The 115,343-nt window shown below is 45.8% G+C and carries 89 protein-coding genes, 1 other RNA gene and 1 pseudogene (1 of these 91 cut by a window edge); 49 read left to right on the top strand and 42 right to left on the bottom strand.

All coding sequences use genetic code 11. The annotated features are described in order from the left end of the window. Together QUA47_RS01490 and ureG are read left to right on the top strand one after the other, a co-directional pair. Positions 1 to 597 carry the 3' portion of an urease accessory protein UreF gene (locus QUA47_RS01490; protein WP_333429428.1) on the top strand. Its footprint begins 117 nt before the window's first position, so 597 of the gene's 714 nt are visible here — the last part of the coding sequence; its start codon lies off the left edge, out of view; its stop codon occupies positions 595 to 597. Positions 598 to 634: 37 nt separating this feature from the next. After that, complete coding sequence (gene ureG, locus QUA47_RS01485; protein WP_190663468.1) at positions 635 to 1,231, top strand: urease accessory protein UreG; 597 nt, start codon at positions 635 to 637, stop codon at positions 1,229 to 1,231. A gap of 70 nt (positions 1,232 to 1,301) precedes the next feature. On the opposite strand, the gene murG is transcribed toward ureG, so the two are convergent. Continuing rightward, complete coding sequence (gene murG / locus QUA47_RS01480) at positions 1,302 to 2,366, bottom strand: undecaprenyldiphospho-muramoylpentapeptide beta-N-acetylglucosaminyltransferase (RefSeq protein WP_333429427.1); 1,065 nt, start codon at positions 2,364 to 2,366, stop codon at positions 1,302 to 1,304. Positions 2,367 to 2,587: 221 nt separating this feature from the next. Between murG and QUA47_RS01475 the strand changes: the two genes are divergently transcribed. The 7 genes from QUA47_RS01475 to QUA47_RS01445 all read left to right on the top strand — a co-directional run bounded on the left by QUA47_RS01475 (position 2,588) and on the right by QUA47_RS01445 (position 19,668). Beyond that, on the top strand, positions 2,588 to 3,493 hold the full coding sequence (locus QUA47_RS01475; protein WP_333284501.1) for a nuclear transport factor 2 family protein: 906 nt from the start codon (positions 2,588 to 2,590) through the stop codon (positions 3,491 to 3,493). A gap of 372 nt (positions 3,494 to 3,865) precedes the next feature. After that, on the top strand, positions 3,866 to 4,654 hold the full coding sequence (locus QUA47_RS01470) for an SDR family oxidoreductase (RefSeq protein WP_333429426.1): 789 nt from the start codon (positions 3,866 to 3,868) through the stop codon (positions 4,652 to 4,654). A gap of 585 nt (positions 4,655 to 5,239) precedes the next feature. After that, entirely contained in the window at positions 5,240 to 6,367 is a 1,128-nt protein-coding gene (locus QUA47_RS01465; RefSeq protein WP_333429425.1) for a calcium-binding protein, read from the top strand. A gap of 184 nt (positions 6,368 to 6,551) precedes the next feature. After that, positions 6,552 to 12,185 (top strand): tetratricopeptide repeat protein, encoded by a 5,634-nt coding sequence (locus tag QUA47_RS01460; RefSeq protein ID WP_333429424.1) that lies wholly within the window; start codon positions 6,552 to 6,554, stop codon positions 12,183 to 12,185. A gap of 81 nt (positions 12,186 to 12,266) precedes the next feature. Next, entirely contained in the window at positions 12,267 to 17,600 is a 5,334-nt protein-coding gene (locus tag QUA47_RS01455) for a tetratricopeptide repeat protein (RefSeq protein ID WP_333429423.1), read from the top strand. An 81-nt stretch (positions 17,601 to 17,681) separates the two neighbouring features. Then, the gene (locus QUA47_RS01450) at positions 17,682 to 18,326 is read left to right on the top strand and encodes a methyltransferase domain-containing protein (RefSeq protein WP_333429422.1); all 645 of its coding nucleotides are present in this window, start codon (positions 17,682 to 17,684) and stop codon (positions 18,324 to 18,326) included. Between the two features lie 52 nt (positions 18,327 to 18,378). Beyond that, positions 18,379 to 19,668, top strand: coding sequence for a class I SAM-dependent methyltransferase (locus QUA47_RS01445; RefSeq protein WP_333429421.1), 1,290 nt, complete (start codon positions 18,379 to 18,381; stop codon positions 19,666 to 19,668). A gap of 549 nt (positions 19,669 to 20,217) precedes the next feature. On the opposite strand, the gene QUA47_RS01440 is transcribed toward QUA47_RS01445, so the two are convergent. From QUA47_RS01440 to QUA47_RS01430, 3 genes are all read right to left on the bottom strand, one after another. Then, a complete protein-coding gene (locus tag QUA47_RS01440; RefSeq protein WP_333429420.1) occupies positions 20,218 to 21,198 on the bottom strand; it encodes a glycosyltransferase in 981 nt (326 codons plus the stop codon). A 1,013-nt stretch (positions 21,199 to 22,211) separates the two neighbouring features. After that, positions 22,212 to 22,433, bottom strand: a complete 222-nt coding sequence (locus QUA47_RS01435) for a hypothetical protein (protein ID WP_006634386.1) — start codon at positions 22,431 to 22,433, stop codon at positions 22,212 to 22,214. Then, the gene (locus QUA47_RS01430) at positions 22,430 to 24,199 is read right to left on the bottom strand and encodes a S8 family peptidase (RefSeq protein WP_333404281.1); all 1,770 of its coding nucleotides are present in this window, start codon (positions 24,197 to 24,199) and stop codon (positions 22,430 to 22,432) included. Before QUA47_RS01430 ends, QUA47_RS01435 begins: the two co-directional genes overlap by 4 nt. A 255-nt stretch (positions 24,200 to 24,454) precedes the next feature. Between QUA47_RS01430 and QUA47_RS01425 the strand changes: the two genes are divergently transcribed. Next, positions 24,455 to 24,871, top strand: coding sequence for a hypothetical protein (locus QUA47_RS01425; RefSeq protein WP_333429443.1), 417 nt, complete (start codon positions 24,455 to 24,457; stop codon positions 24,869 to 24,871). A gap of 423 nt (positions 24,872 to 25,294) precedes the next feature. Next, on the top strand, positions 25,295 to 27,004 hold the full coding sequence (locus tag QUA47_RS01420) for a pentapeptide repeat-containing protein (protein WP_333429419.1): 1,710 nt from the start codon (positions 25,295 to 25,297) through the stop codon (positions 27,002 to 27,004). Positions 27,005 to 27,276: 272 nt separating this feature from the next. Here the strand turns inward: QUA47_RS01420 and QUA47_RS01415 are convergent, their stop codons facing one another. The 6 genes from QUA47_RS01415 to QUA47_RS01390 all read right to left on the bottom strand — a co-directional run bounded on the left by QUA47_RS01415 (position 27,277) and on the right by QUA47_RS01390 (position 36,283). Next, entirely contained in the window at positions 27,277 to 28,521 is a 1,245-nt protein-coding gene (locus tag QUA47_RS01415) for a hypothetical protein (protein WP_333429418.1), read from the bottom strand. A gap of 33 nt (positions 28,522 to 28,554) precedes the next feature. Next, positions 28,555 to 30,648 (bottom strand): HEAT repeat domain-containing protein, encoded by a 2,094-nt coding sequence (locus tag QUA47_RS01410; RefSeq protein ID WP_333429417.1) that lies wholly within the window; start codon positions 30,646 to 30,648, stop codon positions 28,555 to 28,557. A 217-nt stretch (positions 30,649 to 30,865) separates the two neighbouring features. Continuing rightward, the gene (gene nirD, locus QUA47_RS01405) at positions 30,866 to 31,225 is read right to left on the bottom strand and encodes a nitrite reductase small subunit NirD (RefSeq protein ID WP_333429416.1); all 360 of its coding nucleotides are present in this window, start codon (positions 31,223 to 31,225) and stop codon (positions 30,866 to 30,868) included. Positions 31,226 to 31,432: 207 nt separating this feature from the next. After that, on the bottom strand, positions 31,433 to 33,997 hold the full coding sequence (gene nirB, locus QUA47_RS01400) for a nitrite reductase large subunit NirB (protein WP_333429415.1): 2,565 nt from the start codon (positions 33,995 to 33,997) through the stop codon (positions 31,433 to 31,435). Positions 33,998 to 34,311: 314 nt separating this feature from the next. Continuing rightward, positions 34,312 to 35,100, bottom strand: coding sequence for an ABC-2 family transporter protein (locus QUA47_RS01395; protein WP_333429414.1), 789 nt, complete (start codon positions 35,098 to 35,100; stop codon positions 34,312 to 34,314). A 202-nt stretch (positions 35,101 to 35,302) separates the two neighbouring features. Next, positions 35,303 to 36,283: an ATP-binding cassette domain-containing protein gene (locus QUA47_RS01390; protein ID WP_333429413.1), complete on the bottom strand. Its 981-nt coding sequence runs from the start codon at positions 36,281 to 36,283 to the stop codon at positions 35,303 to 35,305. A gap of 197 nt (positions 36,284 to 36,480) precedes the next feature. Here QUA47_RS01390 and QUA47_RS01385 point away from each other — a divergent pair, with 197 nt between their 5' ends. Continuing rightward, positions 36,481 to 37,290: a calcium-binding protein gene (locus tag QUA47_RS01385; protein WP_333429412.1), complete on the top strand. Its 810-nt coding sequence runs from the start codon at positions 36,481 to 36,483 to the stop codon at positions 37,288 to 37,290. Positions 37,291 to 37,385: 95 nt separating this feature from the next. Here QUA47_RS01385 and QUA47_RS01380 read toward each other — a convergent pair whose 3' ends face one another. Beyond that, positions 37,386 to 38,186 carry an SDR family oxidoreductase gene (locus QUA47_RS01380; RefSeq protein WP_333429411.1) on the bottom strand — a complete coding sequence of 267 codons (801 nt, stop codon included), beginning with the start codon at positions 38,184 to 38,186 and terminating at the stop codon, positions 37,386 to 37,388. A 284-nt stretch (positions 38,187 to 38,470) separates the two neighbouring features. Between QUA47_RS01380 and QUA47_RS01375 the strand changes: the two genes are divergently transcribed. Continuing rightward, positions 38,471 to 39,397 (top strand): DMT family transporter, encoded by a 927-nt coding sequence (locus tag QUA47_RS01375; RefSeq protein WP_333429410.1) that lies wholly within the window; start codon positions 38,471 to 38,473, stop codon positions 39,395 to 39,397. A 163-nt stretch (positions 39,398 to 39,560) separates the two neighbouring features. Next, positions 39,561 to 40,418, top strand: a complete 858-nt coding sequence (locus QUA47_RS01370) for an Hpt domain-containing protein (RefSeq protein ID WP_333429409.1) — start codon at positions 39,561 to 39,563, stop codon at positions 40,416 to 40,418. Positions 40,419 to 40,541: 123 nt separating this feature from the next. On the opposite strand, the gene QUA47_RS01365 is transcribed toward QUA47_RS01370, so the two are convergent. Further along, the gene (locus QUA47_RS01365; protein WP_333429408.1) at positions 40,542 to 40,931 is read right to left on the bottom strand and encodes a hypothetical protein; all 390 of its coding nucleotides are present in this window, start codon (positions 40,929 to 40,931) and stop codon (positions 40,542 to 40,544) included. A 485-nt stretch (positions 40,932 to 41,416) separates the two neighbouring features. Between QUA47_RS01365 and QUA47_RS01360 the strand changes: the two genes are divergently transcribed. From QUA47_RS01360 to QUA47_RS01350, 3 genes are all read left to right on the top strand, one after another. Continuing rightward, positions 41,417 to 43,942 (top strand): ATP-binding protein, encoded by a 2,526-nt coding sequence (locus QUA47_RS01360; RefSeq protein ID WP_333429407.1) that lies wholly within the window; start codon positions 41,417 to 41,419, stop codon positions 43,940 to 43,942. 142 nt (positions 43,943 to 44,084) lie between these two features. After that, positions 44,085 to 45,548, top strand: coding sequence for a CIA30 family protein (locus QUA47_RS01355; protein ID WP_333429406.1), 1,464 nt, complete (start codon positions 44,085 to 44,087; stop codon positions 45,546 to 45,548). Positions 45,549 to 45,856: 308 nt separating this feature from the next. Then, entirely contained in the window at positions 45,857 to 46,735 is an 879-nt protein-coding gene (locus tag QUA47_RS01350; RefSeq protein WP_333429405.1) for a sugar ABC transporter permease, read from the top strand. 158 nt (positions 46,736 to 46,893) lie between these two features. Here the strand turns inward: QUA47_RS01350 and QUA47_RS01345 are convergent, their stop codons facing one another. Then, positions 46,894 to 47,595: a DUF4079 domain-containing protein gene (locus tag QUA47_RS01345; protein ID WP_333429404.1), complete on the bottom strand. Its 702-nt coding sequence runs from the start codon at positions 47,593 to 47,595 to the stop codon at positions 46,894 to 46,896. A gap of 488 nt (positions 47,596 to 48,083) precedes the next feature. Between QUA47_RS01345 and QUA47_RS01340 the strand changes: the two genes are divergently transcribed. Continuing rightward, complete coding sequence (locus QUA47_RS01340) at positions 48,084 to 48,425, top strand: winged helix-turn-helix domain-containing protein (protein ID WP_333429403.1); 342 nt, start codon at positions 48,084 to 48,086, stop codon at positions 48,423 to 48,425. A 93-nt stretch (positions 48,426 to 48,518) separates the two neighbouring features. Here the strand turns inward: QUA47_RS01340 and QUA47_RS01335 are convergent, their stop codons facing one another. Further along, positions 48,519 to 48,941 carry a DUF6335 family protein gene (locus QUA47_RS01335; RefSeq protein WP_333404170.1) on the bottom strand — a complete coding sequence of 141 codons (423 nt, stop codon included), beginning with the start codon at positions 48,939 to 48,941 and terminating at the stop codon, positions 48,519 to 48,521. A 238-nt stretch (positions 48,942 to 49,179) separates the two neighbouring features. Beyond that, positions 49,180 to 49,386, bottom strand: coding sequence for a hypothetical protein (locus QUA47_RS01330; protein ID WP_006634408.1), 207 nt, complete (start codon positions 49,384 to 49,386; stop codon positions 49,180 to 49,182). 165 nt (positions 49,387 to 49,551) lie between these two features. On the opposite strand from QUA47_RS01330, the gene QUA47_RS01325 reads away from it, so the two are divergent. Then, complete coding sequence (locus QUA47_RS01325) at positions 49,552 to 49,965, top strand: peptide chain release factor 1 (protein ID WP_333429402.1); 414 nt, start codon at positions 49,552 to 49,554, stop codon at positions 49,963 to 49,965. Between the two features lie 240 nt (positions 49,966 to 50,205). Here the strand turns inward: QUA47_RS01325 and QUA47_RS01320 are convergent, their stop codons facing one another. Beyond that, on the bottom strand, positions 50,206 to 51,717 hold the full coding sequence (locus QUA47_RS01320) for an FAD-dependent oxidoreductase (RefSeq protein WP_333429401.1): 1,512 nt from the start codon (positions 51,715 to 51,717) through the stop codon (positions 50,206 to 50,208). A 101-nt stretch (positions 51,718 to 51,818) separates the two neighbouring features. On the opposite strand from QUA47_RS01320, the gene QUA47_RS01315 reads away from it, so the two are divergent. The 4 genes from QUA47_RS01315 (at position 51,819) to QUA47_RS01300 (ending at position 56,019) form a co-directional block, all read left to right on the top strand. After that, positions 51,819 to 52,667 carry an ABC transporter permease gene (locus tag QUA47_RS01315; protein WP_333429400.1) on the top strand — a complete coding sequence of 283 codons (849 nt, stop codon included), beginning with the start codon at positions 51,819 to 51,821 and terminating at the stop codon, positions 52,665 to 52,667. A 72-nt stretch (positions 52,668 to 52,739) separates the two neighbouring features. Then, a complete protein-coding gene (locus tag QUA47_RS01310) occupies positions 52,740 to 53,597 on the top strand; it encodes an ABC transporter permease (RefSeq protein WP_190734178.1) in 858 nt (285 codons plus the stop codon). A gap of 52 nt (positions 53,598 to 53,649) precedes the next feature. After that, positions 53,650 to 54,711: a spermidine/putrescine ABC transporter substrate-binding protein gene (locus tag QUA47_RS01305; protein WP_333429399.1), complete on the top strand. Its 1,062-nt coding sequence runs from the start codon at positions 53,650 to 53,652 to the stop codon at positions 54,709 to 54,711. Between the two features lie 219 nt (positions 54,712 to 54,930). Then, positions 54,931 to 56,019 carry an ABC transporter ATP-binding protein gene (locus QUA47_RS01300; protein ID WP_333429442.1) on the top strand — a complete coding sequence of 363 codons (1,089 nt, stop codon included), beginning with the start codon at positions 54,931 to 54,933 and terminating at the stop codon, positions 56,017 to 56,019. A gap of 25 nt (positions 56,020 to 56,044) precedes the next feature. Here the strand turns inward: QUA47_RS01300 and QUA47_RS01295 are convergent, their stop codons facing one another. Further along, the gene (locus QUA47_RS01295; RefSeq protein WP_333429398.1) at positions 56,045 to 58,240 is read right to left on the bottom strand and encodes a protein phosphatase 2C domain-containing protein; all 2,196 of its coding nucleotides are present in this window, start codon (positions 58,238 to 58,240) and stop codon (positions 56,045 to 56,047) included. A gap of 337 nt (positions 58,241 to 58,577) precedes the next feature. Here QUA47_RS01295 and QUA47_RS01290 point away from each other — a divergent pair, with 337 nt between their 5' ends. The 3 genes and pseudogenes from QUA47_RS01290 to QUA47_RS01280 all read left to right on the top strand — a co-directional run. Beyond that, complete coding sequence (locus tag QUA47_RS01290; protein WP_333429397.1) at positions 58,578 to 59,009, top strand: NfeD family protein; 432 nt, start codon at positions 58,578 to 58,580, stop codon at positions 59,007 to 59,009. A 102-nt stretch (positions 59,010 to 59,111) separates the two neighbouring features. After that, positions 59,112 to 60,080, top strand: coding sequence for an SPFH domain-containing protein (locus QUA47_RS01285; RefSeq protein WP_333429396.1), 969 nt, complete (start codon positions 59,112 to 59,114; stop codon positions 60,078 to 60,080). 143 nt (positions 60,081 to 60,223) lie between these two features. Next, positions 60,224 to 60,816 (top strand): annotated as a pseudogene (locus QUA47_RS01280) (IS1 family transposase); the annotation flags it as partial. Between the two features lie 209 nt (positions 60,817 to 61,025). Here QUA47_RS01280 and cimA read toward each other — a convergent pair. After that, positions 61,026 to 62,681 (bottom strand): citramalate synthase, encoded by a 1,656-nt coding sequence (gene cimA, locus QUA47_RS01275; RefSeq protein WP_445302474.1) that lies wholly within the window; start codon positions 62,679 to 62,681, stop codon positions 61,026 to 61,028. A 75-nt stretch (positions 62,682 to 62,756) separates the two neighbouring features. On the opposite strand from cimA, the gene QUA47_RS01270 reads away from it, so the two are divergent. The 4 genes from QUA47_RS01270 to QUA47_RS01255 all read left to right on the top strand — a co-directional run bounded on the left by QUA47_RS01270 (position 62,757) and on the right by QUA47_RS01255 (position 64,945). Beyond that, on the top strand, positions 62,757 to 63,095 hold the full coding sequence (locus QUA47_RS01270; RefSeq protein ID WP_333429395.1) for a 2Fe-2S iron-sulfur cluster-binding protein: 339 nt from the start codon (positions 62,757 to 62,759) through the stop codon (positions 63,093 to 63,095). Between the two features lie 151 nt (positions 63,096 to 63,246). Beyond that, the gene (gene thiO / locus QUA47_RS01265) at positions 63,247 to 64,356 is read left to right on the top strand and encodes a glycine oxidase ThiO (RefSeq protein WP_333429394.1); all 1,110 of its coding nucleotides are present in this window, start codon (positions 63,247 to 63,249) and stop codon (positions 64,354 to 64,356) included. Between the two features lie 113 nt (positions 64,357 to 64,469). Beyond that, complete coding sequence (locus QUA47_RS01260; RefSeq protein WP_333284565.1) at positions 64,470 to 64,676, top strand: hypothetical protein; 207 nt, start codon at positions 64,470 to 64,472, stop codon at positions 64,674 to 64,676. Positions 64,677 to 64,678: 2 nt separating this feature from the next. Continuing rightward, the gene (locus QUA47_RS01255; protein ID WP_333429393.1) at positions 64,679 to 64,945 is read left to right on the top strand and encodes a type II toxin-antitoxin system YafQ family toxin; all 267 of its coding nucleotides are present in this window, start codon (positions 64,679 to 64,681) and stop codon (positions 64,943 to 64,945) included. Positions 64,946 to 65,046: 101 nt separating this feature from the next. Here QUA47_RS01255 and QUA47_RS01250 read toward each other — a convergent pair whose 3' ends face one another. Then, positions 65,047 to 65,514: a hypothetical protein gene (locus tag QUA47_RS01250; RefSeq protein ID WP_190734193.1), complete on the bottom strand. Its 468-nt coding sequence runs from the start codon at positions 65,512 to 65,514 to the stop codon at positions 65,047 to 65,049. Positions 65,515 to 65,615: 101 nt separating this feature from the next. Continuing rightward, on the bottom strand, positions 65,616 to 65,843 hold the full coding sequence (locus QUA47_RS01245; RefSeq protein ID WP_333429392.1) for a hypothetical protein: 228 nt from the start codon (positions 65,841 to 65,843) through the stop codon (positions 65,616 to 65,618). 87 nt (positions 65,844 to 65,930) lie between these two features. Here QUA47_RS01245 and QUA47_RS01240 point away from each other — a divergent pair, with 87 nt between their 5' ends. Both QUA47_RS01240 and QUA47_RS01235 read left to right on the top strand, forming a co-directional pair. After that, entirely contained in the window at positions 65,931 to 66,113 is a 183-nt protein-coding gene (locus QUA47_RS01240; RefSeq protein WP_333429391.1) for a hypothetical protein, read from the top strand. A gap of 597 nt (positions 66,114 to 66,710) precedes the next feature. Continuing rightward, the gene (locus tag QUA47_RS01235; protein WP_333429390.1) at positions 66,711 to 67,826 is read left to right on the top strand and encodes a fatty acid desaturase; all 1,116 of its coding nucleotides are present in this window, start codon (positions 66,711 to 66,713) and stop codon (positions 67,824 to 67,826) included. A gap of 265 nt (positions 67,827 to 68,091) precedes the next feature. Here QUA47_RS01235 and QUA47_RS01230 read toward each other — a convergent pair whose 3' ends face one another. Further along, positions 68,092 to 69,840, bottom strand: coding sequence for an ABC transporter ATP-binding protein (locus tag QUA47_RS01230; protein WP_333429389.1), 1,749 nt, complete (start codon positions 69,838 to 69,840; stop codon positions 68,092 to 68,094). A 545-nt stretch (positions 69,841 to 70,385) separates the two neighbouring features. Here QUA47_RS01230 and groL point away from each other — a divergent pair. Continuing rightward, on the top strand, positions 70,386 to 72,080 hold the full coding sequence (gene groL / locus QUA47_RS01225) for a chaperonin GroEL (RefSeq protein ID WP_333217658.1): 1,695 nt from the start codon (positions 70,386 to 70,388) through the stop codon (positions 72,078 to 72,080). Between the two features lie 309 nt (positions 72,081 to 72,389). Here groL and QUA47_RS01220 read toward each other — a convergent pair whose 3' ends face one another. Next, positions 72,390 to 72,647: a DUF2811 domain-containing protein gene (locus QUA47_RS01220; protein WP_050813024.1), complete on the bottom strand. Its 258-nt coding sequence runs from the start codon at positions 72,645 to 72,647 to the stop codon at positions 72,390 to 72,392. 211 nt (positions 72,648 to 72,858) lie between these two features. Between QUA47_RS01220 and QUA47_RS01215 the strand changes: the two genes are divergently transcribed. Continuing rightward, positions 72,859 to 73,113 (top strand): hypothetical protein, encoded by a 255-nt coding sequence (locus QUA47_RS01215; protein WP_242728929.1) that lies wholly within the window; start codon positions 72,859 to 72,861, stop codon positions 73,111 to 73,113. Positions 73,114 to 73,127: 14 nt separating this feature from the next. Here QUA47_RS01215 and QUA47_RS01210 read toward each other — a convergent pair whose 3' ends face one another. After that, positions 73,128 to 73,391 (bottom strand): hypothetical protein, encoded by a 264-nt coding sequence (locus QUA47_RS01210; protein WP_333429388.1) that lies wholly within the window; start codon positions 73,389 to 73,391, stop codon positions 73,128 to 73,130. A gap of 107 nt (positions 73,392 to 73,498) precedes the next feature. Beyond that, a complete protein-coding gene (locus tag QUA47_RS01205) occupies positions 73,499 to 74,158 on the bottom strand; it encodes a class I SAM-dependent methyltransferase (protein WP_333429387.1) in 660 nt (219 codons plus the stop codon). Between the two features lie 667 nt (positions 74,159 to 74,825). Here QUA47_RS01205 and QUA47_RS01200 point away from each other — a divergent pair. Beyond that, positions 74,826 to 76,871 (top strand): ATP-binding protein, encoded by a 2,046-nt coding sequence (locus tag QUA47_RS01200; RefSeq protein WP_333429386.1) that lies wholly within the window; start codon positions 74,826 to 74,828, stop codon positions 76,869 to 76,871. Positions 76,872 to 76,902: 31 nt separating this feature from the next. Here the strand turns inward: QUA47_RS01200 and QUA47_RS01195 are convergent, their stop codons facing one another. The 5 genes from QUA47_RS01195 to QUA47_RS01175 all read right to left on the bottom strand — a co-directional run bounded on the left by QUA47_RS01195 (position 76,903) and on the right by QUA47_RS01175 (position 85,463). Then, a complete protein-coding gene (locus QUA47_RS01195) occupies positions 76,903 to 78,054 on the bottom strand; it encodes a Gfo/Idh/MocA family oxidoreductase (protein ID WP_333429385.1) in 1,152 nt (383 codons plus the stop codon). A gap of 178 nt (positions 78,055 to 78,232) precedes the next feature. After that, complete coding sequence (gene rnc, locus QUA47_RS01190; RefSeq protein WP_333284586.1) at positions 78,233 to 78,940, bottom strand: ribonuclease III; 708 nt, start codon at positions 78,938 to 78,940, stop codon at positions 78,233 to 78,235. 287 nt (positions 78,941 to 79,227) lie between these two features. After that, positions 79,228 to 79,654: RNase P RNA component class A (gene rnpB, locus QUA47_RS01185), an RNA gene on the bottom strand. A 318-nt stretch (positions 79,655 to 79,972) separates the two neighbouring features. Beyond that, the gene (corA, locus tag QUA47_RS01180) at positions 79,973 to 81,151 is read right to left on the bottom strand and encodes a magnesium/cobalt transporter CorA (protein WP_333429384.1); all 1,179 of its coding nucleotides are present in this window, start codon (positions 81,149 to 81,151) and stop codon (positions 79,973 to 79,975) included. 76 nt (positions 81,152 to 81,227) lie between these two features. Continuing rightward, positions 81,228 to 85,463 (bottom strand): PAS domain-containing protein, encoded by a 4,236-nt coding sequence (locus QUA47_RS01175; protein WP_333429383.1) that lies wholly within the window; start codon positions 85,461 to 85,463, stop codon positions 81,228 to 81,230. A 750-nt stretch (positions 85,464 to 86,213) separates the two neighbouring features. On the opposite strand from QUA47_RS01175, the gene hemG reads away from it, so the two are divergent. Beyond that, a complete protein-coding gene (gene hemG / locus QUA47_RS01170; protein ID WP_333429382.1) occupies positions 86,214 to 87,674 on the top strand; it encodes a protoporphyrinogen oxidase in 1,461 nt (486 codons plus the stop codon). A gap of 114 nt (positions 87,675 to 87,788) precedes the next feature. Here hemG and QUA47_RS01165 read toward each other — a convergent pair whose 3' ends face one another. The 5 genes from QUA47_RS01165 to QUA47_RS01145 form a co-directional block, all read right to left on the bottom strand. Then, the gene (locus QUA47_RS01165; protein WP_190663415.1) at positions 87,789 to 88,481 is read right to left on the bottom strand and encodes a response regulator transcription factor; all 693 of its coding nucleotides are present in this window, start codon (positions 88,479 to 88,481) and stop codon (positions 87,789 to 87,791) included. Positions 88,482 to 88,586: 105 nt separating this feature from the next. After that, positions 88,587 to 90,881: a tetratricopeptide repeat protein gene (locus QUA47_RS01160; protein WP_333429381.1), complete on the bottom strand. Its 2,295-nt coding sequence runs from the start codon at positions 90,879 to 90,881 to the stop codon at positions 88,587 to 88,589. 545 nt (positions 90,882 to 91,426) lie between these two features. After that, complete coding sequence (gene psb34 / locus QUA47_RS01155; protein ID WP_015177107.1) at positions 91,427 to 91,594, bottom strand: photosystem II assembly protein Psb34; 168 nt, start codon at positions 91,592 to 91,594, stop codon at positions 91,427 to 91,429. Positions 91,595 to 91,663: 69 nt separating this feature from the next. Next, entirely contained in the window at positions 91,664 to 92,695 is a 1,032-nt protein-coding gene (locus QUA47_RS01150) for a thiazole synthase (RefSeq protein WP_333429380.1), read from the bottom strand. Beyond that, on the bottom strand, positions 92,670 to 93,188 hold the full coding sequence (locus QUA47_RS01145; RefSeq protein ID WP_333429379.1) for a CdiA C-terminal domain-containing protein: 519 nt from the start codon (positions 93,186 to 93,188) through the stop codon (positions 92,670 to 92,672). Before QUA47_RS01145 ends, QUA47_RS01150 begins: the two co-directional genes overlap by 26 nt. A gap of 45 nt (positions 93,189 to 93,233) precedes the next feature. On the opposite strand from QUA47_RS01145, the gene QUA47_RS01140 reads away from it, so the two are divergent. Beyond that, entirely contained in the window at positions 93,234 to 93,935 is a 702-nt protein-coding gene (locus QUA47_RS01140; RefSeq protein WP_333429378.1) for a Crp/Fnr family transcriptional regulator, read from the top strand. 177 nt (positions 93,936 to 94,112) lie between these two features. Here the strand turns inward: QUA47_RS01140 and QUA47_RS01135 are convergent, their stop codons facing one another. Together QUA47_RS01135 and QUA47_RS01130 are read right to left on the bottom strand one after the other, a co-directional pair. After that, complete coding sequence (locus QUA47_RS01135) at positions 94,113 to 94,448, bottom strand: cupin domain-containing protein (RefSeq protein ID WP_333220510.1); 336 nt, start codon at positions 94,446 to 94,448, stop codon at positions 94,113 to 94,115. Positions 94,449 to 94,536: 88 nt separating this feature from the next. Further along, entirely contained in the window at positions 94,537 to 95,316 is a 780-nt protein-coding gene (locus QUA47_RS01130; RefSeq protein WP_333429377.1) for a class I SAM-dependent methyltransferase, read from the bottom strand. A gap of 255 nt (positions 95,317 to 95,571) precedes the next feature. On the opposite strand from QUA47_RS01130, the gene QUA47_RS01125 reads away from it, so the two are divergent. The 5 genes from QUA47_RS01125 to QUA47_RS01105 all read left to right on the top strand — a co-directional run bounded on the left by QUA47_RS01125 (position 95,572) and on the right by QUA47_RS01105 (position 97,105). After that, on the top strand, positions 95,572 to 95,742 hold the full coding sequence (locus QUA47_RS01125) for a hypothetical protein (RefSeq protein ID WP_333429376.1): 171 nt from the start codon (positions 95,572 to 95,574) through the stop codon (positions 95,740 to 95,742). Between the two features lie 42 nt (positions 95,743 to 95,784). Further along, entirely contained in the window at positions 95,785 to 96,195 is a 411-nt protein-coding gene (locus QUA47_RS01120; protein ID WP_333429375.1) for an MAPEG family protein, read from the top strand. A gap of 186 nt (positions 96,196 to 96,381) precedes the next feature. Beyond that, positions 96,382 to 96,564 (top strand): hypothetical protein, encoded by a 183-nt coding sequence (locus QUA47_RS01115; RefSeq protein WP_333429374.1) that lies wholly within the window; start codon positions 96,382 to 96,384, stop codon positions 96,562 to 96,564. Beyond that, on the top strand, positions 96,533 to 96,895 hold the full coding sequence (locus QUA47_RS01110) for a hypothetical protein (protein ID WP_333429440.1): 363 nt from the start codon (positions 96,533 to 96,535) through the stop codon (positions 96,893 to 96,895). The genes QUA47_RS01115 and QUA47_RS01110 overlap by 32 nt, the downstream gene beginning before the upstream one ends. A 51-nt stretch (positions 96,896 to 96,946) precedes the next feature. After that, entirely contained in the window at positions 96,947 to 97,105 is a 159-nt protein-coding gene (locus QUA47_RS01105) for a hypothetical protein (protein ID WP_333404236.1), read from the top strand. A gap of 138 nt (positions 97,106 to 97,243) precedes the next feature. On the opposite strand, the gene murD is transcribed toward QUA47_RS01105, so the two are convergent. Both murD and glyS read right to left on the bottom strand, forming a co-directional pair. Further along, on the bottom strand, positions 97,244 to 98,590 hold the full coding sequence (gene murD, locus QUA47_RS01100) for a UDP-N-acetylmuramoyl-L-alanine--D-glutamate ligase (protein WP_333429373.1): 1,347 nt from the start codon (positions 98,588 to 98,590) through the stop codon (positions 97,244 to 97,246). A gap of 551 nt (positions 98,591 to 99,141) precedes the next feature. Then, on the bottom strand, positions 99,142 to 101,322 hold the full coding sequence (glyS, locus tag QUA47_RS01095) for a glycine--tRNA ligase subunit beta (protein ID WP_333429372.1): 2,181 nt from the start codon (positions 101,320 to 101,322) through the stop codon (positions 99,142 to 99,144). A gap of 136 nt (positions 101,323 to 101,458) precedes the next feature. Here glyS and QUA47_RS01090 point away from each other — a divergent pair, with 136 nt between their 5' ends. After that, a complete protein-coding gene (locus tag QUA47_RS01090) occupies positions 101,459 to 102,586 on the top strand; it encodes a HetZ-related protein 2 (protein WP_333429371.1) in 1,128 nt (375 codons plus the stop codon). A 604-nt stretch (positions 102,587 to 103,190) separates the two neighbouring features. Beyond that, complete coding sequence (locus QUA47_RS01085) at positions 103,191 to 104,258, top strand: hypothetical protein (protein WP_333429370.1); 1,068 nt, start codon at positions 103,191 to 103,193, stop codon at positions 104,256 to 104,258. A gap of 269 nt (positions 104,259 to 104,527) precedes the next feature. Here QUA47_RS01085 and QUA47_RS01080 read toward each other — a convergent pair whose 3' ends face one another. The 3 genes from QUA47_RS01080 to trpB all read right to left on the bottom strand — a co-directional run bounded on the left by QUA47_RS01080 (position 104,528) and on the right by trpB (position 107,065). After that, on the bottom strand, positions 104,528 to 105,160 hold the full coding sequence (locus tag QUA47_RS01080) for a ribonuclease D (protein WP_333284638.1): 633 nt from the start codon (positions 105,158 to 105,160) through the stop codon (positions 104,528 to 104,530). Positions 105,161 to 105,250: 90 nt separating this feature from the next. Then, positions 105,251 to 105,757 (bottom strand): CAP domain-containing protein, encoded by a 507-nt coding sequence (locus QUA47_RS01075; protein WP_333429369.1) that lies wholly within the window; start codon positions 105,755 to 105,757, stop codon positions 105,251 to 105,253. A 69-nt stretch (positions 105,758 to 105,826) separates the two neighbouring features. After that, positions 105,827 to 107,065, bottom strand: a complete 1,239-nt coding sequence (gene trpB / locus QUA47_RS01070) for a tryptophan synthase subunit beta (protein ID WP_333284624.1) — start codon at positions 107,063 to 107,065, stop codon at positions 105,827 to 105,829. Between the two features lie 255 nt (positions 107,066 to 107,320). Here trpB and QUA47_RS01065 point away from each other — a divergent pair, with 255 nt between their 5' ends. The 4 genes from QUA47_RS01065 (at position 107,321) to QUA47_RS01050 (ending at position 112,004) form a co-directional block, all read left to right on the top strand. Next, positions 107,321 to 107,881, top strand: coding sequence for a peptidoglycan-binding domain-containing protein (locus QUA47_RS01065; protein ID WP_333429368.1), 561 nt, complete (start codon positions 107,321 to 107,323; stop codon positions 107,879 to 107,881). Positions 107,882 to 108,458: 577 nt separating this feature from the next. Further along, positions 108,459 to 108,827, top strand: a complete 369-nt coding sequence (locus tag QUA47_RS01060; RefSeq protein ID WP_333429367.1) for a translation initiation factor — start codon at positions 108,459 to 108,461, stop codon at positions 108,825 to 108,827. 152 nt (positions 108,828 to 108,979) lie between these two features. After that, entirely contained in the window at positions 108,980 to 109,573 is a 594-nt protein-coding gene (gene recR, locus QUA47_RS01055; RefSeq protein ID WP_006634457.1) for a recombination mediator RecR, read from the top strand. Between the two features lie 322 nt (positions 109,574 to 109,895). Next, the gene (locus QUA47_RS01050) at positions 109,896 to 112,004 is read left to right on the top strand and encodes a prolyl oligopeptidase family serine peptidase (RefSeq protein WP_333429366.1); all 2,109 of its coding nucleotides are present in this window, start codon (positions 109,896 to 109,898) and stop codon (positions 112,002 to 112,004) included. Here the strand turns inward: QUA47_RS01050 and QUA47_RS01045 are convergent. Then, positions 111,997 to 112,158: a hypothetical protein gene (locus tag QUA47_RS01045; protein WP_333429365.1), complete on the bottom strand. Its 162-nt coding sequence runs from the start codon at positions 112,156 to 112,158 to the stop codon at positions 111,997 to 111,999. The genes QUA47_RS01050 and QUA47_RS01045 overlap by 8 nt on opposite strands. Positions 112,159 to 112,830: 672 nt before the next feature. Here QUA47_RS01045 and QUA47_RS01040 point away from each other — a divergent pair. Next, positions 112,831 to 115,343 (top strand): DUF4347 domain-containing protein (locus QUA47_RS01040; RefSeq protein ID WP_333429364.1); only part of this gene is annotated, 2,513 nt, incomplete at its 3' end.

Below are 115,343 nucleotides of genomic sequence, written 5' to 3'. Positions count from 1 at the left end.
TTGAGAAATTGGTTAGAAAATTCGCTGCAATTCGGGGCTGTTCGAGTAGAAGCCGCTGTGGTGGTAAGGGCTTTGAGGGCGGCACAGATAGGGGATTTGACAGCTTTGAATTACTGGAATGCTTGGGCGACTGCTACTAAGGAAACAGAAGAATTGCGCTTGCAAAGTTGGCAAATGGGGCGGACTTTGGTCAGGTTGCTGCTGGATTTGCGTGAAGCGAAGCTATCCCGCAGGGAATCGCCCGTTGCTTCTGAGTTAACCACAATTGTAAAAGAATTTGTGGAATCTGGCAGCAATCAGTGCAATTTTGCGATCGGCTTTGGCATTGCCGCGGCAAGCTGGCAGATTGAAGAGGAAGTGGCCGTGTTAGGATATTTGTACAGTTGGGCTGCCAATTTGGCGAGTGCGGGCGTGAAACTGATTCCCCTCGGTCAAACAGCCGGTCAACAGTTATTGTTAGATTTGCAGTCTCAACTTAGCTGCACGGCGCAAGAAGTTTTACACTTAGAAGATGATGACCTGGGTAGTTGCAGTTGGGGGTTAGCCCTAGCTAGTATGGCGCACGAAACTCAGTACACTCGGTTATTTCGGAGTTGAAAATCAGAAAATCTAAAATCTAAAATCTAAAATCGCTATGGGTGCTTTTCGTCTAGGAATTGCTGGGCCGGTTGGTTCGGGAAAAACTGCTTTACTTGATGCTTTGTGCAAGTCACTGCGACAGCAGTACCAGATTGCTGTAGTTACTAATGATATCTATACTCAGGAAGATGCACAGTTTTTGGTTCGGAGTCAAGCTTTGGAGAGCGATCGAATTTTGGGCGTAGAAACGGGAGGCTGTCCCCACACAGCCATCCGCGAAGATGCTTCCATTAACTTAGTAGCTATAGAAGAGTTAGAGCACAAATTCACTGATTTAGATTTAGTGTTTGTAGAAAGTGGCGGCGATAACTTGGCGGCAACTTTTAGCCCGGAGTTAGTAGATTTAACAATTTACGTGATCGATGTCGCTGCGGGCGATAAAATTCCGCGCAAAGGCGGACCAGGAATTACTAAATCTGATTTATTAGTAATTAATAAAACAGACCTCGCACCTTATGTAGGAGCAGATTTAGGCGTGATGGAACGGGATACGAAAAAAATGCGAGGCGATAAACCTTTTGTTTTTACTAACTTGAAGACCAAAGAAGGATTAGAATCAGTAGTTAAATTCATCCACTCCCACGTCGTGTAACACATCAGTCTTCATCTGCGTTCATCTGGGTTTATCTGCCTTCATCTGCGGTTAAAATTCCTAAAAAATATCACCGCACCACCAATTCTTTGACCAAATTAGCCAAACGTTCTGTACTGTCTCTGACTGCTAATTCAGAAGCTGCTTGAGACATTTTTTCCAAATAGTCGGAATCTCTTAACAAATACAACACTTTGCTTTGCAACACATCTGCTGTCAGTTCGCTTTGACGGAATACCACGGCGGCGCCGGCTTTAGCAAATACTTCCGCATTAAATCTTTGGTGGTCGTCAGCGGCGTGAGGAAAAGGAATTAAAATAGAAGGTAGTCCCGTCACGGCTAATTCTGTCAGAGCACTCGCGCCCGATCGACTAATTGCTAAATTTGCTCGCTGCAACAAACTCGCCACATTGTCGTAAAATGGCATTGACAAATATTGCTCGTGTTTCAAACTTTCAGCATCCGGATCATTATTTCCGGTGAGGTGAACCACCCAAGCACCGGCATCAAACCAAGCCGGAGCACACTCGCGCACTAACTTATTGACTGCGACAGCACCTTGAGAGCCGCCCATGACTAAAATTACAGGTACACTGTCAGGAATTGGCAAATTTAGAGGTTGGCGGGCGAGGAATTGCGATCGCACCGGTGTACCAGCAACCACGGTTTTCGCGCGGGGTAAATGCTGGGCTGCTGCTTCAAATCCGATCGCCACAGCAGTGCACAAAGGACTAAACCAGCGCGTCACCTTCCCGGGAATGGCATTCGATTCGTGGAGAATTACCGGCAAACCCAAAGAACGGGCCGCTAGAATTGCCGGTGCTGCGATGTAACCCCCGGTAGTAAAGACTCCCTGAAAATTTCCCGCTTTGAGCAACTTCCGCACCTGAAGGATCGAGCCGGCGAGTCCGCCCAAAATTCGCAGTGTACCGAGCCCAAATCCCTGCTGAAAGCCTTCAACGGCGATCGTGTGGAGGGGGTAAAGGGATGAAACTAACTGGGTTTCCATGCGGTCTGGGACTCCTAGCCATTCTATCTGACAGTCGTTCAACTGCCCAGCGGTGGCGAGCGCGGGAAATAAATGTCCACCAGTGCCGCTAGCTGCAACCAACAACCGGAGGGGGGCTTTTGTCAAGGTATTTGTTTCTTTTTTTACAAGTACAAGTTCCACAGGTCGATCAATTTTATATTTGAGGTTTTAGATTATTATGCTTATTATTCCGGCAGTTTCAGCCAATTTTGAATCAGCCATCTAAAATTAGATTGTGCCGTGTCCCTGCTTCCGTTGTCAGTTTTCGTTGCAGGCGAACAGTTGCCCAAGCTACGACCCCTGACAAATAACCAAATTATCATCTAATGCGTAATTTTTTGAATTTAGTGCCAAGTGCATCTCAGTATTTTTCCAGCCGTCGGGACAAAAAACCCGATCGCGCGATCGTTTTTGGCTTTAACTGCGGGCAGTCGATCGCTCAAATGTTGTTATGTTTAACAGTGGTAAGTGCTGGCGTGCTGCATCCTAGTGCGGCAAGAGCGATCGGTGCGATCGCGGCGACTCCCCAAACGATCGCCCAAACCCCTGCAACTGCGCCTGCCCCACTCACAAAAGTGCTAACACAAATTGACGCAGCGGCCAACCGGCGTGATGTCAAAGCAGTCATGGCATTTTACAGCCCGAGTTTCACTCATTCTGACGGCTTAAACAGCCAAAGCATGGAAAAAGCCCTCACCCAACTCTGGAATCGATATCCGAGTTTAAATTACCGCACCGAGATCAAATCTTGGAAAACCGAAGGTAGCGCAATTCTCGCAGAAACCATAACTACAATTGCCGGCACTCAAAAAAAGGATGGCAGAGAATTAACTCTCAAAGCTACCATCCGTTCCCAGCAGCGCTTTGAAGGTGAAAAAATAGTTAGTCAAGAGATTTTAGCAGAACAAACTCAGCTTAGTTCGGGGCAAAATCCTCCCACAATTCAAGTGAATTTTCCGGATCAAGTTAAGGTGGGCGAAGAGTACCATTTTGATGCCATTGTGCGAGAGCCGATCGGCGATGATATTTTAATAGGGACTGTTTTGGAGGAACCCATTACCGAAAAAACCTTTTTTAATCCCTCAGAAGTCGAGTTGGAGTTGCTAAATTCCGGGGGGATTTTTAAAGTAGGCAAAGCTCCGGCTACGCCCGAAAATCGGTGGGTTTCAGCAGTTTTGATGCGACAAGGCGGAATTGCAACGGTTAGTGTGCGATTGCGGGTTGTCAAATAATAAAATAGGTGTTATGGGCATGGGGCATGGGGCATGGGGCATGGGTAATGGGTGATTGGTGATTAGTAAGTTGTATAGCGGTTATTAGTCACACGAGGTACATATTTGAAGATAAAAAATCTCATTAAAGGAATTAAACATACCTCACTATAGCAATCCTTGCAGGAGTCGTAAATTTTTGACCCCACCCCAACCCTCCCCTTATCAAGGGGAGGGAGTAAGAAATTCACACATGATTTAGGATGGCTATATAGCGATAAAGGCTATAGCAAATAACAACTAACAAATAAAAAAACTAACAAATAACCAATGACGACAGTCAACAGTCAACAAACAGTCAACAGCCAACAGTCAACTAACAACTGACAAAAAATGATTTCTATCCAAAACCAAATTGTTTTCATTACAGGTGCGAGTAGCGGTATCGGAGCAGCCTGTGCCAAGATATTCGCCAAAGGAGGAGCCAAACTAATTTTAGCAGCCCGCCGCCTTGAAAAGCTCGATCGACTGGCAAACGAACTTGTAGAAACAAAATCCATCGCATCGGCGAACGAGATTTATTTGCTAGAATTGGACGTGCGCGATCGCCCGCAAGTGGAATCGGCGATAACTGCGCTTCCCGATGCCTGGAAAAGCATCGATATTCTGATTAACAATGCGGGATTGAGCCGTGGTTTAGACAAACTGCACGAAGGCAACTTCCAAGATTGGGAAGAAATGATTGATACCAATGTTAAAGGCTTGCTTTACATGACTCGCGCGATCGTGCCGGGAATGGTAAGCCGAGGTCGCGGCCACGTAGTGAATATCGGCTCCATAGCAGGCCGCCAAGCTTATCCGAAAGGTAATGTTTATTGCGCTTCCAAAGCAGCAGTGAGAGCTATTTCCGAAGGGTTGAAACAAGACCTTTTGGGAACACCCGTGCGCGTGACGGAAATAGAGCCGGGTTTGGTGGAAACAGAATTTAGCAATGTCCGGTTTCACGGCGATGCAGAAAAAGCCAAAAATGTCTATCAAGGATTGACACCGCTGACGGCGGACGATGTAGCCGATGTAGTGTATTTTTGCGCGACGCGAGCGCCCCACGTCAATATTAGCGAAGTTTTGCTAGTTCCGACAGACCAAGCTAGTGCAACTCTGGTTCACAGAAAAGAGTTGTGAATACTCATTAGTAGTGAGACCAAATCCGACTTAAATAACCCCTTTATTTCTGAGTTTATATATGCTCAGACTTCGTTTGTTTAGGAAAAGTTCCCGCCGAGGGTTAGCAGGGATTTATAACCAGGACTTGCTATAAATTGTGAAGTCAATAGTTCTGGATAGTTAAATAGTTTATGGTTGCCTAAGTATTTTTTTTAATATAAAAAATAAATAAATAATTTGCATTTTTTGACTAATTTCACATACAACCATTCCGGACATCAGGATTGTAGCGAGTAAGTATCACCAGAGAGATAAAGGCTCTCGATAGATATTCCCCGATTCGAGATGACAGGCTATGTCCGATGTAACAAATCCCACTCAACCCTTAAGCGTTGAACAGAACGCTGTCTTAATAGTTGGGTTAAAAGGACGATCCAACAGATGGGCAACAACTTGACCGATCGTCGATCGGCCTGTCAATCAGTTGCGATTTCTAGGTTGATTTGCTTAAAAGCTTGATTGATTGCTTTCTTTAGCTGGTTGGTCATCTCGCTAGGGTGCAGATACTGCACATAAATCACTATCCTCAACAAAGGATTTACCATGTCTCAAATCGTAATTCCTAGTCCACCACCCAGTACAGGCTCAGATGACTGTGATGGTTTGATTATCATAGGCTCCAACGGTCAACCCAGGCCCACCACTAGACCCGGTATCCCCCAACTAACCCTCACTGCTGTGGACGACATTGCCTATGGCAGTAACCAAGATGAAGAATTGGCTGCTCTAGAAGGTAACGATCTAGTTGGTGGAGGCGGTGGCAAGGATGTCATCCAAGGCAACCAGGGAGAAGATACTCTCTCTGGGGGCGAGGACAATGATACTGTCATGGGCGGTAAAGGCAATGACATCGTTGAGGGCAATGCTGGCAATGATGTCCTTTACGGCGATCGCGGCAACGACATCCTCGACGGTGGCGACGGCAACGACTATATCGAAGGCAACCAGGGAAATGATTATGTTAGAGCAGGCGCTGGCAACGATACGGTGTTCGGCGGTAAATGCGATGACGTTCTTTATGGCGACGACGGCGATGACATCCTTTCTGGCGATCGTGGCAATGACTTCCTCGACGGCGGTCAAGGCAACGATACCCTTTTTGGAGGCAAGGGCGAGGATGTCGTCGTCGGTGGCGAGGGCAACGACTCTATCTTCGGCGGTAAAGGCGATGACTGGCTATTTGGCGGCGCTGGCAACGACTTCGTAAGTGGCAACTTAGGAAATGATACTGTCAGAGGCGGCGATGGCAACGATATGTTGTACGGCGGTAAAGGCAATGACATCGTTATGGGTGATGCTGGTAACGACCTTGTTTCTGGCGACAGAGGAAATGACACCCTAACAGGTGGTGCGGGGGCGGATACATTCCGCTTCGAGTTCCTCGGCATAGATAATATGGATACTCTTACCGACTTTAATCCTACAGAAGATAAAATTCAGCTTGATAAAGCTGTGTTTAATGCTTTAATACCGGGCAATCTAACTGGCAACCAATTTATTACCGACCCCAATTTCAATCCCAACACTCCTGGGGCTGCAGGCGCGGCTAATCTGATCTACAACCCGGTTGACGGTTCGCTGTACTACCGCAATCAAAACGGTCAAATATCGATCGTCGCTCAAGTAGGTAATAACCTGAATCTTGGGTCGAATAACTTTGAAATAATTTAAAGTTTATCCCGATTTAGGGTGGATCTATCATTAATAGAATTTAAACATTATCGGCTGGCTAAAAGCTCACAAAAAAATCAGCGATCGGGCGTCAAAACTTAGAAAGCTTATTAATAACTTGAGCCCGTGATGTCTACGGCTAGCGGTTGCAATTTACCTTTTAAAATCACTAATTTAATTAAGTATGCTCAGCACCCAAGGGACGGAACAAAATTCTAATTTAGTAGAAGCTTTTGCCAAAATGGGTTTGCTGTGCGATCGTGCGGGAAAGATAGAAGATGCTGCTTTTCACTACCAGCAGGCACTGGCTCTCGGAAAAAACACCCCCGAATTGCAGCACAATTTGGGTAGAGTTCTGCAAGAGCAGGGGGATTTTACAGGGGCGATTGGCAGCTACAGGCAGGCACTGGCTGTCAATCCAGATGACGTTAAAGCTCACTACAATATCGGCGTTGCCGTTCACCAGCAACTCAGGATAGAAGCAGCGATTTACAGTTACCAGCAAGCGATATCTTGTTGGAAAAAAAGCTCTCAACTAGCTCTTTTATCCTACGCGATAAATGCCTATAACAATTGGGGCTGCATTCTGATGCAAGAGGGCAAAGTTGACGAAGCAATTGTGGTTTTTCAAGCGGGAATAGCTGTGGCTCCGGATGATGCTGGTCTGTACAATAATTTAGGTATTGCTCAGTTACAACTGGGGAAGCCAGAGGAAGCGATCGCCCTTTGCCGCCGCGCGATCGAGTTGCAGCCAGAATTAGTCAAGGCCCGTTACAATTTGGGGAAAGCATTCCAAAGATTGGGGCTGCATACTTTTGCAATAGAATGTTTTGAGTTAGTAATTAGCAAAGATCCCGATCTGGTTTCGGCATACGGCGATCGGGCTTTTTCTTTGATGGCACAAGGCAAATTAGCTGAGGCAATGCTATGTTGGCAAAAGGCGATTGCTCTGCAAAGCCAGTTTGTTGAGGGTTTTTGCTGCCAAGTAGAGATGCGGTTGACTTCCGTACAAGAACTTAATGAACTCGATCGCTCTCAAATAGCCTGTGTCCGATTTCTGAAGCAACTTCAAGGAAAAGACGGCTCTGGTTGCGCCATTTCTAGTCTTGCTAACAATCTGCTTCATCCTTCATCATTGCTCCTCGATTTAGCAGAGACTTACATCCATTTGGGAAACGCCTTATTCGAGTATGGCGGGTACGAACAAGCGGAAAGCTATTATCAAAAAGCTTTACAAATTCAACCTAAGAATGCGGATATTTACTTGCGGCTGGCTGATTGCTTGAGTCAGCAAAAACGATTTTCGGCAGCGATTGTAGTTTACCACATGGTGCTGGTAATGACGGGCGATCGCTCGGATGTTTCCCAACAGTTGCAGGCTGTATTGAAAAAACAGCAGGAGTTGATTCATTCTCCCGTAGCCCGCCAAGGGTTTCAACCCGTGTCGGACTCTGATGTTGAAACCATTAACCACCCCTCCGTTATTGACGGGAATCAAAAGCAAAAATCGGACTGTCAGGGCTTAGATTGTCAGCGGTGTCTCAAGCGGATTTTCAGACAGTTTGAGCCTGTGCATTTAGGTAATGGCGTATATTCTTGTGCTCAGCAGGGAGAGACTGCTGTTGAGTCGCCGAAAACGTTTGTTACTTCGCTCCCAAACGGGCGGGCTTGGATTGTACCGCAGAAAAATTCTTGGATGATTTGCAATGCTATTGCTATTATCGATTCTGGCGATCGGCTTTTACCCCAACTTTCCCGCGAATATCCGGGAGAGTTGCCGGGATGCGAAAATCAACATTCTACTCAGCACAGGTTTCTAAATTTAAAACCCGAAGAATTGCCACCTTTAGAAAAGATAGACGGTACGGTGGCGGTATTGGCTGGACTGTCGGGCAATGTCTATTTTCACTGGATGGTGGATATTTTGCCCCGCATAGAAGTTCTGCAGCGTTGGGGGATAAACCTGGAAGAGATAGATCGGTTTTTGGTTAATAGCTGCCAGCAGCCTTTTCAGCGAGAAACCCTGAAAGCATTAGGAATTCCTGAATATAAAATTATCGAGAGCGATCGCCATCCTTATATTCAAGCCAAACAATTAATTGTTCCCTCTTTTTCCGGATATTTGGGCTGGCTGTCGCCGCAGGCGCTTAAGTTTTTGAGACGAGTTTTTTTAAATCAAAAATTTCAAAACCTCTGTAGGGCGAACATCTTTCTCCCTAAAGGTACACAGGTAAGCGAGCAAGACGATCGCAAATATATCTATCCAGAACGCATCTATGTCAGCCGCAGCAAATCCAGCTATCGCCGAGTCATCAATGAAGAACAGGTAATCGAATTTTTAAGCGGATTTGGCTTTGTCTCAGTGCTACTAGAATCTATGACTTTGGAGGAGCAAATAGCCTTATTTTCTCGTGCCAAAGCTATCGTAGCGCCTCACGGCAGCGGTCTAACAAATATTATCTTTTGTGGTGCAGGAACAAAAGTAATTGAGCTAGTCTCTCCCAATTATATCAGGCAATACTATTGGGCGATATCTCAGCAGCTAAATCTTCCACATTATTATATAATAGGAGAAAGTTTTAATTGTTACCCAATTCGACAGTTAATGTATCAAAACCCATTGAGTGAAGATATTTTAGTTAATTTGAAGTCTCTTCAAAAACTGCTGGAAGCAACTAATCTCTTTACTTCAAAAAATAGCCCCACTTTAATATTTCTTGAAAACCCCAAAAAAACTACCCCAATCATGAATCAAGAATCAGCAGATTATTTCTACAAAAGGGCCGAATTTTATTTAGAACAAGGCAAGTTAAGCGATGCTGTAGCTGCTTGCGAGCAAGCCCTGAAGCAGAAACCTGATTTTGCACCAGCTTACAAAACCTTGGGCAAGATCTGTCAAGTACAAGGTAACTTAGCCAAGGCAAAGGATTGGTACGTGAAAGCTCTGGAAATTCAGCCTGACTTTGCAGAAGTTTATACTAATCTTGCTACTCTGTACACCCAAGAGAAAAATTGGGAGCGGGCTTTAATCTGTTACCAAAAAGCCAATTTTGCTCAAATTAAAGAGCCAAATCCTAATAGTAGTCAAGGTGTTTTAGCACTCAAAGCTGACGATATAGAAGTCTACATTCAAGGTGCAGAAGCATTTTATACTCAAAGGAAATTCGAGCAGGCGGCGGCGGCTTGCCAGCGAGTTATTCAAGCTAAACCCGATGCGAGGGCTTATAAAATTTGGGGTAATGCTAGGCAAGCTCAAGGCAAGGTAGAGGAGGCAAAAAATTGCTACGCTAAGGCTATTGAACTCGATCCTGATTTTGCTGAAGCTTATACTAATTTGGGGACGCTTTATGCTCAGGAACAGCAGTGGCAATCTGCGATCGCATTTTACCAAAAAGCGATCGGCCTGCAACCGAATTTAGCATCAACTTACCGAAATTTAGCTCGCGTGTGGACGCAAATAGGGCAGCTATCGGAGGCTGACGAGTGCTGGTTTAAAGCGTATTCTCTGGAACCTGCCAAGGCTACTCCTGAAGAACACATTCATCTGGGCGATAATTTTTTGAGGCAGAATCAGGTAACGCAGGCTATACGCTGCTACTGCCATGCTATCGAGTTAAACCCCAATTCAAACGCAGCTTACCAACAGTTAGGAAATGCTCTCAAAGCTCAAAAAAAGGTGCAGGAAGAAGTAGCTAGTTATCGAAAGATAATTGAACGACCTGCTAACATTTTTGGGGATTTGTTCAAGACAGTAGTTGTGAGTTTGAATCCAAAATCTGAGTTACCTCATAATCCCCAAACATCTACTTTGCGGGCAAATGTTGCAGCTAATTCCCTGCAAATCGATTCCACAATCTCCGCTGAAAAACCTCGCGTACAGTTGCAGCAGCCGACAACAATTCCTGCTGTACCGCAACAGTTAAATACGATCGCCATTTCGGAAAATTCTGCACCTGCTACTCAAAACTCGGCTGAGGTTTTGTCGGCTGTGACAGTTGTTGATAGCGGTTTTACGGCAGATTTTCGGCAACCAGAAACTGCTGATGACTCCATTCAGCGGGCAGAATCTTATTACGCTCAAAAACAATTCGAGCCGGCTATTGCTGAGTGCAAGCGAGCTATTGAAATCAAACCAGATGCGGTGGCTGCTTACAAACTGTGGGGCAAGATTTTGCAAGTGCAAGGGAATACAGAAGCTGCGATCGAGTGCTATAAAAAAGCCGTCCAAATTAATTCTAACGAGGCAGATATTTACGTAAATCTTGGCACTTTGTATGCTATGGGAAAACAGCTATCGCCGGCAATTGCTTGCTACCAAAGAGCGATTGCTATTCAACCGAATTTAGCACCAGCTTACCGGAATTTGGCTAGGGTGTGGAGGCAGCAGGGAAAACAGGAAGAGGCGAACGAGTGCTGGTACGAAGCTTATTCTTTGGAACCGGAAAAGGTATCGCCCGATCAGCATTTTAAATTGGGCAATCTTTTGTTTAAGCAAGGTCAAATTACTTATGCGATCGCGTGTTACCGCCGCGCGATCGAGTTAAATCCCAACTTAACTGCTGCTTACCAAAATCTGGCGATAGCGTTAAAAAAGCAAGGAAAATTACATGAAGCTGCTGTCTGTTTGGAGAAAGCTGCGGCACTTAACAACAGCGGTTTGGTAGCCGACCATCTAGCAAGGGATACTGTTGCCCCTGCGACGCGGGTAAAGGGCGATCGAAACACTCACAAACCTGCTGCCGCTGTGGAAGTTGGGGATGCGATCGCTTCTGCGGCACCCGCAAACAATCTGAATAACAGTCATTCAAAATCTGCCGAAAGTTTAACATTATCTGCACTTGATAGCGGTAGTAGTAACAGTGGCAAACCTGTGGCGATCGTCAATTCTGTCAGTGCAGAAACATACATCAAAAAGGCAGAATCTTATTATGCTCAGGGGAAATTTGAAGAGGCGATCGCGGAGTGCAAGCGAGCTATTGAAATCCAACCGGATGCAGCATTTGCCTACAAGATTGCGGGGAATGCTACCCAAGCTATGGGCAAAGCAGAGGCAGCGAGGTATTGGTACGTTCAAGCGCTGGAAATCGAGCCGGATTTTGCTGAAATTCATGCCAATTTAGGCAGCCTTTACGCTCAGCAGAAATACTGGGAAAAGTCAATTGCTTGTTACCAACAAGCAATTAAAATTAAACCTAATTTAGCATCGGCTTACCGGAATTTAGCGAGGATATTTGTGCAGTCCGGTCAGCCGCAAGCAGGGGCAGAATGCTGGTATGAAGCTCTCACTCTCGATATCAATTGGGCTAAGCCTGATGAACACTTTACTCTGGGCAACACTTTGTTAGAACTGGGTCAGTTGGAGCGGGCTATTTCGTGTTATCGGCGGGCGATTCAGTTGCAGCCGAGTTATGCCGATGCTTATCACAATTTAGGGGAAGTTTTGAGCGTTATGGGACAGTGGGAAGAGGCGATCGCGGCTTACCGACAAGCGATCGATCTGAACCCGAATTTCGATGCACCTCATTACGGTTTGGGAAAAGCTTGGGCAAGTCTCGATCGGCGCGAAGAGGCGATCGCCTGTTATCGGAGAGCGATCGAGTTAAACCCCAATTTGGTTCAAGCTTATCAAAGTTTGGGCGATGTTTTGGACAGTTGGGGTCAGTTGGATGAGGCGATCGGATGTTATGAAAAAACCATTGAATTGAAACCGGACATCTGGGAGGTTCACCAAAAGTTAGGGGATGCTTTGCAAGAAAAAGGCGACATTGATGAGGCGATAGAGGCTTACAATCGCGCTATTGAACTAGCAAAAGTTTAGCAAGTTTCCGGATACCTCGCTAGGGAGATGAAAAATAAATTCAACTGCTTTAACAGTCTCAAATTACAACAGGTACAGGGTATGAGTAACCCATCCAAGATTATTGCATTTCCAGTAAAGAATCATTCAGATTCCTCCGCCTTATCGCAGCAAGATAGTGAATTTTTACCTCCTCAATTAGTTAGCTTAAAAAAGGTTGACTCGGAATCTGGGGAACAGGAGAGTAAGCGAGACAAGTATTCTTACGGGACGGGAGCTAATTTCAATGCTGCTAAACCTCACTACAGCTTAGGGAAAGCTTTGGCTAAAAAGAGGGAGTGGGAGAAAGCTATTTATTCCTATCGTAAAGCCTTAGAACTCTCCTCTAATTCAGCAGAGATTTATCAGAGTTTAGGGGATAGTCTTGTTAAAAATGGTGAGTTGGATGAAGCAGTAATAGTTTATCATAAAGCTATCGAAATTCAGCCTAGTTTGTGGGAAGTCCACCACAATTTGGGGGATATTTGGCAAGGACAAGGAAGGTTAGAGGAGGCGGTTGCTGCATATCGTCTGGCGATCGAATTTAACCCAGACTTTTCTTGGTCGCACAATAATTTAGGGGATGTGCTGATTAAGCAGGAGAAGTGGGAAGAGGCGGCGGTGGCGTATGGAAGGGCGATCGAGCTAAATCCAGACTTCCATTGGTCTTACTATAATTTGGGCGAGGCTTTGATGGAGTTGCAGAGGTGGGAGGAGGCGATCGGGGCTTATCGACGCGCCATTGATTTAAACTCGGATCTGCCTGGCGTGCAAGAAAAGTTTGAAAGTGCGCTGCAAAATCAATCTGGGCTATCTGCCGATAAAGCCCTCGATTTTTACCGTAAAGTGCTGCATCAAAATCCTGATAATATCCAACTTTACCATCAAGCCTTAGCGCTTAAATCCAATAATACTGAATTGTATTTTGCATTGGCTCAAGCTTTAGAAAAGCAAGGTGAAATTGAGCAATCAGTTATTTTTTACAATATCGCTTTGCAGCAGGAACAGGAAGGCGATATTGCTGAAAATGCTACGGTTTTTTTATTTCCCGACTATCGCAAAACAAATCCCTACCAAACTTTACTCTATTCTCACCGACCTGAAAGCTGCATTATTAAAACAGGAAACATTGATGAGGCAATTCAAGAATTAAAATCTCAAGAGAATTGCAGCGAATCGAAGAAGATCGTCTTTCACTTGCACTGGACAAGTTTCATCCTCGCACCAGCTAAAACTACAGAAGCAGCCGAGGCTTTGAAAAACGAATTTCTCCAAAAGCTATTTGAGTTTTTGCTAAATAGTGGAATTTTAATTTGGACTGTTCATAATATACTGCCACATGACTGCCATTATCACCGGCAGGAAATTGCCTTGCGGACTGCTATTGCTGCTATGGCAAGTAAAATCCACATTCACTCTGAGAAGTCACTGGCAGAAATCGAAGAAGTATTTCCCATTCCGCGAGAAAAAGTCCAGATTATTCATCACGGTCATTATGTGGGTTTTTATCAAAACCACGTTAGTCGAGATACGGCTCGCAAACGCTTCGGATTCCAGCCTGAAGACACAGTTTTTCTATTTATGGGTCAAATCCGTCCCTATAAAGGGATTGACGATTTGCTATCCGCATTTGTCGAAGTTCAAAAAGAATTTCCCAATGCTCATTTGTTAATTGCAGGCAAGCCAGTCCATCCCATTAAAAAAGGAGCGATCGCAGGCAAAGCAAAATTATTTCCGAACATCACCGTCGTCGAAGAATCCCTACCAGATGACGAGTTGCAATGGTTCTTTAATGCTGCGGATGCTGTGGTTCTTCCCTACCGAAAAATTTTGACCTCTGGCTCAGTGCTGACTGCCTTATCCTTTAATCGTCCTGCGATCGCTCCTAATGTAGGCATGATAGCAGAGATAGTTCGAGACGGATACAACGGCTTTCTATACCAATTAGGAAATGTTAAATCTCTAGTTAAAGCGATGTCTAAAATGGCTAAAATCAATCCAGAAACGCGGGAAAAATTATTCAAACAATCTTTGAAAAGCATTGAAACACTAACGTGGAATTGCGCTGCTCAGCGTCTTTTAGCCAGTGTAACCCCTGCTGTAAAAATCGACGAAATTGCGATTGAAACCGACGTTGTTAAGTGCCAAATATGGAATCCCTTAAAGACCAATGTGCAGCGAAATGGCCAAGTAGCAATTTTAATCCTTAACTACAATTGCACCGAGGATGTAGTCAAATTAGTCGCCTCGATAGAACACTCTCAATTCCAACAGTTCCAGATTTTTATCCTTGACAATCAATCCCCTAACATCGAGTTCAACGAGTTAGTGTGTTTGTTCAACAAGCACACGATTATTCGGACATCAAAGAATCTAGGATATGCAGGCGGTAACAATGTAGGGATTCAATATGTGAAACAGTTTGGCTTTGATTTGGTCTGGATTCTCAATCCCGATACTACTATTAAGCCCGATACCCTCGAAACTCTGGTTCGCGCAGCAGAAACCCGCCAAGACATCAGTATTTACGGCTCTGTAATCTGCTGGACTCAGAATCCAGAAATAGTTTGGTTTGGGGGTGGTAGAGTTAAATTAACTAATCAAGAATTTCAAACTTATCACCTGTACAACGGGCAGCATAAAAGTTTAATTCCCGACCAAATTTACGACGTGGATTATGTAACGGGTGCTAGCATTTTTTGCCGTACCAAAATTTTTGATGAAGTCGGTCTGATTCCTGAACGCTATTTTCTCTATTTCGAGGAAACAGATTGGTGCTTGAGGGCTAGGGAAAAGGGACACCGAATTGCGATGATTCCTCCCAGCCAGCTTTACCACTCCAAAAAATCTCAAGTTGGTGTATTACCAACCAAAATTTATTTCTACTACTACATACGCGGTTCTGTGTTGTTCATTTTGAAATACTTTTCGCAGAACCGTTCGTTGATTCAAACTAGCATTCAAGACAAATTCATTCAGCCTTGGTTGGAAAAGATTGAGAAAAGCGATCCCAAACAAGTTGGGTATTTCACCGCCCTCGCTCAACAAGCACTAGAAGATGGTTTTGCAGGTGTTACTGGTCCGGTGGATTTGCTGCGGGTATTTGAGGAACAGAAGTCGCGATCGCCCGCAGAAATCAGTCATCCGTTAAATGGCTGTCTTGAAATCGTCAACGAGCAGAAAATTAGCGGCTGGGTGTGGAACAAGAGTCAACCATTAGAACGCTTAGAGATAACGATTCGGATAGATGGTAAGGCTTACACAAATGCCTTAGCCGATCGATACATAGAGGAACTAAAACAACAGGGATGCGGAGATGGAAACTACGGTTTTGAGGTGAAGACTCCCCACAGTTTATTTGATTCCCATCTTCATAATGTAGAGGTGTTTGTTGATAACTTCTTGCTCAGCAGCAATGCACCGAACACGATCCAATTTGATCCCCGTCCGTCTAAATATAAAGGTCGGATAGATGGCATTGAGGATAAAAAGTTAAAAGGCTGGGCTTTAGACGAGAATAACCCCCATCAAACGATGGTAGTCCAAATTCTCGATGGCACACAAGTAATTCTGGAGGCAGAATGCAATGTAGAGCGTGCAGATCTCCGGAAAGCAGGCTATGAAAATGACCGTGCAGGATTCCTAATTCCCCTTCCCGTTGCCTACTGTGACGGAAAAAATTATTCCTTAAGTTTGAAAATTTTGGGTACTGAGGAAGTTTTGTGTACTCGTTCTATCAAAATGTCAACGGATAAATATCCTTTGATGTCCGTTAATTCAATGGAGGAAATGTTTGGATGGCTGTACTATTACCGAGAATGTTCTATGGTACATCCAGAAAATAGAAATTCTATTTACTTGCAGCAACTTGAAGCTTGGACGCATCAATTGGCTAAAGGATTCGCCAAGAGGTCTCAAAGTAATTTAGTTTCAATTATTATGCCTGCCTACAATCGAGATAAGACCATTCAGACGGCAATGGAGTCGGTTGTAGCTCAGAGCTATGGCAATTGGGAATTGATAATTGCTGACGACGGCAGTAGCGACAATACTGTAGAAGTCGTTCAAAAATTTATTGACGAACATCAAACTGACCGAATCACTTTAATCCAACTCAGGTCAAACGGTGGGGTTTCTAAGGCAAGGAATGAGGCGATGAAAAGAGCCAGAGGCGATATATTTGCTTATCTAGACTCCGACAATACATGGGAACCTGATTTCTTGCTCATCATGACGAATGCGCTAGTTGATTCTCAGTGGGCAAAAGTGGCTTATTGTGGCGATCGCATTTGGCAACATTACCCAGGTAATACAACCCTTCCGGGTGCTTCAGAGATTAGCGCTATTCGCCTCGGACATTTCAATAAATCACTGATTGAAAATCGAAATTACATAGACTTAAACGTGTTTGTTCATTGGCGAGAAATTTACGACCAATTGGGGGGCTTTCGAGAAGATATGCGGAGGCTAGTGGATTGGGAGTTGATTGTTCGTTATACGGCTTTTTCCCTTCCCAAATTTATCCCAGCTTTACTGGCTAATTATCACATGGGTTTGTGCGAAAACCAAATTACGAAAGTCGAGAATTACAACAATAATTTGCATAAAATGCAGCAAACACTATCCCGGATACAGTTGATAGAATCATCTAGTACCGCGAGCCCTCTTGAGAGAAAAAGTCCCGGTAATTTGCTAACTTCAGAGGTTCAGACACAAATTGTAATTGTTGGGGGCGATCGCGAGATTGATTCCCTGATGTTGTGCTTGCAGGCGATCGCAGTCAATACTGTTCTGGAAGGGGTAAAAATTGTCGTTTACCTCTCTGGCAGTAACAGACTTCGCGCCAATCAAATTACTGAACGCTTTCAAGAAAAAGCCGACATTGAGGTTCGCTACGGCCCTTCTTCTTTGTGTTCGGATGTTCTGGCTAGTGCAACAAAACAATTGCCAGAAAACTCAACAATGGTTTTGCTCAGTTGCGAGGCGATTGTTTCAGCAGGCTGGCTCCCTTCTCTGACAAAGGCAGCCGCGAGCCGGGAGGATATAGCCTTAGTTGTTTCCAGAGATATTAGAGCGAAAAATGATGTTTTAGCTCAAAAACTTGTTCCCTACGCCAACAATATCAATGATATCGACATCGCTCTGTCCCCAGCAGGCAAATTCCCGATTTTTCCTGATTGTGACGCTAGTCAGTTGTTGATAGAAATATCGCAGCCTCAATTTTTTTGCTGGTATTTTAGCCAACAATTTATCGAGCGATTGGATTGGGAAAGGTTAGCTGGCATGGAAGATATTGCTTGGCAAGAATGCGTGGCCACAATTGCAAGAACTCTGAACAAAATGCGGATTGTCTATACTCCAATGTCAAGGGTCTATCACGCTAGTTATTTCCGCTAATTAAGAGTAAAATTTTGGCAAAATTTTGTCAAAATTTTACCCGTTCATTTGAATCAATAAATTTCTAGGGGGTTACTGAGTATGTCAATTTGTAACATTTGTGGCGGTCAAAGCTTTGTAGCAGGGCCGGGGGGAAGAATGAGTTCTACAGGTAAACCTCCTAAATGTCAAAGCTGTTTTTCGCTAGAGCGCCATCGGAGCCTGCGCCAAGTCTACCTTAAGTTGACTAAATTTATCCCTTTTAAATCCCTATCGGCTTTGCAAATTTCTCCTGACAAAGCTATCCAACCCGAATGGTTTGCTTCTCTAGAAGTTTCTATTTACGGCAGTCATAATTCGATAGACATCCAAAGTATAGACCGAGGTGACAAGAGTTACGATATCGTTGTTTGCAATCACGTACTCGAACACGTTAAAGATGACAGTCTAGCTCTCAAAGAACTGATGCGAGTTACATCCGAGCGCGGATTTTTGCAGTTAGGAGTACCCGATCCTTGTCGCTTGCGAAAAACTAAAGATTGGGGGTATCCAGATGAAAAACAGCACGGTCATTTCAGGCTGTATGGTAGCGACATACAAGAGAAATTTCAGCAGGTATTTCCTCCTGATATACATCAGCTTAAAGTGTTGATGGACGATCCCGCTACTGGAATGACAGATGTATATTTCTTTTTTACTCGCTCGGAATTTATAGCATCGGTTATCCGGGAAGATTTGAATCAGTAGTTCTCAGTTTGAACAGGTATTTTTCCAGTAACAAGATTAGGATGACAAAACTATGCTAACGCTTGAATTGCCCCATAATTTATTTCCGGTGAAACTTAACTTACCCAGAATTCACGATCGGGGTTTATCCCATCCCGAACAGTTTCAAACTTACATCTGCAAAGGCGGCAGAAAATCCGTTCAAGGTTGGTTGCTAGATGGGGCAGCGACAGCCGTTGTTTTACTGTCAGATTTTCAGCAGCAATTAGGAATTGAGGGGGGAATGTGCGAGATAGGAGTGCATCACGGATTGTTTTTTATTGCACTGTGTTTGCTGAGGTCTACTAGAGAAAAAGCTTTGGCGATTGATGTCTTTGAAAACCAAGATTTAAACATCGACAACTCGGGTTGTGGCGATTTTGAAACTCTGATTGAGAATCTCAAAAAACATATCGGTTCTCTGGACAGAATAGAAATCTTAAAATCCGATAGTACCCAAGTCAAACCACAAGATATTCTCTCAAAGATGCAGCGTGAAAAAGTCAGATTTTTCAGCGTAGATGGATGTCACACTAAGGAACATACTCTCAACGATTTAAAACTGGCTCAATCTGTCCTTTCGCCGGGTGGTATTATAGTTCTTGATGATTTTTACAATCCCTGGTGGCCGGGAGTTGACGAAGCTGCACATCATCTATTTCACAGTTGTCCTGAACTCAATCTTAAAGCAATTGGATACGGCGACAATAAGCTATTTTTAACGACTGAGGACTACTACGAGACTTACTATCAATATATGCAAAAAGTAGTATCCAAAGCTGCTAGTCGTTGGAAACCTGTAACGCTTTGGGGTCATCAAACTTTTGCTTTTTCTTTGTTTCCACCACAGCAATTATTTAAGAGAGTACCTTATTCGGTTGGTGAAGTCGTTAGCTTCAAAACAGGAGGAAATGCTCAAAATTATCAAACGTTTGGCTGGTACGCATCGGAGAAGTCAGGAACTTGGACTCACAGCGGTGACGCGGTTCTGACAATGAATCTATCTTCTTCCAAGGGTTTAGACTGGCTTGGCAAGGATTTGCATCTATCAGTTACAGGTATAGCGTTTCTAAGCAACGATCTTCCTCAAACATCTATTCAAGTGATTTGTAATGAAAAAATTGTAGGAGAGTGGTTCTTTGCCAAGGGAGATTCTCTCAAAGAGTTAGAGACTTGGATTCCAGTAGAAATTATTGGTGAAAATGAAGTTATTGAAATTGTTTTTCGTTCTCAAGTTTCACTATCACTAAAAGAGCTGGGAGTGTCCGAAGATACACGACAATTAGGTTTTTTCATAAAAGACATGAGACTATCTGTAATTTAACCAATTCTTCGGTTGTGTTTAGAGCTTCGCTCAGTTTAATACATACCTCATTAACTTTGATAACGAAGGTGATGTCAAGCTATAGCAGTTGACAGTTACATAGTAGGGAAATCAAACAGTTTATGAAGCGCCCCTTTGCGGAGCTATTCATGAGGTTATTTATGTCCTAACTTATGTGGCGGTTGCTATATTAGATCGTGTCCGATAGATTGCTCGGGATGGAGACGGTTGGATCGTGCGGGGTTTAGTCCTCCCAATAGCGGACTAAAGTCCGAACGATCCAACCTTTTTTATTAAAAGTAATCGACCGGACATGATACTCTCTGCTCTTTTGCTGTTGGATAAAATATAGCAACCGCCTTGACGGCGCTGGACATTCTCGATAACGGAAAATATTGCTTTGACTGCATTTGGTTTCTTCCTTCTTGGGCCGAACCTCGGACTTCAGCTATAGTTTCCGATTTGGGATTCAACCACTACGCAACTGCGATCGCTATTAAATAGATCGTTATGATCAATACTAATCTGGCGATTCCGCTCCTTTTTCGCTCAGTTCAATACATACTTCATTAGCTGTTGCCATTCCGCTGATTTGCTCAAGGCGTCAGCATTAATTTTGCAGCCGTATTCTGAAGCATATCCGATAAAATTTGTTACCCAATCTGATATGGTTTTTGTCCCAGAATAAGGCGTGTAACTAATAGATTTTTCTAAATACCTGACCATTTGGGAAATATGGCCGGTGTGATAGAGTCGCCACGCCGCCCACACAAGAGTTTGATAACAAGACTGATTCCTTAATTGGCGCACATTTTCTGGTAAGTTGGGTCGGGAAAAAAACTGTTCCAACACGGCCCAAGTTTCCTCAGCTTGTTGGGGTGTATTTCGGGAAGAATTTTCTGGATGTTCCCGATAGCAGACGGTTGTCTGACAGACCCAGTCAGCTTGACAACCTATGAGTGCTAAACGTAAAACTAGGTCTACATCAGGCGCTTGATAAAATTGAGGATTGAAACCTCCTACTTGTTCCAACCACTTTCGCTTAAACATCAGCGTACTTGGCAACACTGGTTTCCACAACACCCAAGCTTCTAAATTTAAATTGGGTAATTGGTGCCACGGTTCCACCTTCCCCAGTAAATCGCCCTGCTGATTGACAATTTGCCAGCCACTATTCACCATTCCCAAGTTGGGTTGCGATTCAAAATAAGCTACTTGTGAAGCCAATTTATCAGATAACCAAAAATCATCTTGATCCAGAAAAGCAATTAACTCACCTTTTGCTATTTGGATACCCCGATTTCGCGCCGCAGCGACTCCCTGATTTTCTTGAAAAACATAGTGAATACTATTATAATATGGCTGCAACACAGCGTGACTGTTATCTGTAGAACCATCGTCGATAACAATAATTTCATAATCAGTGAAGTTTTGATTGAGAACGCTTTCTACCGCTTCGGCAAGGAAGCGATCGCCCTGATACACGGGAATAATCACGCTAACTCTGGGTTTCACAGTCTCAGTTGACATAAGTGCGGGGATAATTAGGTTAAACCGTGATGTGTCAGCGGCAATTGACGAAATTGCCACTTGTTGCCGTTATACGCTATGTTGGGCCGCCACTCCGGAACCAGGATGTTGATTTTATGGTTAAGAAATACGATCGCCCCCCCCCAACTCTGTACTTCTGATTTTGCCTATCCTAAAGCGATCGCCCTGTTGAAAAATTCGATCCGACTGTCCGGATTGCGCTCAAATTCTCAGGAAGCTTAATTGGTAGATGCACCCTGATTAATTAACTCCCGACCAATTTTGGTTCGGGGTTTTTTTTTGCGATCGCACGCCCTCCCCACAAATTATCCTAAATTCTGCCAAAGTGTCCTGAAAGAGGTGCTGTGAGGCGGGAGATTAAATTAGTAGATGCACCCTGATTAATTAACTCCCGACCAATTTTGGCCGGGTTTTTTTTTGCGATCGCACGCCCTCGCCACAAATTATCGCAAATTCTCCCAAAGTGTCCTGAAAGAGGTGCTATGAGACGGGAGACTAAATTAGTAGATGCACCCTGATTAAATAACTCCCGACCAATTTTGGTTTGGGGTTTTTTTTTGCGGTATCGACGGTGATGCTGAAAAGTTTGAGGTTATCCGGATTGCGCTCGAATTCTCAGGAAGCTTAATTGGTAGATGCACCCTGATTAATTAACTCCCGACCAATTTTGGCCGGGTTTTTTTTTGCCGATCGCACGCCCTAGCCACAAATTTCCGCAAAGTCTACCAAAGTGTCCTGAAAGAGGTGGTGTAAAGCCGGAGACTAAATTAGTAGATGCACCCTGATTAATTAACTCCCGACCAATTTTGGTTTGGGGTTTTTTTTTGCCGATCGCACGCCCTCGCCGCCAATGTTCGCAAATTCTGCCAAAGTGTCCTGAAAGAGGTGCTGTGATGCGGGAGATTAAATTAGTAGATGCACCCTGATTAATAAACCCCAGCCAATTTTGGCCGGGGTTTTTTTTAGCTCAAAAGCTGCATTAACCAATTAGGCTAATTCGCCTCAAAAGACTGCACCTCAAGAACCGGGCCGATCATAGCAAAAGTCATCACATCCTTACGCACTTCACCTTTAACACTGACTTTCAAACCAGCTTTTTTCAAATCAGAAGGAGCATCCTTAAGTTCGTAAGTTTCCCCATCTTCGCCGACCAAAGCCCAAGTACCGGGACCCAATCCTTTGCGTTCAATTACACCTTTGACAGTAATACTCATGCCGATCGCACCTCTGTTTTAATTGCTAAACGTGCCAGTCCGAAACACAGTACAGCATTGACAATCAAGAATGTTTGTGATACCAAACCTGTGCCCAATCCCCAGACTGCGGGAGACAGGAAAGCATTCACCGCTAAACTGCTGGCAAAACCGATCGAAATTGCGATCGCGATCCACTTCCACTGTTGATGTCCCAACAGCAAAGCAATCAAAATCCCAGGAATCAAAACGCTAGCAAAAAAGGGATTCAGCATACTGCTGCCATTAATTGCGCCGCCGAGTTCGGGAATAGAACTGCCCATCACCCGCATCGGCCACTGTGGCAAGTCAAATACAAACAAGTTGCGGAGGAAAAAGAACCCAGAACTGCCAGCCATCAAGCCGCCGGAAAAGCCCCAAGTCCACTGGAACGGAAAATAATTCCGCATAAAGAAAGCCAGCAGGTAAGAACCGAGCACCATTGCAATTTTAGGCAACAGGGCGACTGCACCGCCGTCAATCCAAAAGCGGGGGTTGAGATACCCGTTATCGCGCAGCCAGCGGAAGAAATCGCGGAAGTTGATTTGTCCGCGCTGGGCTAGCTGAACTGCAGCGGCGGCGTCTAGGTGTCCCGAACCAAAATGGTTTAACGGATCTTCAGTGACATTTCGCGAGGACTGCAAGAGTACGCTGCGAATTTCGTCTGGTTCTGTGATGCCGGAGGCCTTGACAAGGGCTGCAACGGCTGCAACGTGGGGAGAAGCCATGCTAGTGCCTTGGTAGCCTTCAAAGACTTCGGCGCCTGTTTCCGGGTCGATCGTACTTTGCAGGATCTTGCCCATTTCAGAACCGCCGGGGGCTGCAATATCAACCCCTGCGCCGAAATTGGAATAAGTGGCTTTTTCGTCGTCGGGGCCGAGGGCGGAAACGCCGATGACGTGGGGATAGCGGGCGGGATAGGAAGCGGAACTGTCGCCGGAGTTGCCGGCGGCTGCGATGATCACAACGCCTTTAGAGTGGGCGTAGTCGATCGCCTCTTCCATTAACTGACTTTCACCGCCGCCGCCGAGACTCATGTTAATCACGTCAGCGCCGTTGTCAGCAGCAAATTTAATCGCTTCGGCGATGTCGGAAACCGTGCCGCCACCGCTGCCGCTTAACACTTTTAGCGGCATTAAAGCTGCTTCGTAGGCAATGCCTGCAACGCCGTAATTGTTGTTAGTTGATTGGGCGACTGTACCGGCGACGTGAGTACCGTGGCCGTTGTCGTCGTAGGCTTCGGCGCGATCGTTTACAAAGTCGTAGCCCGGTACAAATTTGGTTTCTTTTAAGTCAGCGACTGGAGTAATACCCGTGTCAATTATCGCTACTGTTGTGCCGCTGCCTTTGGTTTCGTTCCAGGCAGATTCTACGTTGATGCTGCGGAGATTCCACTGCTTGGTATACATGGGGTCGTTGGGAATCTCGAAAGCGCTGTAGACGTAGTTCGGTTCAATGTATTCGGTATCTTTAGCCAAATTTGATTTTTTCAGGGCGTTTAGCAAAGTGCGATCGCCCTTAACTACATATACATTGTCGCCCGCTGAGAATTCGCTGTTGAGTTGCGGTGCGACTTGGTACTGTTGGGCGATCGCATTTACTTCTTTCGCAATCTCAGCAGCACCCAAATCTTCGCGGAAATCAAGCACAATCGAGTCGTAAGTGCCTTGAGTAGCAAGTCCTGGGAAATTAGAAATCGCCCAGCCGAGCCCGATTAAAAATAAGCACAGAAGGAAAAACTTTTTCATTGCCGATCGTCCGTTTAGGGAAGGCGTGTTCACCACAATAACCCAATTTTCACCGCCAGCGCCAGTTTTCCTTGCTGTGGCTTGTGGATATCTCGCACGCGGGCGTTTGGTAGTTTTCCGCGGTGGCTGTTGCTCGAACAAAAATTGCTCTAATTTCTCGTTTAAATTGCAGAGCAAGTTGTAGGAGTTCAATTAATTGTATCATGAGAGAAGATGACCAACAGAACAAGCGAGTATTTTCAACAAGGGTATTGCATGGAAAGAGGTTTAATGTGGCTGCCGCTGCTGGCAATTTTTATTTCTCTGGCTTGGGCTGGATGGAACGAGTATCAAAAGCTGGAAGCCTATCGTGTCTGGGCCGAACAATTCGCTAAAGCCAAGTACGATATTTATGCTGTACTCGGTCAGCAAGAAGACAGTTTAACTTGGGGGAAACCTACTCGCAGCGGGCCGATAAATTTGCAAACTTTTTCTTTAAAAGACGTGGAGTCGCTGCGGTTGTTAGTCAACTCTCAGGCAGTTGATTTAGAGTCGCCACCGAGTTCTGGAAGTCCAATTGCCCTCGAATTTTTGTTGAAAGATGCTGCTGCGGTGCAGGTTCCTTTTACAGAAATTCCTCTAGCGACTAAATGGGGAAAATACTTGCAGCAAGAATTGCAGCGCTTTAGGTAAAAACACTCTCCGGCGGGGCAGCGTATAGGGAGCATCTCAATGAAAGCAACCAAGCTAGAAATTGGAGTTTTGAGGCATGAGACAGGAGGCAGGAGGCAGGAGGAAACAGGGAGAAGGAAAGAGCCAGAAGAAGTGTTTTTACCAATATGAGATGCTCCCAGCGTATAAGATGTTAACTCTGCTGCTTTAAGTTACAAAAGTCTTTAAAACTGGTAGTAGAAATAGAGCTTACGCAACAAATCCTTTGAACTGCCATCTATAGGGTAAAGTACCCAGGGATCGCCCGGAGGACATGAGTTCTTGCAGTAAGTAGTAAGAGTAGTGTCCCCGTGCGCCCGCTCGTGTTCCGTGCGTACCTTACAGTTAAAGTTATTGACCAGCGCGTCCTAAAACAGCTAAATTGCCAGCCCCCCAATCAGCGGAATGCAAACACAAGAATTTTTACAGCGCTATCAACAGGGAGAGCGCAACTTTGGTCACATTGACCTCAGCGGCGCTAGTTTAAGCGGTGTTAACCTGCGAGAAATAGACCTCACTGGTGCTAACTTGACCGGTGCTAATTTGAGCTGGTCTTTTTTGAGCAATGCCAAGTTGATAGGGGCTTGTTTGCGGCGCGCGGATCTCCGCAGTGCGGGGCTGGCTGGGGCGAATCTGAGCGGGGCCAATGTGAGCGGGGCCAATCTTGCTAAAGCGGATTTGCGCCTTGCTTGTTTGGAAGCAGCAGAACTCAATTGGGCCGCGTTCCCGGAAGCGGATTTGGGCGGTGCTAATCTTCAAGGAGTTAAATCTGACCAAATTAATTTTGCCGGGGCTAAACTCGACGGCGCGAAGTTGATGGCGGCGGAATTGATGGAGGCTAATCTCAACCGCGCCAGTCTTGTTGGTGCTAATTTAACGGGCGCTAATTTGCGGGAAGCGCATTTAGTGGAAGCTAATTTGCGATCGGCAATTTTAATCGGTGTAAATTTGATTGAATCTGACTTGAATGGCGCTCAAATGCGATCGGCAAATCTGACGGGCGCTGACTTGCACCGAGCTGTGCTGGCGGGTGCGGATTTGACTGAGGCGGTGCTGGATAACGCTGATTTGAGTCGAGCTAATCTGGCGGGTTCTTATTTATTGAAAGCGAGTTTTAAGAAGGCACTTTTGCTACGAGCTAACCTGCAAGGAGTGTATTTGCTGCGGGCGGATTTGAGCGAAGCTAATTTACGCAGTGCAGATTTGCGGAAAGCTGATTTGAGCGGCGCTTATTTGATGGATGCGATGTTGGGTGAGGCGGATTTAAGAGAAGCTTGTTTGATTGAGTGCCGTTTGATTCGGACGAATTTGGAGGGGGCGCAGCTTACGGGTTGCTGCATTCAAAATTGGCAAGTTCAAGATGTCGATCTGTCGAGAGTTGACTGCAGCTATGTTTTTACTCAGTTTGATTATAGTGCGAAAGTTGCGGCAAATCGCTTACCGGTCGATCGCGATTTTGAGTCTGGGGAATTGGGGCGGCAGCATCAAGAGGACAGTTCTATTGTGAAGGTGTGTTTTGATGAATCTCCTAATTGGGAGGCTTTGGTTTTTACGATGCGTCGAGTCGAGTTGGAGAGCCGCGAACTTAAGTTGAACGTTCAATTTTTTGAGTCTGCGGGAGAACAAAGTTTACTGAGGCTGAGTGCGAACCGTTTGGTGAACGGCAAGATTTTGGGCGATCGCATTTTGGAGCTTTATCCAGATATGTTGGAAAAGGTTTTAGCCAAGGACGCTGAAATTTTGAGTTTGCTCGACTTGGCTGTTCCTAGTAACAGTGTGGAGCCGGCGGAGCCGAGTCACAAGGAAATATTGCTCAGAAGACAGGAAATCTACCAGCGAATGGTGCGCCAAATTTCGTTTATTTTGATGTCTCAGACGCCGGATAAATTCTCTGAAAGCGTGCAGCGGCTGTTGGATTATTTGAAGCAGCAAGGTATCCCGACAGAGCAGATTCAAAAGAAAGTCATCAGTCAGGCGATCGTGCAGCGGGCCAAGCAAGACCCGGCTTTTCGGGAACAGTTGCTCAGGTGGGAGAAAACGGCGTCTGATCGCGTTCGTTGTTCAATGATGGGGGAAGCGGTGCGGTATGCAATTACCCTTTTAATCGATGATTAACAGTTAATCGTTAACACTTGAAGCCGGCGACCCGCTAAGGCGCGGATTTGCTCGTCGGCGTCCGAAACTGCAAGCATCGTGCAGCGGGCCAAGCAAGACCGGGTGTTTCGGGAACACTTGCTTAGGTGGGAGAAAACGGCTTCGGATTGCGATCGGTGTTCGGTAATGGGGGAAGCGGTGCGGTTTGCGATCGGCCTTTTGTCGGAATCAATAGATATAGAAGTGAAAAGCCAGTCCAGGGAGGGCTGGATGCCTGTCCCCCAAGAAACTAACTATATCCAATTTTTTAGAATCCTCAATTCGACAATCAAAAGCATACAAGAAGAGAACATCATTTCATTACATTTCTGCAAATATTCAGTGTAACTAATGGTATTTAAGGCTCCCGTCCCTCCTGAACGATACTGAATAATGTTTGAGTTTATTTGCAGTTTCATCGCACCATGATGCGAGGCATTTCTTAGCGTACTATCTAAACACTTAACGACAGGAGCAAAGCTGTGTCTATCTTTAAAAGGGTTAGCTCTATTAGCCTTATTTATAGTCATATATTTCTTCAGAGCCATCTGTTCAAAAATATCAAAATTACGACCACTTAATATGTTATTTATACCTGCTAAAATGAAAATACTTGAAGTTATGTGTTCGTAGATATTTCCATAAAACATCTTTAGGTTTCTAAATCTCTTGGATGAAAGTGATATATCCTCTGGGATTTTCTGTTTCTGCTTTGCATACAGATAGAGCTGAAGTAGGTCGTCATAATTTTTCAAGTAATCACTAAAACTTTCTAAATGGCGCTCTAGGCAATCTTCTACGTGTTCCTCCAAATAGTATGAGCGAAGATTGTAATATTGTAAGGAATTTTTCCTTTTGGCTTCCTTAATTTCATTCAATATAGTTTTCATTTCTTCGCTCCGCTCTTCACCAATAAACAAAGCACTAAACATTTGAATTGATTCGTGCAAAGGATAAGATTTATCAAATAAATCCTCGGCAAGTTTATCTAAGTATTCAAGTGCAAGATTCTCTTTGCCTCGGTTGTGAAGAGACCAAGCTTTAATCAAAAAGTCCAGCTTCTCTCTTAAATTTCTAAAGCCTCCTACCAAGGAAAAAATATCTAGTATTTGCTTTCCTGAAAAGGAATTTTTTGTTTTTTCAATTCTCTCAAAAGCACCCAATCGCTCAGCTTGATGAAGGGAAGAAAAATAATATTTGTTATGCAAAAAGTTTTCGGGAACTAGGAAATTGGGGTCTAAATTTATAACCGTTCCTTCAGCTTGACAAACTTCACAGTTGCTAACTGTAGAAAACTTAGTTTTTGGAGCCTTGAAGCCTGGCAAATTATCAAATTTACCCCAGTCATCAAAATCAATGTCCAAGCGAACAGACATATCCTCACCACAATTTACACAAGGGAAGGTATGCTCTTGATAACGATCAGTTCCCAGTGAGATGCGTAGAGTATGGTTTGTTTGGCAGGTTCCACAACTAACTGTGTAACGATTAATAACCATAATTTTCCGAAAGGTCTAAAGGATTGTTTTTGTTTACCAATCTTGGCTGCGTAGCCGGCGATCGGCTAAGGCGCGGATTTGCTCGTCGGCGTCGGAAACTGCAAGCGATCGCAACAACGGCACAACTCCGGGATTCTCGGGATAATGTTCGATAATCGCTTCGAGTGCTGTAAACCTGGGATTGTAAGGAAAAGAACCGTTTTGATTGTCAACATCGCTCAAAGCTCGATCGCGCAAAAACTCAAACATTCCCGGCTCGTCTTTCCATCCCCGCATTAACTCTACCAGGGCGATCGCCCGCACCTGCGAATCTTCTTCTTTTTGAGCTCTACTTTTGAGCCACTCGAAAGTTTGAGACTGATTTGTCCACCCCCGCGCTAACTTTTGCAAAGCGATTTGCCTGACAGCGGGACTCTCATCGCCCTCTGCTTTAGCCTCCAGCAGCATCCAAGTTTCAGGGTTGTCTGGCCAGTTGTAAGCAAGTTCAAGCACCGCCGCTTGCCGCACCAGCGCTTCCCCAGAATCGAGCTCAATTTTCAGCCAAGGCAAGGTTTCTGGGTGGTCGGGCCACCCCCGGACGATCGCCCGCACCAGCACGCTCAGCAAGTGAGAATCTTGCTCTGACTCGACCAGGCTTTTGAGGAAAGGCAGCGTCTCCCCCCGGTGAGACCAGCGTTTTGCGATCTCTTCCACCGCAGTTTCTCGGACGTTGAGGTGTCTGTCTGACTCGGCGAGATTTTGCAACCAAGCAAAGACTTCGAGACTGCCTGACGCCAGTGCGGCGACAGCCTCCACTACTACTTGCCGCACAGTCCAGTAATCCTCGGAATCAGCTATTTTTTTCAGCAGGGGCAGGGTTTCTGGGTGGTCGGGCCAACCTGCCGCTATCTGTTTTAGGGCTATTTCGCGCAGGTCGGCGTCGCGATCGCTCAATGCTATATTTTTCAAAAAAGTCAGTGTTTCGGGGTTCCCGGGCCAGCCAGAGGCAATTGCTTGCACTGCTGAGCGCCGCACGCTCGCACTCGCGTCGGACTCGGCTTTAGTCTTCAGCAGCGGGTAAATGTCTGGTTCGTCGGGCCAGTGCGAGGCCAATTCTTCTAAGGCTGCTGTCCGCACTTCTTTGCTGCTGTCGGATTCGGCTAGGGTTTTCAGCAAGAGGCAAACGTCGGCTGCAGCAGGCCAGCCCGCTGCCAACTCCCGCACCGCTACGGTTCGCAGGATAGAACTTCCTGTCTGGGCAAGGTTTTTGAGCAGGGAGGCCGTGCCTAAAAGGCTGTGCCAACCTCTGGCTATTTCTTGCCACGCTGCGACTCGCACTCCCAAATTTTCGTCGGATTCGGCGGCGCTTCTCAGTAGCAGCAAGGTATCTGTGCGATCGGGCCAATGAGAGGCTAACTGTTCGAGTGCTGCGGTGCGGACTGCGGGACTTTGATCGAACTGAGCCAAAGCAGTCAGCAGCGGCCAGGTATCGCTGGTGTCTGGCCAACCAGAAGCCATTTCTCGCACACAGGTCGATCGCACTGCCCAGCTTCCATCGGAGTGGGCGAGGTTTTTGAGCATCAGGTAAATTTCTGGCTGGTCTGGCCAACCACGGGCTATTGCTTCGACTGCTGTGGCTCGGACTTCGCCGCAGTCACTGGAGTGAGCGAGTATTTTCAGCCAAGGTAGGGTTTGCGGGTCGTTTTTCCAAGTTTGGGCGATCGCTGCGATCGATCGATGGCGAATTTGATAAGTTTCCTGCAATTCTTGAGCGCTTTGATAAAGAATCAGGAAACCCGTGCCGTATTGCGATAACTTTTTTAAAGCGTTTAACAGTCTTTTTTCTGTTTTTTTATTAACATCATTTTTAACTTTTAACAGGCATTGCGCTGCTAAAAACAAATTAATAAATTTTTCTTGTTGACCGTTTTGAGCTGTGAGATATTCTATAATTTCGCTCGCTGTTTCTTTGTCGAGCTTGGCTGCAATTTCTCTGAGGACTTCGTGCAAAGATTCGTCCCGCCAGTGCTGGCCGAAAACTTGTATGTTGATCTCGCCCCCAGTCAGTTGACCGATTTTGAGTTGGGTATAAATTAACTCTGCTACAGTCTGGGGATTATTTTCGGAAACAAGTTTTTTTAATAACATACCGATACTCTGCCCCTGAAGTTTGTTTGCATTGACAATCCTCGCATCAGCTCCGATATTAGTTGAGATTTTTTTGAGCGACCCTGGAGTATGGAACCAATCGACTCTATTTTAGACGAAAAATACTGAGTCGGCAGGGCCCCAATGCAAAATCCGCCCGCACCCACAGGAATGTTAGGTGGTGGCGGATGGCGATCGAATAATTAAGCCGCTGAATCTAACTAACAGCTACTTGGACGCGATCGGCTACAACTCGAACCCCAAAAGTAGGAATCTTTACCGTTTCATCGTCCAGACATTGCCCGGTAGTCAGACTAAAGTTTTGTTTGTAAATGGGAGAAGCAACTTTGAGAGTGCCGTTGCGATCGCCCACAATTCCCCGCGACAAAACAAAAGCTTTGCTAAACGGGTCGTAATTGCTAAGCGCATAAACTTCATCCCCGTTTCCCACTCGGAAAATCGCCACTTGTTCGCCTTTAACTAAAGCGCAAACTCCAGTATAAGGGGCGATCGCATTGAGAGAACACACATCTACCCAAGTTGTTACTGTATCGGAAAGTTGTAATGATTGAACCATCTTCTTTTCCTGTTAATTTACTTTAATCTCGTTCCCAGTCTCCGGCTGGGAACGTAGGTTTCGAGGCTCTGCCTCGCCGAAGGAGGCTCTGGCTCACGGTTTTAGGAGGCAGAGCCTCCGGGACTTCATTCCCAGGTAGAGCCTGGAAGATTAAGCGAGATTAAATCTTGCTCCCTCCCCTGATTCAAGGGGAGGGCTGGGGAGGGGTTATTCCGAAACTCCAACCAGAGCCTTTTCATGTTCGTTAGCCGGCCGCGTTTGTCCCCGTTCCGCAACACGAACAATACTCGGATCGGGCAAATCGGAATTCACAAAATGCTGGAACCGCTGCACCTTTTGTGGGTCTTCAATCGTCGTTTTCCACTCACATTGATAAGTATTCACTAAATGTTCCATCTGCGCTTCTAATTCAGCACAAATGCCCAGAGAATCCTCAATTATCACCTGTTTCAAGTATTCAATCCCGCCCTCAAGCTTGTTCAACCAAGTAGCAGTGCGTTCCAATCTGTCGGCCGTGCGGATGTAGAAAACCAAGAATCGATCGATATACTTAATCAGCGTTTCCTTATCGATATCCGTCGCCAGCAAAACCGCGTGCTGTGGCTTAATGCCGCCATTGCCGCACACATACAAATTCCAACCATTCTCTGTGGCAATTATCCCAAAGTCCTTGCTTTGAGCTTCCGCGCATTCGCGAGTGCAACCCGAAACAGCAGATTTGAGCTTGTGGGGCGATCGCAAACCGCGATACCGCAATTCAACCTCGATCGCCAAACTCGTTGAATCCTGCACCCCAAAGCGGCACCAAGTGCTACCAACACAAGATTTTACAGTACGCAGAGCCTTACCGTAAGCGTGTCCCGACTCAAATCCCGCATCAATCAACCGACGCCAAATATGGGGCAATTGATCCACGCGAGCTCCAAACAAATCAATCCGTTGCCCGCCAGTTATCTTAGTATAAAGCCCAAAATCCCTGGCAACTTCACCCAAAACAATCAACTTATCTGGCGTGATTTCTCCCCCCGGTATTCGCGGCACCACCGAATAAGTACCGTCGCGCTGAATGTTTGCCAAAAAGTAATCGTTCGTATCTTGCAAACCGACGTGAGACTTCTCTAAAATATGGTCATTCCAAGTAGAAGCCAGCATCGAACTAACAGCAGGCTTGCAAATTTCGCAACCCTTACCTTTGCCGTGTCTTTCAATCAACTCCTCAAAGGTTTTAATCTCTTGAGAACGCACTAAATGGTACAATTCTTGACGAGAATATTCAAAATGCTCGCAAAGATTATTTTTGACTGAAAACCCAGCTTTCTTCATCTCCGCCTTGAAGATATCCGTCACCAAAGGCACGCACCCGCCGCAGCCGGTCCCAGCTTGAGTGCATTTCTTGACGCTGGCAACATCGGTTAAATTGCGATCGCTAATCGTTTCACAAATCTGCCCTTTGGTAACATTATTGCAAGAACAAATTTGAGCCGAATCCGGCAAACTGTCTACTCCAAAACCCGCCGATACTCCCCCTTCTCGCGGTGGCATTAACAAATCTTCTGGATGCGGCGGCAGAGCAATTTCATTTTGCATGAATTGCACCAAAGTGCCGTAAGCCGAAGCATCTCCCACGAGAATTCCACCTAAAATCCGGCTGCCGTCTTGATTTAAAACTAATTTTTTGTAAATGCCTTGGAAGGTGTCAGTGACAACAATCTCTTTAGCATCGGCCGACTTGGGAAAAGGATCTCCAAAACTAGCGACATCCACCCCCAATAGTTTAAGTTTAGTGGACATATCCGCACCTGTAAAAGTGCTTGTGGAACGGGCATCTTGCCCGTCATCCGCTACAATGCTCAAAATATCTGCTGCTACGCTTGCCATTGTATACCCAGGCGCAACTAAGCCGTAGATGCGACTTTGATAAAGCGCGCATTCTCCGATCGCATAAATGTCAGGATCGGAGGTTTGGCAACTATCATTAATCACAATGCCGCCGCGTTCTCCTACTTCTATACCGCAACTTCTGGCAATTTCGTCGCGGGGGCGAATGCCAGCAGAAAACACAATCATATCTGTTGCCAATTCCGAACCGTCAGCGAACAGCATTTTAGTAACTTTGCCATCTTCGCTAACAATTTCTGTTGTAGATTTGCTGGTATGAACCGAAACCCCCAACTCTTCTATTTTGCTGCGGAGAATTGCACCGCCCATCTCGTCAACTTGCACGGGCATCAGCCGCGATGCAAACTCAACTACGTGAGTTTTTAGACCCATATTTTGCAGAGCATTAGCACACTCTAGACCTAACAAACCGCCGCCAATTACTACACCAGTTTTGCAATTTTTAGCGTAATCTAACATCGCTTCCAGGTCGTCAATTGTCCGGTAAACAAAAGTTCCTGTAGCGTCTTTGCCTGTAATTGATGGCACAAATGGATAGGAACCGGTCGCGAGAACAATTTTGTCGTAGGGAACTTCTAAACCGTTGGCTGAAGAGACTATTTTGTGTTCCCGGTTAATGGCGACTGCTTTGTCGCCGATGTGAATTTGGATGCCGTTTTCTTGATAAAATCCCGGTGCAACTAAAGATAAATCTCCCGCTGTTTTGCCCGAGAAAAATCCGCTGAGGTTTACGCGATCGTAAGCAACGCGCGGTTCTTCACAAAAAGTAATTAAATTCCAGTGTTTGGCAGCATCCGAGCTGACCATTAACTCTAGGAACTTGTGACCTACCATGCCATTGCCGATTACAATGAGGTTTTTTTTGGCTGTCATTAGAATCTCTTTTATCCCGTTTATCAGTCGTTGGGTTTATTAATATAAGACTTTATTGTAAACTTTTGTACTTATATATACAAAAAAGGGATGTTTATGCAATTGTCGAATAGTCCCGATTGCATTTTTGCATGGCATGATGTGTGCGATCGACTTAAGTAGGTGCGTCAGTCGATTTTAGATTTTAGATTTTAGATTTTAGATTTTAGATTTACTTCACAGTTAAGAATGGTGCGTCAGCTAAGTGTTTTTGACAAAACGATTAACATTTTTACTGTGACGCACCTTACAGTTTTCTAATTTTTAATTATTATTTAAGCTCCCATGCTCGAATACTGCTTCAAGCCCTGTCGCCAAAGCCAGCGATTCCACACAAAAAACACCGCACTCCAACCAAACATTACCAACAAACTGCGGCCTACATCTACGGGCAATCCGATCAAGATTGAAGCGGGAAAATGAATCAAATAAGGAAAAGGAGTCCACAAAACTACTTCGCGCACGGGTGCGGGAAACACTTCTAACGGCGCGGTAATTCCCGATAAAAACAGGTAAATTAAAGACCAGAATTGCTCGATCGCACTTGCCCTTTCCAGCCAAAAAGCAAACAGCGCAAAAGTATACTGTATCAGAAACCGCAAACAAAAAGTCAAGACGATAACCAACAAAAATAGCAAAAACCTTCCCAAACTCGGCAGCCAAAAAGACTGCGGGTAAATTGCAAAAAATAGCAGCACTAATCCGAATACAAAGGGCAGCCGTGCAAACCTTTCGGAAACGTGAGATACGAAGTGGTGCCATACGGGATCGAGAGGCTGCAACAATCTATTAGATAGCTTGCCTTGCACTACTTCCTTTTCAAACTCCCAAATTACCCAAACTACATTTACTTGCCTGACAATGAAAGTGGCTAAAAAATAACGGGCAAAGTCGATGGAATTCAGCCCAAATTGACCAGTCTCGGCCGCCTGCGTCCAAACACCCATCAAGATAAATGGCAAAGCTCCCGACAGGGCCCACAAAAACAATTCTGCCCTGTATTCGAGCATATAAGCGTAGTAGGTAAATAACAAAGTTTTAGCAATTTTGATTGATTTTGTCATATCATTTTTAGATTTAATTTTTCGGTGTTAGCAACGGGCAAGATGCCCGTTCCACAAAACATTGAAACTCTAGTGGAACAGGCATCTTGCCTGTTCAATTTTTCAGTGTTAGCAACGGGCAAGATGCCCGTTCCAAAAAAGCTTGAAACTTTAGTAAAACAGATATGTTGCCTGTTATGGAGAATGAGTCCAGCCAAAAAAATTACACTTTTCCCGTGCGGAAAACGCGACCGATTACCTCTTCAATTGGCGGGTCAGTAACAGTCAAATCTATCACTTCTAACTCCGCCAAAATCTTCGCCACGCTCACCGTCAGTTCTTCCCTTTTCACTAAAAAACGCACCGATTGTCCCTCAATAGATTCTACCTCCCCGTAAGCAAAAGCACTATCTTTTGCCAGCGGCTTAGCTAATTTTACCTGAACTTCCCGATAAGGTGCAAACCTGTCGAGCAATCCGTCTAAACTGCCATCATAAACTAATTGCCCTTCATGGATTAACAAAACGCGCTTGCACAAAGCAGTAATGTCCGCCATGTAATGGCTCGTCAACAGCACCGTTGCTTGATAGCGCTCGTTATATTCTCGCAGAAATTGCCTGACGCTAAACTGTGCGTTTATATCTAAACCTAAAGTCGGTTCATCTAAAAATAATACTTCGGGCTGGTGCAGCAGCGCCGCCATCAATTCAGCTTTCATGCGTTCGCCTAAAGAAAGCTTTCGTACTGCCTGATTTAACTTGCCTTCTAGTGACAGCATCTCTGTCAATTCTCCGACTCGCCGCCGATAATCTGTATCGGAGATGCCGTAGACAGCGGCATTGATTCGCAGAGAGTCAAGCACAGGTAAATCCCAAATTAACTGCTGTTTCTGCCCCATCACTAAGGTGATTCTTTGCAGAAAATCTGCTTCCCGACGAAAAGGAGTGCGATCGCACACTCTCACAGTACCAGCCGAGGGATAAATCAAACCAGTCAGCATTTTCAGCGTAGTAGTTTTGCCCGCACCGTTAGCACCGAGAAACCCCACCACTTCCCCCGGTTCAATACTGAAAGAAACGCCCTCAACTGCTTTGATATTACGGTAAGTGCGACTAAAAAAGTGTCGCACTGTTCCTTTAAGCCCGGGTTCTTTAATCGCTACCGGATAAACTTTGCTCAAGTCTTCAACTAAGATAATTGGCATCGGTTCAAATTTTAACTTTTATTTTAATCTAGGGTATTTCCATCAGGCTTGTGCCAAGATGGAGCGATCGAGCTGGCTAGTAGGGTGCGCCAACGATTGCTCGATCGCTCACAGGAAGTAACTGTGTTCTGGCGCACCCTAATAAGCTGTAGAATATTGCACAATATCCATGCTCACATCGCACCAAGTTTACAAATATGGTACTCACCCCAGATAATTCAGGCATCTCTCGTTTGGTAGGAGACAATTCTTCTGAAAATATTACACTTGCACCAGGACAACTTGCTAGTTTTCCTGGGGGACTTTGGATGGTGGGCGGCAATGATACTGTCAGGGGCTCGTCAGATGCAGAACGGATTTTCGGCAACGATGGTAAAGACAGTCTGTTAGGCGGTGTCGGCAATGATTCTATTTACGCCGGCAAAGATGATGACGATGTTTTGGGAGAAACTGGCGACGATTTCTTGACAGGAGATAGAAATAGCGATTTCCTTGATGGGGGTGCGGCAAATGATTTGCTGCGCGGAGGACAAGGTGTTGATTTGTTAGTGGGCGGAGAGGGTAATGATACTTTAATTGGCGACAGAGATGTGGATATTTACCAAGGTGGTGCAGGGAACGATGTATTTGTTTTGAGAGTCGATCAAGCGGGAAGCAGAGTAGTTGGAATTGAAGTTCCTGACGCGGTAATTGTGGATTTTGATAAGTCTAGCGATTCGATTGGAATTAGTGTGGCATTTACCAGCAGCAATATCTCCTTAGAAGAGGTAAGTTATAGCTTGAACGATCCGAGACTGCTGCTGATCGATCCTGCAACTGTAACGGGGGGAACGAGTTTGTTAGCCAAGGGTGGCATCTCGCGGCAAAGTCTCGATCCCGATGGCAACGGCCGTGTGGAAGCTACTAATATTAGATTTGGTTTTACTAATGCTTTGTTGGGTACGGTGTTGAACGTGACCCCAGCCGATTTAAACGGTCGTTTTATTAATGCTAGTTCTTTGCTTTGAAGCAGCTAATTGATTAATTATCTCTCAAGAACGGGCATCTTGCCCGTTCCACAAAAAAAACTTAGTTCCTGTGGAACAGGCATCTTACCTGTTCTTCAGTTGCCTTTTTCCATTGCCCACTGCATCAAACCGGGGAACAAACGATAAGCTTCGGATGCCAAAAAAGCAGGGCCGACGGTAACTTCTGCACGCTGATTTTTCACAGCATCCCAAATAGCTTTAGCAATATCTTCTGGCTGAGTTGCCCACTCAGATTTCAGCATTTGGCTCATTTTCTGGCGGCGCAATTCGACTCCGGGTTCGTCTCGATCGCGAAATTGAGCTCTTTCTAAAAAATCGCTATTAATCAAGCCGGGATGCACGGCGCAAACGTGAATGCCTTGAGGCGCTAATTCCAATCGCAAAGTTTCTGTTAAACCGGTTACTGCATATTTGCTGGCACAATAAGCAGTCATTTGAGGCAAAGGCATTTTGCCACCAATAGAACCAACATTAACTATTGTGCCAGTTTTTCGTTGCAGAAAATGTGGCACAATTTCTTGAATTGTGTTAACGCATCCCCAAAAATTGGTATTCATTAATTGCTGCCAGTCTTCCGAGGTAGTGTGCTCGATCGCCCCCGCGAGACAAATGCCAGCATTGTTAACTAAAACATCGATGTTGCCGCAGGCATCTAGGGCTTTTTGGACGATCGCGCGCACTTGGTCAATGTCGCCGACATCCCCCGGAATAGCTACAGCGGAAGTTCCTTCTCGCTGCACTTGAGCCGCTGCTGCTGCCAATCTCTCTGGCTGGCGAGCTACCATCACTACATCGTAACCTTTACTTGCAAATAAAATTGCTGTTGCTTTGCCACTTCCTTGAGAAGCGCCTGTAATCAAAACTGTAGGAGCCATAGATAGTTATAAATTGTAAGTGGTAATTGTTTTTTTGCGATATTGAAACTATAACAGAGGTTAGATAATTTTAGGCGCGCTCTCTATTAATAATTATTGAGTATAGGATTTTTTTGTGATTCGCGAACGGGCTTTTTTTAACGAACCGCGAAGGCGCCAAGGACACGAAGGAAGAAAGGAGAAGAGAAGAGCAGAAGAAGAGAATAGAAATTATTCATAATTTGTGCGAAAATTGCTTTGTAAATTTTCCCAATGCCCAATGCCCAATGCCCAATGTTTAAAAAATGAATCTTCCGAAACAAGCACCTAATTGGTCGATCGCCCTAGTGTTAATTATCGGCGTTTTAGCCGTCTCAACTTCGTCAATCTTAATTCGTTTGGCTAACTTTTCAGCAGGGGCGGGCGGTTTGGGTTTCAGTCTGGTACTCGCGGCCTCTCGTCTGACTTTATCTGCTTTAATTCTGCTTCCGGCTTGGCGGAAAATTCAGTGGAACGCCCTGCAACCGGGAACTCGGCGCTATGCTGCTGCTGCGGGTTTGTGTCTTGCCCTGCATTTTGCCCTCTGGATTACCTCACTTTCTTATACTTCGATCGCCGCCTCGACTGCCCTCGTCACCACTAATCCTGTCTGGGTAGCGCTGTTATCGCGCTTCTGGTTCGGCGAAAAACTCAGCAAAATGTCGATCGCGGGCATTACTATAGCCCTGACAGGGGGAATCGCGATCGCCCTCGGAAGTGCGGGCGCAGCCGATGCTGGCAGCAGCCAACTGCTTGGCGATTTCCTGGCTCTGGCTGGTTCCTGGGCTGTCAGCTTGTATTTGCTGCTGGGCCGGGAAGCTCAGCGGCGGGGACTGGGAATTGGTGGCTATATCGCGATCGCCTATACTGTTGCTGCGATCGTTCTGCTGCCTCTCCCCTTCGCCTTCGGCACTTCTTATACTAATTACCCCGACATTGTATATTTTTATATTTTGTTAACAGCCGCTTTGCCTCAGTTAGTCGGCCACACCATTTTGAACTGGGCGGTAATGCAGATTTCCCCAACTCTGGTAACTCTTGCCATCTTGTTTGAACCGGTTGGGGCGAGTTGGTTGGGTTATTTGCTGTTTGGGGAAGTGCCCGCGCCGGCGGTACTCGCAGGTGCTGCGGTGCTGCTGTTGGGGGTAGCAACCGCTACCGTCGGAGCAAAAAAAATTACTGTCAACAGTTAAGAGTTAACCGTTTTCGACATTGCCACAACAGTTGCCGTGAGTCAGAATAAAACAAATTAGGGCTTAAAAACCCGAATTACTCATCAGTGAAATATCGATTCAAAACTATCAAAGGTCTGAGTAATGACTAATAATACTCGGCTGCCTTTAGGAGAATAAAATTATGCTGCCAGAACAACTACAGCGGATCATCGGCTACTTTATCGAAGAAACCACAGAACAGATCCAAATTATCGGGCAAGGCTTGCAATATCTGCAAAATACCGTGCCAGATCCCCAAAGAATACACCAGCTCATCCGAGCCTCGCACTCGATTAAAGGGGGAGCAGCTATGCTCGGATTTAGCAGCATTCAGCGCATTGCTCATCGGTTGGAGGATTATTTAAAGCTGCTTAGAGAATGTCCGATCGCCATTGATAGCAGGCTACAATCGCTCTTAACCGAAGTTTTTGATATTTTAGCAGCCCTCGTGTCAAAGGTTTCTAAGGGTTTTGGGCTCAACCACGAAGACGCAAACCAAATGCTCTCCCTCGCCGAACCAGTTTTTGACGAACTCGACGCTTACCTGAGAGTGCGAATTCCCACTCGCCTGACTGTGAGAGCTACTACGGACGAACATATTCACGTTTTCTCCGGTTACTGCACCTCCCTGAGCGAATTTTCCTCAGCTATTGCTTCGCGCGTCGGTTTGCTCGGAGGCACTATTACCCGCCACGATCAAGATAGCCAGGGCATACGCCTTTGTATTGACATTTACCTACCGCCTTACACCAGGATCGAAAACATCCGCCAAGCTGTCGAACTCTCCGGCGCTATTATCGGGAATGTTCAGACGCAGCGCGACTTTTCGCTGCTGGCGACTGCGGATTATCCGGTTTACCACAGTGCGATCGAACCTCCCGCAATTTGCATCGGATGCCGCTACTATTACGGCAGAAGCGATGGCGGCTACCTGCTCAACTGCACGATCCATCCCCGCGGCCCGGAAACCGAAGATTGTCGCGATCGGGAACCGGAATAAGCAGTAGAAAATCTGGACTCTGATCCCCGATTTGCAACCAGGGAAAACTTTCTTCTGAAACCTATATTCTCCCTGACATCTTTGACATTACCCCGACCAAATTATTTTTGAGTTCCTAGATAATTACATCCTTCTCTCCCAGATAACTAAATCCTTCTTCCTCTGGAGAGCTCCCCTAACAACTGATACTCCAACTCGAATTAATTGCATCATGCTTGCAGGATGAGCGATCGCCCAGACATTGATTGTCAGACAAGTGATTCCCATAACTAACAAGATGTATGTCGGAGGCATTACTACCCCGATCGCGAACCAGCTAAAAACGTGAAATATCATTGCTGTAGCCCAAAGGCTGGCGACAACCACAGACGCCCAAATTTGTATTCGAGGTCGGTTTAGTGCTGTCAAAATCACTGTCTGCAAAGTAGTCAGCAAGTTTGCCGGAACTAAAAAGGCACAGATAGCTATGCAGTAGGTACAAGAAAATTCAGTAACTGTATTGAAGTCGATCATCAGTCTAATTGTCGGGCCTGTTGGATATACTTAAAGAGCTTAGCGTGACTTGACTTTCAGATCTTGTCACCCTTACCTTAACTTAATATTTCAGTAAGTAGGCCGCTCTGGAGACGCATTTCTCTCCCGCTTTTCCAGCAGGCAAAATTTTACCACAAATATTAAAGTTTTGGGAAATTATTAAACATACTTGAAGAATGGCAAAAATTGCTGTGATAATTAACATCGGGAAGCGATAGTATAGAAGAGCCAAGTCGGTAAAATTTCTAGAAGGCTGAGGCTGGTCTAACAGCAACACATACTGCAGGCTGGTTTTCGACTAAATCATTTTTGGCTGAGTATCGGATGATTGATTCTCAGTGTCCGTCCCAGGATCGAGCCGTTATGCGATCGAACAATATGAGATTATTATAAAAAAGCCAATTTGCTCTCAAATTTCAAATCATTAGAACCCTCTCGAAATTATACAGCGGAAGGCAAAGCAAATGGATCAACAAATCACAATTACCGCACTCGAAGAAGTTGACTTGACAAACTGCGACAGAGAACCCATTCACCTATCCGGGCACATTCAGCCACACGGGGTGCTCCTTGTGGTACGAGAACCTGAACTACAAATAGTGCAAGCCAGCAAAAATACGCAAGATTTGTTAGGAATTGATGCAGAAAGTGCGATCGGTCAAGATTTAAGCTTATTTTTCGATAAAATTCAACTAGAAAAACTCAAGACCTGTTTGCGGAAGGAAAACTTAAAAACCGTCAATCCCATTAAACTCACTGTTGAAAAAGCAGGTAAATATTTAGAATTTGACTGCATTCTTCACCGAGAAGAAGAAGAAGTTTTGATGGTCGAGTTAGAATTAGCCACCAGCCCCGAAAATCTTTCGGTTTTTAGCTTTTATAATTCAGTGAGAGCGACTGTCAGCAAAATTCAAAGCGCCCCGAATCTCAAGGAATTATGTCAACTAACAGTAGAAGAAATCAGGAAAATATCGGGGTTTGATAGAGTTATGGTCTATCAATTTGACCCCGAAGGCAACGGCGCTGTGATCGCTGAAGCTAAAGCAGAAAAGCTGAGTCCTTTCTTAGGATTAAACTACCCCAGCTCAGATATTCCCAAACAAGCCAGAAAACTGTATTCGTTAAATTGGTTGAGGTTAATCCCAGATATTAATTATCAACCAGTCCCCCTTGTTTCAGGCAAGAATGCGGCTTCCATCCAGCCCCTAGACCTCAGTTTCACCGTGTTGAGAAGCGTTTCTCCCATTCACATAGAATACCTGCAGAATATGGGCGTTGCAGCTTCGATGTCAATTTCTTTAATCAAAGACCAAAAGCTGTGGGGATTGATTGCTTGCCATAACTATACACCAAAATACCTCAACTATGAATTGCGCGCCGCCTGCGAATTTATCGGGCAAGTAATGTCCTTAGAACTGCAATCAAAAGAAGGAAACGAAGACTACGACTACAAACTGCACTTAAAATCCATTCAAACTAAGATTTTTGAAGACATCTCCACGTCTGAAAACTTGTCACAAGTATTAGTTAAATGTCAGAATAATTTGCTAGAAGCAGTCAACGCCCAAGGAGCCGCAATAGTATTTGGAGACAATTGCTATCTAGTCGGGCAAACACCTCAGGGAGAAGCGCTCAAATACTTAACTCAGTGGGTGCAAAATAACCTAAAAAAAGAAATTTTTTATACTGACTCCCTGATCAAATGCTATCCAGAAGCTGAGGAATTTAAAGACACGGCCAGCGGGTGTTTGGCCATAGCAATATCGCCGACTCAGAAAATATACGTTTTGTGGTTTCGCCCGGAAGTAATTAAGACCGTAAATTGGGCGGGCAACCCTAACAAACCAGTAGAAACCGATGAAGATGGCAACCCTCGACTGTCTCCTAGGAAATCCTTCGAGCTGTGGAAAGAAAATGTGAGGTACAAATCGTTGCCTTGGAAACAATGCGAAATAGACGCTGCATTGGAACTGAAAAAAGCAATGATTAATATAGTGCTTTGCCAAGTCGAGAAACTAGAAAAATTAAATACAGCACTAGAAGCATCCGTCGCCAGAGAGCGCGAAAAAACTGCTAATTTAAAAACAGCGATGTCCGAGCTTAAGCGGGCGCAAACTCAATTGGTGCAAAGCGAAAGAATGTCAAGTTTGGGACAGTTGGTGGCGGCGGTAGCTTATGAAGTCACTAACCCGATTAACTTCATCTACGGAAATCTTAGCTATGCCAACGAATACAGTCAAAAAATGATCGATTTATTGCAGCTTTACGAGCAGCAATATCCGTCGCCTTCGCCAGAAATTCAAGCACAAATTGAAGCAGTAGAATTAGAGTTTATAGTTGAAGACTTACCGAAGTTGCTGGGCTCAATGAAAGTAGGAGCTAACCGCATCCGCGAGATAGTTCAGTCGCTGCGAAACTTCTCTAGAATTGACGAAGCAGAGATTAAACCAGTTGACATTCACGACGGATTGGACAGCGCTTTGCTGATTTTGAGCAACCGACTCAAACCGAAGCCCGATCGCCCAGCAATTCATCTTATCAAAGAATATGGCTCTTTGCCTTTGGTTGAGTGTTACGCAGTTCAAATCAACCAAGTATTTATGAATGTACTGACAAATGCAATTGATGCTCTCGAAGATGCCTTTGTCAACAATAATTTATCGTCGCACTGCGGCGGCGAAGAAGAGTCACTCAAGTGCGGACAAATTCGGATTGTGACTGAACTTTGTCCCGGAGAAAAAGCCGTAGCAGTTCGGATCAAAGACAACGGTTGGGGCATGGAACCAAAAGTTCGCCAGAAAATTTTTGAGCCGTTTTTTACCACAAAACAGGTGGGCAAAGGTGCGGGCATAGGTTTGGCGATTAGCCACGAAATTGCGGTAGAACAACACGGGGGCAAATTGACTTGCATTTCAGCCCCCGGAGAGGGAACCGAGTTGATTATTGAGATTCCCTTGAGCCAAACTCATCCCACACCCATTGTCAAGTGAAAAAAAGCCCGCGCTAGCGAAGCTATCCCGAAGGCGCGCGCCTTCGGTGAAGGGTAGCGAATCGCCCAAATTCAAAAATCGAAAATTCAATTAAAATACAAAAGTAGCTAAGTAGATTTGAGCCAATTCTGAGGAAGCGACTGTGACTGAAAAAAATACCGCCCAATGGGATGCCGGCCGGTTTCTCAAAACCTTGGCTTATTTCGGCGTCATTCCCTTCATTGGCAGCATTAGCTGGCTGCAACAACTCTTTGGAAGCAGCAGCAACAGTAAAAAAGACCAACCCAAACTGGTACTGGTAGCCGGTGCCACCGGTGGCGTCGGGAAGCGAGTTGTCAAGCGGCTGCAACAGCGGGGATATAGAGTGCGAGCCCTCGTCAGAGATACCAAAAGAGCAACAGAAATTCTCGGCCAAAATGTCGAATTAGTCGAAGGAGATATCACTCTCCCAGAAACCCTAACACCGCTAGTAACCGAGGGCATAGAAGCAGTTATCTGCTGCACCGGCACCAAAGTTCAACCAGTAGAAGGAGACACCCCAACCAGGGAAAAATACTATCAAGGCATCAAATTTTATATGCCGGAAGTTGTCGATGTGCCCGAAATTGTCGAATACAAAGGCCTCAATAATTTAGTGCAAGCTGTTCGCCGCCAGCTAATTCAAGCAGGCGAAAAAACAATTTTTGACTTCACAAAACCCAGCCAAGATTTAAAAGAAACTTGGGGTGCGCTCGACGACATCGTGATGGGTGGCACCAGCGAAAGTTCGATCCGGCTGACAGACAATACAGCTATATTCACAGGCAATGTTTCTACTGCCAACTCGGGCGGCTTTGCTTCGGTGCGTACCCGCAACTTCGATACTCCGCTCAATCTCGCAGGATTTAGCGGCCTCCAACTGCGTGTCAAAGGCGACGGCAAGCGCTACAAATTGATTGTTCGCAACGAAGCTAAATGGGATGGAATTGGCTATTGCTATTCGTTTGATACTGTTTACAATACCTGGATTACTATCACCGTTCCCTTTGATGAGTTAATCCCAGTATTCCGCGCGAAAAGTGTTAAGGATGGCTCTAAATTTGAGGCCAGCAGTATTTTTTCTTTTCAGTTAATGTTGAGCAAGTTTGAATATGACGGCGCGCTCAACCCGAAATTTACACCGGGTATTTTTCAACTGGAGTTAGAATCTATTAAAGCTGATGGGGGACAGACTTTGCCGCGATTTGTGATGGTGAGTTCGGCCGGAGTTACCCGCCCGGGCCGCCCTGGAATTAACTTGGAAGAAGAACCGCCTGCCGTCAGAATGAATGATATGTTGGGGGGGATTTTGACTTGGAAGTTGAAAGGGGAAGATTGTGTGCGATCGAGCCGCATACCTTATACTATTGTCAGACCCTGCGCTTTGACTGAAGAACCGGGAGGCAAAGCTTTAATATTTGAGCAAGGAGACAATATTAGGGGCAAAGTCAGTCGGGAAGATATTGCAGAATTGTGCGTGGAGGCTTTGGAACAACCTCAAGCTTGCAACGTTACTTTTGAGGTGAAAGAGGGGGAAAATGCCAGTTCTCCCGGAGACTGGCAGGCTTGGTTTTCGGGAGTTAAATAACATATCCCACTTCTTAATAAAATGAGGTAGGCTTGGTGATTGGTAATTGGTAATTGCTAATTGAGAAAAAGGCTCGCGCCTGTCAACATACCTCATTTATTTGAGAAATGGTATGTGACAATTAAGATTGAGTAAGATTAAATGAACCGCGAAGACGCAAAGGACGCGAAGGAATAGAAAGAAGAAGATGCTGTTCTTCCTTCGCGCTCTCGGCGTCTTCGCGGTTTAATCATTTCGATGTAACTGGATTTGGTATGATGAGTAAAACAATCACCAATAATTAATAACCAATAACTAATAACTAATTTATGTCTGTGACTTTTTCCCGACGCTCCTTGACCCCTTATTTGTTTTTGCTACCGGCTTTATTTATTTTGAGCTTGACTGTTTTATGGCCGGCGGTGCAAGCTTTTTATTTGAGTTTTACCAACTACGAATATGATTTAACTCAAATGCCGCAGTGGGTGGGGTTGAAGAATTTTAACAGGTTGTGGGGCGATCGCACATTTTGGCAAACTTTGACGAATACGCTGCTGTATCTCACCTGCGTTGTGCCTGTATTGGTTGTTATACCGTTGGGAATGGCAATTTTGTGCAACCAAAAACTTAAGGGGATGAACTGGTTTCGAGCAGCCTACTACACGCCGGCGGTGATTTCCATGGTTGTCGCCGGGATTGCTTGGAAGTGGCTGTTTGCTGAGACTGGACTGCTGAATCAGTTGGGGGAATTGTTGGGTTTCCCTCCTGTTTCTTGGCTGGCTAATCCGAAGTTAGCAATCTTTAGTGTCATGGCGGTTACTATCTGGAAAGGATTGGGCTATTACATGGTGATTTATTTAGCAGGGCTGCAAGCTATTCCGGCAGAACTTTATGAGGCGGCTGCTATTGATGGTTCTGAGGGTTTGGGAAAGCACTGGGATATTACTGTGCCGCTGATGAAGCCTTATTTAGTTTTAGTTGCGGTGATTTCGGCGATTTCTGCTACTAAGGTTTTTGAAGAAGTTTATATTATGACTCAGGGCGGGCCTCGCAATAGTTCTAAGACTGTTGTTTATTATCTTTACGAACGGGCTTTTAATGATTTGGAAATTGGCTATGCTTGTACGATCGGGCTGGTTTTGTTTTTGCTAATTTTGGGTTTGTCGATTTTGCAAGTTAGCCTTCAGGGTTTGACTCGCAATGATTAAGGTTTATGACTGATTAGGACTGACGCGCTCCGGGCATGATAAACTTTGTTTCTCGTTCTCATTCCTGTGATTACCAGGAGTTTGTTACATTCAGAAACCCGGTTTATTGGTCTAATTTCTACTAATTTTAGACTGGAATGTCGAAGTAATGCGATCGCTCACGGTTTTGGGCAGGTCTTATTGGCGAAATCACAGCTATAAATATAGGGTTTCTGCCAGTTCAGAGGAATTTCTAATAAATCCCTGCTTCCGGTCATTCCCTGTCCCAGAAAGAGCAGCACAGCGATCGAGCTCAAGATGACATGGATAGTGCGCCAGCGATTTGAGCGGTCTTTGTAAATGTCTTCAATGATGGCAAGAGAAAAAACCATAATTAGCGCAGCGGTGATGCCAATGTAGTAGTGAGACCAATACCATTCATTGGTTCGCCGATAAACGCCATCTTGAGTGCCAAGAATCACCAAACCAGTACCTGTTAGGGTGGCAAATAGGCCGCGCCATAAAGCGGGTGTCGCTCGATATAGCATGACCAAAGAGGCGATCGTTGCAACAAACATCAGCACAATGAAAATGACCTGAAACGAGTTTTTGCTCCAAACATCCTTGCTCCAAATATGCTCAAAAATCGGGTAGGCTAGACCCAACAACGTCACTCCTACCACCGAACCTGACAGAATTCGACCTGCTTTGACGTGTTCCGGGCCGACTACAGGTGGAATTTTGCTCTTGGTGTCGATCGCAATTTGCTTCCGACGCTGCATGGTTTGCCACCCCATATTGAGAACAATACCCACCATAGGAAAAACAATCGCTACAGCTAAAATAGGATGCAGCAAAGCCAGAAAATCTTTAAATTCCATAGATCACCTTTTTGTTGAAGAGGGTTGGCTTCATCAACCCGGTTTTTGCGATACATAATATCATACCCGGCGATCTAAGCACAGTAAGTTTGCAGTCAGGACTAATAGTGATTATTCACCCGCATATAGAGGGCTAAATTCCTGACTGCAACCACGCTTTATGAAGGGTAACTCACCGGAAATGTTGATAAATCAGAAGATATATAGCCATCCTAAATCATTTGTGAAATTCTTACTCCCTCCCCTTGATAAGGGGAGGGTTGGGGTGGGGTAAAAAATTTACGACTCATTTAAGATTGCTATAGCAGTTGTCTATTGGGTGAGGTACAGCTTTCTCAATTACCCAATTACGCAATTACAATTACCTTATTCTCAGGCAAATGAAAACTGCTCGCGGTAATGTCAGTGGCGGTTAGCGACTAATTCCCTGCATCACTTTGAGCCTCTATGTTACTCAGCCTTTCAGTATGGAATAACTTCTCGCGAGAATGAAAGCACATCTGCGCCGAACTCAAGGAAATGACTCATATCAGCTACAATTTGAAGACCTAACCTTGAACGGTTTAACCCGTGAAGTTTATCGAGGCAGTCAACTAATTGAACTCACTGCAAAAAAGTTTGATTGGCTAGATTTTATGCTGCGAAATCCCCGTCAACTTATTAGTCGCGACCGAATCTTAGAAAAAGTCTGGGGTTACGATTTTATGGGCGAGTCAAACATTATTGAAGTGTATATTCGTGCGTTACGGATTAAATTAGAAGCAAGTAACTCCAAACGCCTGCTGCCTAGTGTTGGGGGAGTTAGATACGTGTTGCGAGAGCAAAAGTGATGAGGGGCGGATTTACAAATACTTCGCAGATAAAGTATAGATACTGGTGAACCCGCTCCTATTATACTACCTATTCTTTTGTAAAAAATAGACCTAGAAATCCGGTCGTTCCTGATAATCTTCCGCAGAACTAGGGTCTAATTCCCAGCGACTTTCATCTCGATGTTCAAGCATATTTGTTGTGTTCAAAATAGCGCCATCGGGCATTTCTATGCCCGCAGCGGCTCCCAGTTCGTCAACAATATCCAGGTCGGGAGTAGGTGCGGTTCCGCCCACCGATTGCTCGCCAGTGGCACTTTCTTGTTCCGCAGCAGGATCGCCATCCTCACCGCCGATTTGGGAACTGCTGGAGGAGTAGTCCGAACTGCTGTCCTGCAGGGTTGTTATGTCGTCTTGGCTCACCCCCGGTTGATCGATGACGCCGGTACCGTAAGATTCGGTAATTTCTTGAGGCAATTCGCCTAAATTATCGCGTTCTGTTGTTGTTTTTGCGTTGCTTTTCTTTGGCTGTGCCACGATACTTGCTCCTGTTTGTTTTTGAACTCAATTAAATTAAAAATGTCCGAATTTGGCTTTAACTGAATTGTTTTTAGTAATTGCCGCTGGCTATAATTAAGTGGAATAATAATCCCTATTTAAGCTTTTAGCTTCTATCCCAGGAAATATATGGATTCGGCTCAGCTATTTCATTGGGAATACAAAAAGCGATCGCCCGTTTGAAAAGGGCGATCGCTTTTTAATTCGGAGGCTAATGCTATTCGGGAAAATCAGGGATTACCCATTTGGGGGGTTCCGTCCGTTTCCTTCTCACCGCTTCCTCTGCTATTTCTAGCATTTTATCCAGAGAAGTATTTTCAATAAAGTTAGACGTTGCTTCTGCGTATTCCCGCTTCGGGCACTTGTCGCCCAGAACGCAGCCATTGACGCAAGCTACAGCACAATCGACAGTGTTCTCCACCATAACTTTTTTCCTTTCACGGTTCCAACAACTAGCAGGCAGATGCTCTGGGTTAATTTGTCAAGAGACTGCCCTCTATGTTTATTTTACTTTACAAACTGGTTTCAAAGGTCGATCGCCAGCGCAAAACTGTTATAAAATCAAAGCAACCTACCTAATCTGCCGATCGTGAGTAATTTTCTGCGGCGCTTAAAACTTTTACCTTGGCGAGAAATGCTGCAAATTGCCGCTCTCGTCAACTGCATCGTGGTTGGATTGGAGCTATTTTTAGCCTGGGGTTTCACGCAATCGCGGGCAATCCGCAACGGGTTGACGCTTCTCTACGGTTCCTCCCTCGGGATATTGATACCTTTTGCAGCAGCAGTGGGAATGGGAGCTTTAGCAGTGTACTTTTTAGAGTATTGGCAACAACAATTTTTGCTCAACCGAATTAGTTTGTGGGTTTTAGTTTTGTGCCTGCTCTTGGGTTTGGTTTTAAAATCATTCCTACCCATACCTGCTTCTTTAGCAAGTTTATCAGAAACTGCACTAATAGGAATTATGGTGGGAGTTTTTTGGAAGGGCCGGCCTTATTGGCGATAGTCAGGCCATTTTAGATTTTAGATTTTAGATTGGCAATGACTGATGAAAATTCCAATTTCGAGCTTGTCTACAGTTGCATTTTTTTGTGAATATAGTATCATTAGTCATTGGTCATTGGTTATTAGTCTATATGTAGGGTGCGCTAAGCGCACCTTACCGCTTCAAGCAAGAAATTCCTTCTTCCTTCTTTCTTCCATCCGTTAAATCCGTTACAGAAGGCGTTGCCGAACTTCCTTCTTCTTATGGCAGCCAAAAATCTGGAATGAATGTTTTAGTCAAACTGCGAGTAAACTGATTAATCTTTCTCCCGATTTGAATGTGCGGTTCGTCAGCTTCCACGGGAATAATTGCCGCTTTGTTTCCGATTCCGAAACGCGAAATTACCAAATTTGCCGCCTCCAAACCAGTAACATAAGCCTTTTCCTGCGACCAAGAACCGTGACGGGTCACAACCCAATCGCCGCTCATCAATACATTATCGTAACTTGTTACCGCAGGCAACAAATACTGATAGCTACCAGGGGCAAAATGCGTTACCGCCCGCGACAGCCGAATCGCGCTGCTGTCAATTACTTTTGCCCCCCGAAAAGCCGGAATGCAAGTCGCTAAATCCCGCTGAACTAAGCTAACAATTTCCTCATCTTTGAGGGGAATTAATTGATTTGCGTGATAAAAGTCAGCTTCTACAACTGTTCCAGGTTCTGAGCGGAATTCGTCGTGCAAAGCATTCAAATCAAAAAACGTCCAACCCGTAGTTGAACTAAACCCAAAACAGGCATTAGAAGGCAGCGGGATGTCAATTTTCCTGTCAAACCAGAGGCGAACAGCTAACACGTCAACTGCACCCAGATTCATCGCGTCCCGAAACTCTTGGCGGCTTTGCAAAGCGGGGCTGCTGCTGATAATTTTTTGCATTCCCGTGACCCCAACTGCAAAAATAACCGCATCTGCATCGAAGGTTTCTTCGCCGCAAACAACGCCTGTTGCTCGGTTGTTCCTGTCAACTCTTAAATCACTAACTCGCTGCTTTGTCAATACTTTTGCGCCGAGTTTTTCCAGGCGTTCGACCCAGGGACGAAAGATTTTTTCTCCGACTGTCCCGCGACACCAAACTACATCAAAATCCGGTTGGTGTGCTAATATGAAATAATAGAGCATTCCCAAAGCGGCGGCAGCAGAACACTGTTCTCCTGGTGCAAATAAACCTACTAATAACATCGGTTCAAAAGCATCGCGGTACAGCCTTGCAGAAACACCAAACTGTTTGAATAGTTCGCGGGCTGTGACGCGATCGTACCTGCGCCACGCTTCGTCGGAATTGTCGAAATCTAGGACGGCGTAGAGTAAGGGCAAGGCTGAAAGCCGATCGACTAATGGCACCCTTTTAAATTTGGTATAAAGAAATGTTCCTAACGGTGTGGGAAGCCACGGTTCGTCCTGAAAAATCGGCGATTCTACTTCCAATCCGGCAGGTGAATACTGACAAGAACGAGTCCAAGGCGTGAAGGGAGCGAGTCCTAATTCCTTGACTAAGGAAAAGATATTTTTGTAGGGATACCAGAAGCCATGAATGCCTGCTTCTACGGAACGCCCACCGGCGGTTTTCCACCCCGCAACTAAGCCACCCGGATAAGGGCCTGCTTCTAACAAAGTTACGTCATAGCCTTGCTGGGCTAGGTGATAGGTAGCGCCTAAACCGGCCCATCCTGCACCGACGACGACTATTTTTGGGGTTGACGATTCTGCTGACATTGCGTACCTCTTGATAATTTATTAATGATGACATAATTCATAAAACCCGGATTTGATATAAAATGTGTTGAATTATGTGCTAAATTTCGCTTGAGTGAATAATGAGTGTCAAAAACCGCCAGCAGACTAACCTGTTCCTGCTCTTATTTCCCGCTACCGCATGGCTGATGGTTTTCTTCATTTTGCCAGTGCTAATTGTACTTTTGTACAGTTTCTTAGAACGCGGTACTTACGGCGGTGTTACTTGGGTATTTACTCTCAGCAACTACCAGCGTTTGTTCAGCGGACTTTTCTTAGGAGTAATTGGGCGATCGCTCTGGCTGGCTTTTCTGACAACAGTAGCTTGCTTGTTAGCTGGCTATCCCCTCGCATTCTTCATCGCCACCCGTTCTCCCCGCTGGCGAAATGCTTTGCTTTTGTTGGTAATTATTCCATTTTGGACTAATTTTTTAGTGAGAACCTACGCCTGGATCATACTCCTACGTAGCGAAGGAGTAGTTAACACAGCCTTGCAAAGCCTGCTAATTATTAGCGAACCGTTAAACTTGCTTTTTACGCCTTTCGCTGTGGCGATCGGTCTTATTTACGGCTATTTACCTTTCATGGTTCTGCCTTTATATTCTAGCATAGAGCGCTTCAACTTTTCATTGGTTGAAGCCGCTCACGATTTAGGGGCCAATGACCTTCGTACTTTTTGGCGCGTATTTTTACCATTAACAAGTCGCGGCATTGTTGCAGGCTCTATTTTAGTTTTTGTTCCCGCCGTCGGCGCTTTCATTACACCGGATATATTAGGGGGGTCTAAAACAGTTATGGTGGGAAATTTGATTCAAAATCAGTTTATGAAAGCCCGCGATTGGCCTTTTGGGTCGGCGCTTTCTATGCTGCTAACTGTAATCATATTGATTCCGGTTTTAATTTACTTCCGCGTGTCTGATGAAACTCAATAAGGTAAGGTATACACGAATCGTTGCACCCTGCGTTTAGGTTAAGATGCGCTAATGATTAATGACTACTGACTAATGACTAAAACAAAACTAGATTTACTCGTGCGGGCGATCGGCAAAAAGTGGCTTTGGGTACAAGCTGTACTAGCATTAGCCTTTCTTTACTTGCCAATTCTCATCTTAATTATTTACTCCTTTAACGCCTCCAGATTCAATGCCGTTTGGCGCGGCTTTACCCTCGATTGGTACCGCAGTTTGTTTAGCAATGCAGGCGCGACGATTGCTACGAGTAGCAGCGCCGGAATCTGGACAGCACTCAACAACAGCTTGCTAATTGCAGCTATTTCGACTGTGTTAGCAACCGTTTTTGGTACAACGATCGCGCTAGCGCTGGAACGCTTTCATTTCCCGGGGCGCAAAGCAGTAGAAGCTTTACTGTTTTTGCCGATTATTATGCCCGAAATTACGATCGGCATTTCGCTGCTAGTTTTCTTTACCCTAGTATTTCGGATCGTAGAAAATCTCACGGGAATTCGCCTCAATCTTGGCTTACCTACCGTAATTATCGGTCACGTTGTCTTTAATATTTCCTTTGTGACTATTACTGTCAGGGCGCGTTTGGCGGAACTAGATCCGATATTAGAACAAGCCGCTTTTGACTTGGGCGCTAACGAATGGCGGACTTTTTGGCGCATCACTCTCCCCCTAATTTGGCCCGCTATTTTCAGCGCGGCACTGCTGGCTTTTACTCTGTCGCTGGACGATTTTGTCGTGACATTCTTTACCACCGGCGTCGGTTCAGTGACGCTGCCGCTATTTGTTTACGGCATGATAAAATTTGCAGTGACGCCCGCGATTAATGCCATTTCAACTTTGATGTTGTTCGCTTCCTTATTGCTGGTTTTATCATCGTTAAAGGTTCAGAAAACTTAAAAACTTTACTTTTCTGTGTCATAATTATTTTCGTCTGCAACTAACACAACCTATGAAACGCCTGCTGACTTTCCTACTTTTGTTTGTGATGAGTGCAACGGTGGCTTTCGGCTGTAGCCCCACAGGTGGCAACCAGCAGCAAGTGCTCAGCATTTACAATTATGCAAGTTATATCGCCCCAGAAGCGATCGCCCAATTCGAGAAAGAGAACAATGTTAAAGTTCAATACGACACTTTCGAGAACAGCGACGCACTCTATGCCAAACTCAAACAGGGAAACCCGGGTTACGACTTAATATTTCCCGCCGATTACATGGTGAAAATCATGATCGCAGAAAATATAATTGAGCCTCTGAATTTAAACAATATTCCCAACCAAAAAAACCTAGAACCTAAGTTTATCAATCAAGCTTTTGACCCGGGGAATAAATATTCCCTGCCCTACCAGTGGGGAACGATGGGAATTGGCTACAACGTGAAAACAACCAAGGGCGATATCAACAGTTGGGCGGCGATGTTCGACCCGAAATATACCGGAAAAGTGGCGTGGCAAGATGATGCCAGATACACATTTGCAGGAGTTTTAATGTATTTAGGATTTGATCCAAATACAACCAATCCCGAAGAGATTAACAAAGCCCGCGATTTGCTGATTAAAAGTAAAAATATCATTGCAGCTTTTGTCCCCGACACGGGACAAAATATGCTAGATCAAGGAGAAGTAAGTCTGACAATGGAATGGAGTGGCGATGTTTTCCAAGTTATGAAAGAAAATCCCAATCTCCGCTACGCTATTCCCAAAGAAGGAACAATCATTTTTTCTGACAACATGGCAATTCCCAAAGGTGCGCCCCAGAAAGAGTTAGCGGAGAAATTTATTAACTTTATTTTGCAGCCCGAAGTAGGCGCTAAAGTGTCTAATTTTACCCACTTCGGATCGCCCAACAAAGCAGCAATCGATCAAGGTTTAATCGACCCGAACGATTTGAAAAACCCTCAAATTTACCCGCCTGCTGAGGTGTTTGGCAAAATGAAATTATTGCAGGATGTCGGGAAAGCAACTGCATTGTACGATCGAGCTTGGACGGAAGTTAAAGCAGGGGCCGGAAAGTAGATATAAAACAGGTTTCTGCCGGGGCTGGTTTACTTTAATTTTTAGCTTGTTTTGGAGTTGCACCATTCTCAAGAACAGGCAAGATGCCTGTTCCACAAAGAATAAATTTCTTGTGGAACGGGCATCTTGCCCGTTCCTAAACAAGTAATTGAGAATGGTGCAAGATATCAGTTTAACCGGACTCGAACTCAGATTTTATCAATCATACATACTAACACAATGCACGCTGTCGAAGTTTTAGACGTTTCCAAAGTATTTAAAAGTGTCCGCAGTCAAGATTTCTTAGCTGTAGACAACCTCAACCTGCAAATTTACGATCGAGAATTCTTTTCTTTACTCGGCCCTTCCGGCTGCGGCAAAACTACAACTTTGCGAATGATAGCGGGTTTTGAAATTCCCACAGCGGGCGAAATTTACATTCACGGTCAACCGATGCAAAATCGCCCGCCATTTCACCGCCCTGTGAATACGGTATTTCAAAATTATGCTTTATTTCCGCACATGACAGTAGCACAAAATGCCGCTTTTGGGTTGGAAATGGAGAATTTGCCTCAGAAAACAATTCGCGATCGCGTTGCTGAAGCCTTAGCATTAGTACAGTTAACCGATGTAGAAAAACGCTATCCCCGCCAACTGTCAGGGGGACAGCAGCAGCGAGTAGCGCTAGCAAGAGCATTAGTCAAACAGCCGTCTGTTTTGCTGTTGGATGAACCCCTAGGAGCGCTGGATTTAAAATTGCGTAAAGAGATGCAATTAGAATTAAAAAAAATGCAGCGCAAATTGGGAATTACGTTTATTTATGTAACTCACGACCAAGAAGAAGCGCTAACTATGTCGGACAGAATTGCAGTTATGGATGGAGGAAAACTGCAACAAGTCGGGACGCCTGTTGATATTTATGAATATCCTAAAACGCGGTTTGTTGCTGATTTTATTGGCGACAGCAATTTTTTAAGCGGGCAAGTAGTAGAAAAGCAAAACGGTCAAATAATAGTGTTGGTTGACCAGCAGTTACCCGTGTTAGTTGCGACAGCAGAAGATATGCCCGCTGGTAAAGTTGTTACCCTAGTGTTGCGGCCAGAAAAAGCTGCTATTTACCCGGCTAATTATGATGTTGAAAATAGCTGGCCGGGAATAGTAGAAGAGGCTATTTATATTGGCACTGACACTCGCTATACGGTGCGGTTGACTGCTAAAAGTTCGATCGCCCTTCGCCGACAAAACTTGCACAGAGATGACTTGCAGCGACACAAAGTCGGCGACAGCGTTCGAGTTGCCGTGCCGCCGGAAAGTATCTGCATTTTATGAAAAATTCTGCTTAATTCAATCTCTTTTACTCCCGTGATTGCGAAGGAGGTTCCGCTTCTTCGGGCGGCGGAATCTCCGAAGGAGTCGATTCCGGCGACGGCGAAGAAGTTTCCGCTTCGGGTGGCGGAATTTCCGCAGGAGTCGATTCGGGCGACGGCGAGAGACTCTCGGCCCCGGGCGAGGGAATTTCCGCAGGGCTCGATTCGGGCGACGGCGAGGCACTCTCCGCCCCGGGCGAGGGACTCTCCGAAGGACTCGGGGCGGGAGTTTCCGGCGGTGGCGGAAGTTGTTCGGGCTCTGGCTGCGGGCTTTGGAGGCTTTGCACCCACAAACCTAAACCGCCGCCGGCTAATATCAGCCCCAACAGCCCCAGTAGGGGCAGCGGAAGCTTGGATCGCCGTTTTTGAACGGGTTCCGGGGCGGGGGAAGTGTCGGGGTACAACAACTGTTTGGACGATTCAGAAAGCTGAGATTCAGGAATCCTCCCGGACTTCTGGAGGGATCGCGGCAGGGACGGCGGCAGCGACACCGAGCCTGACACTGGCGCTGACACTGGCGCTGACGCCACCGCCGGATCAAACAGTACCAATCTCTCCGGCGACATCCGACAGTGAGTCGCCACCACGGAGGTGTTGTCATAACCGTTTTTCTCGTTGGCGAGACGAATCCAAGACTGAACCGCGGCTTCCAAAGACATTTTGCCTTCGAGCACCTCTGGGCCGTAATTCTCCCAAGAGCGCTCTACCCAGTCGTTGTCGCTCAAACCGTCGGAACACAGCAGCAGTAAGCCTTCCTCTTCGACAATAAATCGCTGAATCGTCGGGCGCAGGAAATCGGCGTCCCGCGTGCCCAAAGCTTGAGTCAGGGCTCCTGCATCGGCTCGCAGTTGAGTTTCCCAGTACAAACAGTGTCCTAGCTGGACTTCCCTTGAGGCTACGTCGTCGTCCACAGTCAGCCGGTGACAGTAATTTTTGCCAATCCAATAAGCCCGGCTGTCTCCAACATTGACTAAATAAAGTTCGTGACTGTTATTCGAGGGCAAATCCTCGGAAATTTTCACTTTTTGAGGCAACTGGAGGGCCATCACCAAAGTTGTCCCCATCCGCTGTCGCAACTCTTTTCCCTGCTCGTTATTTTGAGCGGAAATCACATTATTCACAACTCTCACTATTTCTTCGAGTTGCTTGATGACCATTGCTGGCGTCATCAACTCTTCTTGTTCAGCAATTTCTGCGAGCAAATTTTGGATTAAAGCTTTCAGGGACTGCACGGCTAATTGACTGGCAACTTCTCCTCCTTCGTGGCCTCCAACCCCGTCGCAAACCATTGTCAAGTAAGGAATTAGTTTGTCGTTCCCTGAAGTTTTGCTAGATTGAAAATCAGTAGCAACCGGATAGCAACTGTCTTCATTTTGGGAGCGCTGCGGCCCTGTATCAGTCATGCCGACTACTTCTAAGTGCAGAGGCAATTTAGCGGCTTGTTCTAATAGTAAATCGTTTAGTTCCAGGCCGATCGCCTCGAAATTCATGCTGCTGCGGCGCATAAACTGACAAATCTCTCCGAGTTTCGCCTGCACCTCGGGTTGCGCTGATTCCACCAAACCTGACCACACATCTCCCAAATCCCGCAGCGTCGGTACAAAATTGCCCCGGTGCAGTTCCAGCAGGCGTACCCGCCAACCTTCCACCCGCAAATTTTCCGGTACCAGCAAACTCGAAGCGACTCCCTGTTCCGACAGCGGCGCCCACAGTTGGAGCATTTGCCACAGCCAGTAAACTTGGCGCGCGGCGCTTGTCCCCGACCAAGATTCTAAAATAGAAGGATACAGGCGACCGAAATTATTGATGGGCACATTTTCCAACAACAGCACCTCTTCCGCTTCCGGTGCTTCCCCCAGGGAACAAAAACCGTATACTTCCGGCGTATGCAGCCGTTGGGGATACAAATGCAGGTAAGGCATAATGCTATCCGGCAGTTGTTCCGGGACGCTGGGAGGCAGAACTGGACGGCTGTCGAGCCAGATTTGGGGTGCAATGACAAAGTATCGATCGGCTATTACCTTACCCGTCGGCACTTCCTCGGCTGCTTGCCCCACCACCCACACATAGCGATAAATTAAATCCGTTTCGCACGCTGCACAGTGCTGGCGCCCAAAGGTATTACGGGGATCTGGACAGCTAAGATTCGGGCAATAAATGGGTTCGGAGAAACTGCTGATCATATCGAAATAGTTTGTGTAATAAAAACATTCTGAAGATATATGATTCGCAAGCCCAAATTCATGAGCTTGAGAATAAACTGATTTTAGCCCCTATCAATTTCTTAACTGCCTTTGGGCCCGTAGAAATTGTAGTTTCTGCCAGTCTGCACCGGCTTAAATTGTAATTTAAGTTACTAAACTCAGACTTGGAGTACGATGGAAGCCTCAACCTGGTACCGCTGCGCGAAAAATCGCTATGAGGGCCAGCAAGTCGCAAACCCTTGCACAGTCAGTTGTTTGCATTTCTTAAATCTTAAATTTCCAATCTAAGATCTAAATAGTATCACCTATTCTTTTTATGATCTGGACTCCGACGCTCCTTTGGCTGCTAGCTGGGTCTTTGCTGTGTTTGGCAGAGCTATTTCTCCCGACTGCTTTTGTCGCTTTTCTGATGGGACTGAGCGCCTTCGCCGTAGCTGGATGCTCTCTAGTTCTACCTTACGTTAATTTACAAATATTCCTGTGGATGGTATTTTCGACAGTTTTTGTGCTGCTGTCTCGGCGGTTGATACCACAAGGCAACGCAAGGGCGATCGCAGATTCTCACGAAGCAAAAACTTTAACAGAAATTCCCCCCGGAGAAGCCGGCCGAGTCATTTATGAGGGGAATTCTTGGCAAGCTCGCTGCGAAGACACGAAGGCCACTATCCCCCCCAACCAAAACGTAATTGTCGTCGGACGGAAAGGCACTACTCTGATAGTTTTGCCAGAAAATCTCTTGCATTCTTAAACAAAATGCGTAATTAATCACAGCCAATTAGTAGTTAGTCATTAGTCAACATTTAACAGTCAACAGTCAACAGTCAACACTCTATATTTATAGGAGGCGACCGTGGAACAATTTTTTTTACTTGTATTTTTAGCGCTCGGCGGCTCAGCCCTCGCAGGTTCAGTCAAGATTATCAATCAGGGAAATGAAGCGCTGGTGGAAACTTTAGGTAAATACAGCGGCAAGAAACTGGAACCCGGTTTGAATTTTGTCACGCCGTTTTTCGATCGCGTCGTGTACGAGCAAACAATTCGCGAAAAAGTCTTAGATATTCCTCCGCAAGCTTGTATCACCCGGGATAACGTTTCCTTCACGGTTGATGCTGTGGTTTACTGGCGCATTGTAGACTTGGAAAAAGCTTGTTACAAAGTAGAAAATCTCCAGTCAGCAATGGTAAATATGGTGCTGACTCAAATTCGCGCCGAAATGGGTCAACTGGATCTCGAACAAACCTTTACTGCTCGTTCTCAAATTAATGAAATCTTGCTCAGAGATTTAGATATTGTTACCGATCCTTGGGGAGTGAAAGTAACGCGGGTAGAATTGCGCGATATTATCCCTTCTAAAACTGTACAGGAATCGATGGAATTGCAGATGGCAGCCGATCGACGCAAGCGGGCGGCAATTCTGACATCAGAGGGCGAACGCGAGTCAGCAGTTAACAGCGCCAAAGGTAAAGCAGAAGCGCAAGTTCTGGATGCAGAAGCGCGCCAAAAAGCGACTATTTTGGAGGCGGAAGCTCAACAAAAGGCGATCGTCCTGAAAGCTCAAGCAGAACGCCAAAGTCAGGTTTTGAAAGCTCAAGCTACTTCTGAGGCCTTGCAAATCATCAGCAAAACTCTGCAAAATGACCCCACGGCCCGGGAAGCTTTACAATTTTTGTTAGCTCAAAACTATCTAGATATGGGTCTAAAAATTGGCACCAGCGACAGCAGCAAGGTGATGTTTATGGACCCGCGCAGCATTCCGGCGACGCTCGAAGGAATGCGCTCGATAGTGGGGGAAGGTAATAATAATGAGGCGAAAAAGTAGTCTTAGCTAGAATGGGCGATTGAAAGAGACTGGTAACTCTGTATGAGGGATGAAATTGCTCCTACAGAGTTACCATAAATAACAAAAATGATTGTGCAATCACGCAGCACATTGTTAAATAATCGGCGTTGCTGAATTAAGATATGATTGATTCTGATAACAATTCACAAAAAACAATTCAACACAAGTCATCTTCTAGGGAATGTCCTGAATGTAAGTCAACTCATATCAATAAAAATGGGCGAAAAAAAGGTAAGCAGAACTACCTGTGTGTTAACTGTGGGAGACAATTTATAGACTGCTATCAACCTCACAGAGGTTATCCTCAAGAAGTTAAAGACGAATGCCTAAAAATGTATGTTAATGGCATGGGGTTAAGGGAGATTGAAAGAGTCAAAGGTGTACATCATACGACAATTATGAATTGGATCAAACAACTAGGATAACTCCTGGCCAATTTTCATGAGGTACAGACAATTACCGAAATTGGATAATTAGAAACATTCGTCGGCTCACAAAAAACAAAGTTTGGCTTTAGACAGCGGTATATCAGTTAAAAACAAGTATGTGAGGATGGGTACTAGGAGAGCATAGTAACAAAACATTTAAACCTTTATGGGACGTAGTTAGTAAAGGTAAATGCTATTTTTATGTGACGGATAACCCGAAAGTTTACCCGATGTTTATTCCCGATGGAAACCCGATTAATCCGAGGTTGGGTTTGACTCACGCCCAGAGCACCATTCTCCTTTAACAAGCTTTCGGGCCTGTTCCACAAAGAATGAATTTCTTGTGGGTGGGATCTTAGAGCCAGCCCATAAAAGCCTTATTGAGAATGATGCAAAATCTCAGATTTCACCCTTTTTAAATTGGCTAACTCTATCTTGAAATCGCCTGGTATCTATTTAAACATCGATATTCAGGCAACTTCTCTTCGCCGTCAACCTAATAACTCGACACAGTTAAAACGATCGCCTCCCTATCTCCCAACACCAAACCATACTCCAAACCCTCAACAACCGCTTGATAAGAAGCATCCAAAATATTACCAGAAACCCCCACAGTCGTCCAGCGGTCTTGACCGTTACTAAACTCAACCAACACGCGAGTTTTAGCCGAAGTTCCCGCACCGGAGTCCAGAATCCGCACCTTGTAATCTGTCAGGTAAAAATGGGCGATCGCCGGATAAAAATTCACCAAAGCTTTCCGCAAAGCCGCATCCAAAGCCGAAACCGGGCCGTTTCCTTCGGCAGCTTCCAAAATATTTGTACCGTTTACTGACAATTTGACCGTGGCCAAAGCCGTACAATCTTCGCCAACCTTATCGCAGTGGACTTGAAATCCCTTAATTTCAAACCACGGCGGCCGTTGTTCCAAGGCTTCCCGCATTAACAATTCAAAAGACGCCTCAGCACCCTCAAATTGATATCCCTGACTTTCCAAATCTTTCAATTTTTCTAGAATTTGGCGGCAAGCAGGATTTTTGCGATCGAGATCCATTCCAAAAGTGCGCGCTTTTGCCAAAACATTGCTCAAACCCGCTTGATCCGAAATCACAATTCGCCGCCTGTTGCCAATTTTTTCCGGTTCCAAATGTTCGTAAGTTAACGGATTTTTCTCAACAGCCGATACGTGGATTCCGCCCTTGTGAGCAAAAGCCGAAAGACCCACAAAAGGAGCATGATCATCGGGAGCAAGATTGACAATTTCGCTGATCGATCGACTTACTTGAGTTAATTTAACTAATTGCTCGTCTTCAATGCAATTATGACCCAACTTTAGCTGAAAATTAGGAATTAAGGAACATAAATCGGCATTGCCGCAGCGTTCGCCGTAACCGTTAATAGTTCCCTGTACCATCGTCACCCCTTCCTGCACAGCAGCCAAAGCATTAGCAACTGCAACTCCCGAGTCGTTGTGAGTATGAATTCCTAACTGCACAGGTACTTCGCGATTGGTTCCTAAAGCTGCTAAAACATCGCGAACAACCTGACTGACTTCGTGAGGTAAAGTACCCCCGTTAGTATCGCAAAGCACCAGCCATTCTGCACCGGCATCCGCCGCCGCTTCTAAAGTTTTAATAGCATAATCTCGATTGTGCTTGTAGCCGTCAAACCAGTGTTCGGCATCGTAAATAACGCGCCTTCCCTGACTCCGCAAATATTCAATTGTATCTCGAATCATCGCCAGATTTTCTTCTAGCGTCGTCTTCAAACTTTCAATAACGTGCAAATCCCACGACTTGCCAAACAGCGTCACCCAGCGAGTACCGGCGGACAAAATAGCCTGCAACATTTCATCATTAGCTGCTGTAGTTCCCGGCCGCCTAGTCGAACAAAAAGCTACCACTTCTGCTTGAGTTAGGGGCTGTTCTTTGAGACGCCAAAAAAATTGTACGTCTTTAGGATTCGCCCCCGGCCAGCCGCCTTCAATAAAGGGAATTCCTAAACTGTCTAACTGCCGAGCAATTCGCAGTTTGTCTTCGAGAGATAAGGAGAGTCCCTCACACTGAGCACCGTCTCGCAGCGTGGTATCGTAGATCCAGAGCCGATTTGTCATGGGAAATTGCGATCGAGAAATTGGTAATATATCACTTACCATATTAGATGAATTTATTTGAATTTAATGCGATAATATATAGGAAAATTAACATAAATCTAACTGGGGTAAATTGCTGTGGTCAAGGTACAAGCGCAAGGAAAAACATTTGAGTGCGATCGCGGAGCGAATCTCCGTGAAGTTTTGCTCAAAAACGGCATCGATCTCTACAACGGCAACGCCAAAGTCATCAACTGCCACGGCTTCGGCACTTGCGGCACCTGCGCCGTCACCGTCGAGGGCGAAGTTTCCGAGTCCCAGTGGCGCGAAAAAGCCCGCCTTTCGGTTCCTCCCCATTCTTCCGCCTCCAATCGCCGTTTGTCCTGCCAAACCAAGGTTTTAGGCGATATTAAGGTGACAAAATATGAGGGTTTCTGGGGTCAAGGTTCTGAAACTGTCTGGAAACCCCAAGCATAGATTTTTTGTTAAGGAAGGCAGATAGGACGATCGCCTTGCCAGATAATCTGTAAGACTTGTGCAAGAATTCTAACTGTAAGGTGCAGACGGGGCACCTTACCATAAAGAAACCCGAGAGGTCAAAAAAGCCAGAAAGTCCATATAAAAGTTAATGAATTCATCTAAAGATATTCTGATTATTGGCGGCGGAATAATTGGCCTTTCGCTAGCAGTAGAACTGAAATTGCGAGGGGCATCTGTCGCAGTTCTTACCGCCGATTCTAAACAACCGACGGCCCGGGCTGCTGCTGGAATGCTTGCCCCGCAAGCCGAACGAATTCCCCCCAGTCCGATGCTGGATTTGTGCTTGCAAAGCCGCGCACTGTATCCCGCCTGGGTGGAACAGCTAGAGAATATTACCGGATTGAAAACGGGGTATTGGCGTTCGGGAATTCTCGCGCCAGTGTGTCAAAATGAGCCTCAAGAAAAGCCACTTTTGTCAACCCTTAACTCTCAATGGTTGGACAGAGATACTGTTCGCCAGCACCAGTTTGGATTAGGTCAAGAAGTAATTGGCGGTTGGTGGTATCCTGACGACGCTCAAGTAGACAACCGCGCTTTATTTCGGACGCTTCAGGCCGCAACTAAAGAATTGCAGATTGAGATTATTCAAGGCAATGCCGGGGAAATTATTCGGCAGGGAAACCGAGTTGTTGGCATTGAAACAACAGCAGGAAAATTCCAAGCAGACCGTTATGTTTTGGCGGCGGGTCCTTGGTCTGAGAAATTATTAGATATTTCTGTTTTTCCCAGAAAGGGACAAATGCTGTCAGTATGTGTACCAGAAGATTGTGGAGTTATCCAGCCCCTGCAAACTGTTCTATTCGGGACTGGCATTTATATTGTGCCGCGTCAAGATGGCAGAATTATTATTGGCGCAACTAGCGAAAATGTCGATTTCACGCCGGGAAATACGCCTGCGGGAATGCAAAGTTTGCTAGCAGGAGCGATTAAGTTATATCCCGAATTACAAAACTATCCAATTTTGGAGTTTTGGTGGGGATTTAGGCCGGCTACTCCTGATGAATGGCCGATTTTAGGTGCTAGTGCTTGGGAGAATTTGACATGGGCTACGGGGCATTACCGCAATGGCATTTTGTTGGCTCCGGTGACGGCTAAATTGTTGGCTGATTTGATGTGGGAGCAAAAGTTAGATCCGTTATTGGCTGCTTTTCATTATTCGAGGTTTCCTGAATCTTGGAAGTTGGAAAATGCTAAATAGTGAGATTTTTTGCTTTTTTTAAGACGAGGCAGAGCCGGGTAACGAAAAACGAAACTCAACCAAAAAGATATTTTTTGCTATAATCTAATCAGCACAATACGGTTTTGTAAGTTATGACTTTCAGTGATGTGGTCGAGACGATCAAGAATCTTTCTACTGACGAGAAGCAAGAGCTTCAACTGTTGTTGAAGCAATATCTCCGGGAAGAACGTCGCGAAGAGATGTATCAAAACTTTAAGTCAGCGCAAATTGAAGAACAAAAAGGTGAACTGAAATTTTTCGCTAACATCAATGAACTCAGAGTAATGATAGAGGAATAATCGTGGAAGTCAGTTTCAGTTCTTCATTCAAGCGTGCTTTCAACAAGCGGATCAAAGGCGATGCTGATTTGGAGGCGAGGTTTTGGCAAAAGCTGGAACAGTTCATCAGAGAGCCGTTTGAACCAAGCTTAAAAACTCATAAATTGTCCGGTAGGCTCAAGGAGTTTTGGAGTTTTAGCGTAGATTACGACGAAAGGGTACTTTTCTACTTTACAGAAGACGGAAAAGCTGTGTTTGTAGATTTGGGAAGTCATGATGAAGTATATTAATCGACACAACACTTGCTACAGTAATCTGTCTCTGTAGGGCGCACACTACACACCTTACCGCTGTAAGTAGCGCGCCAAACCATTTTTTGGTAAGTCTTGAATTAGTTCGCATCCTGTTTTTTGGGTTGGTTTAATTCCCTGCATTTAGCGGCAGCCAAATCGTAAGCATTTTGGTAATCGCTACCGCCTAACATCAAATCGCCGTAATATTCATAAGGTTGATTGCCATAAATCGGCAGCGGGTCGTCTTCAGGATAATCTTCTTTTGATTCTTCGAGGATTGCTTTGAGTTTCTTGACGCTGAAGCGCTGGACTGGGAAGTAATGAATGTCTTGAGCGATGAAACCGAGATGGGGAAAGGTTGGGTCAACAATTCGCTCGTCGAGTTCAATCCAGCTATATTCAATGGGTTTATATGGCACTCCCGGCACGGCTAAAAAGCCTTGAACATAAATCGCGCCCTCGGTGGCTAACGCTGCTTTACAGGCGTTGTCAAAGCAGTTTTTACGGTTGCTTTTGATGCGAGCGGCCATTTCAATAGAAAGCGTCTCATCTAATAGTTCGGTCATAACCCATTTCTAGTCGCGTGTGCGATTAGATTGTAGCAAATCAGAGCTATCTCCGAACACAAAAAACGCAGGCAATTGCGATCGCTCCTCAAATTCTATTTTCAAGGAATTGAGCCAAAATCCTCTGCGGTTCTGGATGTTGTGTCAGCTTTGGTTTCCGAGATGAGCCGTTTGTCGATCGCCCCTATAGCCCGCCAATAACAAATTTTCGCCAGTAGCCAAAATTTTGAACCTGCGATCGAGTTGGGGTAGAACCCGGTACGGTAAAGTGTGGCACAGACGATGCAAGCAAAAATAGCGGCATACATCACCGAAAGTCGATCGTGCAACCAACAATCATATTAATGCCTTCCGATGCAGCGATTTGTTCGGCGGCTGACAGGCTTCACAGTTTTTTCTGCAAACAAAGTTGAGTTATGACGATTCTCGCTGAGACATGGGAATATCCTCGGATTGGTAACAACCGGGAAATAAAGAAAGCCCTGAAAGCATTTTTTACTGGGAAATTAGAGACAGATGCTTTATTGCAGACTGTTCCCGCGCTGAAAAATATGGTAAAGTCTGCTACAGTGCTGCAGCAAGAAACCAATGCGAGTTGAAAATAACAAGCGGCAAGGTAGCTTTGGGTATTGACAGAATCTGTTCATTCACCAAAATATGCTGACCATTGGATACACTGCTTGAAATGGATTTTTCATGCCTGGTTGATGCCTGGTGATTTGTCATGTAAATCTGCCTATCAATCCACCTTTGAAGTGGCAGGTTGATACGGTTCTCCATCACTTACCATTCCTAACTGAATTAATTGTCTAGCAAAGATGATCATTTGCAACGACGGTTAATAGAGCCATCCCCTATCTCACCTTTGCTTGAAATCATGGCGACATAAAATTCCACCCAATAAATTATTATTCTCCTAACAGGTAAGGAGAAAATACAACTCAATTGGCGGCAATGATTAGCAATTAGTACCGCATTTTGTTATGATTAAGTACGTCAAAGCGGGGATAAGCTTCAGCTTGGCTAAACCACAAAAAAGAGGAGCTAATGAACTAAATATTATCAGCAATTTTGTAAACTATGGGTCAATTTTCAACCGCAATTCACCCAATTACCTGCAATAAAACCCTGCCCAAAATAGCCAGCTTCTCCTGATGGTAAGCTAAGCAATTCTCCACACACCATAGATATACTGAATGAAAACCGCGATCAAAAAGTCGGATTTTGTGCTAGCTCCTTATATGAAGAGCAACAACTTGAAAGCTAGTTGCCAAATACTCAATACAGTGGTTCCTTATACATTCTTATGGTTTTTAGCCTTTAAAGCTGCTGCCATTTCTGTATTCCTGCTCCCGCCCATAATGGTGTTGATGACCCTTTTTTCAGGACGTTGTTTCTCTTTGATGCACGATTGCGGACACTATTCTCTTTTTAGTTCCAAAAAAGTCAATCGCCTTATGGGTTTTCTGCTAGGTATTATCAATGCGATTCCTCAGTACCCCTGGTCGAGGGGACACGCTTATCACCACAAACATAATGGTAATTGGGATATGTACCGAGGCCCTTCGGCGTTGATATCCACCGAAAAATTTGCGGCGCTAAGCCCCTTTAGTCAAAAGATGTATCAGTTACTCAGACACCCATTGATGCTGTTTCCCGGTGGTTTTTTCTATCTAATTATTAAGCCACGACTCGCGCTAATCTTGGGAATTACTGGTTTTATCAGACATATTTTTGCTTGTCTAAATCAAGATTTAGGCATGGGTTTATCTGCAATCATTGCTTCTTATAAATCCAAACATTGGTATACGACGGCTGAGTTTTGGGATTTACTGTTCAACAATATTTGTGTTGTTGGTAGCTGGATTTATCTGAGCCACTTACTTGGTTTTGGCTTTTTCTGGAGTGTTTACTCAATTGTCATGACCTGTTCAGCAGCGATATTTATCTGTATTTTCTTTGTTCAGCATAATTTTGACGGTTCCTACGCTCATAAAGCCGAGGGTTGGGACTATCTTCTTGGCGCAATAGAAGGCAGTAGTTACCTAAAATTACCAACTCTTCTCAATTGGTTTTCGGCTGATATTGCTTACCACAATATTCATCATCTCTCTGAGCGGATACCTAACTATAATCTTCAGGCCTGTCACAATGCTAATATTCACCTGCTTGCTAATTCAAAATCCCTAACAATTCGCGATATTCCTGACTGCTTCCAATTCATTCTTTGGGATGCTGCTTCAGATAGTCTGCAATCGATTAAATTATGGCAACAACAACAAGAAATCCCCTTCAGTAAGGTAGCTAATTAAAATCGGTTGCAATAAATTTGGTGGCTTTTTTAGCACCAAAATCCTATGATTAGGAATGCAGTTAGTGGGATAAAGTTCAACCCTAACTTTCCTAGTTAAGTAGGTGGTTACAAATAAACATTAGATGGATAGGGCTGGTTTAACCGCGAGCTATACTAGCAGCCAGTTTATTCTGACCAGCCCCGCCCTTCTCGTCACCAGTTTATTTGCACCTACCTATTTATCTAGGGTCTAACTCTAGATAACTCAAAGTATCGGTCACTTTTCAATGCAGCAATTCCTCTAATTTTTGCTGGTTCCACAAATACTGATAAAGCCCTGTTTGCCCTACCAATTCAATGTGAGTGCCACTCTGAACTATTTCTCCTCTCTCCATCACAAAAATGCGATCGGCACTAGCCGCCGCTGACATTTGATGCGAGATAAAAATTACCGTTTTGCGATCGGTTCCCGTTGCCAAGTTTCGCAAAATGTCGGTAGCAGTTTGATTGTCAACGCTGGAGAGAGCGTCATCCAAAATTAACACCGGGGCGTCAACTAACAAAGCGCGAGCAAGTGCCGTCCGCTGCCGCTGTCCGCCGGATAAAGTAATGCCGCGCTCGCCGACCACTGTTTTGTACTGCTGCGGAAAGTTGAGGATTTCGGCGTGAATTTGCGCTTGTTTTGCCGCGGCTTCAATCTGCGGCTGTTCCGCTAAAGGGTTTCCGTAGCGGATGTTATTCTTGATGGTAGTGCCGAACAGAAAACTTTCTTGCGGAACGTAGGCGATCGCCCCGCGCAATTGTGTCAATTTTACCTCGGTAATATCCTGTCCGTCTACAAATAACTGACCCGGATCGATATCGAGTAAGCGTGGCAGCGCATTAGCTAAAGTTGATTTTCCCGAGCCGATCGCCCCGACAATTGCGACAGTTTCTCCCGGTTTTATGGTAAAATCAACATCTTTAAGCGCGGGTGTCTTAGCACCGGGATAAGTATAATTTAGATGGCGGGCCACAACTTCGCCTTTGACTGGAGTTGGCAGTTCACCTGCATCGGCAGCATCCTTAATTTGCGGTTCCACAGTCAGAATTGATTCGATGCGATCGACACTCACTTCTCCCCGCTGGTAAGCAGTAATCGTGAAACCCAACAGGGCCGTCGGAAACACCAAACGCTCGACATAAATCAGCAACGCCACAAAATCGCCAATGCTAATTTGACCATTAGCAATTGCCCCGCCACCAGCAGAAAGCAGCACCAACAAACTGATACTTGCCAAACCGCCCAGCAGCGGAAAAATAAAGTTTCTAGTTTTTGCTAATTCCAAATTTGCTGATAGCAACTGTGCGTTGGAATTGCGAAAAGCTCGGCGTTCGTTTTCTTCTTGAGCGTATATTTTAATTACGGACATCCCGCTCATATCCTCCTGAATCAAATCGCTCATCGCCGACAATTCCTCTTGCACGGCTAACTGTTGGATGCGAAGTTTGTCGCTAAATAACTGCACCAAAACCAGCATTAAAGGGTAAACGGCGATCGCAAACAACGTCAGCCTTACATTAATCCCCAACATCACCGGCAAAGTCAAAGCATAAGCAAATGCCGTATTCGCCAAACTGAGTACCGCAAACCCCACCAAGCGCCGAATATTGTCCAAATCGGAAGTAGCGCGGTTAATTAAATCTCCTACCGTATTGGCGGCAAAATAAGACGGTTCTAATGTTAATAAATGGTTAAAAATTTGCTGTTTGAGGTCAAATTCTACTTGACGCCCCACGCCAAACAGCAGAATCCGCGACACCATCCGAATTACCCACATAATTGAGGCGAGGATCAGAATTAGTGCCACGAAGTTGAAAACTTCGTCAAATTTAGTCGCAACTTGGAGAGTGTCAACTGAATTCCGAATCAGCAGGGGAATGTAAACGCCCACAGCATTGACAATTAACAGCGAAAAAATGCCCCAGAATGTTGGCTTCCAGTGCGGGCGCATATAAGAGCCGAGTTTTTGCAGTCGAGAATAACGAGCCATTTGTTAGTGCGTAATTTGAGATTGATTGAGGAAAGGAAGAAGGTTCGGCAACGGATTTTGTAACGGATGTAACGGATGTAACGGATGTAACGGATGTCAGGAAGAAGGAAGAAGGAAGGCGCAATCTTCAGCTCACGTTTTCAGCAATTAAGAACGTCCTAATAGTTTTGGCGGTTGCTATAGAAGGTAGAAGTTTGAAAAAAAAAGAAGCTCTATCGAAAGGTAGATGACCGCAAACACAAGTTAAGAAATTTTTAATAAAAATTCTGCTTTGGGATAACGTGCCATCAAAATTGGGTTTTGGTATTAACTAAAACCTGATTATATCGATATGTAACAAACCACATTATATCTGTGGGAACACGAGATCTGTGGGGACACGGCAATGCCCTGTCCTTAGCCACCCGGAACGAGCTCGCCCAAAACTCCCATCCGCCCCCGCAATCCCCCCCAGCGTTGAGTCGCGCTACAATCAAAAATCGATCGACTTAGCACTCAGCCTCAGAGAGTGCTAAATTTGCTAATGTAAGCGATTGGAGACAAACATGACCAAAATAGTTGCATTTAGCGACAAATCTCGGCGGGCACTAGAACGCGGCGTCAATCAACTCGCCGATGCTGTCCGCATCACCTTGGGCCCGAAAGGCCGGAACGTCCTATTGGAAAAGAAATACGGCGCTCCCCAAATCGTTAACGACGGTATCACCGTTGCTAGGGAGATCGAACTCGAAGACCCCCTGGAAAATGCCGGCGCTCGCTTAATTCAAGAAGTCGCCTCCAAAACTAAAGATATCGCAGGCGACGGCACAACAACCGCAACGGTTCTAGCTCAATCCCTGATTCGCGAAGGTTTGAAGAATGTAGCCGCGGGCGCGAACCCAGTCGCGCTGCGCCGGGGTATTGAAAAAACGATCGCCCACTTGGTGCTGGAAATCGAGAAATTGGCGAAACCCGTCGAAGGGGCTGCAATTGCTCAAGTCGCTACTGTCTCCGCCGGTAACGACGAAGAAGTCGGCGCCATGATTGCCCAAGCAATGGAAAAAGTCACGAAAGACGGCGTAATTACTGTAGAAGAGTCGAAATCTCTGACGACAGAATTGGAAGTTGTCGAAGGGATGCAGTACGATCGCGGATATCTTTCTCCGTATTTCGTCACTAACACCGACCGCATGGAAGTTGAGTACGAAAACGCTCGCCTCCTGATTACCGACAAAAAAATTAGCTCGATTCAAGAACTAATTCCAGTTCTCGAAAAAATCGCCCGCACAGGTCAACCGCTGCTAATTATCGCCGAAGATATTGAAGGCGAAGCTTTGGCAACTCTGGTAGTCAACAAAGCCCGCGGCGTATTGAACATCGCAGCAACGAAATCTCCTGGTTTTGGGGAGCGGCGCAAAGCTATGCTTCAAGATATCGCCGTGCTCACCGGCGGTCAACTGATTTCTGAAGAAGTCGGACTCAGCATTGATACCGCAACCCTAGAAATGCTCGGTACCGCCCGCAAAATTACGATCGACAAAGAAAACACGATCATTGTTGCTGGCGAAGAACACAAAGCTGACGTGCTAAAACGGATCGAGCAAATCCGCAAGCAGCTAGAAGCGACGGATTCCGACTACGACAAGGAAAAGCTAACCGAACGCATCGCCAAACTCGCCGGCGGCATCGCTGTAATAAAAGTCGGCGCAGCTACCGAAACCGAGCTCAAAGACCGTAAACTGCGTATTGAAGACGCTTTGAACGCTACGAAAGCTGCTGTGGAAGAAGGTATCGTTGCCGGAGGTGGCACGACGCTAATTCACCTGATTACAAAAATAGATGCGATCAGAGATACTTTAGACGCCGAAGAACAAGTAGGCGCTGACTTGGTGAAGAAAGCTTTGGAAGCACCATTGCGTCAAATCGCTGATAATGCCGGTGTTGAAGGTTCTATCGTCATCGAGCGAGTGCGGGCGAGCGAGTTCAACATTGGCTACAACGCACTCACCGACGTGTACGAAGATATGATTGCCGCCGGGATTATTGACCCGGCTAAGGTGGTGCGATCGGCTTTGCAAAATGCCGGTTCCATTGCTGGTATGGTGCTGACCACTGAAGCTGTGATTGTCGAAAAACCCGAGAAGAAAAAAGCCGGCGGCGGCGACATGGGCGACATGGGCGGCATGGGCGGCATGGGCGGCATGGGCGGCATGGGCGGCATGGGCGGCATGGGCGGCATGGGCGGCATGGGCATGATGTAGTCTTCAGCCATTAGTTTGTAGTCTGTAGAGTGCGCCATAAGCACCGTGGGTGCAAACAAGCGCGTCTTATGTACTACCCGTCTACTGTTTGACGATTAAGGCAGCTTCTCCCTCCGGCATCCCCTGAGAGTCCGGGGGGAGAAGCTATCCAAGTCCCCTTCTTAACGGAGATGCAATGGGGCTCGGCATTAAGCTATAAGCGATATTTCTCAGGGATTTTAAGCTTAAGTTGACACCTATGCAGTGCGCGCCCTCTCGGTCAACTAAAATTTTTCCCAGAAACCGCGTCTCCCCCTCTCCCCCGATCCTTTAAGACGACGGAGTTACATTGTTGCTGTGCAAGTCTTGAGGAGATTGAAACAGAGTTTCGAGATAAACTCTCGCAGCTTGGCGATAACTGCGCGAAGCTTCAGGCGTACCGCTATCGGCATTCTGCAACAAAAACAGCGACAGGGCCGCGCAAAATACTCGGTCTAGATCCCATTCGGGATGGGTTTCCAGGTAAGTTTTGAGAGAATCGTGCAGCGTTTCGGGAATTTCAGCAAAAATACTGACTGTTGGGTTCATCATTTTTTTTAGTCTCGCTAATAAATTGAAAACAGAACCCCCCCTTCGGCCGGATACAGGTGCAGGCACAGCCGAAATCAGAGCGCTTTTTTTTAGGTCGGTCGCATCATTGTGCGCTATGAGGGGGTGGGTTTGTCAATGTTGCGAAATATTACAAAGTCCTTTATATAAAAAAAAGGTTTACCAAAGAATCAGCTTTTCAGGGCAGTTTTTGTTACATATCTTTATGTGTTGGGCGGTTTATGAGGGATTGGGCAGCAAGTTAAGGAAATCCCCAATTCCGCAGCAAGATGCTACCGTGCCGTTAATTTCTGTGGAAAACTTTGTCGAATCTGTGGAAAACCTCAGACTTGCCTGGGGAAACGCTGTGGAATGTTTAGGGAAAAGTCAGGGAAAAAATAAGAATTGCAAAGGGCATGGGGCATGGGGCATGGGGCATGGGGCATGGGGCATGGGTAGCAAATAACAAATGATTAATGACTACTGACTGCTGACTGCTGACTGCTGACTACTGACTAATGACTTCCTAAGTGCCACTCTGCCGCTTTTTGGCGGATGGTTGCCAATTCTGCCGGCGGCCTTTTGTCGAGATTGGCTAGGAGAAAGCTCATGCGACGGATCGACTGAAGTTGGTCGCGGTGGCGCGCTAGGAAATCCCAGTAGGGAAGATTTATCATCTGTGCGGTTGATAGCAGCTTGGTTCTGCCAAAGTCGATCGCCTAATATCCAAATGCCAACAGTCATTTTATTTGTTTCACCATTTCACCATAAAAGTTATCTTTTACTTTTCATCAGGGCTGGTCGTTTATTCAGAAAAATTAATTGGCTGAAAAATCACAACTAATCAAAACTCATAATTTCTCCGCTTGTGGCGAGAACGTACTAGAGCATAACATTGATTTCCAAAGATAGGGACACCGACCAGCAAATTTAAATTTTATGTCGCTGTATCCTTCAGATGTTAATAACTTGGTCAGCGTCTCTACTGAAAAAAATTTAATGTGACCGTTATCCCAAAGAACGGTAAAATGTTTATCTAGTTTGCCGGAAACCGCTAAAGCCAGATTTTTTAAATAGCCGTGATAGGGTGTGGAAATAATTAGTCTTCCTCCCGGAGCGAGGCATTTTTTGGCAGTTTTGGCTAGTTCTTTAGGATAAAGCAAGTGTTCGATTACTTCAATAGCTAAGACAACATCAAATGAGTTCAGAATATCGGTATCTGGGAGGTCGTAAATATCTGCTTGGATAAACTGACACTCCGGGAAACTTTGACGAGAGATGGCAATTCCGGGCGCAGAAGTGTCAACGCCGACAACTTCGCAGCCGTGCTCTGCGATAACGTGACTGAGGCTGCCATTGCCACAGCCGAGATCCAAAACTCGGAGTTTTGTCTTGCTGGTCTGCTGAAGTGTCGCCAGCATTTCTAAAAGGGGAGATATCAAATAAGCGTGATGATATCTCGGACGGTTGTTTGTGTAATAATACGTATAATTGGTAAAGTTTTTTTTCATCGATTAAGCTATGGAGATTATTGCCGAGACCGCGAATTTACGGAGCGTGGGTGCACTGTTTGAGCCAAGGTTCCCCACATTAGGGTTGTCAGAGTTGATCGGCAGCTCGATTGTCTCATTCTTTTTGTTTGACAGGTGAATTATTGTCACCGAATCAATCGGATGCCAAAAGAAATCTTTGACAGGGTGCAAAATCTTGCATCGCCCATCTCTGGCCCATCTCTCGAAGGCATTCGGAAAGAAAAAGTCCGATCGAGCATAATTCTCTCTGTGCACTAGCCGGAGACAGAACTTTTTGCCCGTTAATTTTGATCCAAGAGTGCATCCATGCGATTCTAGCTTCAAGCAACTGCGGTATGTCCACCCGAGGCTTTTTTGCAGCCTGAAAAATTGGCCCCTGGGCGATGAGGTGCCAGTCGCTCCGAGAATTGAGAAGGGAAGTGTGACCGAAATCACAGGCATTTGCGAAACAAATTGCTGAGCATATTTGGGTCCACACACTTAGAATCGAGATTACTACAGTGGCTTCTATAATTGTGTTTAAATGTTGTTCTGAAGCTGTGTGGTCCCGGCAGCAGAGCTCCCTAGACAGATTCAGGCTTTCGGTCTGGTTTATTTCACTTTAATGGTCGCTGTTGGGTGTTGCACCTTAATTTAGATATTTCCTATGGTTAAGTTAGGTCAATCCTCCTTTCGCCGTATTTTACTGTCGCGGATTTTGTTGCTCAGCGTACCGGTTCTACTGGTGGGGGAGTATGTTACCTATCGCAAGGCACGCTCGACGCTTCTGGAAACTGCTCGTCTAAACTTGACAGAAAGTGCAGCCAGAAAAGCAGAAACTATTGACCAGTGGGCGAAATCGCTGAAGTCGAATCTGATCGGCGCTTCGGAAAGCTCGATGTTGCAGTCTGTAAATCCGAAGGATTATCAAAAGTTTATCGCGCAATTAGGGCAGCGGTTGCCAGCGCAGGTTGATTGCTTGCAATTGACTAATTTAAAGACAAATCAAGTGATAGCAAGCACTTGCGGGCAGCAGCCGATTCAGTCGCTGCCGGCAAAATTTTGGCCGCCCGTACAGCAGCAGCAAACGCTGCTGGACGACAAGAGCGTTTACATCAGTCTGTCCTTACCTCAGCAGCGACAGGGGACAGCAAACGATCGGAAGGGGGCTTTGGGGGCTGAGGATTTTCCAGAGGCGGGTAAAGAAGGCCGCGATACCCAAGCGAGTTTGGTGTTGAGCGCTCCTGTTTACATTCGTCGGGGCAATACCGTGCAGTTGAGTTATGCTTTGAGTTTGCAGTCGGCCTTGCCGGTGCAAACCAGCGCTCCCAAAGGTTCTTTAGCCGGCTATACGGTGGCGATCGACCAAGATGGGACGATTTTGGCGCACCCGAATATCAACCGCGTGGGCCGCAATATCGACCAAGAGGCAGATGCCGCTCGACTAAAAAGTATTGTCCGAAGGGCGATCGCAGGCGGAAAAGATTTTCTCCATCTATTTTCCTTTGAAAGAAATGGTGTAGAGTTGCTAGCAGGATACGCTGCTATCCCGAGTCCTTCAACTAAACAGGAGAACAGCAAGTGGATTATTTTAGCTGTCTCTCGTTTAGATTACGCTCTGTCTGGTTTGGAAGAAATTCAGCAAGTTTTATTTAATTTAATTGTAGGTTTGGTTGCTGCTAGTATCATCGCGACTTTATATCTGTCTCGCGACTTGGCGCGTCCTGTGGAAAAACTGAGAGACTACGCGATGAAAGTAGATACGGAAGTGTCGCAGACAGTGCCCCAAGATTTCCAAATTAGGGAATTTAATCAACTATCAGAAGCACTCAACAGCATGGTGCAGCGCCTCAGATCCTGGGCCCGAGAATTGGAAGTCGCAACCAAAGAAGCGCAAGTTGCCAATCAATTAAAAAATGAATTTTTGGGGAATATTTCTCACGAATTGAGAACGCCACTTAACGGGATTATTGGTTTTATTCAAATTGTGCGGGACGGCTACTGCGATGACCGAGATGAAGAAATGGAATTTTTACAACGGGCCCACGATTCGTCAATGCAATTGCTCAATATTATTAATGATATTTTGGACATTGCTAAAATAGAATCCGGCACGTTCTCGATGATCTTAGAAGTAGTTGACATTACTCAGGTACTTGAAGACGCGATTGATTTGCAAGCGACTCAAATTGAGGAAAAAGGCTTGAAGTTAAGTTTGCCAGAGCCTCACGATCCGATTATTGTTCATGCCGATCCCGAGAAGCTAAAACAGGTGTTTTTAAACGTGTTAAGCAATGCCGTTAAGTTTACAGAGTCCGGCAGCATTAATATATCTGTGCGGCTAGAATCGAGGACTAATTCTGGTAGTTTTAACGGCAGTGCTGACAGTACGACGGGTCCCAGCGGTCAAAGCGATTGGGTGGTGGTGACAATTAAAGATACGGGAATTGGTATTGATCCCGAGCACCAGCAGAAATTGTTTCAACCTTTTGTGATGGCTGATGGTTCTACAACTCGCAAGTTTGGCGGTAACGGTTTGGGCTTGGCTATCTCGCGAAGGATAATGGAATCTATGATTGGAAGCATTACCCTGCACAGCGCGGGCGTGAATCAAGGTACTACAGTGATGATTTCTTTGCCTGTCAATCAGCAGTCAAGTTTTTATTTTCAGAGCCCGGACTTAGTAACGGAAAAGGGAAATTTCAAAAGTTGAGGAGTGATTTTCCCAATCTAAAATCTAAAATCTAAAATGGTATTAGGGGCTGTCCCCCGAGTTCGAGGGATTTGCTCAAAGTGCTGAGAATGCGGATTAATTCGACGGAAGCCGCGCCCGAAGAGGTAAGACAGGGGGTATTTGTTTGGACGCAGTTGAGGAAGCGATCGCACACTCGCCTCAGCGGTTCTACTTGTTCTAAACTCAACACTTCGCGGTGTCTGATGCTTGTTGGCTGCGGCGCGATCCTCTTCGAGGGCTTCGCTAACGCACTTTCAAAAGAGTTATTCTCTTCGCCCCGGTAATCTGAAGGGCCGCGCTGCAAAATCAGGGGAGTTTCTGGCAACATTTCATCAAAAATCAAGGTTCCCAAACTGCCAACAACTGTTAAGCGCCGTTGTTTGTCGGGATTTAGCCAGCACAGGTGAATAAATGCTTGAAATCCGTCGGGATAGGTGAGCGTTACCCAAACTAAATCTGCTAGTTTTTCTGCCGGATTAGTAGTCAGCAGTGAAGGAGCCAATTGATTTTCAATTTCTGCTGCTTCTTTATTTATTCCTGATTCCTTCTTCCCTTTCCCTGATTCCTTCGGAAACACAGTGCCCATCGCCCTTACTTCAATTGGCGTTTGTTCCAGCCAAGTATTGAAAATAGCGATATCGTGAATAGCCAAGTCCCAAAGGGCATCAACGTCATGGCGCACCGGTTTAAAATGGGTGCGCTGGGCGTAACCGTAGCGCAATTTTCCGAGTTGATGCTGTTGAATAATTCTTTGACCTCGATCGACTGCTGGATGAAACAGATAAGTGTGGTCAACGAAGAGTTGTCGCTGCTGTTTTTCGGCTAATTGACAGAGTTCTATTGCTTCAGTGAGGTTGAGGGCGAGGGGTTTTTCTGCTAAGACGTGGTAGCCTTGTTTCAGCGCTGCTGCTGCGAGGGTGTAGTGTGTGGAAGCTGGAGTAGCGATCGCCACAGCTTGCAGTCCTGCCAAGGCTTGCACTTGAGACCAATCGGTAGCTAGAATCACCGAGGCATCGAGATTAAACTGTTTTTGAACAGCCACCAATGAATCTCGATTCTGGTCTACCACCGCTAAAACTTGGCTGTTGGGATGTTCGAGAAAGTTGCGAATTAGGTTAACTCCCCAGCGGCCTGCCCCCAATACAGCTATTCCGATTTTCATTGATAATAATTTAAAAAATCGCACAGTAATTATAGCAGATTTTGTTATTATTATCTATGTTTTAATTCAAAAAAATCACTGTTGACTGGTGACGGTTGGCAGTAGTTATTGGTTATTGGTTATTGGTGGCAGCTAACAAATAACAAATAACTGATAAAACCACTCAACAGTCAACTAACTACTGACTATCAACTAATTTATTGAAAGCTGCCTGAGCCGCTGCTTGTTCGGCCGCTTTGATCGATCGACCTTTTCCCTCTGCTACCAACTTTCCCTGAATGAGAACTTCTGCGGTAAAACGATCTTCCCCGCCCTGCACTGTCCCGGTTTCTTGGACGCTATATTTGGGCAAAGTTTTGTATTTGCCTTGAGTCAACTCTTGGAGAGCAGCTTTGTAGTTTTGGCGGGCAGGATCGCTGCGGATTTCCGCCGCTAGGCGTTGAAAGTGAGAATCTAGCCAAGGGCGAATTAATTCTAACGTCTGGGTACTCAAATAAAGCGCAGCCAGTACCGCTTCCAAAGCATCTGCCAGTCGGGGTTCAGCGCCTGTTTTGTCTGAGGCGGCACTGCTGGAAACAATTAAATAGCGATCGAACCCGTAACTTTCAGCGATTTTAGCAAGAATGCGATCGCTCACCAAGATCGATCGAATAGCAGCAAATTCCCCCACTGTACAGTCAGGATAAATCTCAAACAACAATTCCGACGCCGCCAGCCGCACAACTGCATCCCCGACAAACTCTAGTTGCTCGTAATTTGCCTTAGCTGACGCGCTCGCATGAGTCAAAGCTAAATCCAGGAGATGCCATTTTATCGAAGCATCCTTCGTCAGTCCCAATTTTTGAATTAATGTTTCAAGTTGCTTTTGGCGACCCGGATAAATCATACCATTTTAGATTTTAGATTTTAGATTTTAGATTTTAAATTTTAAATTTGGGAATGACGGATGACTATCTGGGTTGAGAACTTGTCAAAAGTTGCATTTTTTTTTACAGGTATCAGATCCATCTTAATAACTTTTTCCTTAAAAAAATAAATATTGATCCGGGTGATTCTGGTGCACCTTACCCCAAATCTTCCTCCGGGTGTGCAGTGCACACCGTTCCCAACAAAAAACAGGTTGAAAGGATTTGTTGACCTTATTCCCAAGCGGTAATTTTAATTAAATGGGGGGGAAAAAGTCGGACATAAGCCGGGTTCTGTTCTCTCAACTGCAAGCAGTTTTCGAGGGCAGTTATCTATCTGGGGCGCCTGTTACCAGACGCCTCAAGCGGTACCAAAAAACGGAACTGGTAAAAAACCAACCATAGTCCCTCCGACCTTGCTCCCAACTGGGGTTTACCGAGCCAGCACCTCTCGATGCTGCTGGTGCGCTCTTACCGCACCTTTGCACCCTTACCCCCTAACACTTTGCGATTTTCGATGCTTGATTTTTGATTCAATCTCAAATCTCAAATCTCAAATCGGGGGGCGGTATCTTTCTGTGGCACTATCCTCACGATCGCTCGCACTGGGCGTTACCCAGCAAGTTTGGTTTTTCGGGAGCCCGGACTTTCCTCAGACAAGCTTTCGCTCATCCGCAACCGCCTGCGCCTACTTTTTCCCCAGATTTATTGTACGCGATCGTTCGTCAATCAATTTAAGATTTGAGATTGAAGATTTTAACTTGTCGCCGACTTAATTTGGACATTTGTGTTTATTCAAACTCTTGTACGGTAGGCCCGAAAGCCCGCCCAACAATTAAATTTCCATGCAACTCCCCTTAAATTGCCTCACGGATGAATCAGGGGGCTGAAAAGTTGGGAATTCTCATGCAAGGATTTATGGCACGGATTCAACTAGGGGTACGAAACCTTTTTACCTCACATAATTTTTAATTATTCAATCTTCAATCCCCAATCTCAAATCTTCCATTCGGTTACTTTAATGAGTCCTCTTTCACAGTAGAAAAATTATCAAACCAGCCGCGTCTCCAGAAGAAGTAAACTAAACCAGAGGCGATCCCTAGCATAATTGCCCAACAAAGCGGATAGCCAAAATACCAGTTCAGTTCCGGCATATTCCAGGGAGATGTCTCTGTATTGAAATTCATCCCGTATACTCCCGCCACAAAAGTTAGAGGAATAAAGATACTCGAAATCACCGTCAGCAACTTCATGATTTCATTCATTTTATTACCAACCGAAGACAAGTAAACATCCATCAAACCCGAAGACAACTCTCGATAGGTTTCGACCATATCCATCACCTGCACCGTGTGATCGTAACAATCGCGCAGGTAAATTCGCACCTCGGGACTAATCAAATCACTGCTATCTCGAATCAAAACATTAATTGCATCCCGCTGCGGCCAAATGGCGCGGCGCAGAGTCAGCAATTCTCGCCGGATTTTATAGATTTTTTCCAGGGTTTTGCGGGTAGGGTTCAGCACCACTTCATCCTCTAATTCTTCAATGCGCTCTCCGTAAACTTCTAATACAGGGAAGAATCCATCTATAATCGAATCTAACAGAGTATAAGCCAGATAATCAGCTCCGTGTTTGCGAATTATTCCTTGTCCTTTACGAATGCGCTCGCGCACTGGTTCAAAACAATCATAGTCCGGTTCTTCCTGAACAGTTAACAGGTAATGCTTGCCCAAAATCAAACTTACTTGTTCTTTATGAAAAGTATCTAGTTCTGGATGGAGCATCACCATCCAAGCAATGATTAAAATGTGTTCTTCATAGTCTACTACTTTCGGTCGCTGGGGAACATTAACTACATCTTCCTGAGCCATTAAGTGTAAATTAAACACTTCGCCCATTTGCCGCCAAGTTTCTTTGTTTCCCAATCCCAACATATCAACCCAAGAAACAGATGCTGTATCTAAATACGCAGCAGCTTTGTGAGGATTTGCCAATTTGGCGCGAGTTGCGGCTGTTTCGCAATAGTCAATTAATACAATCTCCGGAGGCGGCGCATCTGGTTCTAAGTCGAGAGTTCCCGGCGGAGCCCCCGGATCGTCGTAAAAATAGTCAACATAGGAATCATCATCATCATCTTCTTGAATTTGTTTTGCAACGGCACTAGAAGTATGTATGCTTTTGTATACCATGCTAATATTCCTGACTTTTAGAAACTTTAATTAGATTATCATTTTTCTGGTGCAACTACCAATTACCAATGACTAATTACCTCTGCCGAATGGGAATCTCGATCGCAAATTCAGTTCCCTCTCCCGGCGCGGAAGTGCACTGCAGCGTCCCTCCGTGTCTTTCCACCACAATCTGATACGAGATAGACAGTCCCAAGCCTGTACCTTTGCCTACTGGTTTAGTAGTAAAAAACGGGTCAAACACCCGACATTTAACAGGCTCTGCCATTCCACACCCGTTATCGGAAATTACGATCGCAACCCGATTGTTCTCCAGCACCTCCGTGCGAATCCGAATCCACGGCAATGTGTCGCAAGTTAAAGGTAAACTAGCACAATCTTGCCGTTCCTCTTCTGAATAACTCGCCACTTCCAACTTCCTATTCCTGACATCCGCTAAAGCATCAATAGCATTATTTAAAATATTCATAAACACTTGATTTAATTGCCCCACGTAGCACTGTACCTGTGGTAATTCCCCATATTCTTTAACTATTTGGATATGACGATTCCTGCCATTTTCTTTAATCTTGTGTTGCAAAATTAACAGAGCGCTGTCTATTCCCTCGTGAATATTAACACGCTTAATATCTGATTCTTCCAGGCGGGAAAAGTTACGCAAAGACAGAACTATTTGGCGAATTCGCTCGGCTCCGGTTTGAATAGAAGTCAGCAAATGCGGGAAATCTTCTTTCATGAATTCCAGTTCTATTTCTTCAGCCAACTCTGCGATAACAGCAACAGGTTTCGGGTAATGTGTTTGGTACAAACTGCACAGTTCCAGCAAGTTTTTGGCATACTCACTAGCGTAACTGATATTACCGTAAATAAAACTGACAGGATTATTGATTTCGTGAGCAATTCCCGCCACTAGCTGTCCCAAACCAGACATTTTTTCCGCTTGAATTAGTTGAGCTTGAGTCCTGCCTAATTGTTTCAATGTTTGCTCTAGCTGGCGATTTTTATGTTTTAATTGAGCTTCGGCTTGTTTGCGATTAGTAATATTGCGGGCTAGAATAATAATCTGATCTGAATTAAACGGCAACAGTCGGGCTTCATAAGTTTTTTCTCCTTCCGACAGGGAAACCGAATATTCTATATCGATTGAATTTCTTGTTTCGGAAATTTCCAAGATTGCTTGGGCAAATTGGCAGGCGACATTGTGTGGTAATATGTCGGTCATTCGTTGACCCATAAAATGTTCGGGAGGCACGTATAAACTCGATGAAGTTCCTGACAAATAATCCACAATTATACCGTCAGCATCTAGTCGAAAATACAAATCAGGCAAAGCGCGAAAAACTGCTTCTAACTCTAAAGTTTTTTGGCGCAATGCTTCCTCAGCGTAGTACCGATCGCTAATATCAAAAATCACCCCGTCCAAATAGCAAACGTTTCCATCTGCGTCGAACACAGGAGAACCTTTATCCCACACCCATTTAACCGTGCCGTCTGCTGCTAGCAAGCGGTATTCCAAGTTATAAGACTCTTTGTTTTCTATGCTTTGCCGAATAGTTGCTTCTACTTTTGCCAAATCTTGGGGGTAAATAATGCTAGCAAAAGTCCGGCATCTCCTGTCCAAAAGCCAAATAAAATCTGCGGCAGGGTAGCCGGTTAATAGGTAAACGGCATCGCTAATAAAATTAGTCGAAAAATCGCACTTCCAGCGATAAACCATGCCGGGAATATTAGCTACCAAAGACCTAAATCTTAATTCACTTCTACGCAAAGCTGCTTCGGATTCATGTCGCTCTGTAATATCGTGAGCGAAACCTAGCACTGCAAATACATTACCTTCCGCGTCGCGCAGGGGAAGTTTTTGGGTATCAAAAATATGTACTGAACCGTCAGCAATAGTTGCCGCATCGCAGGGATTGTGGATGATGTCGCCGGCCAGTACAGCAGAGTCGTCTGTGCGGAAGCCTCGGATATTTTGGGCGGAATTCCCAAACACAATATCTTCTGAAAATCCTAACTCTAAATCGGATTTCCCAATTATTTCTTCGACTGTTTTGCCGATGGCTTGAGCGAAACTCTTGTTTGCCAAAATATAGCGAAAATATTTGTCTTTGGCAAAAATCCAGTCGCTGGTTTTGTCTATTACTGTGCGTAGGAGTTGTTCAGAACGTTCGGTTTTTTCCAACGACGCCTGCAGTTCTAGTTCTAGGCACTTGCGAGCAGTAATGTTTTCAAAAGCAACACCAACGCAGTTGTTGGGTAAGGGAAAAGCTTTAATAGAAAAAGCGCGAGTTATTCTCCCGCCTTCATCGCAGTCAATATCTTCAAGTTCTACGGCTTTCTGGCTGCGAATTACCGAAGCAAATGCTTGGGGAATGTTTTTCGATCGCAGGTGGGGAAAAATCTCGTCGATTGTCATTCCCAAAACATCAGCCATTTCTAATCCGGTAAATAGGGTAGCCGCAGGATTGGAGGCGATCGCCCTGAGAGTGCTATCATCGTCTATGTTTTCTAAATGGTAGACGTACAAACCAATTTGCATATTCTCGACAATTTGGTCGTAGAGGCGCACGCTTTCGTCTACCTGCCTGCGTTCGGTGATATCTTCAGTAATACCTAAAACGTACTGAGGGCGGCCTGCGGCGTCGAGAATCGGCACTTTGCGGGTGTGCAGTATTCTCATACCTTTGTGGCGAGTTTGGATCGGCTCTTCGGCTATGTCTTTAACAGTAGATTGGTTATGATCGCCGGTCAATATTTCCCTGTCTTGAGCAGTGAAAACATCAGCTTGTTCTTTGGGATAAATATCGTAGTCATTTTTGCCGATCGCCTCTTGAGAGGTAACACCTGCGATCGTTTCTCCGGCTTTATTCCACAGCACAAATTTCAGCGAAGAAGCATCTTTAGCAAAAACTCCCACCGGCAGATTTTCTACTACGGAATTGAGGAAGCCTCTAGCTGATTTTAATTCAGCTTCTGCACGCTTGCGTTCGATGCCTAAAGCGATGACATCGGCAACCGATGCTAAAGTGTCCTGAAAGGGTTTTGTCAGGGGCTGGCGACTGATAATTACCATGACTCCCACCAGCCGTTCTTCCACTATCAAAGGGTAGCCGGCGAAGGTGAGAATTTGCTTAGGTATTGGGCAATTGGTCGGCTTTGGGCTGGTGTTGATAATTGCTACTTCGGAACTGTGTGGCGGTGTTGTTTTCGCAGATTCTTCCTCTGGGAGTCCAAAATTATTCAGTTCAAATCCGCAGTCAAATTCCGGTTTTTGCTGTTTGGCGATCGAGTTAACCTTACTTTCAATAAAGCTAGCCCGATCGTCTGTGCGACTGTATATTCCCGAGGCTGCTTGCAATTGCCAAAGATTATTTTGAGAGTTGAAAGTCCAAATTTCAGCAGAAGCGACATCAATATTCCGCACCATTGCCTCGCAGCAGGGAAGCAGGATATCTTGAGGGTGTTTGGTGAGGGCAATACCCACATCGGCTACCATTGCTGTGAGGCGAGAAGCTTGGGCTTTTTCTGCTTCCAATCGTTTGCGATCGGTGATATCTTCCACTAAAGAAAGCACAGTAAAAGTGTCGCCGCTGCGAATAATCGAGTTGAACCAGCGACACCAAATTACCTGTCCGCTTTTAGTATAGTTGCGGTTAATTGAAGTATTGCCGTTGCCAGTGGCTAGTTCAAGCTCGATCGCGCTTATAGCCTCTCTATCTTCCTGGCAAACCAAAGCCAAATCGCCGAAGTGCTTGCCCATCATATCATCGGATGTCCAACCAAAGATTTCCTCGGCGCGTTTCGACCACTGAACGATCCGAAAATCTTCATCCCAGCCTACCATTGCCAGCGGACTGTTAGCTGCATTCAACCACAGTAAATGGTTCGACCGGCGTAACTGTTGAGTTTTCTGCTGCTGCCAGCGGTAGTGCCTGGTGATATCTCTACCGACGCCCAAAACCCGCATCTGGTTGCTAGAGGCATCCACCGCTGGCGTATAAGCAGTTTCGTAAATTTTAATCCCGCCGTCTGCCGCCATCACCTCATGAATTGCCAGCCGTTTTTCCCCGGTTATAAATACTTGTTGGAGGCAGGAATCAATCTGCGAGATTATATTTTTGACAGCAGCATTATTGGGATATAATTTTAATAATTCCTGATTAGTTTGGTTGACTATTTCAGCAGGCTCCAATCCCATCCAAGCAGCAGCGACAGGATTGATCGATAGGTACTTTTGCTGTCGATCGCACTCTAGGAAAGCATCAACAGAGTTAGAGAAAAAAGACTGAAACGAGTTGATAACTTCCTGCATGGGTATTTTTTCAGGAGAAAAGCTTAGTATTAGGGAAACCTCGTGTCTTTAGACCGATCGAGGAAACACTCATCAGGCAGTTTTCACCGCCTTAAATATTGATTGTTGCTACAGGGAGATACTTGGTCTATTGGTACTTTTGCGATCTATTTTTAACGGAACAATTACCGTTTAAAACATTTCACCCGCGATCGGATAGCAGCTTGGGCTTACACCCATATTTTTGATAACGTAATCAGTTAAGACGATAGCTAGTCAACTATCTCTTTTGATTAGGGCATAAAGCCCCATCTCTTCCGAGCGGGGTGCTGACTTGCTTAAGCTCTAAAATTTTCCTAACGTTAGTTTAACCCACTCAAATCTTTTTGAGCACTGTACTGCTGCGTTTCCCGGTGCAATTTTCGGCGCTGTTCCCTATAATACAAAAATTTTAAAGAAATAGTATTTTGGGGAATATAGCTTAATTACAGCAGATGCTCTTTTTTAAAACCAGACCCAGCGGATACAAAAGCGAGATGGAGAGACCGGGAGACGGGGAGGTGAGCACAGGTGCAATCCACAACCTGCGAGCAAAATGCTTCAGAAATGCCAGACAGCTTACCGATTCCCAATTCCCAATTCCCGATTCTCAATTCTCGATTCGCAATTCCCAATTCGGTAATCTGAAAACGGTTTGGCAGTACGCGAAGCAAAGAACGCAAGCCGTGCAAAGCCATGTAACATAAAGATTGCGATATTTTTCTATGTAATATGGAACTATTAGATACCTTGATTGTGGGTGCGGGTATTAGCGGTTTGAGTTTGGCGCACGCACTTCACAAGGAAGCAACGAGTCCATCCTCGCTGAAGATTTTAGTCGCTGAGAGTCAAGGACGTGTGGGCGGGAACATCACCACTGTGACAGCGGGGGGGTTTCTCTGGGAGGAGGGCCCGAACAGTTTTTCGCCGACGCCAGAATTGATGAAGTTGGCTGTGGATGTGGGATTGAAGCAGGAGTTGATTTTTGCCGATCGCAAATTGCCTCGTTATGTTTATTGGCAAAAAAAGCTGCAACCGGTGCCGATGACTCCCCCGGCGATGATTCAGTCTCAGTTGCTGAGTTTTCCGGGAAAAATGCGGGCGTTGTTCGGGGCTTTGGGGTTTGTCGCGCCGGCAATGGGTGCTGGACTTTCGCAGCAGGGTGACGAGGAAACTGTTTCTCAATTTTTCCGCCGTCATCTCGGTACGGAAGTGATGCAGCGGTTGGTGGAACCTTTTGTTTCTGGGGTTTATGCCGGCGATCCGCAACAACTTAGCGCGGCGGCAGCTTTTGGCCGGGTAGCAAAAATGGCTGATATGGGTGGCGGGCTGATGGCGGGGGCGCTGCTTTCTGCTAGGAAAAGACCGAAGCCAATGCCTGCAGACCCGAATGTTCCTAAGACTAGACCGGGGGAGTTGGGTTCGTTCAAACAGGGGTTGAAGGCTCTGCCAGAGGCGATCGCTGCTCAATTGGGCGATCGAGTGAAACTCAATTGGCACCTGACTCGCCTCCAGCGTACAGAACGCGAAACTTACATTGCTGTATTCTCGACGCCCGACGGACAGCAGGAAGTTGAGGCGCGCACCGTGGTTTTGACAACGCCGGCTTACGTTACAGCCGATTTGTTGCAGCCTCTGCAACCGAAAGTTAGCAGTGCTTTACAAGCTTTTACTTATCCTACGGTTGCCTGCGTTGTACTAGCATACCCGCAGTCGGATGTCAAGGGTAAATTAGTGGGTTTTGGAAATTTAATTCCGAGGGGGCAGGGAATTCGCACTCTGGGGACGATTTGGACATCGAGTTTATTTGCCGATCGCGCGCCTGCAGGGTGGCAAACTCTCAGCAGTTACATCGGCGGGGCTACTGATTCGGAAATTGGCAATCTCGACTCAGAACAAATCGTTCGGGAGGTACACCGAGATTTGTCTCGGATTTTGCTGAAACCAGATGTGCCACAGCCAAAAGTTTTAGCGGTGAATGTGTGGAAGCGGGCGATTCCTCAGTACAATTTGGGTCATTTCGATCGCCTGCAACAAATCGATGAGGGCTTAAAATCTTTGCCTGGGGTGTATTTGTGCAGCAACTACGTTGGCGGAGTGGCATTGGGAGATTGCGTGCGAAGGGGTTTTGAGCGTGCACGAGAAGTGGGCGAGTATTTGCAGAACAAACAATCAAATACTCGATCGATCTGAATTATTGTGTGGGGAGGGCGGGTTTACAAATATCGAGTATGTTAATCCGAAATATTGGTGAACCCGCACCTACAGCCTTCTGCCTTCATATCCGCTGCCCAATGCCGAATGTTACTAGGTTGTGGGTTCAAATTTGTAACCCACCCCCCGGACGGTTTGAATCATCGGCATTTGATTGGGATCTAGTTCAATTTTGCGGCGAATTTGACCTATATGGACATCCACCACGCGATCGGCTCCTACATACTCGTAGTCCCACACTTCATGCAGCAATTCCGATCGCCTCCACACGCGACCGGGTTTGCTGGCCAAACAGTACAGCAGGTCGAATTCTAAAGCAGTCAAAGCAACCATCTGACTGCCGAGAATTACCTCGCGGCGAACCGGATCTATTAGTAGCTCTCCAAAAGTAAGAGTTTTTTGTTCGGCGGGAGTAACAATGCGTTTGCGCTTCAAAATTGCTGCAACGCGAGCTCCAATTTCTACAAGACTAAAAGGTTTAGTAATGTAGTCGTCAGCACCTTCGGCAAACCCTTTCATTTTGTCAGCTTCATCGGTTCGGGCAGTCAGCATCAACACAAACACGCCGGTGCGTCTTTGCATTTCTTGACACAGTTTGTAACCAGTTGTATCAGGTAAATTTACATCTAGAACTACTAAGTCAGGATTGAGTTGCTCAAATAATTCCAGACCAGTCTGACCGTCCTCGCCAGACTCAACTTGATAACCTTGCTGGCTCAAAAAACGGTGAATTAAATTTCGGATTGCCGGGTCGTCATCAACCACAAGGATTTTTACAGGGGCCATGACCACAAGTTTGCTTGAAGAATTAGGCAAGAATATTCAGCCATAATAATAGAAAACTGGATACAAATCTCGAAAAAATTGAGCTTTTAATAGTTATAGCCCTATTTATAACCTACGCAAAATTTCAGGCAATAAATCTCCAGGAACTTTGGATAAGGCTAAATTTTGGCCTGGCAGCCCACATTCACTATAGAAAGCTCTAATCGTTTTGACAATATAGCTCAATGCTGTTTGCCGGGAATCAGCAGCTTGGGAGTTTGCCGCGGCTTGCAAGTTGAGTTTATCCCCATATGTTAACCCTTTGTCATTGAGATGTTGTCCCCATTCGGCACACACTTGCAACTGGTGGTGCAGTGCTGCTTCTAGATGGCTTGTCTGTGCGACTTTATTAGCGGGGAAATGTGGGTCGGTGGCTAGTTGATAGTGGGCTAGTCCGAGATTGTTGCGGGCGGCCAAGGCGTCAAAGGTGAGTTGGGTTCGATCGAGCTCTCCGGCGATATCCAAGGCGGTTTCGTAGGCGGTAATCGCCTGCTGCAATGATTCCGTCCGCGCCTGTTTCTGCTGAAACTGGTTCGCCAAATGCCAATAAGCGGTACCGAGATTATTGTAGGTGGCGGCTGCTGCTGCGGGTACTAATTCTCGGGTGCGGTATTTCAATGCTTCGCGGTAGGCGGAAATCGCCCTGACTAGCAGGGGTTCTGAGGGTTCGTGCTGGGCGAGATTCCAGCAGGCGGTACCGAGGTTGTTTTGCACTCCGGCATAGTTGAGGGGTTCTCGTTCGGGACTGTAGCAGGAGAGAGCTTGGGTGTAAGCTGCGATCGCGCTTTTGAGATATACGATCGGCTCACCATCTTGGGCTAAATTCCAGTATGCTGTCGCCAAATTATTCTGAGCAGCAGCGTACTGCTGGGGCTCCACGGCGGGGTCTAGATCCAGCAGCGCTTGTTGGTAAGCTGCAACTGCGTGCTGCAAGTTCTCTGTCTTGTCTCGATAGCGGGCTAAATCGGCCGAGGCGATTCCCAAATTTTTGTTTAATCTAACGCGGGTTTGGGGTACGGTTTCGCTATCTGTTCGGTTCAAACCTTCAAGGTAGAGGGCGATGCTGCGTTCAAGGCTGGATACCGGATCTGAGGCGTTGAGGGCATTAGTGCGATCGCGCGACAGCATCCAGTAGAGAGTGCCGAGATCGTTGAGCAGATCGGAAATAGGCGGTAGGCTGTTGGACTCCTGGGCGTACTGAGTTAAATTTTGTGTCAATTGGGCAATCAGCCGCGCGCATTCCTCAGTTAGTGGTTGATTTTGCTGCGAGTTGGTGTCAACGTCGAGATACGCAATCACTTGTTCGATCGCGCGAATGGCGATTGTCAGGTTGTGCTCTGAAACGTCTCCCCCCAGAATGCGATCGCGGTAGTAATTCCCCAAACTGTGATAAGCCAAAGCCAAAGCTTCGCAAGAACAATGATGTTCTTGCAGCAGTTCGATGTATTGCAGAGTTTGCAGCGGCAGAAATTTGTCCTCCGATGCGGCATCATTTTCTGCTTCCAACTCATCAGAAGCCGCTGCTAGCACCAAATCTGCAAGTTGGACGGATTTAGAATCTGGCGCTGGGGACGGGGGATGGGAAATTGGGGATTGTTCGTCCTCTGTCAGTTGGACGGATTTAGAATCTGGCGCTGGGGACGGGGGATAGGAAATTGGGGATTTTTCGTCGGGAATTGGGGATTTTTCGTCGGGAATTGGGGATTGTCCAGACAAAGAAGGTATTAAAAGTTGGTTGCCAAAGTCTCCCTTGTCCCGTAAGTTTCGCAAGTCTCCGGAGTTCCCGAAGTCATCAAAGTGCCCGAAGTCTCCCTTAGCTGGAGTTGGTTCGCCTTCAAACTCAAATACTCCGGTTCGCCAGTGCCAAAATTCCGGGGCCGAGTGCTCGATCGAACTCAGCCAGGGCCGCGACACCCACAGCAACACAGTAGACTCGCACATTTGCAGGTTTGCTTCGATGTCTCTCAAATAGCTCAGGAACGACCACTGCACTGCTGCTGACTGCCTGGTCAGGTGTTCTGCCCCGATAATTTGAAATGTCGGCCAAGGGCTGTAACTGCCCCTGTTTTGCGGCGGTGGGTGTTGGGTCAGCCACGCGGCGATCGAACCCCAAGGATTTGGATCGCTCAAGTCAAGTTCCAAACTGACAAATCGGGGGTAGTGGATCGCGGAGCGAGGATCGGAGCCTGCGCTCTCTGCGGCTAATTCTGTCTGCAAGCGGGCTGCCAGACAGTCCCGCAAGCACAAGTCGTCGCAGGCGGCGATAAAAATTTGACGGCGTAAATTGAGGTCGATCGCCTGTTTCAAGCGTTGGTAGATCAGCTTGTTCGAGCTAGAAACTTTTTGGGAAGGAATAGACATCAGGGTCAGCCGATTTTAGATTTTAGATTTTAGATTTTAGGTTTTAGATTTTGGATTGTAGATTTTAGATTGTAGAGTTGAGAGTTGAAATCTCGATCGCTCATAACTCACAACTAAGCCCTGAAGGTAGTCAATCGCACCGGTGATGACTAAAGGATTGTAGATTTTCAATTGGCAATTTTATGTGGGTGACGAACCAGTGTGATTAAGTGCAACCCAAGTCCCTGAAGCTGACAGCCGAGAGCAAAGAACCAAATTTCTGCGGGTCTTATATCGTTTGCGGTTGGAGGGGCACGATCGAGTCAAGGTCAATAATTCCACATTCCGCCACTCCCCACTCCCCACTCCCCACACCCAATCATTCCGGTGTAACCGGAATTGATATTATTTAGCTTTCCAGCTCGCTCGGCACGCTTCAGGACTATCGCAACTACCTGCTTTGTATTGAAACACAAAAACCATGTTTCCATTGGTTGGAAAACATGGTTTGTTGAAGGATTATTTAAAATTGCGATTTGAAGCAGCTTTGAGTCTCAGCCCAGCTTTTAGACGGAAGCAGCCACGAACACCAAACCAGCGACCAACATGGCTGCTGCAATTCCCATGATGATATAGTTCCGTTGCTGATTTTTGTTGGGAGGTACGGCTTCATACACCTTCGGCTCTTTAGCAAAGTTGTTCAGGCGTCCATCGTCATCTTTGATGTAAGGCATCAGTCACAATCCTTAATATTTTTGATGTTTACAACTGTACCAAAAAAGCGCCCAGGAAAATTCGGCCATTTATTTGGAGGTGACAGTGCCTGTTTGGGGGGAAGAGGCGATCGCGTAATCTTTGATCGGCATTCTGCCTGCTAAGTACGCTATCCGGCCGGCTTCTGCTGCCATTCCCATTGCTTTTGCCATTGCCGGGGAATTTTGGGCATTGGCGATCGCGGAATTAATCAACAGTGCATCGGCTCCCATTTCCATTGCTCGCGCCGCTTCGCTGGGCGTTCCGATTCCCGCATCGACTACCACAGGAATATTTACCGTGTCAATAATTATTTGAATGTTGGCGGCATTGTTGATCCCTTGTCCTGAACCGATGGGCGAACCTAAAGGCATGACTGTCGCACAACCGACTTCTTCGAGGCGTTTTGCCAGCAAGGGATCGGCATTGATGTAGGGCAAAACGGCAAAACCTTCTTTAACTAATTGTTCTGCAGCTTCCAAAGTGCCGATCGGATCTGGCAGCAAATATTTAGAATCGGGAATCACTTCTAATTTGACAAAATTATTGTCTTCTTGCCCTAAAAGTTTCGCCATTTCCCGGCCCAAACGAGCTACTCTAATTGCCTCATCAGCAGTTTGACAACCGGCAGTATTTGGCAGCATCCAAATTTTAGTCCAATCAAGAGCCTCTGCCAATCCTTCATGACCGGGAGCATTTGTTTGCACTCGCCGCACAGCTACAGTCACAATTTCGCACCTGCTAGCGTTGACACTTTGCTGCATTTCTGCAATGCTGCGATATTTTCCCGTCCCCGTCATCAAACGAGAATGAAAAGTTTTGCCGGCAATAACCAGAGGTTTGTCTAAAGGTGGCGTTGCTGTGTCTACTGGATACCCAAAAATGCTGTACTCAAGTGCCTCTTCCCACTGTGTTCTGCCACCCATCATCTCTTCAAGCTGCCAACCTTCTTTTATGGTTAGATCGTCGCGGGTAACAGCATATAAAATTTGGCCTACAGTAATTAGTTTAGCATCTCGCGGCATATTATTTTTCAACCCGCACTCTACGATTTCTTTAAATTCGCTGAAATGGTCTTCCATTTTGCCAGTCTTCCCTTGTAATGATTTGAATTTGTTTGCTGTTGGCAACAAAAATTATTTGTTGAATCTGGTTTTGGGATACCCAAAACAGACCTTGTTTGATGCCAGCGTTGATTTTCCAGACATCGTAATTTTCTCGGTTGATGTGAAAAATAACTGCTGATGCACCTTTAGTTTTTGCCCTGCTTATTCCTTCTTGAACTCGATACCTGATGTTCCTCGTAGATTCTGTTAACTCCTTAAATTCGCAAATCAGACCGTCTATTTCAGCGTCTGGGGTTCTCACACCCTCTGCTGCTTGCTCGCTCAACAGCGTAACTCTCTTTCCCATTTTAGCCAAAACTTCAGCGACAAAACTTTCCGAATTATTAAGATTGTGTTGTTGGTGAATTAGCACAAATCCGCCAGCTATCTCCTCAAAATAATATCGCCGATATTCTGGTTCTGCATTTTCGTAGATGGCTCTGCTTGTCTCGATATATTCTGAATTCACCGTTACTATACTCTCAATGGACTCGGATCGGGTAGAGTTAAATCTATGAAAGCAAGTGTCGAGCAAGTGGCTAAAATTGGAATATTTGCCAGCTTAAGCCGAACTGAATTAGAGCGATTGCAAGAACACACAGTAATTTGCAGTTACCGACAGGGAGAAGTTGTGATGTATGAGGGCGATCGCATCCCCGAAAAATTATACACTCTTTTGAGCGGTTCTCTGCGGGTTGCAAAAACAGCGGCGGCGGGCAAAGAAACAATTCTCCGCACTTTATTTCAGGGAGATATTTTTGCCGCACCTGCTTTGCTAGGCAACGGCATTGCCCCCGCAACGGTGACGGCAGAAACTGATGTGGAAGTTCTTACCACAGAACGGGAATTTTTGCTAGCAGCAATTCGGGAAAATCCCGAGATTGCTTTGCGAATATTGGCGGTTTTTAATCAGCGGTTGCAGCAACTGCACGAGACGGTGCACGGGTTGGTGTCGGAAAGGGCGATCGTCCGGCTGGCCCGATTTATTCATTACTTTGCCGTCGAGCAAGGTACGAAGATGGCGAATAATAGTGTATGTTTAGAAAAACATTTTCCCTACTATCAAATTGCTCGCAGTATTGGAATTACTTACGAAGAATGCGTGCGGTTGTTTAAGAAACTCAAGCCGTTTGTATCCTACAGTCGAGGCGGTAAAATTATTGTATTGGACTGGAAAAAATTGGAGGATATCGCCTCGGGAGATGAAATAGATTAAATGTTAAAATCCCAATTCTTGTAAGGGCGGGTTTCACAAACAATATTTGACTGCCACTCACTATCTATATAAACCCGCCCCCCACAACCCGTGAATCGGGGCGGGGCGGGTTTATCAGATTATTGATGTTCGGCAATTATGGTGGGTAAAACCCGCGCCTACCGAATAATGATGGCATTAATGAGGCTCGGAAAGTGTCAAGATAAATGCCAAATTTTGTTCAGCTTTCAAAGCGTGGAGGGCGCGGGCGGGCAGAAAAACAAACACCCCCGGTTCCAAGACAATATCTTTGCCTTCTAGAGTCAAAATCCCCTTTCCTTCGATGACATTAACTGTGGCATTGCGCGGCGAAGAGTGCTCGGAAACCTCGCTACCAGCAGCCAGACAAAGTAAATTGTACTGACAATTATTGTCTTTGATTAAAACTTTGCTCGACACTCCGGCGGCGGGATATTCAATTGCGTCTCGGAGTTGGATAGCTGAAGATTGTAGCGGTAAAAGAGTAGTAGTCATAGTTTTTGACAATTAATTTGGTCACAAGCCCCGAATTTATCAGTGGCTTCACTTTCTTCCCTCGTAAATCGAAAATCGATTGACTGGGTTAAGATTGTTTTTTGGCAGAGATAACGATGTAGCCTAAATCTTGTTGATAATGCTGGAAAACTCGACGCATTGCTAAGATACGATCGCGAATTTGCGATCGACTTAATATATTCCACACAATCCGCACAGTACCCACAACCCCTTCATCTTGCAGCATTCGCGGTAAGTTGAGGAGCCCCATCGCCCCGGTTTGACACTTTTCTACTTGCAAACCCGGGTTTTGGCAAACAGCAATCCAGCCAGACTCAGACAAAGGCGTTGAATTAGCCCGAGTCACTTCTGATAAAGCTTTGTGAATTTCAGATTCTCGGTTTCTAGCTAAAAGTTCGTGAGAGAGAAACTTGCCGCCTGGTTTTAAACGATCGCAAATTCCCGATACAATTTTAGCTTTCCCTGACGGCGACTGCATTGTCAGGATAGCTTCAGCCAAAACCCAATCAAACTGTTGGGAAATCCGATCCAAGTGAAAAATATCTCCTTCCACAATTTCCACTCGATCGCTCAAACCGGCTGCTGCAACATTAGCACGAGCCCGGGCCACACTCTCGGGATTTTTCTCAACTCCCACTACTTTTACACCAAAACGTTTAGCAAGGGCGATCGAACTATATCCAAAACTAGCAGCCAACTCCAAAACTGTCTCGCCCGGTTGAAAATCCGCCCATTCAAATAACTGTTCCGTAGCAAGTTTCCCCCCCGGCCTCAGCATTCTCTTACCCGCCGCGGCCAGAACTTCATGTCCGGGTGCAGTCTTAAAATTGAGAGCAGTATTGGTCATTAAATTGACCTCCTATTTAACCTTACTCTCAGTATGCCAAATTTTCCCAAATCTTTCTATGATCTAGCTCATATTCAAATTATCGTACGGTGCGTCAGCCTCGTCAATTTTTACAGTTGTAGATTTTAGATTTTAAATTTACTCTACAAATTTTAGATTTGAGATTTTAAATTTACTCCATAGATGAATCTGGGAGGTTGAACAATAGTCTAAAATTTTGGCTACTCACGACAAGAGTCGGGGGCTTGTATCCGTATGCAGGGGCGAGCAAAAGAATCAAAATCCCAGCCAGCAAGTTTTCGAGGATGTCGAGGAACCCAAAAGGAATTGCCAGGAATTGCCGCGCCACTAATACCCAGCAGTTGCATCAAATCCGCTGCCTTGAATGACGGGGTGGCGATGAATGACGCGATCGGCAATAATTGATTTATAATCAAGATATCTACTCCACCCCAATAATACCGAATCATGCTCGCAGAAGCAAACGCGACACTTTTGCCTAGTCTAATTACTGTTTCAGCATTAATTCTCTACTTCGTTGTTACAATCAACGTCGGTAGAGCTAGATTCAAACACAAAGTTTCTCCCCCGCAGATGACAGGAAACCCAGACTTTGAGCGAGTGGTGCGAGTTCAGCAAAATACCTTAGAGCAAATGATTCTCTTTTTGCCCTCGCTGTGGCTGTTCTCGCAATTTATCAGCCCAATTTGGGGCGCTGGTATCGGCGCAGTTTGGATAGTTGGACGCATTTTGTTTGCTTGGGGTTACTATCAAGCTGCCGAAAAAAGAGCGGCAGGATTTGGCATTAGTATCTTAGCTACTTTAGCTTTGCTTGGGGGTTCATTAACAGGCATAATTATGTCGCTGCTGAAGGTTTGAGCCTAGCTTCCGATCGACATAATTGTTGGTTTTTCTACTCGTTTCCCGGCTCTCCCTGGAAACGCAGATCGGGAGGCTCAGCCTCCAATTTTCCTGCTGAAAAAACCAGGCTGAGGCTGTAGGCAGAGGTTCCCAGGCAGAAAGAGCAACGGAAGCAGTTAAATGTAATAAATTTTAGGAGTCAATATGTCAGAAACCAACAAACCCGTATTTGAAATTAAGCCGAAACTTTTTCAGCAGCTTGTCGAGTGGCAAGAAAAACTTGAACGAGAAGATGAATTAGCAAGCGAGTCAGAAGACGAGAAACCAATTGAGGTAGAAAATCCTCCCGACAGTGATGAACAGCATTCTCAAACAGATAATTTATAGCTGGTGGCTAGCAGCATCTTTGGGATTTCCGGCTGCTGTCTCGGCTCAATCGCTGGCACCCAGCCAAATTCAGCAAGTCAATAGCGGTTTGTTTCGTTCTAACTCTCAAGATTTCTTTCAGCAAGGCTATCGCCAACTGGAAAGGGAAATCGCAACTTTGTTGCAAAAAAATGTCGCTTCCGAAGACCGGATTCTGGAGATTGATGAAAAATTGCTCTCTCAGCTTTGCAGCCAAGAATTTAAAATATCCTCGCGCACTTTTGACACACTAAGTGCTGCTACTATTGCTGATTTTAAGGCAAAATTAACAGATATTTGTAAGTCAAATTAAAATAAAAGCGAGGTACAAATCCAAGTTTTAGTGTTAATGGATAAAGAAGGAATGACCAAATTGAAACTAGCCATGCTGGAAGCGGAAACTGCCTCTCAATTGGCGGCGATAATTATTGATTACACTCATGAGGAAATGATGCTAGTTTTTCAGGCGCTAGAAGGGGAACAACAGGATAGGATTAAGGCTGTTTGGAAGAGTGTTAGTTAAAGTAGATTGGCGGAAATCAGAGGTTTTAATTTTTAACCGCAGATGTAAGCCGATAGACGCGGATGAACGCAGATTGAATTTTGTTAGTGTTCGCTGTGTATAAAAATCTTACTTTGTACACAGCGAACAATGACATATCTAAACTAGCGATTCGAGGCATAATTGGCGGAAATGATCGCCCCGTTGCTCGAAGTTTTGGTATTGATCGAAGCTAGCACAGGCTGGGGAAAGCAGCACTACTTTAGCATGATTTTGTTGGGCTAATTCTGCCGATCGCGGGATTGCTCGTTCCATTGTTTCGACAATTTCCCAAGCGTTGTAATTTGCTTGTTCGAGCCGCGAGGCAAAAAGACTCGCCGCATCCCCAATTAGCAGCACCGCAGCAGCTTTCGCCTTGATTGTATCAATCCATGCGCGATCGTCCCCTTCTTTGGCGTCGCCGCCCGCAATTAAAATCGCCGGTGCGCTCACAGAAGCCAACCCGACTTGGGCAGCGTCATAATTAGTAGCTTTGCTGTCGTTGATGAAATCTATGCCTTCCCAAGTGCAGATGTGTTCGAGGCGGTGCGAAACTCCGGGGAATTTAGCGATCGCCCGGGCGATCGCACTTTTATCTATCCCTGCCAAATTAGCCGCCGCTACCGCCATTAACAAATTCTGCAAATTGTGTTCTCCCACCATCCGCAAAGAATCAGCAGGCAGAATTTTCTCGCTTTGAGCTATTACCCAACCGTTTTCGATGTACGCTCCAAAAGTGCGATCGCCCAACAGTTCTTTTTCACCTTTGACACTCGTCCAACACGCATCCGGCCAAACGTCAACTCCTTGCTGCCGCAAATAAGGATCGTCGCCGTTGATTACTTGCAATTCAGACTTTTTCAGCAAATGCGCTTTAATGTTGTAGTAATTTTCCAAAGTTTTGTGGCGACTGAGATGATCCGGCGTCAAAGTCGTCAAAACTCCGATTCGCGGCGCTACAAACGGCGATGATTCTATCTGATAGCTGCTGATTTCTGCGATTACCCAATCCGGTTGTTTTTCGGCTAAAGCTAATTCACACGCAGCATAGCCAATATTACCGCAAGCGGGAGCGTAAAGCCCGGCCTCTGCAAAAATAGCAGCAATTAAAGCAGTAGTAGTAGTTTTGCCATTAGTGCCGGTAATTCCCACCCAAGGAGATTTGAGGTAACGCCACGCGAGAGCCATTTCTCCGATTGTTTCAATGCCTAACTCTCTGGCGCGCACTAATGCTGGACTGTCCCAGGGAACGCCCGGACTTACTACTATTAATTCTATAGATTCGACTGGTTCAAAAGATTTACCTAACTCCACATGAATTCCTTCGTTAGCGAATTCCTGTTGCTGTTCGAGCAAATTGGGGGAAGATGAGCGATCGCTCAGCGTTACTTCCCATCCTTCGCGTTTTAGCAGTCTGGCGGCGGCAATTCCTGATTTTCCTAGTCCAATGATATGAGCTATCGGCATAAGCTGTGTGTGTGATGGAGCGAACTTCCCTGGTTTTATAAGTTTATATCTTAACCTTGAATTGGTTGTTGACTATTGGCCATTTTGCTTATTTTTTAAGAGAGCGATCGAACTCTGCTGATACTCGCGCGGTATCGCAAAAATTCTAATAGATTTACTCGTTTTATTGGTAAGCTTGAATGTTATTTTGATCGAGAGTTTTAAGAAGTAAGTTTCTCAAGTTGGTTTGCCTACAGGCCCGCCCGTTGCCTCCCAAGGCCCGCCAAGGGTTGAAAACCCCTGTCTAACAGCTAAAGTCAGTTAAAACTGAGATATGGCACCATTGTCAGCAACAGACAAGATGCCTGTTCCACAATGAAATTCATCTCTTGTGGAACAGGCATCTTGCCTGTTCTTGACGGTGCAAGATGTGAGTTTTAACTGACTGAAAAGTCTAGTATGTGTGGGTTTCAGTCCTCTTAAGAGGACTTTCGCTTTGAGACGGGGGTTTCAACCCCCGGCGGACTGAAGCGGAGGTTTTCAACCCCCGGCGGACTCAAATCTTGTCAATTCTAACTTTTCACGATCGCCCCAAAGTCAGCCAACACCCGGGCGTGATTCCGCAGCAAACCCAGTAAATTCAACCGATTCTGCTTAATTTCGGGGTCGGGGTCCATCACCAACACGCTTTCTGGCCCGTCGAAAAAGTTGCTGACAGTCGGAGCAATTTCCGTCAAACTATCTACTAACTGCTGGTAATTCCGAGTTTGTTTGGATAGCAGCGTTTGCGGCACTAACTGCACCACTGCATCGTAAAAAGCTTGTTCAGACGACTTTTGAAATAAATCTGGTTTCACAGCCGTTTTCGGTTCCAATTCTACTTTATCCAAATCACCTTGAGCCGCCAAACGAGTTGAACGGTTGACTGTTTCGTAAATTAGATCCAAAGTCTGGTTATTGCGGATTTGTTGTAAGAAAAGCGCTCTTTCCCGTGCGTCCAACAAATCTCTCAATGCTCGTTCAGTATATTCTGGGTCGTTTTCTCCCAAAACGGCATTTACCAAATCGTAATCTACATTTTTTTCTTCTTGCAACAAAGTCCGAATTCTTTGCAAGAAAAACTCGTATAACTGATCCAGCAACTCCGTCGGTGTTTCCGGGCGCGCTGCGGTAAATTCGGCAACAACTTCTGCGAGCAACTGGTGCAAATTAATTGGCAACTGAGCCGCCCAAATAATGTTAGTTATTGCATTAGCGGCGCGGCGCAAAGCGAAGGGGTCGGATGAACCAGTCGGCAACATTCCCAAGCCGAAGATGCTGACTAAAGTATCTAATTTGTCGGCTATTCCGACAACTTGACCTGTGAGAGTTTGCGGCAAATTGTCGCCCGCACCTTTGGGCAAATAATGTTCAAAAATCGCTGTAGCTACTTCTTCCGATTCGCCACTTGCTAAGGCGTATTTCTGCCCCATTATTCCTTGCATTTCTGGAAGTTCGTAAACCATTTGGGTTACGAGGTCGGCTTTACAAAGTAAGGCTGCTCTTGCTATGTAAGCTTGTTCTTCGTCTGTGATTTGCAGTTGAGTGGCGATGAGGCTGGCAATTTTGCACAGACGATCGACTTTTGCCCGCACTGTCCCCAAATCTTCCTGGAAAGTAACTGTTGCCAACTTGGGCAAATAATCCTCTAGAGGCTTTACCAAGTCTGCTTTGTAGAAAAACTGACCGTCTGCCAATCTCGCCCGCACTACTCGCTCGTTACCTGCTGCAATAATCGCCGCTTTAGCCGGGTCGCCGTTGGAAATTGTAATGAAATAGGGCAGAAGTTCGGGATAATCCGGGCTTTTGAGAATTGGAAAATACCGCTGGTTTGTGACAATAATTGTAGTAATTACTTCCGGCGGCAATATCAAAAATTCGTCGTCAAATTTCCCGACAACTGCGTTCGGCCATTCTACTAAGTCGGTGACTTCTTCTAACAAATCTTCGGTAATGTCGGCGTAACCGCCTTGTTTTGTTGCTGCGGCTTCTACTTGTGCTTTAATTTGATTTTTGCGCTGGGTTCGATCGACCTCCACGCAAGCAGCCCGCAGACACTCGACAAAATCCTCGGCTTGGGGAATCGAGACCCCTCCCGCCTCCCCCTTGCCAAGGGGGGGTGTAGGGGGGGTGTATAACACCCGGTGTCCTTGGGAAATTCGATCGCTCTTGACCGTATCCGAACCGCTCACCAATGTAATTGGCAGTACAGTATCATCCAACAAAGCCACCATCCATCGAATTGGGCGCGGAAACTTCAAATCTCCGTCGGCCCACCGCATAAATCTTTTGCCTTCTAACTTATTAATCCACTGCGGCACAAGTTCTGCCAAAATATCCGCTGTCATCCGCCCCGGAATCTTTTTGAGCACAAAAACAAAATCGCCTTTATCGGTAGCGCGAACTTCCAAAGCCTCAATTTCTACGCCCTGCTTTTTCGCAAAACCTTCCGCTGCTTTCGTCGGTTTGCCATCTTTAAAAGCCGAACTCGCGGGTGGCCCTTTTACCTCTTCTTCTCTATCTAATTGCTGAACTGGCAGCCCTTTCACGAGAACGGCCAAACGCCTCGGAGTAGCGTATACATTAATAGAGTCATTTGTCAAGGATTCTTCTGCCAGCGTTGCAGGTACATGTCGCTGCCACTGCTGGGCGCTGCTTGCGACAAAAGATGCGGGCAATTCTTCTGTACCGAGTTCTAATAAAAAGTTAGGCATATCGCACCGTAATGGAATTTTGTTTAGGGTAATTTAAGGTAATTTATCCGATCGCGCGGTCGTATATCTGAAAAATACTCAAAAATCCAGGATACCACGTAAAATCGGGGGTGAAAGACAATATTCTCGACACCCCATGACCTTGGCGGAAAGACTAGGACAAGATTGGAAGTCTCGACTCGAACAAGATTGCCCGCAGGAGAGTTCTAGCACTCGCGAGAGTGTTGTCCGCTGGCTGTTGGGAGACAAGCCCGAAAGATTTGACACTCTTAGCCCAACTCAATTGTCTGTCGCCTCTGGGGCGATCGACTTTTTATATCGAATTTTGCTTTCTCGCTATCTGGGAGTACCGCCAGAAAAAGCTTACCGCAACTTGATCGGGCGGCTCGGCGGCTTAGTTGTACTCCGGCAAAAAATCCAAGCGTGGGTTTCCCTGAGTCGCGACAGACAGCGGAGTGCGGTGGAGGTACTGCAAGAAGTGATCCAGGAAATGCTCAATTCCGATCGCTACCTGCAGCAGCAAGTCGCCTGGATTGCCGAATGCACCTCAGACAGACGCCTGCGAAATGCTTTGCTACTAGCGAGCACAGAAGAATACTGCTTGCGGCCGATCCGCAACCAGCCGCTGCTGGTGTACCGTTTTGTCAACTACTTGCGGCGTGCCCAGCGGGGCGGGTTGACGCAAGTGCCTGCGGGAGACTGGGTGCGGCTGGTGTCGGAACAGGTTCTACCCGACGATACAGACGAACCGCTCAGCCTGCTAGACGAACAGGCATTGTCCGAGTATCGAGAAAATCAAGCTTGGGAAGAGCAGCAAACTCAGCGGCAGATTGTCCAACAAGAATTTGAGAATTACTTGGCCGCTGAAGTCGATCCGCTGGCTTCCCGGTGGCTGCAGCTTTACCTGCAAGGCCGTTCCCAAGAGGCAATTGCCGAGGAGTTGAAGGTTCCGATCAAGCAAATTTACCGCTTGCGAGAAAAAGTTAGTTACCACGCGATTCGGGTTTTTGCGGTCAAACAAGCACCGGAATTAGTCGCCAACTGGCTGGAAACTTCGCTCCAAGAACACAGTTTGGGCTTGACTCCCGCTCAGTGGCAGCAATATTTACAAGACCTCACACCGGTGCAGCGGCAGTTGGTAGAATCGCTGAAAGCAGGGAAAAGTGTAGAGACGATCGCATCTGAATTAAAGTTGAAAACCAATCAAGTCATCGGCGAGTGGAGCAAACTCTATTTAGCAGCTCAATCCCTCCGCAACGAGTAGATTGGTAATGGGTGGCGGGCAATTGCTAATTGTTAATTGGCGGTAGCATTTTTCAGAATCCGCGCTACAAATCAATTCCCCAACAGCCACAGAGTGCTGCGAGTTTCGCTGTGGAAAACCGGGCGATGCCCCTTGTATCAAATCAGGTTAGATCGATCGGGATGTTGTAGCGCTGCCGTGACGATCGCGCTCCGAGACGATCGCAGTCAACTCTCTGAGGTAAGATACTAGCAGCACGATCGACTTTTCAGGATTTTTTAACCAATCCCAAATTCAGCGCTTGCCCGTAAATCATCCGTTGTGGTGCATCTATAATACTTGTGCATTAAAGACATAATTCTATTGTTGCCAGCCACGGGCATCAATCTCGGGCGATCGGTGATAGTGGGTCTAGACTGCGCTAGTCATCCTCTAGTTCTCAATCTTTAGGTAGAATTTGAGGCTGCAATACAGAAGAGAGAAAATTCTGGGACTAAGAATTTTTCTTTAATAAAAGCTTCCGGTTGTTAGGCCCATTCCTCCGTCAGGGAAGTTGCAGCGTTTAATTTTATCGCATCAGGTTGGTGCGTCGCGCTCGATCGCGCTTCCAACTACAAAGCAGCTAATGGTACATACATCTTCAACAGACTCGGCAGCTACAATGGACTCCGATCGAATATTTCACCTAATCGATACAGTTGTCCCCTTTGAAGCTTGCCTTTACTATCAAGTTTTGCCTTTATCTCTAGAAGGTAATCTGTTTAAATTGGGCGTAGTCGATGCCCAAGATGACTCCGCCTTAGACTACGTGCAGCGGATTTTAGCTTACATGAATTGCTCAGTTACAACTGAGCAAATTACCTCAGAAACTCAGCGCTCGATGCTCTCAGCTTACTTGCTCCACGGGAGCCAGCTCAAAGTACCCAGCCAGACAGAAACCGCCGCAGCCCCAACACCCAAAAATCCCGCATCAGCAACTCCAGGCCCCAATGCAGAAACGCTGCTGTCTGTGCCAGAACCCTCGATGCCCGAGCCTGAGCGGTTTAAACCTGCTGGCGCTGAGGTTCTCCCGACACCGACACAGCTATCGGTTTTGAATGTCGAGGCTTTGCACTTGTCAAGCCAAGTGGAAGTTTTGACAACTTTGCCCGCGTCCCAACTCCTACAAGAATTGCTCGGTAGAGTGCTGCGAGAGGGTATCGGCCGCCTGTTTTTTGAGCGGCACCAGTCCCACGGTCGCATTCTTTGGAGTCAAGATGGCGTTTTGAAATCGATGCTCGAAGGTATCGATATCGTCCTTTTCCAAGAGGTCATCGACGAGTTGAAGCGGCTGACAGATATGCCTGTTTGCCCGGTGGAACAGCCCAAACAAGTCGAAGTTGAGCGCATATATCAAAACACTCATTTGCTGTTGCGCTTGCGGGTAATGACGGTGGGTGGCAAGGAAGAAGCCACCCTGCAAGTTTTGCGGGGGGCAGCTTTGAGGTTTTACCAGCAGCAGCAGTTGTCTACTTTGAGTCGGGACGCACTGCGGCTGGCCGAAGAATTGCAGCGGAAAGTGAATCAAATTCGCGATCGAACTCGGCTTTCTCCTGTGCATTTAGACGGGTTGCCCGCTTTGGAACAGGTGATTAGAAATGTTGACGACCAAATTGAAGCTTTGCTGCACGAACAGAATCCCGAGCAGCCCTAATCAGCCATAGATCGCTGTTTTGAATTTTTTTTAACTCACATCAAGGCCGGTCAAATAATAATAATTATGTTTGTAGTGAGGACTAAAGTCCAAGCGAGTTTTATGATAGCTCAAGTCTTCACTACAAACCAATTTGATGGCAGTTCTGCGAGGTGACAGAATATTATACCAGTTCCCAAAAAGAATGCAATTGTATGCCCGTGTTCTAAACCCTGGTACTCATCAGTTATTCCCAATCTAAAATCTAAAACCTAAAATCTAAAATGGTATTAGCCGTGCTCGAAAACATCCTTGTACTGCAATAAATCCAGACTCACAAAAACGGGCAAACACTGAAAACATTGCTGTGCAATTTCCCAGCGTTCTTCTCGTTGCAACATAGCAGTCAACTTTTGTTTAGCGCTCAGCAAATAGCGGACATCGTTAGCAGCGTAGCTGAGTTGCTCGTCTGAAAGATGCTCAGAATTTCCCCAGTCAGAACTTTGAGAAGTTTTGTTGAGTTCTACTTTTTCCAATTCTTGGATTAAATCTTTAAGTCCGTGTTTGTGGGTGTAAGTTCTGGCAAGTTTGCTGGCTATTTTTGTGCAGAAAACAGGTGCAATGTCAATACTTAAATTGTAACGCATTGTTGCCAGATCGAAGCGCGCAAAGTGAAATACCTTCTCAATATTTTCAGATTCCATTAGCTTTTTTAAATTCGGGGCCGCAGTCTGGCCTTTAGCAATCCGCACGGCCGCAACTATACCTTGCGGATCGCACAACTGAACCAAACACAAGCGATCGCGCCACGGTAGCAAGCCCATTGTTTCCGTATCAACCGCGATCGCCGGCGCAGTCAAATAATAAGATAAGAGAGAATCGGGAATATCACCATCGCACACTTGAAAATCTGCAAATTCCATTATTGGTAACTGTTGACTGTTGACTGTTGACTGTTGACTGTTGACTGCCTTCTTCCCTCTTCCTTCTTCCTTCTTCCTTTTTCCTTCAAATTACCGACTGCGAACAAAAAGCTGAGTAAAATAATACTCGCCTTTGGCATTTTTTGCAACCCCAATACCGGTCACATTAAACTGACCTTCCATATTTTTGCGGTGGCCGTCACTTTTAATCCAACCCTCAACAGCATTGCGTACCGGCTCGTTGTAGCCAAAATTGTAAGCAAGATTTTCAGCTACACTTTTATAAGGAATCGTAATTGCTTCCGCCCGCCCTTCAAATCCATCGTGGCTGAAACTGACTTTACCGTTAGCCATATTTTCGCTGTGAATTCTTGCTATCTGACTGAGTCGCGGATCGATACTCAGCGGTGGCAACTTTTTAGATGCTCGGTATTCATTGATCTGTTGGTTAACCGCTTTTTCTAACTCAGTAATAGCACTCGAAGCAACATTAGTATTCATGGGAGTTTGTGGCAGCGATCGCGTAGGAAGGAAGGTGTCACACTTAGGTAGGATTGTCAACAATCCCAAGCACATCAAAATCAAACCTTTGGACATGAAATCACACGAGAAATAAAGTTAATTGTTACCAATTCCTACAGAGCGATCGCCCCACATTCCGCTAACCTAGATATTCAGAACCTTCGCTACAGTGTTCACGTCTTTATCGCCACGTCCCGAACAGTTCAGCACAATGCGGGGATTGCCTGTTAGCTGCGGGCACAGAGTCTCCAAATAGGCGATCGCATGAGAAGTTTCCAAAGCTGGAATAATCCCCTCCAACTGCGAAAGCCGCTGAAATGCTTCCAGCGCTTCTGCATCAGTTACGCTATAATATTCAGCTCGACCCGCATCCTTCAAATAACTGTGTTCCGGCCCCACACCCGGATAATCCAAACCGGCACTAATCGAATGTGGCTCGATTACTTGACCTTCATTATCTTGCAGCAAATAACTCATCGCCCCGTGCAGGACTCCCACACTTCCCTTAGTCAAAGTAGCAGCGTGTTTATCAGTTTCCACGCCTTCGCCCGCTGCTTCAATACCGATCAATCTGACAGTTTCTTCCCCCACAAACTCGTGGAAAAGACCCATTGCATTAGAACCGCCGCCGACGCAAGCTAATAAAATATCCGGCAAACCACCCCACTTTTCTTGACACTGAGCGCGGGTTTCTTGACCGATTATCGCATGGAAATCGCGCACCATCATCGGGTAAGGATGGGGGCCCGCTACGGAACCGAGAATGTAATGAGTTGTTTCGACATTTGTCACCCAGTCGCGAATCGCTTCGGAAGTCGCATCTTTGAGCGTTCCCGTACCCGCAGCCACCGGCCGCACTTCTGCTCCCATCAAGCGCATTCTAAACACATTTAAAGCCTGTCTTTCCATGTCGTGAACGCCCATGTAGACAACGCATTCTATACCAAAACGAGCGCAAACTGTAGCAGTAGCAACGCCGTGTTGACCGGCACCAGTTTCAGCAATTACCCGCTTTTTGCCCATGCGTTTTGCAAGCAATGCTTGAGCTAAAGCGTTGTTGATTTTGTGAGCTCCCGTGTGGTTTAAATCTTCGCGTTTGAGGTAAATTTGCGGGCCAGTTCCGTCTGCTTTAGCGTAGTGCTCGGTGAGGCGTTCCGCGAAATACAAAGGGCTGGGGCGGCCGACATAATCTTTGAGCAATTGTTGGAGTTGCTGTTGAAATTCCGGTTCGCTGCTGTATTTGTGGAAAGCGGCTTCTAGTTCAAATAAAGCCGGCATCAGGGTTTCGGGGACGTATTTGCCGCCGAATTGGCCAAATCTGCCGAGGGAGTCGGGGCGTTGGGCGCTGGTTTCGGAAGTGAGATGCAGGGGGGTGACAGTCACAAACTTGTGGGGATAATGGGACAGATTTCATTATATCGAGTCGATGGGGCTGTGGGCGATCGGGTGTGCAAATCGCTGAAAGGTCGATTCGGTCGTTTTCGATGGTCTCCAAAATTGAGTATTTGAATAAAATTTATGCTTTATACGTGTTTATACGGAATGGGTATATTCAGGAGTGAATATATTCAGTAGTGAAGTTAAGTCCATGTTTATCTCAAACATGAAATACAACATACAACTAAGTAAGGAAAAATCATGAACTCTATTTCTATTCTGCTTCAAGAAGGCTCACAAGGCACCGAAGTCACCAAGCTACAAGAAGGTTGGAAAAAATTAAATTTTTATGCAGGTATCATTGATGGTATTTTTGGATCAAAAACTAAGCAAGCTGTCATCAATTTCCAAAAGTCCCAACAACTGGTTCCCGACGGCATTGTCGGCGATAAAACTTGGGCTCAAGTAAATGCAGCGAACAATCCACGTTTTAATTTTCAGGTGGTTAACGTACAAGAATTCATCTCTTCTGAACGCATTACAGCGACTAATCCAAAAGCCGTAGCGGCACAATTGTTTAGGGGGTTAGAAGATGAAGAAGGAAGAAGTTATGAAGAGATTTCAATTACATATTCCAGAGAAGGAACATCTGTAATTTTATACACCCGAATAGGTCTAGCTGACGATTCAGCCCGTGCACTACGACACCGCGTTGAATTAAAACGCAACCAAAATAAATGGGGAATTATTTGGGTCGGACGGCAATTTCAGTGTCAACCAGGTCGAGGACATCAAGAGTGGTCGGGCATTATTTGCTCCTAATCGGGTTTTATTCCCTCGATATATAGAAACGCTTCAATCAGTGCCAACGTTTCTATAAAGGTATCGGGTTTATCCCCACTTACTGGTGAAATTAATTGATTAGAACCCCGACAACTTCTGCGAAGTCGGGGTTCTTTGCTTGCGCCCGATCGCACTTAACCAACTAAAATTAAATTCCCCACCCATCTCAAACCCGCGCTTCAACAGAATTATCCATCTCCCTCTTCTCTTCCTGGAGGCCCTCAGCGGTTCACTCCTCCAGAAACAACAGTAAACGATATAATTCAATTGAAACCGGGGAATGTGCGATCGCCCTGATAGCCCGCCAGGGAATGAATTCCCTGTCGAGAGAGCTAAAGTCAGTTAAAACTGACTGCTAATATCAAGTACAATCTATGTACAACCAACCGCAAATCTCAGAGATTATATTCCCTGAAAACTCACCTAAATCAACCATTCTCAAACACATTCTACAGTCCTCTGAAGAGGACTTTAGCTCTCTCGGCAGGGAATTCATTCCCTGCCGGACTGCCGGGCCCATGCGCTACCAGGCATAACTCCCAAATACCAAACTACTATGAGTACATCAAAACCCAAAAACTCCAATACAAATAACCAATCAGGAAAACGAATTGTTTACTCCGAATTTGGCAATATTGACAACTCTGCGGCCCTCCAACGAGGAATACAAGAAATTCCCCCAAATCAACAAAATCTCAAAATCGAAGCATCCCGAAAAGGACGCGGCGGCAAAACAGTTACAGTCATCAGCGGATTCCAGGAAAAACCCGAAACATTAGCAGCTTTGACAAAGCAGCTAAAAGCGCAATGCGGTACTGGCGGAACAGTCAAAGAAAATGAAATCGAAATTCAAGGCGAACACAAGCAAAAACTGCTAGAAATTCTCACAAAGTTAGGCTACAAAGCTAAAATTAGTGGAGGGTAAATTAGTCAAGACTCATCAGTGAATAGGCGGGGCGGGTTTATGATATACTTAGTTTAAAACATAGATGGTTGGTAAAACCCGCCCCTACATCGCGCAAATTATACGATCGCGAATCAACCAGAAATGATATTACCAATTACCGCCAATTTTTAATGTACACTCGACCTTTAGCTCGTTTAATCGAACAATTGCAGCGCTTGCCAGGAGTCGGCCCAAAAACAGCCCAGCGGCTCGCTTTACATATTTTGAAGCGACCGGAAGAAGAAGTGCAAGCCCTAGCTAAATCTTTGATTGATGCCAAACAGCAAGTAGGTTTCTGTCAAGTATGCTTTCACTTATCTGCTGACCCTGTTTGCGAAATTTGCCGCAATACAAACCGCGACAGTCATACCCTTTGTGTAGTATCAGAATCCCGCGATGTAATCGCTTTAGAAAAAACGCGGGAATACATGGGTAAATATCACGTTGTTGGTGGCGTTATCTCGCCGATGGATGGAATTGGCCCGGAACAATTGAACATTCAACCATTAGTCCGGCGCGTCAGTCAGCAAAAGATTAAGGAAGTAATTATTGCTATTAGTCCCAGCGTGGAAGGCGAAACTACTACTCTTTATATCGGTCACTTATTAAAACCTTTTACCCTAGTGACGCGCATAGCTTTTGGTTTGCCGATGGGGGGAGATTTGGAATATGCCGATGAAGTAACATTAGCTCGCGCTTTGGAAGGAAGGAGGGAGTTGGATTAGTTGAAAACGGGTGATGGCTGATTTAAAAATAAGAGAAACGAACCGCGAAGACGCCAAGGGCACGAAGGAAGAGAAGAGAGGATGAAGACTTTACAATTGATGCGACGAGAGCTATATCCTAAGCTTCTGCGATTGCTTCGCTGAGGCTCGCAATGACAAAATTGTAAGATATGAAACCCGCGTCGGCGGGTTTTGTCTGTGTAGCGACAGGTTTCAACCTGTCGGGTATTTGGTATTTGGTATTTGGTCTTGAGTTTCCTTGTTCCCTGTCGTCACTGCCGCGAAAGGGTAAACTGGACAAAGTTACCGAGAGTAAAAAATCATGACCAAATTCGATCGACCTTTAAGCTACCCCACAACCCGCAAAATCGACCAAACAGACGACTACCACGGCGTCAAAGTACCTGACCCCTACAGGTGGCTGGAAAATCCTGACTCAGAGGAAACCCAAGCTTGGGTGGAAGCCCAAAACGCAGTCACTTTTGCCTACCTCAACGAAATTCCGGCGCGGGAAAAAATTAAACAGCGCCTGACTCAACTTTGGGATTACGAGAAATACGGGATACCTTTCAAAGAAGGCGATCGCTATTTCTACTACAAGAATGACGGTCTGCAAAATCAATCCGTACTCTACACTTTAACCTCCCTCGACGGCGAACCCAAAGTATTAATTGACCCTAACACTCTCTCAGAAGACGGAACTGTTGCTTTGGGTGGGATAGCTATCAGCGAAGACGGCAAATACATGGCGTACGGTTTGTCAACTTCCGGTTCCGACTGGCAGGAATGGAAAGTCCGCGAGGTGGCAACCGGCGAAGATTTATCAGACCATTTAAAGTGGATTAAATTCTCAGGAGCCTCCTGGACTCACGACGGCAAAGGCTTTTTTTATAGTCGCTACGACGAACCCAACGAAAAAAGCAAGCACGAAGACGTTAACTATTACCAAAAACTGTTTTACCACCAAATCGGCACGCCCCAATCTGAAGATGTATTAATCTACGAGCGACCCGACCAAAAAGAGTGGGGATTTAGCGGCGGCGTCACCGAAGATGGTCAATACTTGATTATCTCAGTTTGGCAAGGAACTGAAACCAAAAACTTGATTTTCTACAAGGATTTAACTGCGCCGGAATCAGCCGTTGTAGAACTGATTAGCGAATTCGAGGCTGAGTACAGTTTCATCGACAATGAGGGCTCTATTTTCTGGTTTCAAACAAACTTGAATGCACCGTTGGGCCGCGTAATTGCGATCGACACCAACAACCCACCTCCTTCATCCCTCGCTTGTGATGAAACCCCCCCGTCGCCCAGGGAGGGGGGGTTTACAGAAATTATCCCCGAAGCTGCAGAAACTCTCGAAGGCATAGGCCTCCTGAACAATCAATTTGTCGCTTCCTACTTGAAAGACGCCTACACTCAGATTAAAATTTTCAGTTTAGACGGCTCTTTCGTGCGAGAAGTTGCCTTGCCCGGAATCGGTTCAGCGGGAGGATTCGGCGGCAAGCGGGACGACACCGAAACTTTTTATGCTTACACCAGTTTTACTGCACCAAACACCATTTATCGCTACAATATGGTGACAGATGAAAGTACGATTTATCGGCAGCCCAAGGTCGATTTTAATCCCGACGATTACGAGACAAAACAAGTATTTTACCCGAGCAAAGACGGTACGCAAGTACCCATGTTTATTACCCACAAGAAAGGCTTGCAGTTGGATGGCAATAACCCCACCTACCTTTACGGCTACGGTGGTTTTGGCATCTCGCTAACTCCGAGTTTTTCTGTTAGCAATGTCGTGTGGCTGGAGATGGGTGGAGTTTATGCGATCGCCTGTTTGCGGGGAGGTGGCGAGTACGGCGAATCCTGGCACCAAGCAGGCACAAAGTTGAATAAGCAGAACGTGTTTGACGACTTTATCAGCGCCGCTGAATGGTTGATCGAAAACAAGTACACCAAACCGGCTAAATTGGCGATCGCAGGGGGTAGCAACGGCGGTTTATTAGTAGGGGCTTGCATGACTCAGCGGCCGGAATTGTTCGGTGCAGCCCTGCCGGCAGTCGGCGTCATGGATATGTTGCGCTTTCACAAGTTTACCATTGGTTGGGCCTGGACTTCTGAATACGGTTCGCCGGAAAACCCCGAAGAATTTTCCACAATTCACGGCTATTCTCCGTTGCACAACCTCAAACCGGGAACGGCTTATCCGGCGACAATGATTACAACTGCCGATCACGACGATCGAGTAGTTCCGGCCCACAGTTTCAAGTTTGCTTCTGCCTTGCAAGAAACCCACGCGGGAGAAAAACCCGTGTTAATTCGCATTGAAACTAAAGCGGGACACGGTGCCGGCAAACCCACTGCGAAAATCATTGAAGAATTGGCAGATGAATGGGCTTTTTTAGTGCGGGAACTGGATATTAACTAACGTTTAAAAAGCGCGGAATTGGGGGTGGCTGAGTCCGAGAAAGTGCGATCGTGCCACCCTCAATTTTTCCGCCTCTCCCGTAGGGTACGCACGCACCACAAAGCACCTCACCGTAGTATTTGAAAGAATTTTTTGGGCAAATCTCGCGTTCCATTCTCAAATCCTGCGATCGCTTCACTACTTTTGGCTGACGCCACCCGAAATTTTAAATCATATATTAGTGCAACTTGTCAACTCGTAGCTCGTGTTAACTTGCCTTACGATCTGTTAATTTTTGTATGCTTTAGTGGTTGTTAGGATTTTTTTTATAAATTATTAATATAACTCAATTTGGCGGCAATGTCAATGACCCCCAGTAGTAAATCCAGTAGTAAATCGAATCTAAAATTTAAAATTTTCCACTTCTCGGAAACCAATTTTTTAAGTTGACTTTAAGTTGACTTACGGTGAAGATTAAACAAAAAATTATACCTACAACCGTACTTAGAACCCTCGCGTTACCGCAATCATTGCCTTTTTTTCAGCAAGCCGTCAATAATGGGCGATCGAAATCTCTCTGTTGTGGCATAGCCTCTTCTCAAATAAAAAGGCTTGGCTGGCGCACTCAAAGCCCGAAAACGCTTGCGTAGAAGTTGCGGTGATTTGTCGCCCTAGCCACCCGCTGCAGCCCCCGTTCTACTCTTTCCTAAAATCTCAACCCAAAAAATACGTAAGTAATAAATTATTTATATAGAAATAATTTATTGAAAATTTATATTATGGTGTTTATGGAATTTTATCAAGGTGGGTAAGTTAAAACTAATAACTCAATCAGGGCATAAAGAAAATGATCTCCAATCAGCGGCATTTTTCAGCCGTAAAAATACCTAAATCTACCCATCTTGCCACTAAGAACAACTTTTTTTTAACAAAAGCAAGCTCTACAGCAGCAGCAGAAGCCAAAAAATCTCTAGTAATTGTTGACTCCCGAGTTGAAAACTACCAGCAATTGATCGGTGGTATTAAAGCAGGAACGGAAGTATTTGTACTCAATCCTACTAGGGAGGCGATCGAGCAAATCACCGAAATTCTGGGTCAGCGCAGCAGCATCACCAGCCTGCACATAGTTTCTCACGGCCGAGAAGCAGCAGTAGAAATCGGCTCAACAGAACTTAATATTGATAATCTAGAAACCTACAGCAGCCAATTACAGCAGTGGGGAAAAGCCCTTAGCGAATCCGGCAGCATTCTACTTTACGGCTGTAACATAGCAGCCGGCGAATCCGGCCTTAAATTCATACAAAAAATCAGCGAATTAACCGGGGCAAATATTGCCGCTTCCCATAACCTAACAGGGAGTGCAGCATTAGGTGGCGACTGGGAATTAGAAATTACTACAGCACAAATAAATACCGAAATAGCCTTTGAAAAAGAAGTCCTAGAAGGCTACACATCAGTTCTGGCTACATTAGCGGCTGAAGAATTTAAAAATTCAACAGTAATCGGGCCTTGGATATATGGAATTTTTGGCGCATCCGCTCCACCAGGCTTAACGGCAGGTAGTACACAAAACCTCAGCGGCGTTATTCCCGCTTTAGGGACTGGCGATCCACGCGGAAGCGGTACTTTGAGATTAACATCAAATAATTTTGACGAAGCAGCTTTTGTTATCTACAACAACCCCATCTCCGCCACTGAGGGTCTGAGAGTTACCTTTGATTTCTTTGCCTATAACAGAGGTACTGTCGTCGATCAGCAGAATAACCTCCTTGGTGCGGATGGCATTAGTTTTTTCCTCATTGACGGAACAGCTACGCCCACACAAGCGGGAGGCTTTGGCGGCTCTCTCGGCTATGCTCAGAATAATAGGGGTGGAATCGTACCGGGTATTGTAGGAGGTTATTTAGGTGTCGGATTAGACGAGTTTGGCAATTATTCTGCTAGTCAATCAGGAGCGGGAGGGCGTGTAAATACAAATGCGGCTGCGCCGGGAGGGTTTCTAGCTGATGCAGTAGGACTTAGAGGCAGCCAAAGCACATCTTATAATTTTTTAACTAGCACTGTAGTTCCCGGTGGGATAGACAATAAAGATACAAGCATTCGCACTGAGGCTAAAAGAAGCGTCCAAGTTACCTTATTCCCGACGACTTCAGCAACACCTAACCGTCTGACAGTTGCCTTCGACTTGAACAGCAACGGCACATTTGATGCGGGCGAAACACTGCTCGACATACCAAATTTGGCAACTATAAACGGAGCAGTGCCACCTACTTTTAAATTTGGCTTTGCTGCTTCGACAGGGGGAAACACAAACATTCACGAAGTTAACAATGTCATCGTCCAAAGTATAGATGAGCCTGCACTCAAAGCCGACGTTTCCATTGTTAAAAAAGGCCCGCTTTATGCCATACCCAATAGCACCATTACCTATACGATTACCTCCACAAATAACGGGCCAAACAACGCCGAAAGCGTCCTGATTCAAGATCCGCTCCCAGAGGGCTTAACTTTCGTCAGCACTGACAACAACGGTAGTTTCAATCCCACAACGAGGACGGTCATCTGGCCGGCGATTCCGACTCTGGCTAACGGTGCTAGCGAAACCCGCACCATAACCGCAAGAGTTCCGGCAACAGTCGGCGCTTCCTTAACTAACAGTGCCTATAGCAGCTCCAGCACTTTCGACCCAGATCTAGCTAACAATAATAGTTCCCAACCCATCTCTCAAGTCTCAACTACAATTGTTGCTGCTCTTGCCGATGTTGTTACCACCAAAACCGGGACTACTACCGAAACTGTGGGTAGGACAGTCAGTTACACAATTTCCACAGTCAACAACGGCCCTAGCACAGCCGAAAACGTCATAATTACTGATAGCATTGTTCCCAATTTAACAATAGTTAGTCTATCCAGCGGTACTTACGATCCAATTACTGGCATTGTCACCTTCTCATCTGTTCCCAGCTTAGCCAGCGGTGCTCCTGCTGCGATTACCAATACAGTTAGTTTCATCGCACCCCCATCCGGCAGCGTCAGCAACACCGCCAGAAGTACCTCCAGTACCTATGACCCGACTTCAACCAACAATGACGGTAGTGCTCCGGGCGCTAAAGTCACAACCACTCTGACACCAGCACCAACTCCGACTCCCAACCAACCGCCAGTTGCCAACCCTGTCACCTCCAGCCTCGGGCCCAACAGCAGCCAGTTAGTCACGGGATTGGGAGGCAGCGACCCCGACTTCGACGGGTCGATCGCCTCTTATACCATCAACACCCTGCCGCCAGCGGCCCAAGGAATCCTGTTTTTAGGAGATCCAGCCAACGGCGGAGTAGCCGTGACACCGGGTCAAGTTTTGAC

This window comes from Microcoleus sp. MON2_D5, assembly GCF_036701905.1.
In the GTDB taxonomy this organism is placed as follows: Bacteria; Cyanobacteriota; Cyanobacteriia; order Cyanobacteriales; family Microcoleaceae; genus Microcoleus.
Note: the sequence above shows the minus strand (reverse complement) of the source record. Positions and strands in the feature narration are given on the sequence as shown.

Excerpts from the sequence above, each read along its gene's own strand:
- ureG (WP_190663468.1), top strand. The coding sequence starts at position 635 with ATGGGTGCTTTTCGTCTAGGAATTGCTGGGCCGGTTGGTTCGGGAAAA.
- QUA47_RS01475 (WP_333284501.1), top strand. The coding sequence starts at position 2,588 with ATGCGTAATTTTTTGAATTTAGTGCCAAGTGCATCTCAGTATTTTTCC.
- QUA47_RS01470 (WP_333429426.1), top strand. The coding sequence starts at position 3,866 with ATGATTTCTATCCAAAACCAAATTGTTTTCATTACAGGTGCGAGTAGC.
- QUA47_RS01465 (WP_333429425.1), top strand. The coding sequence starts at position 5,240 with ATGTCTCAAATCGTAATTCCTAGTCCACCACCCAGTACAGGCTCAGAT.
- QUA47_RS01460 (WP_333429424.1), top strand. The coding sequence starts at position 6,552 with ATGCTCAGCACCCAAGGGACGGAACAAAATTCTAATTTAGTAGAAGCT.
- QUA47_RS01455 (WP_333429423.1), top strand. The coding sequence starts at position 12,267 with ATGAGTAACCCATCCAAGATTATTGCATTTCCAGTAAAGAATCATTCA.
- QUA47_RS01450 (WP_333429422.1), top strand. The coding sequence starts at position 17,682 with ATGTCAATTTGTAACATTTGTGGCGGTCAAAGCTTTGTAGCAGGGCCG.
- QUA47_RS01445 (WP_333429421.1), top strand. The coding sequence starts at position 18,379 with ATGCTAACGCTTGAATTGCCCCATAATTTATTTCCGGTGAAACTTAAC.
- QUA47_RS01440 (WP_333429420.1), bottom strand. The coding sequence starts at position 21,198 with ATGTCAACTGAGACTGTGAAACCCAGAGTTAGCGTGATTATTCCCGTG.
- QUA47_RS01435 (WP_006634386.1), bottom strand. The coding sequence starts at position 22,433 with ATGAGTATTACTGTCAAAGGTGTAATTGAACGCAAAGGATTGGGTCCC.
- QUA47_RS01430 (WP_333404281.1), bottom strand. The coding sequence starts at position 24,199 with ATGAAAAAGTTTTTCCTTCTGTGCTTATTTTTAATCGGGCTCGGCTGG.
- QUA47_RS01425 (WP_333429443.1), top strand. The coding sequence starts at position 24,455 with ATGGAAAGAGGTTTAATGTGGCTGCCGCTGCTGGCAATTTTTATTTCT.
- QUA47_RS01420 (WP_333429419.1), top strand. The coding sequence starts at position 25,295 with ATGCAAACACAAGAATTTTTACAGCGCTATCAACAGGGAGAGCGCAAC.
- QUA47_RS01415 (WP_333429418.1), bottom strand. The coding sequence starts at position 28,521 with ATGGTTATTAATCGTTACACAGTTAGTTGTGGAACCTGCCAAACAAAC.
- QUA47_RS01410 (WP_333429417.1), bottom strand. The coding sequence starts at position 30,648 with ATGTTATTAAAAAAACTTGTTTCCGAAAATAATCCCCAGACTGTAGCA.
- nirD (WP_333429416.1), bottom strand. The coding sequence starts at position 31,225 with ATGGTTCAATCATTACAACTTTCCGATACAGTAACAACTTGGGTAGAT.
- nirB (WP_333429415.1), bottom strand. The coding sequence starts at position 33,997 with ATGACAGCCAAAAAAAACCTCATTGTAATCGGCAATGGCATGGTAGGT.
- QUA47_RS01395 (WP_333429414.1), bottom strand. The coding sequence starts at position 35,100 with ATGACAAAATCAATCAAAATTGCTAAAACTTTGTTATTTACCTACTAC.
- QUA47_RS01390 (WP_333429413.1), bottom strand. The coding sequence starts at position 36,283 with ATGCCAATTATCTTAGTTGAAGACTTGAGCAAAGTTTATCCGGTAGCG.
- QUA47_RS01385 (WP_333429412.1), top strand. The coding sequence starts at position 36,481 with ATGGTACTCACCCCAGATAATTCAGGCATCTCTCGTTTGGTAGGAGAC.
- QUA47_RS01380 (WP_333429411.1), bottom strand. The coding sequence starts at position 38,186 with ATGGCTCCTACAGTTTTGATTACAGGCGCTTCTCAAGGAAGTGGCAAA.
- QUA47_RS01375 (WP_333429410.1), top strand. The coding sequence starts at position 38,471 with ATGAATCTTCCGAAACAAGCACCTAATTGGTCGATCGCCCTAGTGTTA.
- QUA47_RS01370 (WP_333429409.1), top strand. The coding sequence starts at position 39,561 with ATGCTGCCAGAACAACTACAGCGGATCATCGGCTACTTTATCGAAGAA.
- QUA47_RS01365 (WP_333429408.1), bottom strand. The coding sequence starts at position 40,931 with ATGATCGACTTCAATACAGTTACTGAATTTTCTTGTACCTACTGCATA.
- QUA47_RS01360 (WP_333429407.1), top strand. The coding sequence starts at position 41,417 with ATGGATCAACAAATCACAATTACCGCACTCGAAGAAGTTGACTTGACA.
- QUA47_RS01350 (WP_333429405.1), top strand. The coding sequence starts at position 45,857 with ATGTCTGTGACTTTTTCCCGACGCTCCTTGACCCCTTATTTGTTTTTG.
- QUA47_RS01345 (WP_333429404.1), bottom strand. The coding sequence starts at position 47,595 with ATGGAATTTAAAGATTTTCTGGCTTTGCTGCATCCTATTTTAGCTGTA.
- QUA47_RS01340 (WP_333429403.1), top strand. The coding sequence starts at position 48,084 with ATGAAAGCACATCTGCGCCGAACTCAAGGAAATGACTCATATCAGCTA.
- QUA47_RS01330 (WP_006634408.1), bottom strand. The coding sequence starts at position 49,386 with ATGGTGGAGAACACTGTCGATTGTGCTGTAGCTTGCGTCAATGGCTGC.
- QUA47_RS01320 (WP_333429401.1), bottom strand. The coding sequence starts at position 51,717 with ATGTCAGCAGAATCGTCAACCCCAAAAATAGTCGTCGTCGGTGCAGGA.
- QUA47_RS01315 (WP_333429400.1), top strand. The coding sequence starts at position 51,819 with ATGAGTGTCAAAAACCGCCAGCAGACTAACCTGTTCCTGCTCTTATTT.
- QUA47_RS01310 (WP_190734178.1), top strand. The coding sequence starts at position 52,740 with ATGACTAAAACAAAACTAGATTTACTCGTGCGGGCGATCGGCAAAAAG.
- QUA47_RS01305 (WP_333429399.1), top strand. The coding sequence starts at position 53,650 with ATGAAACGCCTGCTGACTTTCCTACTTTTGTTTGTGATGAGTGCAACG.
- QUA47_RS01300 (WP_333429442.1), top strand. The coding sequence starts at position 54,931 with ATGCACGCTGTCGAAGTTTTAGACGTTTCCAAAGTATTTAAAAGTGTC.
- QUA47_RS01295 (WP_333429398.1), bottom strand. The coding sequence starts at position 58,240 with ATGATCAGCAGTTTCTCCGAACCCATTTATTGCCCGAATCTTAGCTGT.
- QUA47_RS01290 (WP_333429397.1), top strand. The coding sequence starts at position 58,578 with ATGATCTGGACTCCGACGCTCCTTTGGCTGCTAGCTGGGTCTTTGCTG.
- cimA (WP_445302474.1), bottom strand. The coding sequence starts at position 62,681 with ATGGTAAGTGATATATTACCAATTTCTCGATCGCAATTTCCCATGACA.
- thiO (WP_333429394.1), top strand. The coding sequence starts at position 63,247 with ATGAATTCATCTAAAGATATTCTGATTATTGGCGGCGGAATAATTGGC.
- QUA47_RS01260 (WP_333284565.1), top strand. The coding sequence starts at position 64,470 with ATGACTTTCAGTGATGTGGTCGAGACGATCAAGAATCTTTCTACTGAC.
- QUA47_RS01250 (WP_190734193.1), bottom strand. The coding sequence starts at position 65,514 with ATGACCGAACTATTAGATGAGACGCTTTCTATTGAAATGGCCGCTCGC.
- QUA47_RS01240 (WP_333429391.1), top strand. The coding sequence starts at position 65,931 with ATGACGATTCTCGCTGAGACATGGGAATATCCTCGGATTGGTAACAAC.
- QUA47_RS01235 (WP_333429390.1), top strand. The coding sequence starts at position 66,711 with ATGAAAACCGCGATCAAAAAGTCGGATTTTGTGCTAGCTCCTTATATG.
- QUA47_RS01230 (WP_333429389.1), bottom strand. The coding sequence starts at position 69,840 with ATGGCTCGTTATTCTCGACTGCAAAAACTCGGCTCTTATATGCGCCCG.
- groL (WP_333217658.1), top strand. The coding sequence starts at position 70,386 with ATGACCAAAATAGTTGCATTTAGCGACAAATCTCGGCGGGCACTAGAA.
- QUA47_RS01220 (WP_050813024.1), bottom strand. The coding sequence starts at position 72,647 with ATGAACCCAACAGTCAGTATTTTTGCTGAAATTCCCGAAACGCTGCAC.
- QUA47_RS01210 (WP_333429388.1), bottom strand. The coding sequence starts at position 73,391 with ATGACTGTTGGCATTTGGATATTAGGCGATCGACTTTGGCAGAACCAA.
- QUA47_RS01205 (WP_333429387.1), bottom strand. The coding sequence starts at position 74,158 with ATGAAAAAAAACTTTACCAATTATACGTATTATTACACAAACAACCGT.
- QUA47_RS01200 (WP_333429386.1), top strand. The coding sequence starts at position 74,826 with ATGGTTAAGTTAGGTCAATCCTCCTTTCGCCGTATTTTACTGTCGCGG.
- QUA47_RS01195 (WP_333429385.1), bottom strand. The coding sequence starts at position 78,054 with ATGAAAATCGGAATAGCTGTATTGGGGGCAGGCCGCTGGGGAGTTAAC.
- rnc (WP_333284586.1), bottom strand. The coding sequence starts at position 78,940 with ATGATTTATCCGGGTCGCCAAAAGCAACTTGAAACATTAATTCAAAAA.
- corA (WP_333429384.1), bottom strand. The coding sequence starts at position 81,151 with ATGGTATACAAAAGCATACATACTTCTAGTGCCGTTGCAAAACAAATT.
- QUA47_RS01175 (WP_333429383.1), bottom strand. The coding sequence starts at position 85,463 with ATGCAGGAAGTTATCAACTCGTTTCAGTCTTTTTTCTCTAACTCTGTT.
- hemG (WP_333429382.1), top strand. The coding sequence starts at position 86,214 with ATGGAACTATTAGATACCTTGATTGTGGGTGCGGGTATTAGCGGTTTG.
- QUA47_RS01165 (WP_190663415.1), bottom strand. The coding sequence starts at position 88,481 with ATGGCCCCTGTAAAAATCCTTGTGGTTGATGACGACCCGGCAATCCGA.
- QUA47_RS01160 (WP_333429381.1), bottom strand. The coding sequence starts at position 90,881 with ATGTCTATTCCTTCCCAAAAAGTTTCTAGCTCGAACAAGCTGATCTAC.
- psb34 (WP_015177107.1), bottom strand. The coding sequence starts at position 91,594 with ATGCCTTACATCAAAGATGACGATGGACGCCTGAACAACTTTGCTAAA.
- QUA47_RS01150 (WP_333429380.1), bottom strand. The coding sequence starts at position 92,695 with ATGGAAGACCATTTCAGCGAATTTAAAGAAATCGTAGAGTGCGGGTTG.
- QUA47_RS01140 (WP_333429378.1), top strand. The coding sequence starts at position 93,234 with ATGAAAGCAAGTGTCGAGCAAGTGGCTAAAATTGGAATATTTGCCAGC.
- QUA47_RS01135 (WP_333220510.1), bottom strand. The coding sequence starts at position 94,448 with ATGACTACTACTCTTTTACCGCTACAATCTTCAGCTATCCAACTCCGA.
- QUA47_RS01130 (WP_333429377.1), bottom strand. The coding sequence starts at position 95,316 with ATGACCAATACTGCTCTCAATTTTAAGACTGCACCCGGACATGAAGTT.
- QUA47_RS01125 (WP_333429376.1), top strand. The coding sequence starts at position 95,572 with ATGCAGGGGCGAGCAAAAGAATCAAAATCCCAGCCAGCAAGTTTTCGA.
- QUA47_RS01120 (WP_333429375.1), top strand. The coding sequence starts at position 95,785 with ATGCTCGCAGAAGCAAACGCGACACTTTTGCCTAGTCTAATTACTGTT.
- QUA47_RS01115 (WP_333429374.1), top strand. The coding sequence starts at position 96,382 with ATGTCAGAAACCAACAAACCCGTATTTGAAATTAAGCCGAAACTTTTT.
- QUA47_RS01110 (WP_333429440.1), top strand. The coding sequence starts at position 96,533 with ATGAACAGCATTCTCAAACAGATAATTTATAGCTGGTGGCTAGCAGCA.
- QUA47_RS01105 (WP_333404236.1), top strand. The coding sequence starts at position 96,947 with ATGACCAAATTGAAACTAGCCATGCTGGAAGCGGAAACTGCCTCTCAA.
- murD (WP_333429373.1), bottom strand. The coding sequence starts at position 98,590 with ATGCCGATAGCTCATATCATTGGACTAGGAAAATCAGGAATTGCCGCC.
- glyS (WP_333429372.1), bottom strand. The coding sequence starts at position 101,322 with ATGCCTAACTTTTTATTAGAACTCGGTACAGAAGAATTGCCCGCATCT.
- QUA47_RS01090 (WP_333429371.1), top strand. The coding sequence starts at position 101,459 with ATGACCTTGGCGGAAAGACTAGGACAAGATTGGAAGTCTCGACTCGAA.
- QUA47_RS01085 (WP_333429370.1), top strand. The coding sequence starts at position 103,191 with ATGGTACATACATCTTCAACAGACTCGGCAGCTACAATGGACTCCGAT.
- QUA47_RS01080 (WP_333284638.1), bottom strand. The coding sequence starts at position 105,160 with ATGGAATTTGCAGATTTTCAAGTGTGCGATGGTGATATTCCCGATTCT.
- QUA47_RS01075 (WP_333429369.1), bottom strand. The coding sequence starts at position 105,757 with ATGTCCAAAGGTTTGATTTTGATGTGCTTGGGATTGTTGACAATCCTA.
- QUA47_RS01065 (WP_333429368.1), top strand. The coding sequence starts at position 107,321 with ATGAACTCTATTTCTATTCTGCTTCAAGAAGGCTCACAAGGCACCGAA.
- QUA47_RS01060 (WP_333429367.1), top strand. The coding sequence starts at position 108,459 with ATGAGTACATCAAAACCCAAAAACTCCAATACAAATAACCAATCAGGA.
- recR (WP_006634457.1), top strand. The coding sequence starts at position 108,980 with ATGTACACTCGACCTTTAGCTCGTTTAATCGAACAATTGCAGCGCTTG.
- QUA47_RS01050 (WP_333429366.1), top strand. The coding sequence starts at position 109,896 with ATGACCAAATTCGATCGACCTTTAAGCTACCCCACAACCCGCAAAATC.
- QUA47_RS01045 (WP_333429365.1), bottom strand. The coding sequence starts at position 112,158 with ATGGAACGCGAGATTTGCCCAAAAAATTCTTTCAAATACTACGGTGAG.